The organism is Chitinophaga sp. RAB17, from assembly GCF_052114225.1.
Classification (GTDB): Bacteria; Bacteroidota; Bacteroidia; order Chitinophagales; family Chitinophagaceae; genus Chitinophaga.
Window position 1 is genome coordinate 173,015 of record NZ_JBFREI010000009.1, and the last position, 115,343, is coordinate 288,357.

90 protein-coding genes and 1 tRNA gene (1 of these 91 cut by a window edge) are annotated in these 115,343 nt (G+C 44.5%); 59 read left to right on the top strand and 32 right to left on the bottom strand.

What is annotated here, in order from left to right:
* Positions 1-119 precede the first annotated feature (119 nt).
* From AB4Z08_RS26190 to AB4Z08_RS26200, 3 genes are all read left to right on the top strand, one after another.
* On the top strand, positions 120-1,130 hold the full coding sequence (locus AB4Z08_RS26190) for an LLM class flavin-dependent oxidoreductase (RefSeq protein WP_441576740.1): 1,011 nt from the start codon (positions 120-122) through the stop codon (positions 1,128-1,130).
* A gap of 81 nt (positions 1,131-1,211) precedes the next feature.
* Positions 1,212-2,138: a DUF6515 family protein gene (locus AB4Z08_RS26195; RefSeq protein WP_441576741.1), complete on the top strand. Its 927-nt coding sequence runs from the start codon at positions 1,212-1,214 to the stop codon at positions 2,136-2,138.
* Between the two features lie 174 nt (positions 2,139-2,312).
* Positions 2,313-3,395 (top strand): 3-oxoacyl-ACP synthase III family protein, encoded by a 1,083-nt coding sequence (locus tag AB4Z08_RS26200; RefSeq protein WP_441576742.1) that lies wholly within the window; start codon positions 2,313-2,315, stop codon positions 3,393-3,395.
* 1 nt (position 3,396) lies between these two features.
* On the opposite strand, the gene AB4Z08_RS26205 is transcribed toward AB4Z08_RS26200, so the two are convergent.
* Positions 3,397-5,373: a lectin-like domain-containing protein gene (locus tag AB4Z08_RS26205; RefSeq protein WP_441576743.1), complete on the bottom strand. Its 1,977-nt coding sequence runs from the start codon at positions 5,371-5,373 to the stop codon at positions 3,397-3,399.
* A gap of 95 nt (positions 5,374-5,468) precedes the next feature.
* On the opposite strand from AB4Z08_RS26205, the gene AB4Z08_RS26210 reads away from it, so the two are divergent.
* The 5 genes from AB4Z08_RS26210 to AB4Z08_RS26230 are packed head-to-tail and all read left to right on the top strand — an operon-like array spanning position 5,469 to position 13,412.
* Positions 5,469-5,894 carry a hypothetical protein gene (locus AB4Z08_RS26210; RefSeq protein ID WP_441576744.1) on the top strand — a complete coding sequence of 142 codons (426 nt, stop codon included), beginning with the start codon at positions 5,469-5,471 and terminating at the stop codon, positions 5,892-5,894.
* A gap of 44 nt (positions 5,895-5,938) precedes the next feature.
* On the top strand, positions 5,939-10,975 hold the full coding sequence (locus AB4Z08_RS26215) for a DUF4132 domain-containing protein (protein ID WP_441576745.1): 5,037 nt from the start codon (positions 5,939-5,941) through the stop codon (positions 10,973-10,975).
* Between the two features lie 29 nt (positions 10,976-11,004).
* On the top strand, positions 11,005-11,937 hold the full coding sequence (locus AB4Z08_RS26220) for a hypothetical protein (RefSeq protein WP_441576746.1): 933 nt from the start codon (positions 11,005-11,007) through the stop codon (positions 11,935-11,937).
* Positions 11,938-11,962: 25 nt separating this feature from the next.
* Positions 11,963-12,709: a 23S rRNA pseudouridine(2604) synthase RluF gene (gene rluF / locus AB4Z08_RS26225; RefSeq protein WP_441576747.1), complete on the top strand. Its 747-nt coding sequence runs from the start codon at positions 11,963-11,965 to the stop codon at positions 12,707-12,709.
* Positions 12,690-13,412, top strand: coding sequence for a 4'-phosphopantetheinyl transferase family protein (locus tag AB4Z08_RS26230; protein ID WP_441576748.1), 723 nt, complete (start codon positions 12,690-12,692; stop codon positions 13,410-13,412). The genes rluF and AB4Z08_RS26230 overlap by 20 nt, the downstream gene beginning before the upstream one ends.
* On the opposite strand, the gene AB4Z08_RS26235 is transcribed toward AB4Z08_RS26230, so the two are convergent.
* Complete coding sequence (locus AB4Z08_RS26235) at positions 13,396-13,893, bottom strand: hypothetical protein (protein ID WP_441576749.1); 498 nt, start codon at positions 13,891-13,893, stop codon at positions 13,396-13,398. The two genes, AB4Z08_RS26230 and AB4Z08_RS26235, sit on opposite strands and share 17 nt — an antisense overlap.
* 97 nt (positions 13,894-13,990) lie before the next feature.
* Between AB4Z08_RS26235 and AB4Z08_RS26240 the strand changes: the two genes are divergently transcribed.
* The 8 genes from AB4Z08_RS26240 (at position 13,991) to AB4Z08_RS26275 (ending at position 25,890) form a co-directional block, all read left to right on the top strand.
* Positions 13,991-14,066 (top strand) — tRNA-Lys (locus tag AB4Z08_RS26240).
* 306 nt (positions 14,067-14,372) lie between these two features.
* Positions 14,373-15,329: a hypothetical protein gene (locus tag AB4Z08_RS26245; RefSeq protein WP_441576750.1), complete on the top strand. Its 957-nt coding sequence runs from the start codon at positions 14,373-14,375 to the stop codon at positions 15,327-15,329.
* A gap of 965 nt (positions 15,330-16,294) precedes the next feature.
* A complete protein-coding gene (locus tag AB4Z08_RS26250) occupies positions 16,295-16,852 on the top strand; it encodes an RNA polymerase sigma factor (RefSeq protein WP_441576751.1) in 558 nt (185 codons plus the stop codon).
* A 63-nt stretch (positions 16,853-16,915) separates the two neighbouring features.
* The gene (locus tag AB4Z08_RS26255; protein WP_441576752.1) at positions 16,916-18,049 is read left to right on the top strand and encodes a FecR family protein; all 1,134 of its coding nucleotides are present in this window, start codon (positions 16,916-16,918) and stop codon (positions 18,047-18,049) included.
* 190 nt (positions 18,050-18,239) lie between these two features.
* On the top strand, positions 18,240-21,707 hold the full coding sequence (locus AB4Z08_RS26260; protein ID WP_441576753.1) for a SusC/RagA family TonB-linked outer membrane protein: 3,468 nt from the start codon (positions 18,240-18,242) through the stop codon (positions 21,705-21,707).
* 22 nt (positions 21,708-21,729) lie between these two features.
* Positions 21,730-23,193 carry a RagB/SusD family nutrient uptake outer membrane protein gene (locus tag AB4Z08_RS26265; protein WP_441576754.1) on the top strand — a complete coding sequence of 488 codons (1,464 nt, stop codon included), beginning with the start codon at positions 21,730-21,732 and terminating at the stop codon, positions 23,191-23,193.
* 104 nt (positions 23,194-23,297) lie between these two features.
* On the top strand, positions 23,298-24,416 hold the full coding sequence (locus tag AB4Z08_RS26270; RefSeq protein WP_441576755.1) for a redoxin family protein: 1,119 nt from the start codon (positions 23,298-23,300) through the stop codon (positions 24,414-24,416).
* A 493-nt stretch (positions 24,417-24,909) separates the two neighbouring features.
* Complete coding sequence (locus tag AB4Z08_RS26275) at positions 24,910-25,890, top strand: hypothetical protein (protein ID WP_441576756.1); 981 nt, start codon at positions 24,910-24,912, stop codon at positions 25,888-25,890.
* 182 nt (positions 25,891-26,072) lie between these two features.
* On the opposite strand, the gene AB4Z08_RS26280 is transcribed toward AB4Z08_RS26275, so the two are convergent.
* On the bottom strand, positions 26,073-27,167 hold the full coding sequence (locus tag AB4Z08_RS26280) for a M57 family metalloprotease (protein WP_441576757.1): 1,095 nt from the start codon (positions 27,165-27,167) through the stop codon (positions 26,073-26,075).
* Positions 27,168-27,828: 661 nt separating this feature from the next.
* Here AB4Z08_RS26280 and AB4Z08_RS26285 point away from each other — a divergent pair.
* On the top strand, positions 27,829-29,391 hold the full coding sequence (locus tag AB4Z08_RS26285; protein WP_441576758.1) for a serine hydrolase: 1,563 nt from the start codon (positions 27,829-27,831) through the stop codon (positions 29,389-29,391).
* Between the two features lie 73 nt (positions 29,392-29,464).
* Here the strand turns inward: AB4Z08_RS26285 and AB4Z08_RS26290 are convergent, their stop codons facing one another.
* Entirely contained in the window at positions 29,465-29,707 is a 243-nt protein-coding gene (locus AB4Z08_RS26290) for a T9SS type A sorting domain-containing protein (protein ID WP_441576860.1), read from the bottom strand.
* A 214-nt stretch (positions 29,708-29,921) separates the two neighbouring features.
* On the opposite strand from AB4Z08_RS26290, the gene AB4Z08_RS26295 reads away from it, so the two are divergent.
* Positions 29,922-30,491 (top strand): dihydrofolate reductase family protein, encoded by a 570-nt coding sequence (locus AB4Z08_RS26295; protein ID WP_441576759.1) that lies wholly within the window; start codon positions 29,922-29,924, stop codon positions 30,489-30,491.
* A gap of 65 nt (positions 30,492-30,556) precedes the next feature.
* Here the strand turns inward: AB4Z08_RS26295 and AB4Z08_RS26300 are convergent, their stop codons facing one another.
* Both AB4Z08_RS26300 and AB4Z08_RS26305 read right to left on the bottom strand, forming a co-directional pair.
* Positions 30,557-30,937 carry a DUF1801 domain-containing protein gene (locus tag AB4Z08_RS26300; RefSeq protein ID WP_441576760.1) on the bottom strand — a complete coding sequence of 127 codons (381 nt, stop codon included), beginning with the start codon at positions 30,935-30,937 and terminating at the stop codon, positions 30,557-30,559.
* Between the two features lie 478 nt (positions 30,938-31,415).
* Complete coding sequence (locus AB4Z08_RS26305) at positions 31,416-32,159, bottom strand: hypothetical protein (RefSeq protein WP_441576761.1); 744 nt, start codon at positions 32,157-32,159, stop codon at positions 31,416-31,418.
* Positions 32,160-32,709: 550 nt separating this feature from the next.
* Here AB4Z08_RS26305 and AB4Z08_RS26310 point away from each other — a divergent pair.
* Entirely contained in the window at positions 32,710-34,182 is a 1,473-nt protein-coding gene (locus AB4Z08_RS26310; RefSeq protein WP_441576762.1) for a hypothetical protein, read from the top strand.
* A 183-nt stretch (positions 34,183-34,365) separates the two neighbouring features.
* Here the strand turns inward: AB4Z08_RS26310 and AB4Z08_RS26315 are convergent, their stop codons facing one another.
* The 4 genes from AB4Z08_RS26315 to AB4Z08_RS26330 form a co-directional block, all read right to left on the bottom strand.
* Positions 34,366-34,872 carry a cupin domain-containing protein gene (locus AB4Z08_RS26315; RefSeq protein WP_441576763.1) on the bottom strand — a complete coding sequence of 169 codons (507 nt, stop codon included), beginning with the start codon at positions 34,870-34,872 and terminating at the stop codon, positions 34,366-34,368.
* 79 nt (positions 34,873-34,951) lie between these two features.
* Positions 34,952-35,521: a Crp/Fnr family transcriptional regulator gene (locus AB4Z08_RS26320; protein WP_441576764.1), complete on the bottom strand. Its 570-nt coding sequence runs from the start codon at positions 35,519-35,521 to the stop codon at positions 34,952-34,954.
* Positions 35,522-35,595: 74 nt separating this feature from the next.
* On the bottom strand, positions 35,596-36,792 hold the full coding sequence (locus tag AB4Z08_RS26325; protein ID WP_441576765.1) for a winged helix-turn-helix domain-containing protein: 1,197 nt from the start codon (positions 36,790-36,792) through the stop codon (positions 35,596-35,598).
* Positions 36,793-37,137: 345 nt separating this feature from the next.
* Positions 37,138-37,290, bottom strand: coding sequence for a hypothetical protein (locus AB4Z08_RS26330; protein WP_441576766.1), 153 nt, complete (start codon positions 37,288-37,290; stop codon positions 37,138-37,140).
* Between the two features lie 379 nt (positions 37,291-37,669).
* On the opposite strand from AB4Z08_RS26330, the gene AB4Z08_RS26335 reads away from it, so the two are divergent.
* The 5 genes from AB4Z08_RS26335 to AB4Z08_RS26355 all read left to right on the top strand — a co-directional run bounded on the left by AB4Z08_RS26335 (position 37,670) and on the right by AB4Z08_RS26355 (position 42,870).
* A complete protein-coding gene (locus AB4Z08_RS26335) occupies positions 37,670-39,133 on the top strand; it encodes a hypothetical protein (RefSeq protein ID WP_441576767.1) in 1,464 nt (487 codons plus the stop codon).
* A gap of 40 nt (positions 39,134-39,173) precedes the next feature.
* Complete coding sequence (locus AB4Z08_RS26340; protein WP_441576768.1) at positions 39,174-40,172, top strand: beta-ketoacyl-ACP synthase III; 999 nt, start codon at positions 39,174-39,176, stop codon at positions 40,170-40,172.
* Between the two features lie 90 nt (positions 40,173-40,262).
* The gene (locus tag AB4Z08_RS26345; RefSeq protein ID WP_441576769.1) at positions 40,263-40,844 is read left to right on the top strand and encodes a Crp/Fnr family transcriptional regulator; all 582 of its coding nucleotides are present in this window, start codon (positions 40,263-40,265) and stop codon (positions 40,842-40,844) included.
* An 85-nt stretch (positions 40,845-40,929) separates the two neighbouring features.
* Complete coding sequence (locus tag AB4Z08_RS26350) at positions 40,930-41,664, top strand: hypothetical protein (protein WP_441576770.1); 735 nt, start codon at positions 40,930-40,932, stop codon at positions 41,662-41,664.
* 360 nt (positions 41,665-42,024) lie between these two features.
* Entirely contained in the window at positions 42,025-42,870 is an 846-nt protein-coding gene (locus tag AB4Z08_RS26355; protein WP_441576771.1) for a DUF899 domain-containing protein, read from the top strand.
* A gap of 57 nt (positions 42,871-42,927) precedes the next feature.
* Here AB4Z08_RS26355 and AB4Z08_RS26360 read toward each other — a convergent pair whose 3' ends face one another.
* A complete protein-coding gene (locus AB4Z08_RS26360; RefSeq protein WP_441576772.1) occupies positions 42,928-44,109 on the bottom strand; it encodes a metallophosphoesterase in 1,182 nt (393 codons plus the stop codon).
* A 277-nt stretch (positions 44,110-44,386) separates the two neighbouring features.
* On the opposite strand from AB4Z08_RS26360, the gene AB4Z08_RS26365 reads away from it, so the two are divergent.
* From AB4Z08_RS26365 to AB4Z08_RS26375, 3 genes are all read left to right on the top strand, one after another.
* A complete protein-coding gene (locus AB4Z08_RS26365) occupies positions 44,387-46,873 on the top strand; it encodes a glutaminase domain-containing protein (RefSeq protein WP_441576773.1) in 2,487 nt (828 codons plus the stop codon).
* A gap of 83 nt (positions 46,874-46,956) precedes the next feature.
* Positions 46,957-49,224 (top strand): GH92 family glycosyl hydrolase, encoded by a 2,268-nt coding sequence (locus AB4Z08_RS26370; RefSeq protein ID WP_441576774.1) that lies wholly within the window; start codon positions 46,957-46,959, stop codon positions 49,222-49,224.
* A gap of 108 nt (positions 49,225-49,332) precedes the next feature.
* A complete protein-coding gene (locus AB4Z08_RS26375; protein ID WP_441576775.1) occupies positions 49,333-50,133 on the top strand; it encodes a response regulator in 801 nt (266 codons plus the stop codon).
* A 25-nt stretch (positions 50,134-50,158) separates the two neighbouring features.
* Here the strand turns inward: AB4Z08_RS26375 and AB4Z08_RS26380 are convergent, their stop codons facing one another.
* A complete protein-coding gene (locus tag AB4Z08_RS26380; RefSeq protein ID WP_441576776.1) occupies positions 50,159-53,293 on the bottom strand; it encodes a ligand-binding sensor domain-containing protein in 3,135 nt (1,044 codons plus the stop codon).
* A 397-nt stretch (positions 53,294-53,690) separates the two neighbouring features.
* Between AB4Z08_RS26380 and AB4Z08_RS26385 the strand changes: the two genes are divergently transcribed.
* From AB4Z08_RS26385 to AB4Z08_RS26400, 4 genes are read left to right on the top strand one after another with little or no spacing between them, the layout of a single operon-like run.
* Positions 53,691-55,010, top strand: a complete 1,320-nt coding sequence (locus AB4Z08_RS26385) for an IPT/TIG domain-containing protein (protein ID WP_441576777.1) — start codon at positions 53,691-53,693, stop codon at positions 55,008-55,010.
* Positions 55,011-55,026: 16 nt separating this feature from the next.
* A complete protein-coding gene (locus AB4Z08_RS26390) occupies positions 55,027-58,095 on the top strand; it encodes a SusC/RagA family TonB-linked outer membrane protein (protein WP_441576778.1) in 3,069 nt (1,022 codons plus the stop codon).
* 29 nt (positions 58,096-58,124) lie between these two features.
* On the top strand, positions 58,125-60,104 hold the full coding sequence (locus tag AB4Z08_RS26395; RefSeq protein WP_441576779.1) for a RagB/SusD family nutrient uptake outer membrane protein: 1,980 nt from the start codon (positions 58,125-58,127) through the stop codon (positions 60,102-60,104).
* 57 nt (positions 60,105-60,161) lie between these two features.
* Positions 60,162-61,130: a DUF4973 domain-containing protein gene (locus tag AB4Z08_RS26400; RefSeq protein WP_441576780.1), complete on the top strand. Its 969-nt coding sequence runs from the start codon at positions 60,162-60,164 to the stop codon at positions 61,128-61,130.
* Between the two features lie 98 nt (positions 61,131-61,228).
* On the opposite strand, the gene AB4Z08_RS26405 is transcribed toward AB4Z08_RS26400, so the two are convergent.
* A complete protein-coding gene (locus AB4Z08_RS26405; RefSeq protein WP_441576781.1) occupies positions 61,229-62,812 on the bottom strand; it encodes a Na+/H+ antiporter in 1,584 nt (527 codons plus the stop codon).
* 307 nt (positions 62,813-63,119) lie between these two features.
* On the opposite strand from AB4Z08_RS26405, the gene AB4Z08_RS26410 reads away from it, so the two are divergent.
* Positions 63,120-64,565 carry a TlpA family protein disulfide reductase gene (locus AB4Z08_RS26410; protein WP_441576782.1) on the top strand — a complete coding sequence of 482 codons (1,446 nt, stop codon included), beginning with the start codon at positions 63,120-63,122 and terminating at the stop codon, positions 64,563-64,565.
* Positions 64,566-64,622: 57 nt separating this feature from the next.
* On the opposite strand, the gene AB4Z08_RS26415 is transcribed toward AB4Z08_RS26410, so the two are convergent.
* Positions 64,623-65,132, bottom strand: a complete 510-nt coding sequence (locus tag AB4Z08_RS26415; RefSeq protein ID WP_441576783.1) for a VOC family protein — start codon at positions 65,130-65,132, stop codon at positions 64,623-64,625.
* Between the two features lie 225 nt (positions 65,133-65,357).
* Here AB4Z08_RS26415 and AB4Z08_RS26420 point away from each other — a divergent pair, with 225 nt between their 5' ends.
* From AB4Z08_RS26420 to AB4Z08_RS26430, 3 genes are all read left to right on the top strand, one after another.
* On the top strand, positions 65,358-68,540 hold the full coding sequence (locus AB4Z08_RS26420) for an Ig-like domain-containing protein (protein WP_441576784.1): 3,183 nt from the start codon (positions 65,358-65,360) through the stop codon (positions 68,538-68,540).
* A 169-nt stretch (positions 68,541-68,709) separates the two neighbouring features.
* The gene (locus AB4Z08_RS26425) at positions 68,710-69,681 is read left to right on the top strand and encodes an aldo/keto reductase (RefSeq protein WP_441576785.1); all 972 of its coding nucleotides are present in this window, start codon (positions 68,710-68,712) and stop codon (positions 69,679-69,681) included.
* A gap of 99 nt (positions 69,682-69,780) precedes the next feature.
* Positions 69,781-70,530 (top strand): helix-turn-helix domain-containing protein, encoded by a 750-nt coding sequence (locus tag AB4Z08_RS26430; protein ID WP_441576786.1) that lies wholly within the window; start codon positions 69,781-69,783, stop codon positions 70,528-70,530.
* Positions 70,531-70,541: 11 nt separating this feature from the next.
* On the opposite strand, the gene AB4Z08_RS26435 is transcribed toward AB4Z08_RS26430, so the two are convergent.
* From AB4Z08_RS26435 to AB4Z08_RS26460, 6 genes are all read right to left on the bottom strand, one after another.
* Positions 70,542-71,315 (bottom strand): hypothetical protein, encoded by a 774-nt coding sequence (locus AB4Z08_RS26435; protein WP_441576787.1) that lies wholly within the window; start codon positions 71,313-71,315, stop codon positions 70,542-70,544.
* Between the two features lie 581 nt (positions 71,316-71,896).
* Entirely contained in the window at positions 71,897-72,247 is a 351-nt protein-coding gene (locus tag AB4Z08_RS26440) for a hypothetical protein (protein WP_441576788.1), read from the bottom strand.
* Between the two features lie 141 nt (positions 72,248-72,388).
* Entirely contained in the window at positions 72,389-75,022 is a 2,634-nt protein-coding gene (ppsA, locus tag AB4Z08_RS26445) for a phosphoenolpyruvate synthase (protein ID WP_441576789.1), read from the bottom strand.
* A gap of 21 nt (positions 75,023-75,043) precedes the next feature.
* Complete coding sequence (locus AB4Z08_RS26450) at positions 75,044-75,499, bottom strand: MarR family winged helix-turn-helix transcriptional regulator (RefSeq protein WP_441576790.1); 456 nt, start codon at positions 75,497-75,499, stop codon at positions 75,044-75,046.
* A gap of 243 nt (positions 75,500-75,742) precedes the next feature.
* Positions 75,743-77,401, bottom strand: a complete 1,659-nt coding sequence (locus AB4Z08_RS26455; RefSeq protein ID WP_441576791.1) for a RagB/SusD family nutrient uptake outer membrane protein — start codon at positions 77,399-77,401, stop codon at positions 75,743-75,745.
* 11 nt (positions 77,402-77,412) lie between these two features.
* Complete coding sequence (locus tag AB4Z08_RS26460; RefSeq protein WP_441576792.1) at positions 77,413-80,583, bottom strand: SusC/RagA family TonB-linked outer membrane protein; 3,171 nt, start codon at positions 80,581-80,583, stop codon at positions 77,413-77,415.
* Positions 80,584-80,888: 305 nt separating this feature from the next.
* Between AB4Z08_RS26460 and AB4Z08_RS26465 the strand changes: the two genes are divergently transcribed.
* Positions 80,889-81,638, top strand: a complete 750-nt coding sequence (locus tag AB4Z08_RS26465) for a DeoR/GlpR family DNA-binding transcription regulator (RefSeq protein WP_441576793.1) — start codon at positions 80,889-80,891, stop codon at positions 81,636-81,638.
* A 5-nt stretch (positions 81,639-81,643) separates the two neighbouring features.
* Here the strand turns inward: AB4Z08_RS26465 and AB4Z08_RS26470 are convergent, their stop codons facing one another.
* The 4 genes from AB4Z08_RS26470 to AB4Z08_RS26485 all read right to left on the bottom strand — a co-directional run bounded on the left by AB4Z08_RS26470 (position 81,644) and on the right by AB4Z08_RS26485 (position 86,483).
* Entirely contained in the window at positions 81,644-84,808 is a 3,165-nt protein-coding gene (locus AB4Z08_RS26470; protein ID WP_441576794.1) for a M1 family aminopeptidase, read from the bottom strand.
* Positions 84,809-84,811: 3 nt separating this feature from the next.
* Positions 84,812-85,681, bottom strand: a complete 870-nt coding sequence (locus AB4Z08_RS26475; RefSeq protein ID WP_441576795.1) for an ABC transporter ATP-binding protein — start codon at positions 85,679-85,681, stop codon at positions 84,812-84,814.
* A gap of 74 nt (positions 85,682-85,755) precedes the next feature.
* The gene (locus AB4Z08_RS26480) at positions 85,756-85,965 is read right to left on the bottom strand and encodes a helix-turn-helix domain-containing protein (RefSeq protein WP_441576796.1); all 210 of its coding nucleotides are present in this window, start codon (positions 85,963-85,965) and stop codon (positions 85,756-85,758) included.
* A gap of 2 nt (positions 85,966-85,967) precedes the next feature.
* Positions 85,968-86,483: a hypothetical protein gene (locus tag AB4Z08_RS26485; protein WP_441576797.1), complete on the bottom strand. Its 516-nt coding sequence runs from the start codon at positions 86,481-86,483 to the stop codon at positions 85,968-85,970.
* 156 nt (positions 86,484-86,639) lie between these two features.
* Here AB4Z08_RS26485 and AB4Z08_RS26490 point away from each other — a divergent pair, with 156 nt between their 5' ends.
* From AB4Z08_RS26490 to AB4Z08_RS26500, 3 genes are all read left to right on the top strand, one after another.
* Positions 86,640-87,224, top strand: coding sequence for a Crp/Fnr family transcriptional regulator (locus AB4Z08_RS26490; protein WP_441576798.1), 585 nt, complete (start codon positions 86,640-86,642; stop codon positions 87,222-87,224).
* On the top strand, positions 87,221-87,793 hold the full coding sequence (locus AB4Z08_RS26495; RefSeq protein WP_441576799.1) for a Crp/Fnr family transcriptional regulator: 573 nt from the start codon (positions 87,221-87,223) through the stop codon (positions 87,791-87,793). Before AB4Z08_RS26490 ends, AB4Z08_RS26495 begins: the two co-directional genes overlap by 4 nt.
* Positions 87,794-87,862: 69 nt before the next feature.
* The gene (locus AB4Z08_RS26500; protein WP_441576800.1) at positions 87,863-88,618 is read left to right on the top strand and encodes an SDR family oxidoreductase; all 756 of its coding nucleotides are present in this window, start codon (positions 87,863-87,865) and stop codon (positions 88,616-88,618) included.
* A 188-nt stretch (positions 88,619-88,806) separates the two neighbouring features.
* Here the strand turns inward: AB4Z08_RS26500 and AB4Z08_RS26505 are convergent, their stop codons facing one another.
* Both AB4Z08_RS26505 and AB4Z08_RS26510 read right to left on the bottom strand, forming a co-directional pair.
* A complete protein-coding gene (locus AB4Z08_RS26505; protein ID WP_441576801.1) occupies positions 88,807-89,658 on the bottom strand; it encodes a hypothetical protein in 852 nt (283 codons plus the stop codon).
* A 25-nt stretch (positions 89,659-89,683) separates the two neighbouring features.
* The gene (locus tag AB4Z08_RS26510; RefSeq protein WP_441576802.1) at positions 89,684-90,811 is read right to left on the bottom strand and encodes a TlpA family protein disulfide reductase; all 1,128 of its coding nucleotides are present in this window, start codon (positions 90,809-90,811) and stop codon (positions 89,684-89,686) included.
* A gap of 219 nt (positions 90,812-91,030) precedes the next feature.
* On the opposite strand from AB4Z08_RS26510, the gene AB4Z08_RS26515 reads away from it, so the two are divergent.
* The gene (locus AB4Z08_RS26515) at positions 91,031-91,765 is read left to right on the top strand and encodes an SDR family NAD(P)-dependent oxidoreductase (protein ID WP_441576803.1); all 735 of its coding nucleotides are present in this window, start codon (positions 91,031-91,033) and stop codon (positions 91,763-91,765) included.
* 119 nt (positions 91,766-91,884) lie between these two features.
* Here AB4Z08_RS26515 and AB4Z08_RS26520 read toward each other — a convergent pair whose 3' ends face one another.
* Positions 91,885-93,378, bottom strand: coding sequence for an aminotransferase-like domain-containing protein (locus tag AB4Z08_RS26520; RefSeq protein ID WP_441576804.1), 1,494 nt, complete (start codon positions 93,376-93,378; stop codon positions 91,885-91,887).
* 259 nt (positions 93,379-93,637) lie between these two features.
* On the opposite strand from AB4Z08_RS26520, the gene AB4Z08_RS26525 reads away from it, so the two are divergent.
* Together AB4Z08_RS26525 and bioB are read left to right on the top strand one after the other, a co-directional pair.
* On the top strand, positions 93,638-94,249 hold the full coding sequence (locus tag AB4Z08_RS26525; protein ID WP_441576805.1) for a hypothetical protein: 612 nt from the start codon (positions 93,638-93,640) through the stop codon (positions 94,247-94,249).
* A 41-nt stretch (positions 94,250-94,290) separates the two neighbouring features.
* Positions 94,291-95,274, top strand: a complete 984-nt coding sequence (bioB, locus tag AB4Z08_RS26530; RefSeq protein ID WP_441576806.1) for a biotin synthase BioB — start codon at positions 94,291-94,293, stop codon at positions 95,272-95,274.
* Between the two features lie 389 nt (positions 95,275-95,663).
* On the opposite strand, the gene AB4Z08_RS26535 is transcribed toward bioB, so the two are convergent.
* Positions 95,664-96,407, bottom strand: a complete 744-nt coding sequence (locus tag AB4Z08_RS26535) for a hypothetical protein (protein ID WP_441576807.1) — start codon at positions 96,405-96,407, stop codon at positions 95,664-95,666.
* 128 nt (positions 96,408-96,535) lie between these two features.
* Here AB4Z08_RS26535 and AB4Z08_RS26540 point away from each other — a divergent pair, with 128 nt between their 5' ends.
* From AB4Z08_RS26540 to AB4Z08_RS26565, 6 genes are all read left to right on the top strand, one after another.
* Positions 96,536-97,357: an alpha/beta fold hydrolase gene (locus AB4Z08_RS26540; protein ID WP_441576808.1), complete on the top strand. Its 822-nt coding sequence runs from the start codon at positions 96,536-96,538 to the stop codon at positions 97,355-97,357.
* Between the two features lie 246 nt (positions 97,358-97,603).
* Positions 97,604-99,982 (top strand): ABC transporter permease, encoded by a 2,379-nt coding sequence (locus tag AB4Z08_RS26545; protein ID WP_441576809.1) that lies wholly within the window; start codon positions 97,604-97,606, stop codon positions 99,980-99,982.
* Positions 99,983-100,022: 40 nt separating this feature from the next.
* A complete protein-coding gene (locus AB4Z08_RS26550) occupies positions 100,023-100,541 on the top strand; it encodes a cupin domain-containing protein (RefSeq protein WP_441576810.1) in 519 nt (172 codons plus the stop codon).
* 20 nt (positions 100,542-100,561) lie between these two features.
* Positions 100,562-101,356 carry an AraC family transcriptional regulator gene (locus AB4Z08_RS26555; protein ID WP_441576811.1) on the top strand — a complete coding sequence of 265 codons (795 nt, stop codon included), beginning with the start codon at positions 100,562-100,564 and terminating at the stop codon, positions 101,354-101,356.
* Positions 101,357-101,440: 84 nt separating this feature from the next.
* Positions 101,441-101,824: a VOC family protein gene (locus AB4Z08_RS26560; protein ID WP_441576812.1), complete on the top strand. Its 384-nt coding sequence runs from the start codon at positions 101,441-101,443 to the stop codon at positions 101,822-101,824.
* Between the two features lie 27 nt (positions 101,825-101,851).
* The gene (locus tag AB4Z08_RS26565) at positions 101,852-102,712 is read left to right on the top strand and encodes a class I SAM-dependent methyltransferase (protein ID WP_441576813.1); all 861 of its coding nucleotides are present in this window, start codon (positions 101,852-101,854) and stop codon (positions 102,710-102,712) included.
* Between the two features lie 10 nt (positions 102,713-102,722).
* On the opposite strand, the gene AB4Z08_RS26570 is transcribed toward AB4Z08_RS26565, so the two are convergent.
* Positions 102,723-103,997 (bottom strand): glucuronyl esterase domain-containing protein, encoded by a 1,275-nt coding sequence (locus AB4Z08_RS26570; RefSeq protein WP_441576814.1) that lies wholly within the window; start codon positions 103,995-103,997, stop codon positions 102,723-102,725.
* 213 nt (positions 103,998-104,210) lie between these two features.
* Here AB4Z08_RS26570 and AB4Z08_RS26575 point away from each other — a divergent pair, with 213 nt between their 5' ends.
* The gene (locus tag AB4Z08_RS26575; RefSeq protein ID WP_441576815.1) at positions 104,211-104,651 is read left to right on the top strand and encodes a GNAT family N-acetyltransferase; all 441 of its coding nucleotides are present in this window, start codon (positions 104,211-104,213) and stop codon (positions 104,649-104,651) included.
* A 163-nt stretch (positions 104,652-104,814) separates the two neighbouring features.
* Positions 104,815-105,291, top strand: coding sequence for a hypothetical protein (locus AB4Z08_RS26580; RefSeq protein WP_441576816.1), 477 nt, complete (start codon positions 104,815-104,817; stop codon positions 105,289-105,291).
* A 46-nt stretch (positions 105,292-105,337) separates the two neighbouring features.
* On the opposite strand, the gene AB4Z08_RS26585 is transcribed toward AB4Z08_RS26580, so the two are convergent.
* Together AB4Z08_RS26585 and AB4Z08_RS26590 are read right to left on the bottom strand one after the other, a co-directional pair.
* Complete coding sequence (locus tag AB4Z08_RS26585; protein WP_441576817.1) at positions 105,338-107,425, bottom strand: M3 family metallopeptidase; 2,088 nt, start codon at positions 107,423-107,425, stop codon at positions 105,338-105,340.
* Between the two features lie 119 nt (positions 107,426-107,544).
* On the bottom strand, positions 107,545-108,315 hold the full coding sequence (locus AB4Z08_RS26590) for a type 1 glutamine amidotransferase domain-containing protein (protein WP_441576818.1): 771 nt from the start codon (positions 108,313-108,315) through the stop codon (positions 107,545-107,547).
* 127 nt (positions 108,316-108,442) lie between these two features.
* Here AB4Z08_RS26590 and AB4Z08_RS26595 point away from each other — a divergent pair, with 127 nt between their 5' ends.
* The 5 genes from AB4Z08_RS26595 to AB4Z08_RS26615 all read left to right on the top strand — a co-directional run bounded on the left by AB4Z08_RS26595 (position 108,443) and on the right by AB4Z08_RS26615 (position 111,792).
* On the top strand, positions 108,443-108,814 hold the full coding sequence (locus AB4Z08_RS26595; protein ID WP_441576819.1) for a winged helix-turn-helix transcriptional regulator: 372 nt from the start codon (positions 108,443-108,445) through the stop codon (positions 108,812-108,814).
* 100 nt (positions 108,815-108,914) lie between these two features.
* A complete protein-coding gene (locus AB4Z08_RS26600) occupies positions 108,915-109,244 on the top strand; it encodes an ArsR/SmtB family transcription factor (RefSeq protein ID WP_441576820.1) in 330 nt (109 codons plus the stop codon).
* Between the two features lie 81 nt (positions 109,245-109,325).
* A complete protein-coding gene (arsB, locus tag AB4Z08_RS26605; protein WP_441576821.1) occupies positions 109,326-110,417 on the top strand; it encodes an ACR3 family arsenite efflux transporter in 1,092 nt (363 codons plus the stop codon).
* Between the two features lie 22 nt (positions 110,418-110,439).
* Positions 110,440-110,967, top strand: coding sequence for a DUF6428 family protein (locus AB4Z08_RS26610; protein WP_441576822.1), 528 nt, complete (start codon positions 110,440-110,442; stop codon positions 110,965-110,967).
* 51 nt (positions 110,968-111,018) lie between these two features.
* Complete coding sequence (locus AB4Z08_RS26615; RefSeq protein WP_441576823.1) at positions 111,019-111,792, top strand: metallophosphoesterase family protein; 774 nt, start codon at positions 111,019-111,021, stop codon at positions 111,790-111,792.
* Between the two features lie 22 nt (positions 111,793-111,814).
* Here AB4Z08_RS26615 and AB4Z08_RS26620 read toward each other — a convergent pair whose 3' ends face one another.
* Complete coding sequence (locus tag AB4Z08_RS26620; RefSeq protein WP_441576824.1) at positions 111,815-112,222, bottom strand: DoxX family protein; 408 nt, start codon at positions 112,220-112,222, stop codon at positions 111,815-111,817.
* 129 nt (positions 112,223-112,351) lie between these two features.
* Between AB4Z08_RS26620 and AB4Z08_RS26625 the strand changes: the two genes are divergently transcribed.
* The 4 genes from AB4Z08_RS26625 to AB4Z08_RS26640 form a co-directional block, all read left to right on the top strand.
* On the top strand, positions 112,352-112,690 hold the full coding sequence (locus AB4Z08_RS26625) for a winged helix-turn-helix transcriptional regulator (RefSeq protein WP_441576825.1): 339 nt from the start codon (positions 112,352-112,354) through the stop codon (positions 112,688-112,690).
* 229 nt (positions 112,691-112,919) lie between these two features.
* Positions 112,920-114,230: a hypothetical protein gene (locus AB4Z08_RS26630; protein ID WP_441576826.1), complete on the top strand. Its 1,311-nt coding sequence runs from the start codon at positions 112,920-112,922 to the stop codon at positions 114,228-114,230.
* A 9-nt stretch (positions 114,231-114,239) separates the two neighbouring features.
* A complete protein-coding gene (locus tag AB4Z08_RS26635; RefSeq protein WP_441576827.1) occupies positions 114,240-115,310 on the top strand; it encodes a S8 family serine peptidase in 1,071 nt (356 codons plus the stop codon).
* A gap of 10 nt (positions 115,311-115,320) precedes the next feature.
* On the top strand, positions 115,321-115,343 hold the beginning of the coding sequence (locus AB4Z08_RS26640; protein WP_441576828.1) for a hypothetical protein. The gene runs 1,957 nt beyond the window's last position; the window shows 23 of its 1,980 coding nt (coding positions 1-23); it begins with the start codon at positions 115,321-115,323; the stop codon falls past the right edge of the window.

Here is a 115,343-nt window from a genome sequence, read left to right on the forward strand (position 1 = left end):
CTATCGTTTATGAGGCTGCTTTGCTAATACCTACTTGCTTACCTGTAGGTTATCGGCTCCTGCTCGTCGGCTGCATTGTTGTAAATTTGCGGGAACGAACCAATATAACCGTCTGAAGTATGAGTAAGCATGGAATAAAACGCCCGTTGTCAGTATTAGACCTGGCTCCGGTATTGGAAGGACAAACGCCCACTGATGCATTTCACAACAGTCTGAGGCTGGCACAACAAGTAGAAAAATTAGGATATAAGCGCTTCTGGATGGCCGAACACCATAACATGGTGAGTGTGGCCAGTTCCGCTACGGCTGTATTGCTGGGCTATATTGCCGGCGGTACCCATACGATCCGCGTAGGTTCCGGTGGCATCATGCTGCCCAACCATGCACCGCTGGTGGTAGCTGAACAATTTGGTACGCTGGCCTCTCTTTACCCAGAGAGGATTGACCTGGGGTTGGGAAGGGCGCCGGGTACCGACCAGGTTACCGCCCGCGCATTGCGCCGCGACCGTCTCGGCGCTGGCAGCGAGTTCCCTGAACAGGTGCAGGAACTTCAACAGTACCTCTCTTTTGATAATCATACCGGCCCCGTAAGAGCGATTCCAGGCGAAGGATTGGATATTCCTATCTGGATACTGGGTTCCAGCACCGACAGTGCTTACCTGGCCGCCGCCATGGGACTGCCTTATGCTTTTGCCAGTCACTTTGCTCCTGCACAATTACATGCAGCCCTGAGTATTTACAGGAAGCATTTCAAACCTTCAGAGTTTTTACAGGCGCCGCATACCATGGCCTGTGTAAACGTAATCGCCGCCGACACGGATGCGGCAGCTAATCGTTTGGCTACTTCTTTTTACCAGCTGTTTCTGGGCATTATCCGTGGCCGGCTGCGCCGCATGGGCCCTCCAATCGACAGTATGGAAGGCGTATGGAATGAATATGAAGCGGCTCACGCGCAGCAAATGCTGGCCTGCTCTTTTATTGGTAGCTCTGATACCGTACAGCAAGGACTACAACAGTTCCTGGACGAAACACAGGTGGATGAAGTAATGGCTACCGCACATATTTATGACCAGGGAGACCGTTTGCATTCGTATGAATTGCTGATGGAACTATTTAAGCAGCTGAAGTAAGAAGCAGCGTTCTCAGAACAATCATTGATAGCAGGGTGTTAGGGGTTATAGATGATGATCTTAATCTATAAATCCTGTATTATGCATTTTCCCTCTGCTAAGCAATGTATGGCCGTACTGGCATTTTTTTCGATGTTGTTGTCGACGACATCTGTTTCCGCACAAAGAGGAAGGGAAGGCAGGCCTGGCAATCGCCCCGGGGCGGCTGCAAGACCGGCCAACCGCCCTGCCCAAATGAACAGACCAGCTAATCGTCCTGCGGAGCTGAACAGGCCCGCCAATCGCCCGGGAGGGGCCGCCAGACCAACCAATAACCAGTTTAATCAAAACCGGAATAACACGGTTAACCGGAATAATAATAACCGGATCAATAACAATAACAACACCCGCATTAACCGGAACAATAACGTAAATGTCAATAACAACAATAACGTTAACATCAACCGTAATAACAACGTGAATGTAAACCGCAATGTGAATGTGGTAAACAGAAATGTAACGGTGATCAATCGTCCTGCCGCCAGGGTATATCCGGGTCGTTATAATTATTACTACCATCCTTACCGCCCATATGTAAGCTGGGGGCCCGTATGGCATCCGATCGGATTCATAGTAGCTACGCTGGCTACCACCGCTATCATTGTTTCCATTCATGACAAGAAGTATCATTACGACCAGGGCGTGTATTATGCACCAGCGCCTTCCGGTGGCGGTTATACAGTAGTACCGGCTCCAATAGGCGCTGTGGTGACCACGTTGCCTTCGGGCTACACAATGGTGCCGGCCGGCGGTAATAATTACTATTATTACAGTGGCGCTTTTTATTCAAAATCGGGCGCTTCTTACACGGTGGTGGCGCCTCCGGCAGGTGCAGTGGTCACACAAATACCATCGGGCGCAACAGAGGCAACACTCGATGGCAAAAAATATGTAGTCTATAATGGTACCTATTATCAGCCGTTTTCCAACAATGGCACCAACGCTTATGAAGTGGTAGCCGCGGAGTGATGATGTAATAATCTGATAATAACGGTAACGAACAAACGGGATTATATTCCCGCGGTATGGAACAACCGTATTCAGCGGGTTAGCTTTTATTGTGTGGGCGCAATTACCTCCCAAAAGCAAATGTTTGTATCTTTATAGGACGGGGCTGTCAGGTGGCAGCTCAAAAATCAGACTATGATTCAAACATTGCGAACAGTTATAACCGGTACTGGTAGCTTCATTCCTGCTAACAAAAAACTAAATAATGATTTTTTGAACCAGGAATTCTACAGTGATCGACAAGAGCGTATACCTTCAGAAGGGGCGGACATCATCCGCAAATTTGAGGAGGTAACAGGTATTTCTGAGCGCAGGTATGCAGATATAGATATGAATGCTACGGAAATGGCCGTGGCGGCTGCGGTAGCGGCCATTAAAGATGCAGGAACAGATCCTGAAACACTGGATCAGATTATTCTGGCGCATAATTTTGGCAATGTTTTAAAAGATACTATACAATCAGATGCCGTGCCCTCACTGGCTTCCAGGGTAAAACAGGCATTAGGTATCCGCAATCCGGCCTGTATTCCATATGATGTGTTATTTGGTTGTCCGGGTTGGATACAGGGGTTAATTCAGGCAGATGCTTTTTTTAAAGCCGGACTGGCAAAGAAATGCCTGGTAATAGGAACCGAAACCCTGAGTCGTGTGATAGACCGTTATGACCGTGACAGTATGATTTTCAGTGATGGGGCAGGAGCCGTGATCGTGGAAGCTTTTGAGGGTGCAGGCAATTCGGCCGGCATTATCAGTGCCAGTGCACAGTCGTACGCCAATGATGAGTTGAACTATATTTATATGGGCATGTCTTATGCGCCGGAAGCGGATAAGCGTATCCGCTATATCAAGATGTTGGGTCGCAAGGTATATGAGTTTGCGCTCAAACGTGTACCTGAAGCCATGAAAGACTGTCTGGATAAAGGAAATATAGACATCAAAGAGGTTAATAAGATCTTCATTCACCAGGCCAACGAGAAAATGGATATTGCCATTATCAAGGCCTTCTATTTATTATACGGCATAAAGGATATACCCGCCGATATTATGCCGATGAATATTCATGTGCTGGGCAATAGTTCTGTTGCTACGGTGCCTACCTTATACGATATGGTCAGAAAGGGTGAAATCCCTAACCAATCGGTGCATGCAGGTGATGTGATCCTGTTTGCTTCTGTAGGGGCGGGCATGAATATTAATGCCATTTGTTACCGCGTATAGTTTATCGTATAAGCGTTACCGTTCCTTTTCTGCTAAAGCGTCTGCCCGTGTAATCCACGCCCTGCACCATCCATACGTAGGTGCCGGCAGGAGCAGGCTGACTTTGCCAGGTGCCATCCCATCCACCAGGAAGGTCGGCGCTGCGGTATACTTCCTGGCCCCAGCGGTTCCAGACACAGAAGAAATCGAGCCTGGGTACCCCGGCAGCGATGACGTGAAAAATATCATTGCGTCCATCGTTGTTGGGGGTAAATGCATTGGGCACGTAAAATTCAGGACCTTCATACACTTTTACATTCATGACATCTTCATCATGACATCCTTCCGGAGACAGGAGGGTAAGGTGATAGGTTTGATCTTTATGTAAAACAGCGATGGGGTTGGGAATATAAGGATTGTTAAGACCGGTGGCCGGTGACCAGGTGTATTGTAAACGGGGATTATTCCATTGCGACTGTAGTTGCAGGGGTTGTCCGTTGGCTACAATGGTATCGCTGCCGGCGCGTGCATATACCGCCGTTACAGTAACCGGAACTTCTGCAACAGGCGACAGGCAACCTTCTACGCTGATGGCGTATAGCCGTACAGGATAGTATCCGGTATCTGCATAACGATAAGTGGCATGCTGTTGCGTTTGCGTGATGCCATTGCCCAGGTCCCAGTTCCATTGCTGTATGGGGACATTGGGTGTGTTGTTGACACCCCGGAAATTGGTGGCAACACCGAGACAAACATTTTCGCCTGTACCGCTCACCACGGGTGTATTGCTAACCAGTATTGACTTTCCGAAGGTGCTGCCACAACCTTCTGCAGAGGTCACCCTGAGTTGAACCTGCCTGGAACCAGCGGTGGTAAAGGGTGCCAGCGGCGCCGCGCCGGTGGCCGTAGTGCCATCTCCCCAGTCCCATTCCCATTTTTGCAGGGTGCCTACCTTGATGGTGGTAAGATCCTTCATATTGGTATGTGTATTCAGACAAAAGGGACTGGGTCCGAAATCGACTACCGGGTACGACCCTACGGTAAAAGGAGCTTTCAACGTATCTGACTTACAGCCGCTGTTATCTTCAATCACGAGTTTTACTTCGTAATGTCCTGCTGCAGGGTATACATGTGGAGGAGGCTGCGGGGCGGCAGATAGGGTTCCGTCTCCCAAATCCCACCACCAGCTGGTAATGGCACCGAACGAGCTGGAATTGTCTTTAAACTGTATAGGGGTGCCATCGCAGAACACCTGTTGGGGATTAAAATTAAATTCCGGCCGAAGGGCGGCACAAAACTGTTGCAGGTTGGAGCTGCCACCAGTAGAACCTGCAAAGCCCCAGAAAACATTGGGGTCTCCGCCAAAGATATCATTGACCAGGTCTTTATCGAGCGTTAACCGCACTTCATTATCTATGCTTACTTCCATATGTTGCAACGCCGCATCCCATTTAATGCGGAACAGGTGCCACTGGCAGTCTTCCACGTTGTCGTTATCCTTTATCACCGTTACCGGCCCTGCGAGATTACCGGCACTGTTATGATCCGTCAAGCCATTCATTTGTATGGCGAGGTGATCGTAGGGAGGATCGTTTTCATCTGTATTCTGCCAGGTATCTATCAGTACACCAAGGGAAGGAGAGATGCCTTTAAAGCCCAGTCCCTGTCCGGTGGCGCCGAGGTTGGTACCTTTTGTTTGCAGGATAAACCCAATGCCATCTGCTCCTGTAGCGTCTTTACAGCCAAGGTTGATATCAAATACGTAGTTGAAGGACTGAAGGAGATTAATTTTATTTTTATTCCAGACGGTGCCGCTGATGAATTGGTTGTCTGGCGTGAGCACATAGCAGTTGCAGGTGCGCTGGGTGGCGGCTCCATTGAGTATGTATGGTAATTGTGTTTGACCTGTTAACCGGGAATTTATCAGCAGTAGCAGGCCGGGGACCAGGCATAGTATTCTTTTCATGTCAGGGAGCCGGGCAGCGGGACAGATTGCCATTGACAAGTTACATTCTTAGCTGTTAAGATCAAAGCACAATTATTGGGATAAATGGGTTTTTGCCTTAGTTTTGCCGGACCCAAAGTGATGTTGATATGCAAATAACGATCAGTGTAAAACAACCCGGCAGGAAACATGCGTTAATAGACAGGCAATCGCTGGAAGTGGAAGCGTTATCCGATCATCCTTCTCTCCGTGAGTTGCTGGTGGCGGTTGTTAAACAGCAGGTAACTGCCTATAACAATAAACCACTGGAGAAAAACCTCCTGCCATTCCTTTCTGCAGCGCAGATAGAAAACGGTGTAGCCAACGGTAAAGCAGGTTTCGGCAGCATTTATAACGAAAACAGGGCCGACCTTCAAAAGGCTGTGGATACTGCTTTGCAGGCCTTTGAAGATGGCCTGTTTGCCGTATTTGTCAAGGATGAAGAAATTAAACATTTAACCGATAAATTTTCGCTGGATAGCGATACAGTTATTACTTTTGTAAGGTTAACCTTTCTCGCCGGAAGCATCTGGTAGAGAAGCATTATTTTAACCCGTCACCCACAGCAAAGACCTTTATTATGGATGCAAAGCAATTCCTGGAAACCCGGGAACTTCCTGATTATTTGAAAAAAATGGCAGCGGAACTGGATACTATATGCGCCGGAAATGCCCCCCACCCATTGTTAACCAAAGAAATGGCCACACTGGCATTGCTGTTTATTCACGAGTCACCTGATGAAAACCGTAACGACAGCGATTACAATTATCGCAGAAAACTGACCTATAAGAGTGAGCGGTATGACCGTATTGCAGCTTTATTACCTGCAGCGGAATGGAATGACCCGGCTGCCTGGAATTTATTGGTATATATTTTCGGAACGGAAAACGCACCCTATGTAAAATATGCCTGGGAGCAAATCCCTTTTCAGATGTACCAGAGCGATTCTTACCGGCGTTCCTTTACTGCGCCGCATGACCGCGAAGTATATTTTGTGAACCAACTGAACTTCATCCTCCTGGCCATGCCACAGGCTTACCAGGTGACCTATGACTCCGGCGTGAAGGTGAGCAGCTTTGATTTAAGCGTGACGGAGCAGGTACGGTACGACCAGACACTTCAAAGCAGTAACCTGTTCAGGATCTGGTCTGCCGCCATAGATATGGGCAATACCGAAGTATTGTCGCTGATGGAAGACATCATTTTTAATAAAGATGAGATCGGGAAAGTAACACGTGCTATCATCAAGGCATTGTTGAACAGCAACAAGGAAAGCGCCTGGACATTGGTAGAAAAGCTGCTGCTGGCGGCGCAGCGCCAGGAAGGATTGCGGCAAACGATCCTGGAAGCGTTGGATGAAACCTCAACCGGTGCGTTGAAGTATATGATAAAAGTGCTGCTGGATAACAAGATGACTCGTTTTTCCTCTGTAGTACGTGCGCTTGATGTATGGGCAGGTTTGGGCTGGGAGGCAGAAAAGGAAAGCACCGTGAAATTGTTTCTTGAAAAAGCACATGAATTTTTACAGACACCCGCGCTGATTCCGGACGCCGTAAAAAGCGCCAATAACATGGACGTATACATGGCGTTGTGGAGCATGGGTGTGTATGATGTAGCTACTACCAGACCTTTGGTAATAGAATTGTTTGATAATGGTAATGTAGAAAAACGTTGCCTGGCATTGAAGTTTGCGCAGGAAACAAAATATTACAATATAGACATGCCCCTGTTTAACAGGGCGCTGGACGATAAGGACGAAGCCGTGCTGGGTATGGCATTGTCCGGTATTAATTCCCTCCTTTTTAACAATGGCGCTTTTTATGATACCCATTTCCCTGCGCTGTTTGATCGTTTACATGCCATCGTACAACGGACCGGCAACAAAGAGTTATTGTTTAGCGGCAAAGTGTTTTCCTGGATGAACATCAAATTTGACAGGAACGATGCTTTGCAGGCAATGGGACGATTGGTATTGGGCAGGCAGGACAGACTGGATATCATGCTCTCTTATTATGACGAGATGAATCTTTCACTGCGGGAGGAGTTATCCAGGTTAGTGTTCCCCGAACATGCGGCATGGGGATGGAATGAAAATACGGAAACACCTGCGCTGACAGACTTTCAGCGCAACTTTGCTATCCGGATGCTGAAGGATCGGGGAGAATATGTAGTAAACATCGCCTTCCGCGCATTGGGCAAGGAACAGTTCAATCCTGGTGAGATGAAGGTGTTCACCGAGTTGCTGAAGCGTAAGAGTGCCAGCAGCAGAAGTAAAGCAATTGAATTGATCTTACGTCAGATGGATGCAGTGATTGCGCGGGTAAATACGGAGTTGCTGCAGGGAGACGCAGAGCAACGATTGGCCGGACTGGACGTGGCTTTGCAGCTGAAGAAAAGTAATAGACTATCAGAAGACATTAACAACTGGCAGGCATCTTTCAAAGAGCGGAAAAGTATTTCTCAAAAGGAAGAAATATTATTATCTCAATTATCAGCAGATAATGAAGGCATTTCTTTTACTGCTGAAAGCGGATATGGATTGTATGATCCAAAAATGATATTGCCTGTAGTAGCACCAGTGGTAAAGAAAGACGACTACTATGCACAATGTCTGCGTGATGGGGAATTTGGTTTTTCAAAGTCAGTGGCAGATATACAGGCCGCATTGAAAAAGCTGTCGGAGTTGCTGAAGCAGCATAGTGACTATGAATATGAAATAGAACAGTATGATGGCAGTCGTACGAAAGTATTGCTGGCAAATACTTTCAGTAGAAACAAGCCCTATACTTTTGTATTTGAAAGCAAAGACGCAGAGTATGCATCTTATCCCTTGCCGGAGGTATGGGAAAAGTGGTACCAGGAAAGCGGATGGCAGGCAAGAGATATTTACTTGTTGAACTCCCTGATGCTGGATAAACAGGAGTTAACACAAACCTGGGTGGATTTAACTGCCCCTTACTATCCTGTTTATGAGGAAGTGATACCGGAAGAAATAAGGGCTACGCATTCTTACAAATGGTCCAATCCTGTGCTGCAGGTATTGATGGCACTGGGATTGATTCATCCTTTCAGGGAACGCAATGTTTTCCTCATAGGAGCTACCAGCCGGCTTTTTGCATCTTTGACACCGGACGTACTGAGTTATCAGTCGGACGGTAAATATTATCCGTATACCCGTGGGGGTTGGCAAAGTATACCGGCGCTCAACAAGTTGCTGGATTATATTAACGTCAATGACTTAGAGAAAGAAGAGATCAACGCTACCTGGCAACTGCAGCACTGGCGGCAGTTTACCGGTTTGGCGGAAAGCGTGCCGCAAAGTTTGCCGCCGTTGTCTGCTTTCTGTTATGCTTACCAGGCGGGCCTGATCAGCGAAAGTGAAATGTATCGGGGGCTTATCAGCGCTGATAATATCCGCGTTCTTTCCACCGTAAAGCGACATAAAGATGCATTTGATTACTTCAAACAATTCCCTTTCCTGCAGCCTATGTTTATACGGATGCGGGAGCATTTCCTGGATATAGAACTGAAACGGGGAGATACCGCCACCGCTGTTACGCGGCTGGTGCAACAGCTGAAAATTATCTATGGTGTTCATCGTTTTGCAGAGATACTGACGGCACTGGGGAAAACAACGCTGCACAGAGGATATATTTATTCCGGTGGCAACGATGCTTACAGCAAACAACAACAGCTGAGTACTTTATTGAAGAACTGTTACCCGCTGCCTGAAGATACGCAGGAGGTATTTAATGCCGCCATGAAGCAGATCAAAGCGGGTGAAACGCAGTTGATAGAAGCAGCGGTGTATGCACCGCAATGGCAGAAATTTGTGAGTCAGTACCTCAACTGGAAGGGATTGGACTCCGCTATCTGGTGGATGCATGCACACACTAAATCATCCGGTGCTGCGGAGCAGAATGCAGAAGCTGAAAGTGAGATCGCCCGTTATTCCGCCGTAGACCTGGCAGACTTCAAAATAGGTGCGGTAGATAAGGAGTGGTTTCAGAAAGCGTATAAGGAAATAGGGAAGGAGCGCTGGCAGATAGTATATGATGCGGCCAAATATATCAGTGATGGTAATGAACACCGGAGAGCGCGTTTATACGCTGACGTTATTATCGGTGATCTGAAATTAAAAGAAGTTACACAGAAGATAAAAGAAAAACGTGATCAGGATTACCTGCGCATGTACGGACTAATTCCGTTGAGTAAGGCCAGCGCTTCGAAAGATGTGCTGGGACGTTATGAATACCTGCAGTTGTTTAAAAAGGAAAGCAAGCAGTTTGGTGCGCAAAAACAGAGCAGTGAAGCATTAGCTATCCGGATAGCGATGGAAAACCTGGCCCGCAATGCCGGTTATGCCGATCCGCTTCGTTTGGCCTGGGCTATGGAAACCAAACAGGTGCAAAATATTTTATCGCGTGAAACGCAGGTACAATATGATGATGTGACCATTGGGCTGGTCATAGATGAGGCCGGAATGGCAGACCTGGTGGCCTTTAAGGGGGATAAGCCATTGAAAGCGGTGCCACCGAAATATAAAAAAGATAAGAAAGTAGAAGAATTAAATGACTACAGGAAGATATTAAGAGAACAGTTCAGTCGATCCAGGAAATCGCTGGAAGATGCCATGGTACGCGGTGATGCCTTTCTGGCTGCTGAGCTGGGAAACCTTTTCGGGCATCCCGTAATAGCCCGGCACCTGGAAAAGCTGATCTATGTGGCCGGAGAGAAACATGGTTTCTACCAGGCGGGCATATTGCAGGCAGCAGATGGAACCACCTACACACTGACAGAAACGGATACCATCCGTATTGCGCATTGTTCTGATTTGTATAAGGAGGGCGTGTGGAGCGACTATCAACGATATGCCTTTGAAAAGCAGTTGCAGCAACCATTTAAGCAGATATTCCGTGAACTGTATGTACCACTGGCCGATGAACTGGCAGAGAAATCAATATCGCGCCGTTATGCCGGCCACCAGGTACAACCCAGTCAGACTGTGGCTTTGCTGAAGAACAGACAATGGAAAGTAGACTATGAAGAAGGGTTGCAGAAGGTGTTCCACAGAGAAGGTTTCGTTGCTAAAATATATGCGATGGCTGACTGGTTTTCGCCGGCAGAAGTGGAATCTCCTACATTGGAAACCCTCATCTTCCATGACCTGAAAACCGGCAAGCCGGTGGCCTTTGAGCAAATATCGCCGCTGATCTTCAGCGAGGTAATGCGGGATATAGACCTGGTAGTAAGTGTGGCGCATGTGGGTGGTGTAGATCCGGAAGCCAGTCATAGCTCCATTGAAATGCGGAGTGTATTGCTACAGGAAACATTGCGTTTATTTAAAGTCGATAACGTGACGATCAGTGGTAATCATGCGCGTATCAAAGGGAAGCATGGCGATTACAGCGTACACCTGGGAAGCGCCGTAGCGCATCAGTTGCCAGGAAAGTACCTGTCTGTTTTACCGGTACATTCCCAGCACAGAGGGCGCATATTTTTACCGTTTGTAGATGATGATCCCAAATCTGCAGAGCTGATTTCCAAGGTACTGCTGCTGGCAAAGGACCATGAAATCCAGGACCCGACGATATTACAGCAGCTAAGTATGAACTAAGGCGTTATTCATCTTCCTAAAAAAAACAAATGAAGGTAATTACAGACTATAAAGGCAGGCAATTATTTCTTTCCCGGGATGACGAAAAGAATGTGGCACCGTTGGTATTTCATATTGATGATCAACGGGTGCAGGCATGGGAGCAATATCCCGGCTATGAAGTAGTGGCCTGGCATAGTGGCGCGGGACTGCTGGTATTGAATTCTCCCTGGATTAAAGGCTCCCGCAAACTGGTGACCAACCTGGTAGTGATGCGGCTGGCCACCCAGGAAGTGGTGTATAGTACGGACCGGCATATGTATTACAATGCGGTTTTCAATGCCAGCGGCAGTCACCTGCTGCTGGAAGCCTATAACCAGAAGCAGGCCTGGGTGGATCTGGCTACCGGCGCTATTGTGGCGGAGTTAAAGCCGGAGGTACGCCAGTATAATGGCACCTTTAACCCGCATCAAAACATTTTTTATTTTCCGCTGGAGAATAAAAAAGCCTGGTTACAGGTAGATGGAAGCACTTTCGAGGGTACACTGATAAAGACGCCTTACCCTGACCGGGCACATAAAGTAATATATGTGGAAGCGCTGCGGCAGTACCTGTTGCTGACTGAAGGCAATATCCTGATTTGTTGCGATGACCAGCTGAAGCCCATCTGGCAGCGGAATTTCTCCGAAATGGGGGATGATGCGGGCTCTGTTTTCGGCAGTGATATCCTCGTGACGGAAGATCATGAACTGGTGTGCGTCAGCGCCAGTTCTACCGAATCGAACCGCTGGGGGGCTGATTTTGTGCTGGACATCAAAACCGGTGAGCCGAGGCATATCATCCAGGGGTATCATCAGCAGGGCAGAGTGGCCGGCAGCTATTTTGGCCGCCGGGTATTATTGCATCCCATGAAAGTGATGAACCTGGAAACGGGTGCAGTAGAAGCCTGGACGTTACCTGACTTTTTGCCCGGTTTTAAGTAATTTGCGGTTGATTTCAAAGGTAATTATGGATATAAGCGTTAACAAATACATCAGTGAAACCGGTTTTTGCAGCCGCAGAGAAGCTGATAAATATATTGAACAGGGTAGGGTAACGATCAACGACAACGTCGCTTCCAAAGGTAATCGTGTAAAAGACGGAGATGTGGTAGAAGTAGACGGGGAGCCGTTGAAGAAGAAAAAAACTACCGTGTACATTGCGCTGAACAAGCCCAAAGGGATTACCTGTACCACGGATCTGAAAGATAAAACGAACATCATCGACTACGTTAACTTCTCCAGCCGGATATTCCCGATTGGTCGTTTGGACAAACGTTCCGAAGGACTGATATTTTTAACAAATGATGGTGATATCGTTAATAAGATTCTCCGGGCAGGTAATCAGCACGAGAAAGAATATATTGTTACCGTTGACAAGCCGATAGACCTGGAGTTTGTGAAAGCTATGCGCAACGGTGTTCGCATCCTGGGTGTGATGACGCAGAAATGTTTTGTGCAGCAGGAAGGCGCCAGCCGTTTTCGCATTATCCTGACGCAGGGTCTTAACCGGCAGATCCGCCGGATGTGTGAAGCGCTGGGCTATGAGGTGGTGGCATTGAAGCGTACCCGCATCATGAACATGACAACAAAAGACCTTGCCACCGGCTCCTGGCGCTATTTTACCAAGGAAGAGGTAAATAGTCTTAATACCCTGGTAGCCAACAGCAGTAAAACTGAAAAAGGAGACAACAACCATGACGGAATGGACGAATAGTTATCATCTGGCATTAACGGTTACAAGAGAGGGTGTTTCTTTCCCGGCATCGATGGGGGTATCTTCTCTGTCGTTGCCTGCATTGCAGCTTGAGCTGCACCGCTTTTTGCATCCTGAAGAACGTACTACGTTAACGGGCGTAGCCCAACATCATTATTTTTTAGGCCGCCATGCTGCAAAGCTGGCGGCTTTTGATTTTACTGGCGTTGCGCCTGCCTCCATCCGGATCCGCCCCGGCGTATTTGGTCAGCCGGTATTGAGTTGTCCTGGCCACAGCAATTTGCAGGTAAGTATTACGCATAGCGATGGTAGCGCTATGGCGGTTGTTTTCCCCGAGTCGCATCCTATGGCGGTGGACATAGAAGCAATAGATGGCAGTCGTTTTTTACCCCCTGTAACGCCCGCAGAAATGCGTTTAATGGCATCGCTGCCCTATAGCACTGATGAGCAGCAGTTCCTGCTCTGGACAGCCCGGGAGGCCCTTTCTAAGGTATTGCGGACAGGCTTCACCACCGACCTGGAATTATTTGATGTAAAATCTGTTGAGCGCAATGGTGATTTCCTGATTTCCACCTTCGTTCACTTTATGCAATACAAAGCCGTCAGCTGGGTTGCTGGCAATATGGCTTGCTCACTTGTTTTACCACAGAGAAGTCTCGTAGACATGGCAGCGCTGCAGGCGCTGACTAATCGAGTGTCTTGACGTACAGGAAAGATGAATCCTTAGGGTTATAGGTAAAAATAAATTTGCCATTTACGTCAGATCCTGATATGGTCCTCCTTCCGCTTTTTGTCGGCGCATTGTATACCGGTTTATGTACGAACGCCACTACAAAAGAGTCGAGGTATACATAGTGCAGTTGCAGATCTGTAAACCCCAGTTCATTCATATCCTTGAAAGCATTTCTGCTTCTGTCGTTCATATTTTGCAGGTTCCAGAGATCCTGCGGAAAATGATGAAAGGTGCGGCGATATTCTTTTACCGATTCTACAAAAGTAATCGTAGGCTGAATGGCGCTTTTTTTCTTTTTGGCTTTCCAGGGAATTTCATATCCGGTGTTCTCAGTATGTTCCTGTACTTTGAGCTGGCCATCCGCTCCGCGGGAATAGGAGTAAGTTGTTCGTGTGGATTGGCAGGCATAGAGGAGCAATGCTACGGCGAATAATAGGTAGTGCTTTTTCATATAGGAAGGAAGTTATTTTTATTTTTTGGAAAAAAAAATTTGGTTGGTAATAGATAATTCCTATTTTTGCATCCCCTTAACAATGAGGGTGGTAGCGGATTCCCTAGCTCAGTTGGTAGAGCAATACACTTTTAATGTATGGGTCTTGGGTTCGAGTCCCAAGGGGATCACCATCAGGAGTAAAAGTAAATACTCTCACGTAATTAAAACCTTGTAGAAGCATATTCTACAAGGTTTTTTTGTTTTCAGTGGTAAAGTTGTAGAGTTCTATGTAAAGATAGAAAAGTGAGCATTGCGGGATCAAGTTGAAAAGTTTAATACCCTCTTTATTCTGACTTGAATCAATTAAGTCAAAATACCCTAAAACCCCTGCTGGTAACAGCATCTCTACTAGTTTGCGAAAGTTCTGATCAAGTGCTTCGTTGACCGGTATTTAATCCTATTCATTTTATATCTTTGTCTGCAATTCTTTCATCCCTATGAAATACATTTTTCTCTGTTGTTGTTTACTATTACAACTAACCACAAAAGCGCAAACACTCTATTCTTACAAGGATTCGCTTCATAGATACGCCATCGGAATTCCCGAAAAATGGAAGTACTGGAAAAGAAACGATAGTACCCGCATCAATCTATTGGTTTATGATATGGAGAAGCATCTAACCAATGAAATCGCGGATAATTTCAATATAACTATTTTTAAACACCCGAGTATAAACGCTGATAGCGCCCTTTATATTTTGGCGTCTCTCACGGCTCGTGCGCGCTTATCAATGCTGGATACCGGTAGTTATACGGTAGATGGAAAAAGAATGGTATGGTTTGATGATGTTCATGTAGGCTCGAACTTTAAAGATACACTATGTGCAAGTGATTTTATCTTATATAATGATAGTAAAGTGTATATAATTACCTGTACAACGACCCCATCACGGTTTTCTACATCTAAAGATCTGTTTCATCGGGTAGCACAATCATTCAAAGTGCCGCTTCCTCCGCTATATGAGTCATTACGCATAGACTACCCTACGGATATTACATGGAAAATTCAGAATGAAACTGATGATTCAATTACACACGTTATGCAGCTATTGCCTATTAATGAGTCAGCAGAACAATGGACTAGCTGTATCAATTTAGTGACAATAAAACAAAAGGCGCAACAAAGGATTGAGCAAACACTTTCATCCTGTAAGGCGCAGGTAAATGAAAAATATACGAATGCACATTTTACCTTATTATCGAAAGGAGAGAATTGGGGATTATTTAAGATCGAAACCAGTCATCCAACACCTGAAGCTACTTTATATTATGTTTTGCAGACAGGGCTTTCTGTGCATACTATCAGTATCGCGTTTACCCAACCCATACTTTCTGACGACTTGTTAAAAAGATGGACGAGGATCTTTCGGAATGGAAAATTAGTAATGGAGTAACATATATACCAAAATCTATAATGTACGCATAAGTGGATACAGAAAGGATAAATGGCCCTTTATTCCGCTGTTGAAATTAATCCGGGAATTAATGGATATGTCTTTTGCTGATGCACGAAGAATCGTGGATAGAATTGGGCAAATGAAACCGCCGAAATTACGTTTGTTGATTCGAGTGTGCAGAATGAATTTGTTAAAAAGGTGGATGCTATTGAGGTAATTTGTTTATTATGGTAATTTCTCTTCTATTGCCCTATGGTAAATATATTGATAGTCGCAGTTATCATCGAATTACCCTATAGCTGGCTACACCGCATAGGCTCAAAAATCTCGCGCCGGATCAGTTGAATGTAATACTACAACCATTTTTGTATTATTGAACTAATGTTACTTATATTTTCCTATCATTACTCCTGACTATAACGGTTACACCTAATCAGGTCAGCATAACGGTTAGCAATAAACGCTCACCACTATCAAAGGCAGATTCTATAAGACATTACGAAGATACGTGCTGCCCCAAAGAGGTCCACAACAAAGCATACAAACAGCATCAAAGCCGCATAAATCGCACGATTTACGCGGCTTTTTTGTTTTAACCTGCAAGGGTTTATCATTCAAAACGAAGGTGAATGGTAACATAAAAGGTTACACGGGCAATACTTAAATTTAGTGTAACCTTTCTCTTCAACCTGCAAAAATTAATAAGGTTAGTGGTCTTAAACGGAAACACATCATTATGGTCACAGCTAATGCGCCCTATAAAGAAGGCCCCTTCAATTGTAATAGCAGTAAATAAATTGTAAGTTTTGTTTATAGTTAATTATAAAAAAGATCAATAGAAATGGCTATGGCTCATATTGTTGCATTCAAATTAGCAGACTAACAGATATTGGCGAATTTTCCCTAGATTGTGTTTCATTTATCGGGTGCCAGGCAATCAAACATATAACGAAAAAGAACTATTGTCGAGAATAGCAGAAGGCGATGAGCAGGCATATGCTATCATATTCGGCCAATATTACCCGTTACTTTATACCTACGTCAATCGCATTATCCAATCCGCCCCGGAAACTGAAAGTATTTTACAGGATATTTTTATGAAGATCTGGCAGGGACGTGAGACATTACAATATGTAGAGCGATTCAGTCCTTATCTCTGGGTAATGACTCGTCACCATGCTCTCAATGCCATGCGCAACCTGGCGCGCCGCAATGCACTGCTGGATGATTTTGCTAAACAAGTCCCAATTGTCGAAACGGAGGAAACCAGGGAATGGCATCTTTCCCTCATAGACCAGGCGATTGCACAGTTACCGGAACATTGTCGCCAGGTATGGACCATGAATCGAATCGGCAAAATGAAGCAGGCGGAAATAGCCTTAGCGCTGGGAATTGCACTGCCAACAGTTAAAAAATATATGCAGCAGGCCATCGGCCTAATTACACAGTACGTAAAAGATCGTTCTTCACTAGGTCTTGCCTTGACCCTTCTACTTTCTCTCTTTTTTGAAAAAAAATAGGAATCACCATATACTTTTTGAAAAGCCAGGTGTCATTTATATATACCCGTTAATTTATTCAACATGAATAAGGAGCTGACTGAATTGTTTAATCGTTATTTCGATGGTACGGCCACTGAGGCCGACCGCCGGAAATTAATGGAGTTGGTGATGGAATCGGACGATGTGCTGCTGGAGTCGGTTATGCGCCAACAATGGGAAGCGCTGCAGGGAGCCACGGTACAGGCGCCCAGTGGAGACCACGTGCTGGCAGCTATTCTTAATAAACCGGCACGGATGAGACCTGTAAGGCAACGTTGGTATTGGGCCGCCGCCGCAGCAGTATTGCTTCTTGTGAGTATTGGCGGTTATTTTCAGTTAAAGCATCAGAAGGAAATTACGGATGTTGCAAAAATAGAAAAGGTTACGCCGGGTTACGAGCGTGCTACCCTTACCCTGGACGATGGCTCGGTGGTGCAACTGGATAGTGCAGGTAATCGCACGCTGCAACAGGGTGGCGCTTCAATACAGCAACAGGGTGGACAGCTTGTATATGCGGCTACATCGGATAAGGATGCAGCGACATATAATACGTTGCGTACCCCCCGTGGTGGCCAATTTAAAGTCACCCTGCCGGATGGTACCACGGTTTGGTTAAACGCGGCTAGTTCTATCCGGTACCCTACTACTTTCCTGGGGCAGGAGCGTCGGGTGGAAGTGAGTGGGGAAGCTTATTTCGAGGTGGCGAAGAATGAGAAAATGCCATTTAAAGTAAGTGTAAATGGTAAGGCTGAGGTAAAAGTACTGGGTACTCATTTTAATGTAGATGCTTATCCGGAGGAAGGCATTATTAAAACCACCTTGCTGGAAGGCGCCGTATCGATGTCGACTCCCGCCAATCCTTCTGTATTACTCAAACCAGGTCAACAAGCAGCGGCCGGACAAGCAGGTATTAAGGTCGTAAACGATGCCAACATCGACCAGGTAATGGCCTGGAGGTATGGACTATTTAACTTTGACCGGTCTAACCTACCATCGGTCATGAATGAACTGAGCCGCTGGTACGATGTAGATGTACGTTATGAGGGACAAATTCCTTCGCGGACATTCAGAGGAAAAATCAACCGTGACCTCAGCCTGGCACAGGTACTGGAAGTACTCCAGGACGTGAACATTAAATTTAGAATGGAGGGAAAAACAATAGTAGTATATAATTAATAATCAAAAACCAATCATTTCAAAAACCAAAAAGCCGGTATGCGTCAACATATCCGGCTATAATTTGGCAAAAGTCAAGTCTGGATAGATCCTGTTATTTACCAAACCAACCAAAATTATGCAAAAAAATGCGAAAAGCATGCGGGCTCGCAGCTCCGGGCCTCGTTGTATCAACCAAACATTGCGAGTTATGAGGATTACGTTTATTTTAATGCTTATTGCCACACTGCATGTTAGTGCAAACATAGCTGCACAGGGCAAAGTGTCTATGTCAGTTAAAGGTGAAGACCTATCAACAGTATTGGCGCGTGCAGAAAAACAAACCGGGTATGTTTTCTTCTTTGATGAAAAACTGCTGTCTATCGCCAAACCAGTAACAATTACAGCCAAAGACTTACCATTATTGAAGTTTCTCGACCTGCTCTTTCAGGAGCAACCATTCAGGTACAGTGTAAGGAACACCACCATCACGCTTTTAATGAAGGTGCCAGTGACTCCCCGCACTGACCTGGTTTTGCAGGAAAATAATATGGCCAATACCCTGGTGATCATAAAAGGGATTATTGCGGGCTCTGATGGTAAAATGCTGCCTGGTGTATCTGTAAGATTGAAGCCATCCACGATAGGCACAACTACCAATGAAGATGGGATATTTATATTGCAGAATGTACCGCCGGGTACTTATATGCTGGAAATATCCAGTATCGGGTACTCCACGATCAGTAGAAAGCTGATCGTAACAGATAAGCCATTGGAACTCGCCTTCACGCTCCAGCAGGAAGCGATCGAACAAAGAGAAGTAGTCATTTCTACCGGTTACATGGCTAAAAAGCCCGGAGAGTTGACCGGGTCTGTACAGAAAATATCAGGTGACGAAATCAGAAGGGGCATTACCTCTTCTGACCCTGCCTCTTTACTGAAAGGAAGAGCAGCGGGTCTGTATATTTCTGAACAGAATGCTGCCGACCCCACCAGCAGTGGCGGACAAATTTTTGTAAGGGGACAGAGTAGCGTGGCGGGAGTTGGTGTAGATCAATTCAACGAATTTGTGGTACCCGCGCTCAACTATGGCCCACTCATCGTATTGGATGGAGTAATTATGCCGAATCAAAATTTGAAAGAGCTGGTTACACCACAGGAAATCCAGGACGTCATTGTACTGAAAGACGCAGCTGCTACTGCTATTTATGGATCAAGGGCAGCGGCAGGCGTATTGGTAGTCACCACCAAAAGAGGAAGTAATGCAAAACCACGCATTAACGCCGAAGTGAAATACGGAATTAATCAGCCTAATCGAGGGCGCATGAAGTTTCTGAACGGCGCGGAGCTCTATGATCTGCAAAAACGATTCTATACCGAAGACTATAAGCAGAATAATGCCAGCCTCTCTTCTATGTTCCCTACGTTAGACAATTATTTAGACTATCGCCTGCCTACACAGGAACAGGTGAATAATTCCTACGACTGGACTAAATACGCTTTCGTTACCAGCAATACTACAGAAGTAAACCTGTCTGCCAGCGGAGGAAATGACCGTACCAAATACTATGTAGGCGGCTCTTATTACAATGAGCAAGCTACAGGTGTTCTCAATAGTTTAATCCGGAAAACGTTCCGGCTCAACCTTGAAAGCCGCTTAACAGACAGGTTTACAGCCACAGTTTCCATTAATGGCATTATGAATGATGGCCGTCAGGATCAGGGTGGCACCATTAGTGGCATGCAAACCCTTATCCCGTGGGCAAATCCTTATGCCGCAGATGGGGCGATTACCCAGGCACTTAACTTTAAAATGGGCGGAACGCAGCAGATCGTCGACAACCCCTTATTCAACAGGCAGTATAATTTTTCAAAACGGCAGTCACAGTTGTTTTTCGGATCTATTAAGTTAGACTATAAAATTACCGATTGGTTGAGTATTTCCAGTACTAACTCTGGTAATCTTAACTACAATAAAAACACGCAATATACAGATGTGAGAACTTACAACGGAGGTAGTTCCTTTTTTGCCCCACAAGGATTTTTGGGTACTACCACCGGCAACCTGATGTCTTACCTCACCTCCAACCAATTAACCTTTAATAAAAAAACTGGGGACCATATGTTCCGTGCCCTGGCAGGTATGGAATTCGGGCAAACCACCGTTGAAGATATGCTGGTAAATGTAAATCATGTGCGTGCCGGTTACCCGGTTATCTCTCTTGCGAGGGAAATAGGTGGTCCGGCAGATTTATCCATCTTTGGTATTCCCACTACCAAAGCGGGTAATATTGAGGGTGGAAAAGATGTAAAAGCCATTTATTCTTTATTTGGCGAAGCCGGATATACTTACGAAGGTAAATACAGTTTAAGTGCTTCTGTACGCAGGGACGCATCCAGCAGCTTTGGCCGTGACAACCGCTATGGTACTTTCTATTCCGGAGGTGGCGCATGGGTTGCCAGCGAGGAAAAATTCCTGCAAAATGTAAAATGGATCAGCTATTTGAAACTCCGGGCCAACTATGGAACCAGTGGCTCTCAACTTGGCGACAACTTTCTCACAAGAACGTTGTACGATCCAAGATATACGTATAGCGGAGCTGGAGCAGCCACTATTTCAGTATTAGGTAATCCGGATCTCAGATGGGAAGTAACCAGGTCATGGAGTGCGGGTATTGACATGGAGTTCTTTAAACGTTTAACGGCTACAGTAGATGTTTACAAACGGAGCTCTCAGGATCTGTTACAGAAGGTGTTGTTGCCAGCTTTGTCAGGTTTTCCAACACAGTGGCAGAATGCGGCTACAGTAGATAACAAAGGGATAGAACTGGTGCTGAATGCTCAGAATATAAACAGAAAAAATTTCTCCTGGAGTACCTCTTTCAACATCAGCTTTAACAGGAACCAGATTGTAAACGTAGCCAATGACTCATTAAGACAGGGATATTACCCGGAGAATAGCTATTATCTTTTTAAAGGAGATGATATCAATGCATTAAAAGCTGTTAAGTACGCCGGGGTAGACCCGGAATCAGGAAAGCCGAGATTTGAAAAGTTGATCTTCGATGCTAAGGGAAATAAAGTCGGTGTGGAATATGTAAATACAATTGCTGAAGTAGATGCAGCTTCAGACAGCAGGCAGTTTCAAACAATTGGTTCTTTCCAGCCAAGATACTATGGTGGCCTCACCAACACCTTTACCTACAAAAATTTTTCATTGAGTGTATTGATCACTTTCGCATTTAAATATACGATCATCGATAACTACGCGGCTTCTTCACAGGTGGCTAATCTGGATCGTCTTAACCAACTTGCCTACACTAAGAATCAGATACCATGGACAACGCCCGGGCAGGCCAACGCTACCGAGCCGGCACTGTATTACCAGGCAACTACTAACTTTTTCGGATCAAGCAGATATATGCACGATGCCAGTAATGCCTCGCTTCGTAATGTCCGGTTAAGTTATGACCTACCGCAACCATTACTCAGTCGCATGAAATTATCAAACTTCACGGTGTATGTAAGTGGTGATAATTTATACACGATCTACAATAAATATATAATAGCCTCCAGTCCCGAAGGGCCTGCTGTAGGGCAAGCGCAGGATTTTGGCAATGCGAGTGGCCCATTAAGTATCCCGCGGCGATATGTATTTGGGCTACAGGTTACATTTTAGTTGATAGTTAAAAAGTATTAAAATGAAAAAATACGTCTTTATATTTTTGATGTCTCTCCTTGCGATGGCCTGCGATAAAAAGATAGATGAGATCAGTCCGCTGATTAAAATTGACAAGGACGGCGAATTGTCTTCTGCTGCCGGGATTGTAGAAGCCACTGTAGGCAATTACTCCCTGTTGCGCGACAATTCCAATGCGTCTTATGATGAACCATTGCTAAACTTGTCCGAAAGCCGTGGCAACAATGTAACCTTGCGCACCTTCGGACCTCCGGAAAAAATGACGGACGGGTTCTTCTATCAAAACAGCAACAGCCCCACGCTTGGTTTCAGCAGCGACTTTTATCGCGGCTCTTATCAGCTGATTGTTAGCATTAATACCACATTAGAAGGGATCACCGCTTTTGAAGAAACAATGCTCTCCAATTCCCAGGAGGCCGACCGGAATAATGTGCTGTATGCGAAAGGAGAAAATCATTTCCTGAGGGCACTTACTTATTTTAATCTGATCAGATTATATGGCAAGCCTTATTATCAGAATGCTGCAAACAGTTCCGGTGTTGCGTTAAAAAAAACAAGTGATTTAAAGGAGATACCTGCACCATCTACTGTTAAGGAGGTGTATGATTATATCACAGAAGAATTGAAAATAGCAGCGCAATTGATGAAAACCCCGGTGGTAAAGACAAACAGTTTTGCCAGCAAAGAGGCAGCCTGGGCATTGTTATCAAGGGTATACTTGTATATGGGCGGTAACATAGCCAGTCCGGACGCCACTTATAACCAGGCAGCAGTAACCTATGCAGACAGTGCATTGACGCAAAATGGAGGAAAGTTGGCATTGCTGCAGGGCAACGATTATAAAAACCTGTTTGCCGATGATCAGGATGGATCCATTGGCCGCGCTAAATTCTCGGCCAATAAAGAAATCATCTTTGCCTTTGACAACATGACAGGCAATACCCGCATCGGCATTCTCTACAACTATGATCCGGTGTATGGATTGGGCGGCGTTTTTATGCCCTCTTCAGACCTTAAACAATTGTTCACAGCACAGGATATCCGCAGTAGTTTCTTCAGGGTGAATGCTGCAACAGGACTTACCGAAACCACCAAATTACTGGTATTGCTTAACCAGCTACTCACCCGCGCTCCAAACATCTTTTTGCGCACCGGTGAATTGTACCTGAACAGAGCCGAAGCTTATGCTAAAATGAAGAATTACACGATGGCCAGGGCGGACCTCATCACCATCCACACCCGTGCAGGATTGCCCGAATCGGACATTACCAGTATCGCCGATCAGGACCTGCTTACTGCTATTCTAAAAGAAAGACGTATGGAGCTTGCGTTTGAAGGACATTCCGGATATGATTATTTCCGCAACGGATTACCGATGATCCGGAAGGCCGCCGACAACAACGGGAAAGAGTTGATCATTCAGCCTAACGATCCGAAAGTAGCGCTGACCGTTCCAAACTTTTAAGGGACTTTATTTACAATAATCATTTTTCATAGAAGCCCGAAAGGCTTCTACAGGGTACTATTTTGCATTTAAAATTTCAAAAACTAACAAAAATGAGTTACAGTATGAAGATTTCGAGAACTGTGGGCTTAGCTATTCTCTCCATTCTTTGTTTCACGCAGGTTTCATTGGGACAGGAAAAGGCTAAATTATTTGTGGGCGACAAAGCGCCCGAGCTTCGTTATGGAAAATGGTTAAAAGGTACGCCTGTTAAGGAGTATAAGAAGGGCCACCTCTATCTTTTTGAGTTCTGGGCTACCTGGTGCGGCCCCTGCATTGCATCTATGCCACATCTTTCTGAATTCGCCCGGGAACACAAAAAAGAAGCTACCGTGATTGCGGTGAATATCTGGGAGAAAACAGGAGACAAACCTTATGAATCCTCTCTTCCAAAAGTCAGCAAATTTGTAACCGGCATAGGCAACAAAATGGACTTCAATGTTATCACTGACAGCAAAGATCAATTTATGGGAAATGAATGGATGAAGGCTGCCGGACAGGATGGCATTCCCTGTACATTTATGGTGAAGGATGGAATCATTCTGTGGATAGGTCATCCCGTTGAACTGGATTCTGTTGTAAATGTGGTGATGTCGGGAAATTATGACGTAGCTGCTACCAGGAAGAAGTTACAGGAAAGAAATGAAGAGTCAGACGCTGCAGCTGTACCCTTTCAAAACTTAATGAAGGACTATGAAAAAGCGGTTACTGATAAGCAGTACAGCAAGGCTATTCAGTTGCTGGATTCAGGTATTGGCACCATGCCCGCCTTTGCCGGAACATTCGGTTTCTTTAAGTTCCAAACCTTACTTGAACATGTCAATGAAGATACGGCAATGGCTTTTGTAAGACCATGGCAGGCTACTAAACCTGGATATGTAGGTTCTACGGCGGCAGTAATTGCAAGGCAAAAGGGATGGAAGAAGTCCACCTATGAATATGCTTTAGAGTTGCTGAATACTCAACTGGAAGTACCACAGTTCCCGGCATCTATGGTCTACGAGGAGATGGCCGGCGCATATGCAAATATGAATGATTACAAAAGCGCCGTGCAATACCAGGAGAAGGCAATTGCAACCGCCAGACAATTCCTGAAAGAAGGTAAATTCGCCGGTTTCATTATGGAAGACACCATTAAAGAATCCGAAAAGAAACTTACCGGGTACAAAAAGGAGTTGAAGTAAAATAACAGGATAATACGTCTTAATGTAACAGCCTTTGATTGGTGATGTACTCCCAATGGGATTACTAGAGAATTTGGAGACCTGCACCTGGTGCGGGTCTCCTTTTTTTGCGCTATAATTTACGCTATAATGATCGTGTGGGGCGGTAGCGTTTACGTGGCTTTACCAAGTTCAGAGCTATCTTTGCAAATTTAAAGGATTACCTGGTTAGCTCCATTTCGATGATTTAGCCAATTTCTTTTTTGTACAATATAGAGCCGAATGACAATGGTGCTTGATCTTTTTGCGCTATTTTTAAAAAGTGCTATATTCAAAAATAAGTATATAAAGGATAATCGTTTTAACCAGTATTTACAACATGAAGGAACAGATGGCATCAGGGTATTAAAAGAAAAGGACAAAATCCACTATCCTGCAAGCGGGAAAATAATGATACTGGTGGCACCCATATGCATAGAAAATACGGTTTATATTTTACCCATAATATAAGATAATGACAAAATTTATATTTACATTATTATTGATTGCAAGTCTTAATAGCTGTGCACAGGAATCAAAAAGGAAGGCAATGACAGCTGAACAAAGAATAGAATATCTTTCTAATAAAGTTCAGAAATTTACCTATGAACCTATTTACGAATTAGATATCCAATCTGCATTTAGTTTCCGGGTAATGGTAAACGGAGTTCCAGTTTATTCAAACTTTGATGTGATTCCGGGAATAGTAAGAATCAATATTAATTCATCGATTCTTAAAAGTGGGAAACAAACTCTTGAAGTTGAGCTTTATCCTGGATATGACCATAATGGAACAAAAAAAAGCTACCTGGACAATGGTGAGAATTTTATTTTGAAAATAGAAAAGGCCGAATGGAATAAGGATGGATCAACAGAAACCCCTGAAGATGTACTTGAGTTTAAAAATAATGATAAAAATATTGACTACTCAAAATTAACAGAATATAAAACCAGTCTCAGTTTCGATGCTTCCGTGCCCTATACTATGAAAGGATGGGAGGAAGGGGAAGATTTGTCTACACTGAATCAAAAAGACCTGGAATTAAAAGTAGTCAGCTTTTATGAAAATACGGTGGCAGCCTTTAAAGAAAAAGATTATGATTATCTGAATACTATTTTTTTAAACGCGGACTCAGAATGGTACCAGGCGGAGTATTTTGCTAAAGATATCATAACAAAACTTCAGACAGGCAAGGGTAGAAAGGGGAAATCCGTGTCTGCCAACCGTGCGAATTCAGTTAAACATTCACAAAGCTTTTATCCTATGGAAAATTACACGATGAAATTTTATGCCAATAACAGATTAGTTAGATTAGAACCGAAAGAAGGTTTTAGTCGTGGTGAGTCTTTATTAGGCTATGATGATATCGATAAAAATGGGATGAATAGAAAAACGTTTATAGATATGTTGCTATACATTCCCAAGGAGACGCAAAGCCTGCAAATCATTAGATAACGGGTATTTAGCAAAAATAAAAAAACGGAGCCTTTGCTCGCATTGGTCGGCAAAAAGGGAAATACAGCGGAGACGAGAGGGGAGATTGGGGGCGGGAAAAAAACTGGTCAAACGGTATTTCAACCATTTGACCAGTCCATAACAGAAAGTTATTGCATCAAATAATACTTATAGGAAGATGATTAGCGGGGGATAGCATAATATGCTACTCCTTGATTAACATAACCCGGATAATTAGCTGCATTGTTATCGGTAGTACTGATATGATCGCTTTGCATTGCATTCCAGTACCGGTAAACGGGCACGCTGCCGGCTACCCCTGTAGGATACACGTAGCCTGCAATACCTTCGAGATTCCAGCCGGGAGCACCACTTACGATATTAACGTCAGTAGAATAAATATGATCTGAAATATCGGATTGATAAAACCGGTACAATGCGACCGTACCCGATACCTGGGCGGGAAATATCCTGTGAGTGAAATCCGCATAATTATAATCCGGATAAATATTATGAATATTGGCATCTACCCAGTAGGAATGATCCTGTGTTAGCGCATTGTAAAAACCAAAGAATGCCTGTACTCTCGGTACGCCTCCTGGTGAAAACAAGGAACTTAATACAAACGCATCAGACGCGGAAATTGACTTGCTGATAGCTTCCGGTATACAAGCCCGCATAAAAGATTCGGAGAACCGCGGAGGCGCCGTAATGGTAATCGGAATTTTTGTTACAGGTACTGTTCCCAGATTGCTTTTAGGATAGCAGTTACTATTATAATTGTTCGTATAACCTGTATGCAGTAAGCCTACGCTATGCCCTAATTCATGCAGAATAACAGAAGCTGCCCAACCAGCCTGATTACTACCGGTGAAAAATCTGTAGGTATTTAATTTAACATCAGGATAGGGCTTACCTTTAGCCGCAAGGCCCACGTAACCGTTGATGTTGGAAACTTCATAGTAACCAGATACCGTAACGTTTGCATCGCTGCTGTTATTGGTACGTTCAATTGTAAGATCTGTTCTTACACCATTGAATCGATTAATCGCATCATCTACGGCAGTTACATAATTAGCCCCGAGTGCCGACACATATACTTTCAATACTTTTGGAGTGCCGGTTACGGGTGCTCCAATATGATATTGCTCAATGGAATCAACCATTAATATTTTTGTTTCCGGTGTTTTACCCAGATCTGCGTAGGCAATAAAGATATCTCCTTCTACAATGTATCCTCCGGTGGTGGGTACTACGCCTGTTGAGCTGAATCCCATGTTCTTAATCTTTAACAGAGAATTCGTAGTGTCAATCGGGACTGCAGTGCTGTCTTTTGGGGTTACATCCTTAGGATCGGTTTGCTGGCATGAATTTGTGCAAAAAATCATTGCCGCTACAATTGGTAACAGGGAAAATCGCTTTTTCATTGAGTATTATTATATATAAGTGCTACTTAAAAGGGTAAACGCCGCCAAAGATACTAATAAATAGTAAAAAATGACAATTTATTTACTGGTATTATATGAGGTATTACCAGGTTAAACAAGGTGATATAACGACAGCTTTGTGAAGAGGAATTGTGATCTGCTAACTAAAAAAAGCTTGAGGGGGGACAAGAAAAGATTAGCACTCGGGATGGATTATACAGGCAGCTTCGTAACCTCCTGTATGCGGAAATAATCCGACCGGATTCGCTATCCGGTTAGGCAGGTGAATGGATCTTCGTGCCATTGGCAAGTGACGTTTTTGCTACGCAAACTGAAATACCTCCACCCAAAAAAAATGACCATAAGTGATTGGGCTAACCAATGCAACCCTTTCATTCATTTTGTGTCTTTAATTACAAATTTAGGCCTGCTGGATTCATGGCATTGTCTTCCACAGGTGGTTGCCAGGGAAAAGCAGTACTAAGTTTTAGTTTAATACATATCTTTAATTATGAAAAAATTGATCATTGGTCTGTGTATTCTCTTATATGGGACGTGTCAGGTAAGTGCGCAGGTTATTACTTCATCAGAAATAGACTCATTAACAGAGCTTACGCTCAAAACTTTCGATGTGCCAGGCATTGCTGTTGCTGTCGTTAAAGATGGAAAGGTAGTTCATGCAAAAGGGTATGGCGTTCAGTCACTCAGCACCGGGAAAAAAGTGGATGAACATACTTTGTTTGGGATCGCATCTAATAGTAAAGCCTTCACTACGGCAGCTTTGGGCATACTCATGGATGAAGGTAAACTCAAATGGGATAGCAAAGTGATAGATTTCATTCCCGAATTCAAACTCTACAATCCTTATGTAACAGCGGAATTCACCATCAGGGACCTGCTTACACATAGAAGTGGTCTTGGACTGGGTGCCGGTGATCTGATGATATGGCCGGATAGCACCGATTTTACCAAGCAGGATATCATTCATAACCTGCGTTATTTGAAAGCTACTTCCAGCTTTCGGAGTAAATATGATTATGATAATCTTCTTTACATTGTTGCAGGAGAGGTTGTTGCCAGAGTTTCAGGAATGAGTTGGGAAGATTTTATAGAGAAGCGGATTATGCATCCTTTGAATATGACCAGTAGTGTCGCTTCGCTCAGTCGCGTAAAAGATAGATCGATGCTGATAGATCCGCATGCACCGGTTAATGGCAAAGTAGAACCGATAAAAAACTTCATTAGCGAACAGGCTAATGCCGCTGGTGGTATTTGGAGTAACCTTACCGATATGTGTAAATGGGTTACCATGCAGTTGAATGATGGAAAATATGGAGATAGCTTATCAAAAAAATTGTTCAGTTTGCAAGTCCACGATGAGATGTGGGTATCGCAAACCAATATCCCGGTGTATACCATCTATATACCTTATAAAACACATTTCTCCGCATATGGCCTGGGCTGGGTATTAAGTGATGTCAAAGGATACAAACAAGTGATGCATACCGGCGGGCTAGCAGGTATTGTTACCCAGGTATTGCTGATACCAGAATTGAAACTCGGTATCATCGTGTTAACTAACCAACAGGTGAGCGCCGCATTTACGGCCATATCGAACACCATCAAAGACAGTTATCTGGGCATACCAAAAGATGACTGGGTAGTTTTTTTGCACAACAAGGTTGTAGCTGGAGAGGAGAGAGCAAAGAAAATAACTAACGGTATCTGGAAAGATATAGAGAGTCAACAAGGAAGTAATACTGCAAAAATTAACCTGCAACGTTTTACGGGAACATATACTGATCAGTGGTTTGGAGATGTGATAATTTCTGTAAAGAATGGTAAACTCTGGTTTGATGCAAAACGATCAGCCAAGCTGAGTGGTGAAATGATCGCATATAATGACAATACGTTTATCGCAAAATGGAATGACAGAAGCATGGATGCAGATGCTTACGTAATGTTCAGCTTAGATATGGACGGAAAGACTTCCGGTATCAAGATGAAACCTATTTCGCCATTAACTGACTTCAGTTTTGATTTTCAGGATCTTGATTTTAAAAGAACGAAATAATCTCTGTTATTTTGAATGTTTCAATTTGTTTTATTACATATCAGAGGTTATTTACTTTTTTACTATTGATATATTATAATTGCAATAGTATTTTCCCTGGATAAATTTGCTTTTTAGTGGTGATCACCTGGATAAAATATAAACCTGTACCCGCCTTCTTTGAAATGCTTAATCCATTTTTTGTCAGGAGTTCTCTTTGTGCTTCTCTGCCATCTAAGTCGTTTATAATTACAAGGCTTCCTGAAAGGTCCTCATTAGTTGCCAACCTGATTTCGCCACTGGGATTGGGTTTTAACTGTAACTGCTTATAGCTAATGAAGTGGACGTGTTTTTATCTTTATGCAGCTAATACTGATTTCTAATTTATATTGACGACCAGCCCAAACCAATCCCTTCCCATTTTTTAAAATCTTATCTACCGTTATGACAAATGCTATGGTTAATTAACCCCTCATATTGTCGGAATTACACCCTATGTGTGTACCTGGTCTGCATTAAATTTGGACAATCATTAAACAAATAACAATAAAATGAGAAAGATTAGAATTTTCGAACATATCTCCCTGGATGGTGTTATCGAACACGACAAAAACTACGTGTACGGCGGATGGACGATGCCTTATCGGACCCCTGCCGGGATGGCTATGCTTCTTGAAACGTACGGTGCAGGCTTTGACTTGCTGCTTGGCCGCAAGACCTACGATGAGTTTTTGGGATACTGGCCAAATGCCGGGGACTTTCCGATGGCCAACGCAATAAACGCCGCTACAAAATATGTTGTCACCCACAGGCCTGAAAGCCTGGAATGGGGACCAGTAAAGAACCTGGGAGAGGACATCATAGAGGGTATTCGCAACCTCAAGTTGACAGACGGCCCTGATCTGGTTCTTTGTGGAAGTATATCACTAACGTCTGTGCTACTCAACGCGGGATTGATAGATGAGGTTATCCTGATCGTATACCCGGTATTGTTGGGTAGGGGCAAACGCCTTCTTTCAGACAGTTTTGACGCCCGCGAACTCGAATTTGTGAGTACGGCAACCACGCCAACAGGAGTGATGCTCAATACTTACCGCCACCTGGGATCGCTGAAAAGCTGATTTACCATTGGCACGACAGATAAATACATTAAACCATCCTATAATCCAATATGGGATGGCTTTTGTCATTTGAAAGTGCTGTCTAACCTGATCGCTTCCTTTAAAAGTTTTTTTATTGGCTCATCGTCAATTTCCTCAAAGCGATGATAGATTTTATAAAAAATTTTCCTGTTAGTTCCGTGGGTCAGAAAGCAATCCTGATCGATTAATTTGTGACCATACCAAAAGCCCAGGAGCACTCCTTTTTTGATACCTCCTCTCGGAACACTTGAAGGCCATATAATGCATATACCTTTGTTGCCGTAAAAAAATGGGACATTATATGATATTTTCTCTTTGCAGTAATCGGGCAGTGTTTCAATAATTATCTGCCGCAATACATCTACAATTATTCTTTCGTCTTCAGGAAGAAGCGAATATAGATCAACAAGGTTTCTGATTTTCATAAGAATTGGTGCTTGATTGAAATAATTCCATATTGATTGTTTTAATAAAGTTATTGCATAATGAGCGAGTAGCTCATGTTATCTTTCACAATAGCAACTGTTAATTGCTTTTAAAAAGGCCTTTGTTACGGATGTTTTAGACGAAATTATATCTTCATTGTCTCTGAATACACTTTTCAGATATAGTGTAATAAGAATCCTCATCACTATAGTCTTTTCATTACGCTGGTTCCATCGATGCTATGCCTGACACCTGCTATATACCTATAGAAGCACTGCAGTAGAGGTGGACTTGATGCGGGGATGAGGTCCGGATGTATAACCGGGATGAAATGGATTCAGCAAATGGATGGAGGACAGCACCGGCCATAGCAGCGCTGCTTCAGAAGCATGCTGTAGCTGGGGAAAGAGATGTACTATTGAAAGGAAGCAGGTATAAGGGGTTTATTCATCAAAATATCTCCGGGGCAGGAGCACTTTATTCCAGTTGAATGACAGCTGGATATGTGTGTGTATAGGTAAGAAGAGAAGGCAATATCGTCCGCTTGGGGTAGGTACGTTTTTTAGCATGTTTGGGTATTTGTGGAGCTGCCACCGCAATAATATCGGCCGCCATATATTGTTTGTTGCCCGATGGACCATCCTTGTACATCGCTCTTACCTGGAAAACTACTACCAGTGAACCCTTCCCGGGTACATCGAACGAAACATTTGTTTCCTGGAAAGTGGTATCCGGATCTATCATGAGTACAACAGTTTCACTACCCACCACCTGACGTGATGTAAAATCAATGCGTGTAGCGATCACTTTTACTTCCAGTGCCGCCATACCTTTACATCCAACGATGGTTTGTGCGGGGATATTTAATATTCCGTTTCTAAATAGGCGGGGAGCCACCGTAAAGAAACGATCTACGCCGGTATGCTGATTGAAGCGGAAGCCAGTGATGGCCTCGTGGTGATCGCCGGCAGCAATGAGTAGCCTGTTGAGCCGATTGATGTGGGCGCCATCACAATGGATATCCAGGTGGGGGTAGAAAGCATGCCGGATAAAAGCGCCTTTCCTGCTGGCGATGCCAAAGCGCCTGGATGCGCGGCGGGTAGCAGCCGTTTGCTGCACGCTTTGAGGCATGGAGCGCAGGAAGTATTCGCCATTGCGTTTATACCCAATGAGAGGACCAAGTTTTCCCGTAAAGGGAAGGATAGACATTTGTTTTGCCATAGAAGATTATTTTGATAAGATAAATATAACACAATTCGGGGAACGTGTTTTCGGGACAGCAGGAAGATTAACTAAAGGGAGTGTAATGCGTATTAAAATACCGAACTATTGCGGCATGTAAAAAATATTTTTTACAATGAAAAAGTTTCAATATTTTAGTTTTAACGTTTGGAGAAATACACCCATATAAATTAAAGTTCATTAAAACTGAATAGTACCCCTTGACATAAAGGCACCATGATAGAAAGCTTGCGTCAGTTTTAATATTACATATCCTAAGAATTATTTAAAACCCTCAAATAACGCTTTACTCCCATGGCATTGCTTCTTCAATAGCATGCATTAGTAGCATTTGGTATTCCCCTGGCTGCCATAAATATTCAAAACAAAGCATGTAAGAAGTCAATGCTTGCTACCCGATAGCGCTTGTCAATGATGATGTACATGAAAGTTTTTTCTGTGCAATCATACCTTGTTTGTATGACGAAATAATCATGCTTCACTATGTATAATACCCTCATTTAACCATCCAAATTCAATCTCAGATCTTATGAAAAAGCTATTTTTAATCATCGCCATTATTGTAGCGGGAACGATCATCTTCATACGTTGGAATGATTCTCCACTAGTCGGAAGTGCACCCTATAATGTAGTATTTAGTCCGTTTCCACCTGCGGATATTGACGGTAATGCAACGCCTGAACAACTGGCAGCCTTTGCCTGGAATGAATTCCTGGCGTTGAATTGGAAGTCCTCCTATAATGAAAACAAGATGCGGGACTACCCGGATATCTCCTGGTCCTATAACCTTCCTTATCCAAACCTCACTGTATGGGAAACATATGCTCACAAGACGGAACTAAGACCATACAGTGATAAGATGCTACCCTTTGACAGTGCCCCGCATTACAGTTACGGTATTATGCCACAACCATACCCAAATGCGTTAGAAACTTTCCGCTTCACGCTCTTTAATAACCTGGATGAAAACAATGAGATCGGCTCCTGTAATGTATATGGAAATTTAGGTGAACGGCCTACGAACCTGGTACTTTACCAGGCCAAAGTAAACAGGGCCGAATATGAATATATTTTGAAAAAATACCCTACCAAAGACAGCCTGCGAAGGGCCACAGACAGCACCAGGTGGCTTATTAAAAACCCTACAGAATATTATAAAACGGGAGCACCGTGTAACTGCGCGTCTGATAGAATGATAGTTAGCCTGCCCTGTGGAGCTGCAAAAGGACCGGATGGGACTCCCGTACCCGGTACCATCGAAATAAAAACCGCATGGATGTTATACAACTATGGCATGGATACCACCCGCTATATTACCCGTAGAGCGATTTCTTATTACAGGTTCGGAAACCAGGTGTACTATACTAACCGGTTGTTTGTCCTGGTGGGAATGCATATCATTCATAAAACCCAAAATTACCCTGCTTTCATTTTTGCAACTTTTGAGCAGGAAGATTTACAGGATTATCAAAAGACCAACATCCATCATACTTACGTGGAACTTAATGACAGTGGATATGAAATCCCCAATAAAGCTCATCCCGATTATCCCCGTCTAAGGCCGATTTCTGATATTGCAGAAAAGGTAAGCGATTATGCACACGCCAGGATTTCAGCTAAAAACCCTAAATCTCCTCTGCTTCATTACCGGTTAATAGGTGTGCAGGCGAATCCTGAGAAAGACGGGAATGCGATAAGCCAATTCCTGGCAAACTATATTGTTGAATCTGATTCTACCCTGGGGCGTTTCAGGGGGAGTGATATAGGGCATCCTCATGATAATGGCGCAAATACCTTATACCACGGGAAGTTGCTTGTCGTAACCGGATGCCAGGGCTGTCACGGGGCAGCACAGCTAAAGCTGGGAACAGACCTCTCTTTTTTACTTGATACAGTAGGAAAGCCGGCGCTGGCTCCGGATGGTATTTTCCCTAAAAGACTTGCTTATATAAGAGCGTTTAAAGCGGCCGCGGAGTATACTAACACGGCGCCGAAAAAGTAAGCAGTCTGTGGAAACTGTTGCTATTCGCACCGCATTTTATGCAAAAAACCTGCACTACGTGGTTGCAGGTTTTTTGTTTAGTACATTTTATGGTACGTCATGATGAGGTGTCAGCTGGTTGCTGTTTTAAAATATCAATCACTAATGACGGAAGAGCAGGGGCGGAATGATGCCTTGTTTTTATCACTTCACCGGTAACATATTATTGACATCCACGGGGAAGCTGTCGTACTTGTTGTACAGCTTCAGATATTTGGCCGGGTCAATGGGTTGTTCGCTGAGTATATCCACCAGCCCACGGAAGAAGCCTTCCCTTTTCTCTGCCGGATTGAAAATGAGTGTGAGCACTACCTGTTCATCTGTATCATTGGCGAAACCGTGTGGCGTGAAACGTGGTACGTATACAACTGATCCGGGTTGCAGGTGATGTGTATCTTCGCCGGCATATACAGTGAGGACACCTTTGCCTACCATAAACGTTTCATCCATAAAACGGTGGTAATGCAGCCTGGCGCCGATGGTATGTGGTGGCAGTGTGATCTCATATACGCCCAGTTGGCTGTTGGACATTTCGCTGGTGACTTTAAAAACGAAGGAAGCACCTCCCATTTCCAGCCGTTCTCCTTCGCCCGGATGATGTATGGTGGCCTTGTTGGCGAGTTGGTCTTCCAGATAGTCTATCTTCTTCATACATTTCATTTTTATGAAGACAAAATTCCGACATGCCAACCTGAAAAACATTTACAAATGTTGACACTTTTAAAAAAAACTATAGCTCGGCACGTATGCGGCTCAGTTGTGTAGGTGTAATACCAAGATAGGAAGCAATCTCGTGTTGTTTCAAGCGGCGTTCCAACGCCGGGAATTGCTCCAGGAAGGCAGTATAGCGGCTTTTGGCAGTGTCATAGCGCAGTGATATTTCCAGTGGTTCCTTTTCCACCACCCAATGTATTTCCAGGTAGCGGATATATAATGCGGCCATGTCCGGACAAAGCATTGTCAACTTTTTAAATTCATCGAAATGATATTCGAATACCGTGGTGTTTTCCAGTGCACGGATGGTAAACTGGCTGGGGCTTTGGGTTAGCATCGCACTCATGGAGGCTGCCAGAAATGTTTCCGGAAAAAAACGTTTGATAACCACATCTCCATTCGGCGCTGTATAGTACTGTGAGAACAGCCCCTTCACCACATAGGCCACCAGTCGTGGCACCTGGCCTTCCGTTACCAACGTTTCATGACGTTTGTAGGTACGACTTGTAATGATATTACCCCATGCCTGCCGGCTTTCATCCGACAGCGGATGATACCTGATTACCTTCTCCCAAAAATTGTTCATGAGCATAAATTTAGCAACAGAAAGCTACAGGTTGCGTTATATGCAACGCAACATTTCCACATTGGCATAGCTGTTTAACTGAGGTGATCCCTGATAGCTTTAAGCAGTTGTTTATTATTCGATTTTTTTATGATAACCTCCCTGCATTGATTGAAACCCGCGAATGTTTTAATCGCCTCAGCGATTTTGTGGATCGTGGGCAGGGACGGTTTCAACGATTCAAAATGTAGATTATGGATCGTTAGTATGCGGTGTTTCCTGTCGGCTTTTGAATCCATCCTGGCGACAAAGGTGTCGCCCACTAACACCGGCAAAGAAAAGTATCCATATTTCCGTTTTGCCTGGGGTACAAAGCACTCTATCTGGTAATCGAAATCAAAGAAGTCTTTTAAACGATGCCTGAGCACATTTAATATGTCGAAGGGAGAGAGAATGAATGCATCATCGCTGAGATTTATTTTTTTGTTTTTGTAGACAGGCAACATATATAGGGGGGCGGTGTTCAGTCCTTCAATGCTTACCTGGCAAACTTCGCCTTCGGCAGCCATCTTTTCCAGCTCTGTTTTTACCAGGTTATCCTTTGCGTAATGTGCCCGCCAGGCGATGTCTTTAGCATAGGCAATCCCCAGGGATTGCAAAGAACGCCGGATCACATGTCGTGCAAATTCTTCTGAGGTGGGTGGGGTAATATCAACATCCCCCGGAATGAGATTGATGGGCAGGTCATATACTTTCTGGAAGTTTTTCTGACGGGTGCACATCAGGCTTCCATCGAGGAACAGTCTTTCGAGAGCAACCTTTGCCGGCCGCCAATCCCACCAACCGGAGCTTGCCACCGGGCGGTCATTCTCAAAATCTTTTACCATGAGAGGGCCTTCACGGTCAATTCTATCGAGCACCTTTTTCATAAGACTGATTTCCGGTGGCGTCAGGGGCTTTCTCCGGGATAAAAAGCCTTCCTTAACAGGCAATGAAAAACGGAATTCGTGCATGGGGATATACCCAGTCCCGTAAGTGAAAAATTCAAAGATATTTCCATCTGCCAGCAGCTCATCAATCCATTCCGGTTTATAGTCAGGTACGCGGGATGCAATAGCATGGTGATGCGCCCGCTCAACAACATAGTTTGTATCTATCTGAATAAAGCCAAGGTGATCGATGAGTTTGTAGACTGCCTCGATCCCTTTCCCGAACTGGCCGGGCTGTGCCAGCCCTGCCGCATGAAGGATTATTTTTTTTGCCTGTGAACCGGAGAGGATATGTTGCTTCATAATGAAAGCAAAATAAGCAAAAATTCTCTGCCGTCTTTGTTCGATTTTTATGCCATTAGGCTCACTGGAGAATGTTTCAAAAAGGTATTCTCTTTTTATTGTGCATAGTTATTGGGCCGTCTCGTTAATGCCGGCCCAATGCTGCGGGGTATCGTGTGAGTATTGTGTATAAGTTTAATAATAAAGAAGGGCAACAGGTGAGGCAAGCCCAAACGGGTAATAGAAGCTAAGTAATTCCCGTGGTTAGGTAAGCATTTCATAAAGGAGTGCAGCAACTAAAATCTGCTACGGTAGTAGATTTTAATTGCTGCACTGTTAAATTATTCGAACTTTTTTTTGTCGTCATCAACATAAATCAAATGAAGTTCCGCAGGAACCGTTGATTTGAGTCCAGTGACAACGTTTCTTACCTTGAATCTCAAGCTTTACAGCAGTAGGTTTTGTTAGTGCAAGGATTTTTATTTTCTTCAGGCTTAATTTTTTTTCTTCTTTTTTCATAGTGATTAGTTTAATGTTTGATGAAAATACAGGTTTATGGTTTATGCGAATAAGGTTAGCATGTAGTAAAATGCAAGGCGCATTTTTGTTGATATTATCAAGATACAGAATAATCGTAATAGTATTTACTATATCAGGGAAATAATTTCAAATCCCATAGAAGGGGAATTGTGAATTGCAGGACTGCCGCATGAATTGAAAGTTTTCAGACAAATGAAGTGATTAGTTATGCTAACTGGTATATATCCATTATCTGCTGTTCTTTTGCAGTTGCCTTTACTATTTTTACTTTAAAGAAGTATTAACCGGGAACCCCGTAATGTTTGTTGACCAATAGCTGATAATGCTTTACTATCCGGCAATTTATTAAATCAGTAATATGAATGCCCATAATGATTTACCCCCGCACGCGCATGCTTATTTGTCGGAGATCAGTCGTCAGGATGTATATCATTCTGACATGAGTCGTGACGAAGTGATAAGCACTTTTTTCCCTCCAACCGTTACTTCACTGGTAGCAGGATTATCAAATATTACCAGTGCATTTTATGGAGTGATGCTCGATAAGGCAGGGTTGCTGAAGGGAAAACATTTGATAGACCCATTGTCGCAGGCAACTATTTATGAGTTAGGCAGGTTAAGAGTAGCCGCTGCCGTGCAGGCAAATCCGGATCTGGACAGGGATGCACGGGGAGTATTACTGGTACTGCTATCTGCTATTTTCACGTCCAGCCCTGAGTTCAGATTTAATGTTGTTGAATTTAAACCAGATATGGTTAAAGTGATTTTTACGGGTGTGGACAGGTATCATAGAATTACCCGTCAGTTGAATATAGCGGATGAAATTACATGGCCGTCTATTTCCCCGTTTATACAGGCCGTTTGCGAGGAGCTGGCTCCGATGTATACAACCGGCATCACTTTAGTTGAACTTAACGCGGAGAGCAGTGAATGTGTTTACGAGATACTGATTTATAAAAAAGAATCTGAAGGCACCGCCATATCATTACAAAATTTGGGTATATCGGCGCCTTTTTTTCAACTGCCTTCCGGCAGGAAGCAGGTATTCGGACATTTAGTGCATGCAGTGCTGGGCAAAGCTGATGATTTTATGATGGATGGTTTCGCGGTGTTAATGCAGTATTGCATTTCCCTGGAGGCCTTGAATTTCGGCAGATTGAACCAGCCATCCCAAAATCACTACATGATGGGAGAGAAATTTAAGGTGCTTAGATGCGGTGAAGTAAACAAGGATATGATTTATACAGCAGTCATAGAAAGTATACCTGTTGAAAGACAGAAAAGGAGAAGTATATTAAATATTATCAGTGATAAGGGAGAACCGGTTTATATGATGCTGTTTGATTACTATATGCCGGATGCAGAAAATTTCCTTGCTAAGTTTGCAGCACTTAAAGCTTCGGATGAGCTGGTGGCGCCTCATCCGGTGGAACCATTGCCCGGAATTATACGGAATTCATTCAATAATCCTTATCAATATCAGGCTGTAATACCTCCTTTCTCACACGCCCAATGCAGTGGGCATTTTACAGGTTATCCCTGTGTACCCACCCTGCTTATTTATCAATGCCTGGCTGTTGAAGCGGAAAAGTGGCTGCAGGATATCATGCGGCTACCTTTATTACGGCGTCCGGTACTGGATGGAATAGAACTTTTTCCGGTAAAAATAATTCCTATTGATTGTCCCTGTCTTGTGAATATATCAGTGAGTCGTTTATCAAAGAAGTGTTTTAAGTTTATTTGCCACATCATATCACCAAAAGATCCTGCGGTACTTTATTCAGTAGTAACCATCGATTTAAATTTACCTGCTATCGTTTGAAGGTCCATTGTTTTTCAGAGATAGTGTAAACTGATTATTTATGAATGAAATAACTGCAGCCATCACCGCGGTAGGTGGCTATGTGCCTGACTATGTGCTATCCAATAAGGAGTTAGTGCAATACGTTAACACATCGGATAAATGGATTTATGAACATTTGGGTATCCGGGAAAGGCATATACTCAAAGGGGAAGGGCGTGGTACATCTGATTTATGTATCCCGGTGGCTAAACAGATTTGTGAGAAACGGGGAATTGATCCGTCAGAAATTGATTTGCTCTTAATTGCTACCAGCACACCAGATATGATTGTACCTACTACTTCCAATATAGTGGCAGCAGCAATTGGTGCAAAAAATGCCTGGGCAATGGATATTAATCTGGCCTGTTCCGGTTTTTTAGCTGCGCTGGATGTTGGCGCCAGGTTCATTGAAGGTGGTAAATATGCAAAAGTAATGGTGATAGGAGCAGATAAGATGAGCGCCATTGTAGACTATACCGAGCGCATGACCGCCAGCATTTTTGGTGATGGAGGTGGGGGCGTGCTATTGGAGCCGGATTACAACGGTTACGGATTAAAAGACAGTATATTGAAAACAGATGGGGAAGGTGGAAAACACCTCTTTATGCCGGCAGGAGGTTCTGCCTTACCTGCCAGCGAAATCACAGTTTCGGCGCGGCAACATTATATCCGGATGAATGGGAAAGAAATTTATCACCTTGCAGTAAAACATATGGTAGCGACCATACAGGAGTTGACGGCAAGAAATGATCTTTCCGGGGATGATATTAAGTGGTTAGTTCCACATCAGGCAAATAAACGAATTGTATTGGAGGTAGCAAGGCAGTTATCATTTCCGGAAGAGAAAATAATGATTAACATTCATCATTATGGCAATACCACTGCGGGCACAATTCCATTGTGTTTATGGGATTATCAGCAGCTGCTGAAAAAGGGGGATAAGATTTTAATGTCTGCGTTTGGTGCGGGTTTTACGTGGGGGGCAAATTATTTTATTTGGGCTTATGATGGAGCGTAGGTGCTGAGTATTTTTAATAAATGAAAGATCAATCATAACTTTTTATTTATTAAATTCATCAGGAGAAAATTTCCTTCTAATTCATTATCAATGAATAAAGATATTTTAGTTCAGTTCATCCAGCAGGTATTGCCTATGGCCCCTGTAAAGGTTGAGCAGATTGCGGAGAAATTCAATCCGATGGAAATTGAAAGGAATGAATATATTTTGAAAGCCGGCAAGGTTTGTAATGCATATTATTTCATCGAAAAGGGCATCATGCGGTCCTATACTTATAACCTGGAAGGCGATGAGGCTACTACCGCGTTCTATTCGGAAAATTCCTTTGCAAGCGATCTGTTGTCATTCTTTAATAGAACCCCTTCCAAAGAATATATCCAGACAATCGTCGATTGCGAAACCTGGTATATTACTTACGATGACATGCAGGAAATTTTTCACGCGCTGCCGGAGTTCCGGGAGTTCGGCCGGCTGAAGCTCGTCAACAGCTACAGTATCCTGAAGGAAAGAATGCTGTCTATGTTACAGGAAACAGCAGAACAACGTTATATTAGGCTGATCAATTCGAGTCCGGAAATCTTTCAGAGTGTACCTTTAAAATATATCGCTTCCTATCTGGGAATTACCGATACTTCGTTAAGCAGAATAAGAAAGGAGTTCACGAAAAAATAGGTACTTGCTGATTTCTTGCCATTTGCTAAGTGTAAGCTGAATTATATGGATTTCCTTTGTTTTGTAATCAAAGACACTATTTCAAATGGCAAATCACATATCAGGAATGCCCGTTTGGGCCATCTTACTATTTATCGGGAGTTTCCTGTTTTTTATCGCTTTCATCACCGGGCGGGTAAGGCAAGCAGCCCTGGACGCCGGTATGACACCGCGCAAAGCAGTAAATATCCAGATCGGTATTTTTAGTTTTTATGTTGCTTTTCTTGTCTACGTTTCTTTTTTTTCTTTGAAAGGTACATTTGAAGTTAATTCGCTGCCACCTAAAGTAACAGTATGGGCCGGGTTGCCGTTAGCTATCTTCCTGTTCGTTTTTATCGGGAATACCAGGCTATTTAAAACCTTGCTTCATTCAATTAAACTGGAATCGCTGATCTCCTTACATATATTCCGGGTTGCTGGCGTATTTTTCATTATTCTTCAGAGCTATCACCTGCTTCCTGCAACATTTGCTTTTTTTGCCGGTCTCGGAGACATTATTACTGCAATTGTAGCATTGCCAGTGGCAAGGATGGTTGCAAAACGTAGTCCGGGATGGGAAATGGCTGTTTATGCCTGGAACATTTTTGGTATCCTCGACATCATTGATTTGCTGACGATCGCAGTGATGATCGGTGCCAATGGCAATCTCAGGGAAATGACCGTATTCCCGTTTTCATGGTTTCCCGCCTTTGCTCCCGCCACCATTTTATTTTTGCATACCGCGGTTTTCAGAAAATTATACCAGTTGAAGACGTCCACAAATAATTTAGCGATCAGCTGAAATCATTTTCAGATTTGATTGCCGCCAATAGGTTCAAATTCCTCAATTGATAACCTGCCATTTATGTGCGCTTTGAGCCCGTGTGATTGCTCACACTGCTCAGAGCGCTCCGCCCGTCAGAAGTGAAGATGGTAAAATATTCCGTCCGTTTATCTTAAGAAAGATGAACCATTAACTTGTCCGGATTGACCCACTAAAAAGTCCATTTTACCCCCTGCATAATTGTCATTTAGAGATTACTTTTGGTAAGGGATAAATCAGCTCATCAAAGAGCAAAACACTGGGATCGTGATTTCACAGCTACCGTTCTGTTTACTGCAATCATTCTATTTATCAGTTTAATAAATAATGGAGGACATTATGCCGAAAATTAAAACTGTACGCGGAATCGAAGAGCATAAAGTGGTTTCACCCGAAGAATGGCTTGCAGCCCGGGAGGACCTGCTCAAAGCTGAAAAGGAGTTGACGAAGTTAAGCGATGATGTAGCAAGGAAACGGCAGGAATTGCCCTGGGTTAGAATGGATAAGGAGTATAAATTAGACACGGATGAGGGGGAAGTTTCCCTCATTGATCTTTTCAAAGGTCGTTCGCAACTTCTCATCTATCACTTCATGTTTGGACCGGACTACAACGCGGGCTGTCCGCATTGTTCTGCGATAGCAGACGGTTTCAACGGAATCTGGAATCACCTGGCTAACCATGATGTAATGCTCTGGGCGGTATCGCGCGCACCGTTCCAAAAACTACAGGCATACAAACTACGGATGGGATGGACATTTCCATGGGCATCATCGTATGGCAGCGACTTTAACTATGATTTCCATGTTTCGTATACGAAAGAGCAGCAACGCTCCGGAAGTGTCGAATACAACTATAACAAGGGAAATGTCAGCTCACGGCAAAGCGATATCGCCCCCACCGATGCCGCACCTGAAGAAGGAAAAAAGATTGCATCCAGCACAGGCACTGACTGGGCAACGTACACACAGGAAGCCCCCGGCATGAGCGCCTTTGTGCTGGAAGATGGAATAATTTATCATACCTATTCTACCTATGCACGGGGACTTGATGGTCTCTGGGGCATATATCAGTGGCTGGATAGGGCTCCACTCGGGCGCAATGAAAACGGATTCTGGATGCTTCGTCACGATGAGTATGATCTCAAATCATTACTTAAAGGCGACTCAAATGATTGTTGCGCCTGAACACAACAACAAAGCTGAGGTGTTTAATGCTGCCTGAGTGGATGTTCAATTAGCGGGTCATGATTTACGTTTTAAGGTAATCACTGCCACTTCCGGCCACATACCAATTCGTCCTTTTAATCCCAGGAAGCCGAAGCCCCGGTTGACATACAAAAAACGACCGTTATCCTGGTAAAGCCCGAGCCATTGCTTGTACACGTATTTGATGGGGCTCCACTTCAGTCCAAATAACTCGATGCCGAACTGCATGCCATGTGTATGGCCCGATAATGTGAGATGAATATGCTGATGATGCTCAAGCGTTACGCCCTCCCAGTGTGAGGGATCATGCGACATCAGGATTTTAAAGGCATCATCGGGAACGCCGGCGGTGGCTTTCTTTAAGTCACCATATTGATGGAAGCCACCCTTACCCCAGTTTTCCACGCCTAACAGGGTAATAGCCTGACCATCCTTTTGAAGGGTGATCGCCTCATCCAGCAGCAGACGAAATCCGATTTCGGCATGTACTTGTTTTAACCGGGCCAGGTTGGTACGTTTGGCCTCAGGTGTCTCCCAGTGAATGTAATCGCCATAATCATGGTTCCCCAACACGGAGAATTTACCCATCGGCGCTTTCAGTGCTGCAAAAGCAGGTATCCATCTGGCCATTTCTGATGCCTGGTTGTTAACCAGGTCACCGGTGAACAGAATAACATCGCTGTGCTGGGCATTGACCAGGTCCAGTCCTTTCTGTACTCCGCCGGCGTTGGTAAAGCTGCCGGAGTGAACATCTGTTATCTGTGTTATGGTAAAACCATCAAAAGCTTCGGGCAGATCCGGGAAATAGATTGTTTCGCGCCTTACGCGATAAAAATGCCGGCCGCGCGTAATACCGAACAGCACAATGAGCAGCAGCACAGCAGCGGTGGCTAAAGTCAGCTCACTTACCCAGAGTGCCCTCGGCGGAAACCCACGAAAGAGCCGGGTAATATCCTCTACCAGTAAAACCGGGAGCGAAAATAAACGGGGAACAAAAGCCAGCAACATCAGTCCCATCAGCCAGGTAATCAACGTTTGCTGGGAGCGGGAGCCACGTCGCGCAAAAATTACAGCAACGATGCCGCTCATTAACAGCAGATCGATGAGCCAATAGCTCCACAACAATGCACCGGAATTTACAAGAGTTTGTACAGCCTGATAAAAGTAGAGATCGGTACCCAGCCAGAGCAGGATGATCAGCGGAAGTCTTTTTGCCATTTATAAAGTAGATATGTCAAACATGTATTTTGTTATTCTGTAAGACGTTTGAACAGGGAAGATATTTTAAAAGAAGGAGAAAAAATATCTCCTTCCACTGTAAATAGCCCTACCTGGTTAGCCATTTGAGCAACTGTCAGCAACGAAATTGAGTCAATTTGATCTGATATTGAGACATTTTGACTATCTACCTTACCCTGTTTATTAGAAATTTGCCCCACTTAGTAAAATGGAATCTAACAATAGCAGCAATTTAAAAAGGAACAAAAAATTAATTATGACAATGTTGTTTAGTCGGTATTGCAGGATGATGGTTATTCTTGTATGTATTTTCTTCCAGTCTGTGATCTCTCCCGCACAGCAACAAAAGGCCCCCAGCTATCCTCTTATCACACATACGCCCTATTTCAGTATATGGAGTAGTTCTGACAAGCTGAATGGGTCTGTTACCAAACACTGGACAGGAGCGGAGCATTCCTTAATAGGAGTTATTAAAGTGGATGATGCCTATTACCGTTTCCTCGGAAAAGAAGCCGAAGCGTATGTAACGGTGTTACCGGCAGCAGATGAACAGTCATATGAGATGGCGTACACTTTAAGTGAACCCGGCCAGGGCTGGTATGAACCCGGTTTTAATACTGCAGCATGGAAAACAGGGAAGGCGCCTTTTTCGGACGATAAGGGAAAGGCAAAAACCTACTGGAATACGGATGATATCTGGGCAAGAAGGACATTTACGTTGGGTGACAAAGTGAGCTTTGATAACCTGTTGCTGAAAATTAACCACGATGATAATATCGACATCTATCTAAATGGTAAACATATTTATCAAAAACAAGGTTGGGTAAATAATTATACTTTCCTGGATCTGCAACAGCAGCTGAAAGATAACCTGAAAGCCGGTAAAAATGTGTTGGCTTTTCACGTACGCAATAGCGCCGGTGGCCGTTTTTTGGATGCAGGCATCGTGAGGCGGACGGAAAATGCAGATGGTAACATGATCCGGGAAGCGGTACAACAGGAGGTCGCTATCAAGGCGATGGAAACCACCTATCACTTCACCTGCGGAAAAGCAGATCTTACATTGACCTTTACATCTCCCTTGCTGATAAAAGACCTGGCCCTGCTTTCCACACCTATATCCTATGTGAGCTACCAGGTAAGGGCTAATGATGGAAATAAACATGACATAGCGGTATTTTTAACTGCGGCTTCCAATATTGCCACCAATCTGCCTGGAGAAGAGGTGACTGCTAAGGCCGGCGCATCGGGTGATGTGAGGTTGTTGCAGGTAGGAACGGTTGCGCAGCCTGTATTGAAAAAAGCTGGCGATGATCTACGTATCGACTGGGGTTATTTTTATGTAGGCGCCCCGAAAGACTATTCCAGGCAGTATATTTCCGTTGGTGAAAAAAACGGTATACACCAGTTTTTACACGATCAGTATAAAGGACCTGCCAGCATAACAGGGAAACATTTAAACCTGAATACTGTGATTTCATTTGGCCAGGTAGGCAATGAAGCGGTGAAAAAGTTCATGATGCTTGGATATGATGAAGTATTTGCTATCAGGTATTTCAATGAAGACCTGCGTCCCTGGTGGAACAACAAAGGCAACCGTCGTTTTGATGCTTTAATGAACACGGCCGCCGGTGGCTATGATGTTGTTATGGAAAAGGTGAAACATTTTCAGGATACCATCTACACAGATGCACTGAATGCGGGTGGAGCGGCGTATGCTGAATTGTGTGAGCTGGCTTACCGGCAGAGCATTGCGGCACATGCGTTAGTGGAAAGTCCGCAGAAGGAACTGTTGTTTTTATCCAAAGAAAATTTCAGTAACGGCTGCATTGCCACCGTGGACCTGACCTATCCTTCTGCTCCATTGTTCATTGCTTACAACCCGGAGCTGGAAAAAGGTATGATGAATGGTATCTTTCATTACAGTGAAAGCGGTAAATGGACAAAGCCTTTTGCAGCCCACGACCTGGGTACCTATCCGATTGCAAACGGGCAAGTATATGGAGAAGATATGCCGGTGGAAGAAGCCGGGAATATGCTGATACTGACAGCAGCCATTGCCAAGGCGGAAGGTAATGCCAGTTATGCCAGGAAACACTGGTCCACACTTACCACGTGGATAAAGTACCTCGACAAAGAAGGGTTTGACCCGGCCAACCAGCTTTGCACCGATGATTTTGCGGGGCACCTGGCCAGGAATGTAAACCTTTCTGCAAAGGCCATCATGGCATTGAGGAGTTACGCCTTTCTTGCAGATATGTTGGGATATAAAACAGATGCGCAGTATTACCTGAGCCGCTGCCAATCTATGGTGCAAAACTGGATGAAACTGGCTGATGCAGGAGATCACTACAGTTTGTCATTTGAAAATAAAAATACCTGGAGCCAGAAATATAACCTGGTATGGGATAAAGTACTGGCATTTAACCTTTTCCCGGAAAGTGTATTCGATAAGGAAATAAGCTATTACCTGTCTAAACAACAGGCGTATGGATTGCCCCTCGATTCACGTAAGACTTATACCAAATCCGACTGGATTATATGGACGGCTGTAATGGCAAGCGATAAAACAGAATTTGAAAAATTCATTCTGCCACTTCAGAAGTACACTTTAGAAACCACGAGCCGGGTGCCCCTGAGCGACTGGCATGAAACCACCAACGGAGAACAGAGAGGGTTTCAGGCAAGAAGCGTGGTGGGAGGATATTTCATGAAAGTATTACAGGACAAGCTGAGTAAATAAAGGCGGTTGTAAAAAACGTTTAACCTGTTTTATATTTGTTTTTAAGTGAGTGCCTGAATTTATAAACCTATACACCTGGTTGTATGCAGAAATTATTGACCGTTATGATTATCCAGCTGGCAGCTGCTGCAAATGCATGCTGCCAGCAAACAGCACTTGCAGATTATGTAAATACCCTTCAGGGCACCAATTCCAGGCATGAGTTGACAAGAGGCAATACCTATCCAACCACCGCTCTTCCTTTTGGAATGCACACCTGGACACCGCAGACAGGCAACAACGGAGACGGGTGGAAATACCAGTATCACAAAAAAAGTATCAGGGGCTTTCAGCAGGCGCACCAGTGTAGTTCCTGGTCAAATGACTATGCTGTTTTTTCATTGATGCCCGTGATGGATAGTCTGGCAGTGAAGGAAGATGACAGGGCTACCGGTTTTGAGCATGCGCATGAAACAGGCCGGCCATACTATTATAAAGTAACACTTAACAACAGGATCACTACTGAAATGGCGCCTACGGAAAGAGGGGCGCATCTGAGATTTTCTTTTCCGGGACAACACAAGGCATATCTTGTTTTAGATGGCTATACCGGTTTAAGCGGTGTGAAAATATACCCGGAAGAAAGAATGATTACCGGCTTTGTGAATAATGGCAGAGGATTTCAGCAGGGATGGAAGAGCTTTTTTGTACTGGTATTTGATACACCGTTTACGGCGTATGGCACCTGGGAAAATGTATCCGGTTCCATTCAGGCCGGGAAAACTGAGGGAGAAGGAAAGGGAGTGGGAGTGTACCTGCAATTCAAAGAGGGGGCTATTGTACAGGCTAAAACGGCTTCCTCCTATATCAGCGAACAACAAGCCAAACTTAACTTACAACAGGAGTTAGGTGGGTATAAAACACTGGAACAAACAAAGGCCGCTGCAAAAAAGACCTGGAACGAACATCTGTCACGGATCCTGGTGGAAGGTGGACAAGCCGTGGATAAGGCTACCTTTTACTCCTGCTTTTTCCGGGCCAGCCTGTTTTCAAGAAAGTTTTATGAACTGGATAGAAATGGACATCCATATTATTTCAGTCCCTACGATGGCAAAGTGCATGAAGGCTATATGTTTACCGATACCGGCTTCTGGGACACATTCAGGGCACAGTTTCCATTGAATGCATTATTGTATCCGCAAATGCATGGGCGATACATGCAGGCCCTGGTGGATGCCTATAAGCAGTGCGGATGGTTGCCATCCTGGTCCTTTCCGAATGAACAGGGCAGTATGATCGGCAATCATGCCATCACCCTCCTCGCTGATGCGTGGGCCAAAGGGATACATACGTTTGATCCGTCCACCGCGCTGGATGCCTATTATCATGAATCCAATAATAAAGGCCCCTGGGGCCCGGCAAACGGACGGGATGGTTATGCGGAGTATAACCGTTCAGGTTATGTGCCCTATCCAAAATACCGCGAAGCAACTGCTAAAACGCTGGAATATGCCTATGATGATTTTTGCGCCTATACACTTGCGGTGGCAACAAAGCAGGAAAAATACCGGGATGGATTTGAGAAGAAGATGTGGAACTACCGGAATGTTTTTGACAGCACTACGGGCTTTATGCGCGGCAAAGATGAAAACGGTAACTGGGGAAAGAATTTTGATCCGATTGAATGGGGCGGACCCTTTACGGAAGGTAATGCCTGGCATTACCTGTGGTCGGTATTCCATGATATAAATAGTCTCAAAAAAATGCTGGGCGGTGATGCCGCTTTCTGCGCAAAACTGGACTCCGTATTTACACAGCCCAATAATGTAAAAGTAGGTACTTACGGATCTATGATACATGAAATGACGGAAATGGTGATGGCTGATATGGGGCAATATGCACATGGAAACCAACCGATCCAGCATATGGTATACCTGTATAACTATGGAGGGCAACCCTGGAAGTCGCAGTTACATGCAAGAGAAGTCATGAAACGATTGTATAATGCCTCTGAAAATGGCTACCCGGGCGATGAAGACCAGGGGCAAACTTCCTCCTGGTATGTATTAAGTGCCCTGGGTTTTTACAGCGTATGCCCGGGAACAAATGAATATGTATTGGGCAGCCCTTTGTTTAAGAAGATCACCATTACCCAGGAGAACGGGAAGAAGTTTGTTATCGAAGCAAACGGTAATTCAGATAAAAATGTCTATACCCACCATGCTTTGTTGAATGGCAAGGCCTATTCCAAAACGTTTATCACCTATCAGGATATTACAGCAGGAGGAACGCTCTCCTTTGATATGAAAAATACCGCCGACCTGCAAAGAAAATTGCAGCCGGAAGATCTTCCCTATTCTGTTTCAAAATAATGGTTCATGGATTTCCGGAAATATGTTTTATCTTTTGAAATAATATCCTTATAGCCGTACTTGTCAGCCCAAACCTATATACCGTCTCTAAATAATAAAGAGCATACCATGAAGGGGATCAGCCAAATTCTGAAAACGACTAAGCCAGGGATCCTGATTGTTGACGATAGTGAAGATATCCTGGATTATTTGTCGCACGATATGAAAGACAATTATATGGTCCATACAGCCAGAAATGGTGATGAGGCGCTTCCCGTTTTACGGCAGGAATATATACAGCTGGTGGTGTCGGATGTAGTGATGCCCCTGGTAGATGGCTTTGAACTCTGTGAAAGGATCAAGCTCACCCTGGAACTGAGTCATATCCCCATCATTTTATTGACAGCTAAAAACACGCTACAGGCCAGGATACAAGGCTTGAAAGCAGGCGCCGATGCCTATATAGAAAAACCTTTTTCTCTGGAGCATTTATATGCACAGATAGAAAACCTGCTGGCAAGCAGGGTGAAACTGAAAGAAAGTTATGCCAGGTCTCCGCTGGTACACATCAATAGCATTGCCCACTCCAAAATGGATGAAGCTTTCCTGGAACAAATTGTAAGCACCATCCTGGGACACCTGTATGAAACACAGCTGGATGTAGAACGGCTTTGTGTACTTATGAATATGAGTAAGCCTACACTCTATCGCAAAATAAAATCCATATCCGATTTATCACCTCATGATATCATTAATCTTACCCGATTAAAGAAAGCAGCAGATCTGATCAATTCCGGTAATCATCGGGTGAATGAGCTGGCAGAGGAAGCCGGCTATAATTCGCCGGGTCAGTTCAGAAGGAATTTCTATAAGTATTTTAAGATGTCTCCGTCTGAATATATTGACAAGGTAACGATGCGCATGGATTAATAAAACCCGCTCGTTGTCATTGTGTTTATGTTTTTAGTAATGGCAGCGTCAATGTGAAAATATTATATTCCCCGTCTGTAGTATATTCCAGGCTGCCCTGGTGAAGCAGGGTAATGGATTTGGCGAGAGATAGCCCTATGCCTGTTCCGGTAGCAGCGGTATTACCTGATCTGTGAAATGGCTCAAAGATGCTGGCTCTTTCTTCTATGGGTATAATGCTGCCGTCATTTGTGATACGGATGTTGGCCTGCTCCTCCGATGATGCAATGGTTAATATAACTTTGGAGCGGCTATACTTGATGGCATTATCTATCAGGTTACTTACAATCTTGATTAACCCATCGTCATCGATATTGCAGATGATTACCGGTGTGTCGGTTTCCATCTGGTAAGTCACTCTTTTAGGATTGATGGCGGGTTGAAAATTGTTATACACTTCTTCGATGATGGGTACGATATTCCTGGCGGCTAAATGTAATGAGTAATGGCCCGATTCCATCATCCTGAAATCCAGTAACTGACTGGTTAATGTAAGCAACCTGTCCGTATTTTTATTCATCACCATTACCTCGTGTTTCATTTCCGGGATAGCTGCTACATTTTTGAGGATCTTACTCATCGGTATCTTGATTAATGTAAGCGGTGTTTTTATCTCATGCGCTACTTTTGTGAAAAAGTCGATCTTGGATTGATACAGCTCCTTTTCTTTATTCAGCGTGAAGATTTCCATCAGCCGAAGTTGTTTTTCCTTGTAACGGTTATGATAATATTTAGTAACAAAATATGCGATAGCAAGGAGGAGCAGCGTATAGAAAAGATAAGCCAGACTGGTTTTCCAGAATGGCGGCGTTATTTCAAGCATAAAGGACGTTTCATTGGATATCCATAAGCTACTGCTGTTGGTGGACTTTATTTTAATGGTATAGTTTCCCGGCGACAGGTTATAAAAATGCATGATTTTGTTCTTGTCTACATAATTCCAGCCCTTATCAATACCTTCCAGCGTATAGGCGTACCTGATATTTTCAGGTGCGGTATAACTGAGCGCTACAAAATCGAGGCTGAAGGTAGAGTTGTTATATGGTAGCAGGATCTTATTTCCCTGCCGGAACAGGTAGTCGGAAAAGAGATGACGGGAATTAATGGTAACATCTTTATTGAAAACCTGTAACCGGGTAATATAAATGGGCGGCGTATAGCGGGTAGTGGTATAGTTGTCCGGATTGAACCTGATAAGTCCTTTCAGGCAGCCAAAGTAAATATTTCCTTCGGGGTCCTTAAATGAAGAGCGGTGATTGAACTGATCGCTTAACAGGCCATCGCTTTGCTTAAAGGTTTTTATCTGTCCGGATTTCCGTTCTATATATGCCAACCCTTTTGATGTGGATGCCCAGATATTGTTATGATTGTCCGGAACGGTGCAGTACACAATATTGCTGGGCATACCGGAGGCAGTGTTGTAAACCCTGGCAGTATCGTTGGCCGGGTCGAAGTCGAAAAGGCCGGATTCAGTGCACACCCATAGGTGGTGGCGGTCATCTTCCTGGAAATTCAGGATCTTGGTGTTGTCGAAAGGGTAGGTGTTGTTTAACTGCATGGAAAGCTTTTTGGCGCTCTGTCCAGGGTCTATATAAAAAATACCGTTGGCATGTGTGCCCAGCCAGATACGTCCTTTGCTGTCCTGGGTAATGGCAGAATAAAATTCATCGGGCATCAGGTCCTGCAGGTAATGAAATTGCCCGGTTGATTTATCAAAATTATAGATGCCGTTGGAAGTGCATACCAGTATGTCTCCGGCGGTGGTTTTATAAAGGATATTGATATAATTGCTGTTTAGCCCGTTGTTGGTGAAGGCAGCATAATGCTGTTTGACTTTGTTGGTCTTCAGATCAAAAACATACAACCCGTCTTTAAATGTGCCGATATAGAGGTGATCGTTATCGGCGAGAAGTCCGTGGATGTTATTGGGCAAATCTGCTGCGCGCTTGTTTTCGTTGTTGTAATTAATAAACGTTTTTTTATCCGGGTCAAACGCGGCGATTCCTTTATCTTCTGAGCCGATCCATATTTTCCCGTATTTATCCTGAACGATTTCCCGCACCACATTTCCTTCTATGGAAGTGCCGGCAGATGTAGGGAAGAATTTTTCGAAGGCGATAGGGTGATGTGCGTAATAATTGATACCTCCGAAAAAGGTGCCCAGCCAGATGCCACCTTCCCTGTCTTTGCACATTGAATAAATGGCGTTATCGGTTAAGGAATATTGATCATGCGGGATTTTATAAATGTGCTGTATATCATTTGTATGGGTGTTCAGTATGTATAGGCCGGATTCTGTACCTATCCAGTATTCCCTGTTGCTGACTTTCAGCAGACTTCTGATAAATAGTTGCTGGTGTTTGGCGGCTGGTAGTGTTACGGTTGTCCACTGTTGTCGGCGGAGGTCAAATTTCAGTAGCCCTGTTTGTGAAGTACCGATCAGTAAGCAGTCGTTTTCCTTGTCTTCACAAATGGTTTCAATAGTATTGGCTGTTCTCACCATTTTATCGGAGGGGTAGTAGATAAAATTGTTATTACTGCTGTCATATTTTGCCAACATACCATTTGCACAACCCAGCCACATGGCGCCGTCTTCGGACTTATAAAGTGTGGTGATGTTTTGCAGGGATGGCTGCTGGTAGGTGTCTGTTCGTTTGGTATCCGTATTGTATTTGTATAAAAGGGCACCTTCCACAAACCAGATATTGTTATGCGCATCGCCATGTATTACGCGGACGAGCTGTCCTTTTGTGTGTGGCAGCCTGATGAAGCAGCCGTCTTTCGTGTTTAAATAATACAGTCCCTTTAATGTGGCTACCCACAAGGTTCCTTTACAATCCTGGTACAGATGAAAAATAGGATTGTTGTTCAGGGAATTTGGTTTATCGTCCCCGATCCTGAAAATTCTGAAGTTGTAACCATCGAACCTGTTTAATCCGTCTGGTGTACCGAACCACATAAATCCGTCTTTGTCCTGCAGTGAGGTGATCACCGAATTGTTGGACAGGCCGTTCTCCACTTCATAATGCCTGAAGTATATTGGTTGTGCGCTGCTTTTCCCTGGCAGGGGAAATATCATTACCGTATAGATAATGCACCTGAGTACAGAATAGAAATTCATTAAACGGTTGTTTTACTAAAAAATGCGCTACCGGCTATTTATCATTAGCTACAGGACTGATCAGTATCAGGGATGTCCGGTTTTTATCACTTGCTATCAGGAATTTATTTATTTGATGCCCCGTACAATATAGGGAGAAACTATCGCTCAAGAATGATACAAATTAGATCTTTTTTGATTCAAAATGGAAGTACGTGTTCTCCGGTACAGTGTAAATTTACTTTTAATTAACCAGTAATGGTTGAATACCTATAGCGCAGGATATACTATGTTACTGTAGCTGCATTGGCTTTCGTCCTGCAGACTACTTCGATATTCCATTTTATCAACGTCAAAAAAATGAATGTAAAGTATCAAAGACTACATATGCTTTGAGTTTTTAACATCGCCACCCGTTATGAAAAAAATCCTGAAAACGCTTCACCGAAGCCTTCCCTTTGCCGTGCTTGGCAGTCTGCTTTTGGCTGCCTGTTCCAAAAACAAATCGCCTGATACGGTGGTGAAATTTGATCCATCCAGGGCTGTTATCCTGGAGAGATTTACTCCCGACAGCGGAGGAGTAGGATCGCAGATGATTATTTACGGCAGCAACTTTGGTAGTGAAGCCGGTATCGTAAAAGTATTTATTAATGATGTACCTGCTCCRGTGGTCGGAGTGGAGAATAATGCCATTTTTGCTTTGGTGCCTTCACAAGCCGGAGAGGGAGCCGTAAAGGTGCAGGTGGGAGCCGGTACCAGCATGAAAGAGGCTTTATCAAAGACCAATTTCAGGTATGTTTTTAACCCGGTAGTAGGCACGCTGGCTGGCTTTACAGACAAAGATGGCAAGACCGCTATCGTAGATGGCGATATTAAAAAAGCACAGTTTGAAGAACCTTACTGGCTTACGTTTGACCAGCATAAAAATCTTTATTTGCTGGAAGAATACCGCGGCCTGAGATTTATCGACTCTGCCCGTACGGCGGTGAAAACTTTGTTCAGAACAGGGAATGGGCTCGACAGGCCGCGAACACTGGCATTTAACCCCACTTTTGATACGCTCTATGTTACCAATGATCAGTGGGACGAACGTGGTATTAGCACGGCAGTGCTTACGCCTGCCTCGGGTTTTACAAAATGGAACTCACTGATTTTTTCCAGAACTACAAATGGTGGGGATGCCAATCCGATAACAGGTGATTTCTTTTTCAACTCCTATGCAAAAGGAGAGATGTTTAAATGGGACCGCACCAACAGGTCTTCCCGCTTTATGTACCGCGTAGATGATGTGAATTGGGAGTTTAATATCCAGTTTGCACCCAGCGGAGATTTCGCTTATATCGTTGTGGTAAACCAAAGCTATATCCTCAGAACAAAGTACAACAGGGAAAGCGGTATACTGGATGCACCCGTACACTTTGTGGGTGGAAGAGGCCAGCACGACTACCGTGATGGCGTGGGAGCCGATGCGCGGTTAGATCATCCGCAACAGGGCACCTTTGATAAAAATAATAATTTTTACCTCGTGGACGCCAAGAATCATTGTATCCGGAAAATAACTCCCGAAGGTGTGGTGAGCACTTTTGCAGGTCGGCCCCGTGAAGCAGGATATGCAGACGGTCCGCTGCGCAAAGCCCAGTTTAACCTGCCGCGCGGTATCGTTTACGACGAGTCTGCCGGCACCTTTTATGTGGCAGACCAGGGCAACCACAGGATCAGAACAATCTCCGTTGAATAAACTAATTGTCTTTATAATGAGAATTTTTTACTTATCCCTGATCTTCATCGCTATTTCTATCACCGCCTTTTCACAGCAAACCGTTGAAGTTACCGGTATCGTAAGCGATACCAATCACCTGCCTCTGGCAGGCGCCAGTGTTGTGGTGAAAGACAAGGTAGGGCTGGGAACCATGACGGATCAGCATGGGAAATATAAAATTAAGGTAGAACCTTATCATACATTGATGTTTTCGTTTGTGGGTTTTGCGACCAGGGAAATTACAGTACGTGATAACCGCGTGGTGAATGTAACCATGCAACCGGCTAATACCAGTGCGCTGGAACAGGTAGTAATAACTGCCGTGGGGCCGCAAAAGAAAGTCACCGTCACCGGTGCCATCACAACAGTAAACCCTAAAGATCTGCGAACGCCCACCGCCAATATCACCAATGCATTAGCGGGTAACGTGGCCGGCGTCATCGCCATGCAGGGATCGGGTGAGCCGGGCAGCAACCAATCAGAATTCTGGATAAGAGGCATCTCCACTTTCGGTGCAAACAGTGCCGCGATGGTGCTGGTAGATGGTTTTGAACGCCCCTTTAATGAAATAAATATTGAGGACATAGAATCGTTCTCCGTATTGAAAGATGCTTCCGCCACCGCTATATATGGATCAAGAGGCGCAAATGGGGTCATACTGGTTACTACCAAAAAGGGGAAGACAGGTAAAGTAAATATCGACGGAAAAGTAGAACATACCTATAACACCCGTACCCGTACACCCTCATTTGTTGATGGAAATGAATATGCCGCCCTGGTAAATGAAGCCAAAATAACCAGGAACCAGGAACCGATTTACACACCCAATGAACTGGAAATACTCCGCCTCGGACTGGACCCGGACCTGTATCCCAACGTGAACTGGCAGGATGAAATGCTGAAGACAGGTGCCAACAACAACAGAGCTGCGCTGAACATCAATGGCGGTGCCACTATTGCCAGGTTCTTTGTTTCCGGGAGCTACGTGGAAGAAGGCGGTATGTACAAGTCAGATGCTTCTCTGAAAGAATATAAAACAAACGCCAAACTCTCCCGGTGGAATTACAGGATTAACCTGGATCTGGATATTACCAAAACCACTTTGTTCCGGATAGGGGTGGCTGGCTTCCTGGAAAAAAAGAACTACCCGGGCCTCAAGGATGATATCTGGTATTCTTTGGTAGGGCAGTCGCCCGTATCCATCCCGAAAATGTATTCCAACGGGCTGGTTCCGTCTTATGGAACAGGTAATAAAACCAATCCCTGGGTGCTTGCCACGCAGACCGGTTACCGTGAATACTGGAGGAACAAAGCGGAAACCAATTTTGTGATAGATCAGAACCTTGATTTTATCACCACCGGGCTGAAAATTACCGGCAGGCTTGCCTTTGATGCCAATAATGATAACAGGATCTTCAGGAAAAAATGGCCGGAGCAATATAACGTGGAGAAAAGGCGTGACCGTAACGGCAACCTGATCATGCACCGCATTTCCCCTGAAGCGCTGATGTTCCAGGAGTCGACTTCCGGTGGCGAGCGGATATCTGTTTATGAATTGGAACTCAGGTATGGCCGGTCACTGGGTAAGCTGCACAGGATCGAAGCGTTGGCCAAATATTTCCAGCGGGAGCAACGGCAAACCGTGGACCTCGGGTCGGATATCATCACCGGTATTCCCCGCAGGAATCAGTCTGTATCCGGCCGTTTGATGTACGGGTATGATAACCGTTATCTCGCTGAGTTCAATTTCGGTTACACCGGTTCTGAGAATTTTAAACCCGGTCACCAGTTTGGTTTCTTTCCCGCTGTTTCCGCTGCCTGGAATATATCGGAAGAAAAGTTCATCCGGGATAATGTCCATTGGCTGGACCTGCTCAAGGTTCGCTATTCCTACGGAGAAGTGGGGAATGATAATTTTGGCAATAACCGCTTTGCTTATCTCAGCACCGTTGAATCCGGAGGCACTTACAACTTTGGCGAAAGTATCAGTCCCAATATTTATCCGGGCCTGTATTACAAAAACGTTTCTTCGGAGCAGCTTACCTGGGAGATTGCCCGCAAGCAGGATCTGGGTTTTGAAATGAGTATGTGGAAGGATTTGTTTTCCATAACGGTAGACCTGTTCAGGGAAAGAAGGGAGAATATTTACAAGCAGCGGTCGCATTTGCCTGCCATGGTGGGTGTTGTCAGCCAGCCGTGGGCGAATGTGGGCATCATGGAAAATCAGGGCTTTGATGCACAGTTTAATATGAATCGGAAAATCAAAGCCGTGGATATTACCCTGCGGGGAAATATTACCTATTTTAAAAATAAGGTGATTGCCTTTGACGAAGAAGCCAATAATCTGAAGTACAAGATGACACAGGGATTTCGTTTCAATCAGGCAAGGGGCCTGATAGCAGAAGGACTATTTAAGGATTATGAGGAAATAAGGAATAGTCCCCGGCAAACTTTCGGTGCTTACCAGCCCGGTGATATCAAATATAAAGATGTGAACGGGGATGGTATTATCGATGATAACGACGTTGTTCCGATCGGCGCATCCCGCGTTCCCTGCCTGATTTACGGCATCGGCATGTCGGCAAGATGGCATGGAATAGATTTTAATGTTCATTTCCAGGGTGCGGGGAAATCATCCTACTTCATTACCGGTCCCAGCGTGTATCCTTTTGTGGAAGGCAGCTGGGGGAATATTCTTTCTGATGTGGCGGCACCGGGCAACAGATGGATCTCAAAGGAGATCTCCGGCGATCCTGCCACAGAAAATCCGAATGCAAAATATCCGAGACTTAGCTATGGCGGCAATGCCAATAACTATCGTGCGTCTTCCTATTGGTTACGCAATGGGGCATACCTGCGGTTAAAGAATATGGAACTGGGCTATACGTTACCTCAAACGATTACGAGATGGGCACATATCAAAAACGCCAGGTTTTATATCATGGGGCAAAATCTCATGGTTTGGGATCACCTGAATCTCTGGGATCCGGAACTGGCCAGCGGAGACGGAATGAGCTATCCTCCTTCAAAAACAGTTACCGGCGGGCTTACCATCAATTTTTAACCAACAGCCAATTTAATCCATTAAATGTTATGAAGAAAAACGTAATGATGCCGTTTTTTTGCGCGCTTGCAGGCATACTACTACTGGGCTCCTGTAAGAAGTATCTGGATATGGATCATTTTTTTAAAGACCGTCAGAATACAGATACCATTTTTGTAAGAAGAGATTATTCGGATCAATGGCTGGCGAGTACATATACGCACCTGCGCAATGAAAATGCGGAAGTTGCCAGCAAAGGATTTACACCTTTCAATTTTATATCTGACGATATGTTCTTTGGTGACAGGGATGATAAATACCGCAAATATAAAAACGGAGAATACGATGAAACCTGGGATCAGTCGTCCTGGTCGTCCTGCTACGAAGGGATCCGCAAGGCTTCTGTTTTCATACACAATATTGATAAAAACCGGGAGATGACCACAGAGGAGATAGCAGAGAAGAAAGCGCAGGCCCGTTTTCTCAGGGCCTACTATTATTGGTTGCTGTTAAGAAAATATGGTCCTGTACCGATCGTTGCTGATAACGGAATCGACTATACTACGGAGTATGAAAACCTGGCCCAGCCAAGAAATACCTATGATGAATGTGTGGAATTCATTACCCGGGAGTTGGCAACAGCAGCAAAAGATCTCCCGCTGCAGCGTACCAATAGAGATGCAGCCAGACCAACAAAAGGAGCTGCACTGGCTGCACGTGCAAAAGTATACCTGTTCAGCGCGAGTCCGCTCTTCAATGGGAATGCGGAGATGTCTGACCTGGTGGATAATACCGGCCGGCCGCTCATTTCGCAGACATATGACGATACAAAATGGGCAAAGGCTGCTGCTGCTGCAAAAGATGTGATTGACCTGAACGTTTATAAAATATTTACTGCACCATTCAATGCGGATGATCAAAGCGCCACACAGCCTAAAACAATCAGTCCGCCCTATCACCCGCTCTATTCCAATAGCAGCTTCCCGCTGGGATGGAAGGATATAGATCCTTTTCAATCTTACAGCCAGCTGTTTAACGGCGCTTTAGGCTATACGGCTAATCCGGAGATCATCTTTTCCCGCGTTACAGAACAGGGCTCAGAAGGGATAGATATGATGGTACTGCACCAGATGCCTTTCTCTCTGAAAGGATGGAATACCCATGGCATCACGCAGAAACATGCGGATGCCTATTATATGAGTGATGGAACCAACATCCCTGTAAATCCACGGGTAACTGGCTTTACAGGCAATAAGGAAGAACACCGGCCTTTACCTCCAAATGTTTCTCTGCAATATGCCAACAGAGAGCCCCGCTTCTACGCATCTGTAGCCTATAACGGAAGTATGTGGGAAAATACCAGCGCCACAAGGGTGGAAGACAGGTATAAGCAGGTGTTTTATTACCGCGGTTACCCGGATGGCAAACAGCCATCATCTCCTGCATTTCATATCAGAACAGGTATAGGGATCAAAAAATACTACAACCCTTTCGATTCTTTTATGGAAGGAGGATTTATAGTACCTAAAGTGGAGCCGGCCATCAGGTACGCGGAAGTATTGTTGATATATGCAGAGGCCATGAATGAATTGAATGGCATCTATAGTATCCCCAACTACCAGGGTACCGGGAATATTGCCGTAGGAAGGAATGTTACCGAAATAAGCAAATACCTCAGCCAGGTGCGTATCAGGGGAGGAGTGCCCGACTTCGACAACAACGTGTACGCTTCAAAAGAAAGGCTGAGAAAAGCTTTGAAAAGAGAAAGGGAAATTGAATTGTTTGCAGAAGGACATCGCTATTTTGATCTGAGACGATGGAAAGATGCCCCCGTAGAAGAATCCACACTGGTAATGGGGTGTAATATGAATATGACCGAAAGTCAGCGGGACCTGTTTTATATCCCGGTGGTGATCCCATCTCTGCCTACCATCTTTGTGAAGAAAATGTATTTATGGCCTATCTCACACAGTGAACTGAGAAAGAACAGAAAGCTGACTCAAAACCCCGGATGGACCATGTTCGACTAGAACAGCCATATGGTTGTTAAGGGTTACAATTATCGTCTCTGACAAAATAAAAAACTGATGAAAAAAATATATTATCTCACAGGCCTATTTTTACTTTCTATTGCCAGTGCATGTAACAAAGAATGGGAAGAGGAGCTATTTACGAAATATGTAGCATTTGCTAAAAATGGCGTGGTACAGGTATCCGTGAAGTACAAAGAGGAGGGAGGAAATATTCCGCTGAAGGTACCCCTCGTATTAAGCGGTTCTACTACCAATGATGATGATGTACAGGTTACCATTGCATTGGATAAAGATACGCTTGACAATTTAAACTTCGACAGGTTTCGTCTCCGGCAGGACCTGTATTTTAAAGAGCTCCCTGCCGACTTTTACAGTTTTGAATCACTTACCGCAACAATTCCCAAAGGTGCCAACACTGGTTATCTGAAACTCAATTTAAAACTGGAAGGGATAGACCTGGTAAATAAATATATTCTGCCTGTACAGATTATTAGTACCTCCAGGTATGAACCCTCCCGGTTGAAACATTATAAAAAAGCGCTGATCAGTGTAGTGCCATTCAATAACTATTCCGGCAAATACTCTGTTGCCGGTGCGGTTTGGGACAGAACAAGAGATGAGAATAGCCAGACGGCATTGACGGTACCTTCCAGGAATGCATGGGTTGTTCGTGAAAACAGTATTTTCTTTTTTGCTGGTGTAACAGAAGAAGAGGCGATGGACAGGGCAATGTATAAGGTCAAAGCAACATTTAACAAGGATAGCACGGTAACATTAACTTCCGATAATCCGGCCATCAACTTTTCACAGCAGAAGGGTACCTATACTGTCAGTAAAAGAATGGATGAAGTGCAGCCTTACCTTGAGAAAACCTATACAACCGTATACCTGGAGTACTGGTATGACGATATTACCAATCCTGCTTATCCCTTAAAGTACCGGTTTAAAGGGTCGATGATTCTGGAGAGGGTAAAGAATATACTGATCCCTGAAGAAGACCAGCTGGTGCAGATCGGGGATTAAGAGACAAAATAAAAACACCTATGTAATAGAAAACCTGCGGTATTTGATACTGCAGGTTTTTTATTTTTAGTAGTAAAGAAGGAGATCATTTTCCATCTCTATAAAAGCTTGATACGCTCTTCTTCCAGGTCGATCTGGAAGATCAGCCAGTGGATGATTTCATCTGGCCATTCCGGCTCCTTGTTTATCCCGATAAGGAACTTTCTTTGATCTTCCAGCAATTCCAGGTAGTGCTGTTTTGATGCTTCACTTAATCCCAGGTTTTCCGGTTCCTTGATTTTATGTTCCCATTGTTCGATCATGCGTTGCAGCTTGTTGTCTGTGAGCTGACCTTTCTCATGTTTTTCTCTGAGCAGTCTTACTGTTTCAATCACCATAAGCCGCTTTATCCTCGCTTTAAGTTCGTCTGTCGGCTCTTCGATGAAGTGACTATTGATATTGGAGCGCCTTATAAAATAGGGTAGGGTGAGTCCCTGGATCAGCAGGGTAAGCAGGATGACGATGAAAGTGATGAACAGAATAAGGCTCCTGTGGGGAAATGGGGCGCCATGCAGTGTCATTGGTATGGCCAATGCGGCGGCCAGGGAAACCACGCCCCGCATGCCGGTCCAGCCCATGAGCAGTGGCAGGGTTAATGCCCGGCGCCGGTTGTTGTTTATGATGTTCAGCGCCACACCCGGTCTGAATATACGTGTGGCCAGCATGGCGGCGTAGTAACTGATGATCCTTGCCATGATGAGCACGGCAGTTGCCAAAAGACCGTAATAAATTGCTTCGCTCAATGGGGTTCCATCGGCACGAAGTCCCGCCACCACTTCCGGCAGTTCCAAGCCTATCAACATAAACACAACACCATTCAGTATAAAGATCAGTGCCTCCCAAAAACTCTGGCCCCTTACCCGGCTGGAACTTGATAGAAACGAGAAACGCCGGTTGGCCAGGAAAAGGCATCCTGTCACTACCGCCAATACGCCGGAACCATGTACCTGCTCGGCGATCCAGTAAAGGAAGTAGGGCTCGATGAGTGAAAAGACAATGTCTGAAGGAGCGTCTGTAGGCAGGTATTTATGTACCTGCATGAAGAGCCACCCAAATATCAACCCAAGGCCTACTCCTCCCAGTATCATCCAGGAAAAATCAACCAGTGCTTCGTGAAAAATGAACTGCCCGGTACCTACAGCGACCAGTGCAAACCTGAAAATGATCAGTGAGGAGGCATCATTGAGGAGGCTTTCGCCTTCCAGTATAGCTGCCGTTATTCTGGGGATTTTTACAAATTTCATGATCGCCCCCGTACTCACTGCATCAGGAGGGGATACAATGCTGCCGAGCAGGAGGCCAAGTGCAAGTGTAAATCCCGGGATAAGCTGGTTGGCCAGCAAGGCAACGGCAAATGCTGAGAAGAGCACTACCAGGAAGGCAAAGCTGCCGATCATGCGCCACCATTTTTTCATTTCCTTAAAGGAAACGCTCCAGGCTGCATCAGACAGCAGTGGTGGCAGGAAAATAAAAAAGATCATGTTGGGGTCGATCTGCACTCTTGGAAGCCCGGGTATAAAACTAACCAACAGTCCGGCTATCACCAGCAACACAGGATAGGCGACCCTTAACCTGGTAGCCAGCATCTCAATCAAAACGATAGCGGCTACCAGGGCCAGAAGAAGGGGTAGTTGTTGATGCATATGTAAATCATAAGGCTACTAAAATAAAGTCAATTTTTTGAATTTTGAGTTTATTGTAAGTATTCCTACATGCAAAGCAAAGAATTTTGAATGCAATAGCATGAAAAGTTCAAAATTCCGGTAATGGTAAAACATAACCGGCTACACTACATATCCATACAGATCCTGCGCCTGATCTGGTGATTGGAGCGATTCACCATTTTGCATTATTGAATGAATGCTGCTTATATTTCCGGTAAAGTGATTTTTTGGAAGCCGATCAACAACATCATCGCGGATCTGTCGGCCGTTAACACAATATGAAGATATGAAACGAAGTGCGATCATTTTCTTTCTTACCATTACACTGAGTAATGCCGTTGCCCAAATAAGCGCCAGGCGGGTAGTGATCACCGGCAAGATCATCCATGCCAGCGCAACAACGCCAAAAGTTTTTGGCATCAACTTTTTGAATCCCTTTGATAAAAATCGCAAGAGTGCCACGGTAGACAGCCTGATGGAATTTTCAGTGGAGGAGCATATGCTTTTTACCCAAAACATGACTATTGCCTATAATAATACGTTTATCAATCTGTATGTTGTGCCCGGAGACACTGTGCATCTTCAAATCGACGCCGCTTTGCTGGACCAGCCAAACTTTGAATGGTTACATATATCCGGAGATCATGCCGGGATAAGCACCCGGTTAAATCTGCTCCATTATTCATTGAGTAAGCTGCCTTATCTTAAATATGATTATTCATTGTCCACGCCCGGGATGCTTGAGATGGTGAAAAAGGATTACGAACGTTACCTGACATTTCTGAAGGAATATACAAGCATACATGAAACAGACTCCATCGTCATTGATTTTTTTAAAAGAGACATTAAGTATGGCATATCCAATTGGATAGCTGATTACGTGGATGCAGGCAGCGATTCAGCTTCTACAAGAGCAGAAAGAATCGCGTTGTTCAGCGATCCTTTTTTTGAATATGCGAATGATGCCAACTTTGTATCAATGATGTATCCATATCATCTGGCATACTATATGGGCTGGAAGATAGAAACAGATATCTCCATAAAAGAAGCAAAGCAATCCGGACGTGACAGAGAGGCCATGCTATCAGGGGCGAAACTTCTTTTAAAGGAGCCATCGGGCATCAGCCGCGATTATATGTTGTTCAGCTATCTTTCTTCCTATATTAATAAGATGCCCGCTTTACAGGATGACATATCGTCGCTGAGGGATTATTTTACAGATCCTGTTTTCTACCACTATCTTGAACGCTCTGCAGATAGAGCCAGGAATGTTAAGGTGCAGAAAACCGTTGTTTCGAACATGCTGTATATGGACAATGCGAAGGTGTTGTCTATATCGGATGTTGACATTTTGAATTTTCTATCAAAAAAATATCCGGGCAAGATCATCTACCTTGACGTATATGCTACCTGGTGTGTGCCCTGTCTCAAGGAGATGGAATTCGCCCCTTTATTACATCAGCAATTCGCTGGCAAAGATGTGGTTTTTGTGAACCTTTGTTTACAGTCATCAGAGAAGAACTGGATAAAACTACTTCAGCAAAAGAAGCTGGCGGGGGAAAATTATTTTCTTAATGATGATAATAGCAAATTACTGATGGGGAATTTTAATATAAGTGGTTTTCCTACCTACCTACTTATAGATAGTAAAGGGAAAGTAAAAACAGCGAATGCTTCCAGGCCTTCAGAAGCAGAGAAATTAGAACGGGAAATCAACCTGTTGGCCAATTAATAGCTGCCCACTCCTCAGCTTCCTGGTTGGTATACTGCACGATGTTTACTTAACGCATCACCGCGTTTTCTCCATTTCTTTGATGGCGCTCCATCCTTCAGGAGTGATACCCATAATCTCGGTGGCAACGCCCAGTGTTTGGTAAGGATCGAAGAAAGCCATCCGCGCAATGGGGTGATCCACTTCGCTGATGACCGCATAGCCTTGTTCGCGCAGCTCGGCGGTGACCCGTTCGAAATCGCTTACCGGCAAACGGAAGGCAAGGTGCTGTGTGCCACCTGCGGGGTATTGAGTAAGGTAGTCATGAAACATACTTTGACCGGAGAGTGGTTGAATGAGTTCGATGAAGGTGCTACCGTTATAAGTCTGAGTGGTCAGCCATTCACCTGCTACCACCTTGCCATGATAGGTCATACCCAGATCCTGTGCACGGAAATGTTCCGGCTCAGGAAAGCCAGCAACGCCAAGAGCGTTCGAAAGGAATTTCACAGCGGCGTGAATGTCGGGGACCACCCAGCCAATTTGTGCGAGTTCAAGTCCGGTGATGGAGTTGTTGATACTGCTCATATTTATTTGCGATTAGGTTTGTGGCTAAACAAAGTTAAACCAGATGTGTTGTTTATGCAAGGGCATTCACGGCAATATGTGGGGTATTTGCGACTTTCAGCTGCAAACTGATTTCAGTTCCCCTGCCGAACTTCGCAAAGCCCGAAGCGCATTGTTATCTCTATCCACGTTAATGACTGTTAGCCAATTACCACGTTATTCCACTAAGAACATAAAAATTCCATTATGAAAACAAACATTTATCCTATTATTCTTTACCGTGCCCTTGCTACAGGAGTCGGTATCTTCACACTTTTGCTATTTTCATTTGGTACCAATGCCCAGCGGTTGCTGGTTTGGGAGGAAAACTTTAATACAGCCACTCTGAATCCATCCTGGTGGACTTACGAAACCGGTGATGGATGTGCCAAAGGAAATTGTGGCTGGGGAAACCAGGAATTGGAGTACTATACCAACCGTACAGAAAATGTTCGCGTTGAAAATGGACAGCTTATTATTGAAGCACGCCGTGAGGATATGGGAGGGAAGCCTTTTACGTCCGGCCGTATCAAAACAGCGGGTCGTGTTAACTTCCGTTACGGTGCGCTGGAAGCACGCATCAAAGTTCCAAAGGCTGCCAATGGCCTCTGGCCTGCGTTCTGGCTACTGGGTGCTACCGGTGGTACCTGGCCTCATAACGGCGAAATCGATGTGCTTGAAATGGGTTCTGCCGCTGCCGTTACCGCCAACAAAGCCAATAAATTACTAAATGCCACCTTACATTGGTGGACAGAAAATCCGGGTGGATATACCGGCCACGCAGCGTATGGTAGAGATACCACTACCGCCGTTGATCTCAGCGATGACTTTCATCTTTATAAAATGGAATGGTCTCCGACAGCCATCACCGTGTATCTCGACAACAGTCCTTTTTATACCATTAACACGACCGGCGGCAATGGCCTGGATGCATTTCAACATCCGTTTTACATCGTCCTGAACCTGGCGGTGGGAGGTAGCTTTACAGGTATCCTGGTAGCTAATAATATTACCGCTCCGCTACCCGGACAGTTACAGGTAGACTATATCAAACTTTACCAGGACATTACACAAAATGAGTACATTACTTATGGCACCGATGATCAGCCGGAAGGCACCTATGGCATCTTCACTGATAATACCACGGTGAATGATAAGATTGTGCTGGGCAGTGGTGCACAACTTTATTTCTGGAACAATATTGCAAATATTACGTCTCCGGCTCCGGTGCCTTTTGAAGGGACGAATGTTTGGGCGCTGCATGCCAATGCTGGCGCATGGTTTGGATTAGGTGTTGCCAACGATGCAAAGAACATGAGTAACTTTGCGTCAGGAAGTCTGAAGTTCCAGATGAAAACCAATGCTACGGCGCCTTTTAAAGTGGGCATTGCTACGGATGCAGGCGAAGGATGGGTACAGTTCAATGGCGCCAATGGTGAGCATGGCCTTGTTCGTGATGGACAGTGGCATGAGGTAACGATACCTGTGAGTGAATTTGCACTTGCCGACATGACGCTTACCACTCAGCTGTTTATGTTATCCGGTGATGCGCCGGCAGCCGCCATGGACTTCTATCTCGACAATATTTATTATACCGGCGGAACTACGGCCAATCCTGCACCGAAGGTCAGCATCATTAAACCAGCGGCAGATACGGTATATAAAACGCCGGCAAGCATTCAGATAAATACGAACCCTACTGATCAGAATGGCAGCATCACCAAGGTAGCATTCTATAGTAATGATAATTATCTGGGATCATCCACAGCAGCTCCTTTCAGCTATACCTGGAATACATCAGCTGCAGGGGTACAATTACTAACGGTAAAGGCTACAGATAACCAAAACAAGACTACCACCTCCAAACCCGTGCAGATATTCATTACGAAACCTACCAATACTGCTCCTGCCATCAGCATTACATCTCCTACGGTTTCATCGGATTATATGAAGCCTGCTACTGTCAATATCACTACAAATATTACGGATGACGGTGGCATTTACAAAGTAGAATTCTATAATGGTAATACACTGATAGGGACGGTGAACAAGGCTCCATACAGCTTCAGCTGGACGAAGGTGGATCAGGGTACTTACACCATCAAAGCAAAAGTATACGATGACGGAAACCTGAGTACTACTTCTTCTGCTGTAACTTTTACGGTGAAAGATAATAATATCCTTTCTGATCGCTACGGCATTTACACTGATACCGCCTGGATCAGCAGCAAGCTGACATTTGGCGTGGATGCAAATCTGTATGTGTGGAATAACCTGACCACCATTGCAGGAGCAACGCCAAAAGAAGGTACTAACGTGATGGCCTATACGGCGGCTGCAGGAAACTGGTTTGGACTGGGCGTATCTCATGATGTGCGTAACCTTTCTCACTTCAGTAATGGCTATCTGAAGTTCTGGTTTAAGACGAGCTACCAGGGCATGTTCAGGTTTACTGTTATTTCAACAGGCGGTCAATATGAACTTTCATTTGCTGCCGGAGAACAGAAACTTGGATTATTGAGAGATGGGCAATGGCACCAGGTAGTTATTCCTGTGAATACCATGACAGGTGTCGACCTTACCAATATCACGCAGGGCTTTACCTTTAGTGGCGATGCTCCTGCTGCCGCAGCCAGTTTTTACATTGACCAGGTTTATTATACTACTCAGCTAAATGAAACGGCTACACGAAGTAACCTGGCCTTGAACAAACCAGTCATTGTTTCTTCTACCGAAAATGTTGGAACACCAGGTGCTTATGCAGTTGACGGTGTGATGACCTCCCGGTGGTCCAGTGCATTCTCCGATCCGCAATCCATCCTGGTGGACCTTGGCGCTACCTATAATGTAGATGAAGTGAAAATTACCTGGGAAACTGCTGCAGGAAAGAATTATGAAGTACAGATCGGGAGTAGCAGTACCGGCCCCTGGACGAGCCTTAAAACCATTACCAATAATGCAGCATTGGTGAATGACCATACCGGTCTTACCGGAAGCGGACGTTATGTCCGTATCTATGGCACAGCAAGAACGACCGTGTATGGTTACTCCATTTATGAATTGGAGGTATATGGTACAAGTACTGGCGCAAGAGTGGCAGCACCGGTAACTGCTGTGTTTACGGCGAATCATCATGCCAATACAACGGAATGGAATGTAACGGTTGCGCCGAACCCGGTTGCCGGTGGAGAGTTGCAGGTATATAGCAATCATGCGTTGCAGCAAATGATAATCGTGGATCTTTCAGGAAAGGTATGGAGTACGCATCGTGGCTTCAAAGCTTCAAATATGTACACCCTTGATGTCAGGAAGCTACCACGCGGATTATATTTCGTGCAGGTTTACAACGGTGATCAGCAGCGACAGGTATTGAAATTTATCAGACAATAAATCATTTCTTTCCCCCGGATGGGCTGTTTCAGGTTTATCCGGGGGATATATAGCAAATGCAAATGGCGGAAAAGCTGAGCTACCCAGACAAGTAAATTGAGCCATGAGAGAAAGCAGTCATCGTACCTAAAAGCGGATCTTTGTGTCCTTAATCAATAAAACAGCCGCTATGACAGCAATAACAAAGATAGCACTTGGCCAAAATGGGCCACTGGTGTCTAAACTAGGATTAGGTTGTATGCGGATGTCGCCTGTTTGGGGAAGCGGGGGGAATGATGAAAGTGAAAGTATTGCTACCATTCAGCAGGCATTGGACAGCGGGATTAACTTTTTGAATACCGGCGACTTTTACGGCAGCGGACACAATGAATTGCTGGTAGGAAAAGCCATCAAAGGCAGGAGGGACGATGCTTTTATAAGTGTGAAATTTGGCGCAATTTTCTATGGTGGTCAGTGGCTTGGACTGGACCTGCGTCCGGTAGCCATCAAGAACTTCATCAATTATTCTTTGGTACGCTTAGGTATAGATACCATTGACCTTTATCAACCGTGCAGGCTAGACAACAGTGTTCCTATAGAAGATGTGATCGGAACTGTCGCCGACCTGATAAAAGAAGGGAAGGTGCGCTACCTGGGCGTTTCTGAAATAACCGCAGATCAACTGCGCAAGGCGAATAGTCTTCACCCGGTAACAGCATTGGAGATAGGCTATTCATTGGCAGATCGCCAGATAGAAAGTGAGCTGCTTCCTACGGCTAAAGAGTTGGGTATAGGAGTGGTGGCATTTGCCAATACCGCCGAAGGACTACTCTCTGGTGATATGAAAGCACCGCTTCCGGTTAATGACTACCATCATCACTTTTCGCGCTTTCAGGGAGAGAACCTGGTAAAGAATCTGGAGAAAGTGGAGGTGTTAAAGCAACTGGCTAAGGAGAAAGGATACACCCCAACGCAACTGGCGATCGCCTGGGTGAATGCACAGGGAGATCATATCATGCCATTGGTAAGCATGAGCAGGAGGTCCCGACTGCCGGAAAATATTCAGGCCATGGGGATTGAGTTTACCCCTGATGAGTTGAATACGCTTAACACACATTTTTCAACGGGAGCGATACTTGGAGGCACCTACCTGCAGCGGTAGTGGAGTGGCAGATAAACCCCGGCTGTTTTATATCTTTGCATTATGACAAACCCAACTGAAATAATTCCCGGGGTTATCTTTTACTCTTATTACTCCGTCATGAGAAAAGAGAAGGTGGCATTTCTGGAGCACAATACACTGGTGTTGCAGGTGGCAGGTGTCTTTACGTTGGAAACTGCCAGCCAGAAGATCTCAATGAGTCGTGGAGAAATGTTGCTGATACAAAAAAATCAGTTGGGAGAAATTACTAAAACTCCCCTGGATGGTGAGGAGTATCAAACCATTGTTATTGTTCTGAAAGAAGATTTCCTCCGGAAGATTGCCCTTGAGGAGCAAATAGAGACAGGGCAAAAATACAGTGGTCCTTCCAATATTCGTATCCCTGGCAGCGTTTTTTTGCACGCTTTCTTTGAATCTTTGCTTCCATACGTTCGGCATCCGGACGAAGAAATAACCAGGGCGATAGGAATGCTTAAAGTAAAAGAGGCGGTATATCTCCTTATGAATACGATGCCTGAGCTACGGAAATTTTTATTCGACTTTTCGGAGCCTTATAAGATGGATTTGGAAAAATTCATGCGCAGCAACTTTCACTACAATATTCCGGTTGAGCAATTTGCCAGACTTACAGGAAGAAGCCTGGCAGGGTTTAAGCGTGATTTCCAGAAAATATTCGGGATGGCCCCACGGCAGTGGCTATTGGAAAGACGACTGGACGAGGCCCGGCATCTGATAGAAAAAAAGAATAAAAAATCATCTGCCATTTACCTTGACCTGGGCTTTGAAAGTCTCTCTCATTTCTCGCATTCTTTTAAGAAGAAATTCGGTAAAGCACCTACCGAATGGTAGCCATTCTTTTATCAGGTATATTCCAAACAAATCACTGCTTTTTTCAGCTGATCATCATGAAATAAATAAATCTGATCGGCGGCATTTTCCTGAAAATGGTATCCTTCCATACAGGCGATATAGTTAAAAAGACGTCCATCTTCCCTGAGAGGCTTATCTATCAGATTGGTACCGGAGTATTCACATTCATCAAGAGGGAGACGGTCTGTATTGATTTCATCTATTACACCGTTGATCTTTTTATTGATGACCTCCGCTAAGTAATCTGAAGGCGCATCGTTGTGCAGATCTTCCGCTGTCAGCTTCAGCAGCCTTTCTAATTTTCTGATCCCTTCTACGGTTAAACCGGGCCTGTAGAAATCCCGATCATATAGTCTTCCGAATTTTTCATAGTACGACTTCTTCAACTGATACATCGCCTCATTAAAATTAAATTGTATCTCCTCATCGGTATATTCCAGGTGGTAACTATCCGGGGGGATTTCGGTGGAGACAGTAAAGTACTCCCAGTTCGCGTCAAACTTATATTTCCCGTCGATGATATCAAAACCGAACATATCGCATTTGGTGTAGTTTGTGTGGAACGCTGTAGTGTTTTCACCTACCCGGCCATCATATATTTCTTTTACGGACACAAAATGCAGCCACTGGTCCTTGTCCGGTGAAAAGAACCTCAAATTAATAGAACATAAGGGCAGAAAGTATTTCCGGTGATTTTCTACATCATCATAAAAAACATCCTCGTATTCCGGGAATATTTTAATAAAGCTACCTGGTATTTCCATTCTCAGCTGATTTTATTTGAACTGTTAAAGATAATTTTTTACATCCTGGTAATTGGATGCAATTATATTAAGATATTGTGAAGAATCGCTTGTTTTTTATTTAAAAGCATTTAGTGCTGAATTAGTTAGATCTATTTATGAATTATATAGTTTGCGATCCTAACACCAACGCATAAACTATTCAGAGGGTTTGTCCTATTTTAGTTGAACATCCAGGGGAGAAAAGATGCATATGCATACCAGTGCCGCAGTTTTGCAGTATGTGTATTATGCCATGTGATGCTGTGGTGATACTGTAGTATGTGGTATGGGTTAATGCCTTGAAACGTAATGCTGTAATATGTTTTATAGGTCGGCTAACGCCGGATAAGATTGGGACTTTTTCTGATTTTATCAGGGAATATGATATCAGTATTTAATGGAGCGTTGATCCGGGAAGGGTCATTGGTATAATTCACGAAGTTGTTAACCGTTCCCCCAAGCGTATTAGCAGATATAGAAAAAGCAGGATTACTGAAAATAAAGAAGCCTTCAAGTTATAAGACTTGAAGGCTTCTCTGTGTTTGATAATTCCTGTAAAATCAGAGGGTAGCGCCACCTGTTGTTACTATGGCAGCAGTAACAACGATTTGCCTGGAACCTAGCTGGTAACCTCTGAGCTCAAGTACATCACCTTCCTGTGCAGATACCTGTGTAGTGAAACCATCACTCAATTGTATGCCGTATGTGCCGGTAGTACCATTCCAAAGGGCATACAGGGCATTGTACTGGAGTCCCGAACCATTGGATACCTTGAAAGAGAGCAGTACCCTTGCTCTTTTTAATTCAACATGTTTGTTGTTCTTAGCCGGAGTAGATGAGGCATTAACAACGTAAGGGCTGATAGAGAAAAGTAGTCCGGTGATAAACAGGGAGAAAAAGAAGGTCTTCATTTTTAATAATTTTTAAAATGTTTATTAAAACTATAGTAAGTCACTGCCATAAGACGGCATCCATGAGCCGGAATAATTTTCCGTCTATAGCGTGATTCGTAAATATCTATGAAGCCTGTTTTTGAAATGCGCTCTCCCTGCTCATAATATTTCTACATATCCGTCTGTCCCATTCACCCGGATGCGTTGTCTGTCTTTAATCAGTTTAGTGGCATTCTCCAGCCCGACCACTGCCGGTAAACCGTATTCACGTGCAATCACTGCTCCGTGGGTCATCAGTCCGCCTACTTCAGTGACTAGACCTTTTATAGATACAAACAATGGTGTCCAGCTGGGGTCCGTAAATGGGGTGACTAATATATCTCCATCTTCCAGATCTGCATCTTCCATATTCAAAATAACACGTGCCCGTCCTTCTATCACTCCGGAGGAAACTGCCAGCCCTACAATCGCTCCGGCCGGGAGATTTTCCCGTTTGTACCTGCCCGCAACGATCTCACCATCGGATGTAATAACACGTGGTGGCGTTAATTTTTCATATAATTTGTGCTTGTCTTTTCGTTGGCCGATGAGCTGGTAATCCAGTTTATGTGTACGCACCACTTCGTGAAGTTCCTCAAAGCGGAGATAGAAGATATCTTCCTTTTCATGAATAACCCCGGCTTGTACGAGTCGTTCGGCTTCTTTCATTAAAGCCTGTTTATAAACGAAGAAGCGATTAACGATACCGTATTTTGGATACTCACGATAACCGGCGAAATTCCTGATCAGGTCGATCATCGTTTTTGTTTCTTTTGCTTTTTGTTCACCGTCCGGTAATTGCTTCAGTCGATCTAACAACGATTGTTCTTTCTCCAAAGCTGCCTGCCGTCCCTGTTCAAATCTCCGCTTGCTGGCGCCAGGTTCAAAGTTTTTGATATTACTGAGAATGATCGGGAAAAGTATAGCGGGTTTTTCGCTCCACCGGGTTTTAGTAATGTCGATTTCTCCGGCACATCGCATGCCATATTTGTTGAGGAAAGTATTGATGGCGTCCAGGGTTTCCCTGCCACCAGTCAACTTCAGCAGTTCATTCCCAAAGTTATCATCTCCTGTATGTTGTAAATAATGAATTACCTGCGGATAGGGACGGATCACATCCGCAATATCCAATAGTGCCAGGCCCATCTCCGAAGTAATATTATTTGATACAGATTGAGTAAGTATGTCTGCTACGTTTTTTTCATCCAGCCATTCGTTCATTTTTTCATTGATCCATGTTGCTGCATTCATAGCTGCCATGATCACATCCATATTTGTGGGGTCAAATACTTTTTTCCTGGACTGCTGGTTGTCTTCGATAATAAAATCAAACAGCTCTGGTCCTGATTTCGTTTGGATGTTTTGTTTCAGCGCTTCTACCGATGTTTCACTACGATTAATCAGAACGGAAACGATCGCCGGGTTGTTTCCCGCCTGCGCCAGGATATCCGCAGACAGCATACCTTTATGGCTTTTCAAAAGAGCGGGTCCTTTTTCATCATCTGGAAACGATTTTATAAAATCTCCCCGCTCTACGATATTCGTCAGCGCGTCTTTTATGAGCGGATCATGTTGTCCCATGCCGTATAAAAAATTTTCCCTGGCGGCAGGTGTAGCCAGCCGATTCGTAACGTCAACAAACAATCTTCCGCCGGCCTGGTACATGGGTAAAGCAGCCCGTAGCTGCCATAAAGATAATCCCAGTGGTTTCATGGGGTCGGTCATCATTTGCTGATGGCCGACAGAAATATAAACATGATTCTCCTGATCATTGTTTTCAGGGACCGGGTATAAAGTAGTAATGGGGCGGCTCTGGACAATATAAAATGTATCCTCTGCCAAACACCATTCGATGTCCTGGGGACTTCCGAAATGTGCTTCGATCTTTTTGCCCAGGCGCTCCAGCTGTAAAATCTGCTCATCGGTCAGTGCCTGCCTGGTTTGCTTTTCCGGCTCAATTGCCTGTTCTTTCGTGCCGCCATCTTTCAGGGCATAAATGGCCAGTTTCTTGGCCGATATCTTTTTATCGATCATCCTGCCATTACTCACTTTATAGAGATCAGCATTTACCAGGCCGGAGACCATTGCTTCACCAAGCCCGAAGCTGGCATCAATGGACAATACTTTCCTGTTGGATGTGACGGGATCGGCAGTAAATAAAATTCCTGCCACCTCCGGGAATACCATTCGCTGAACAACTACAGCGAGATGGACTGTATGATGATCACAGCCGTTTTGAATGCGGTAAATGACTGCCCGTTCGGTAAACAACGATGCCCAGCATTTGCTGATATGTTGCAGGATGGCATCCTGCCCGATAATATTCAGATAGGTGTCCTGCTGGCCAGCAAAGGAGGCGGTGGGTAGGTCTTCCGCTGTGGCACTGGAGCGCACTGCAAAAGCCTCTTTATTGCCAAATGTGGTGAGATAGCCCGCCATCTCTGTCGCTATATCCCGGGGAATGGGTATGCTTTCGATAACCGTCCGGATTTTTGCGCTGATTTCGCTGATACTTTTCCGCTCTTCTGCATTAAGGCGCGTTAATTCATCCAACAGGTTATTTAATTCAGGATGATGGCCGGTTGCTTTTTTATATGCTTCGGTGGTAACGCAAAAGCCTTCCGGTACCCGTATGCCTTCGATCCTGCTCAGTTCACCCAGGTTGGCGCCTTTACCCCCAACATCCGCAAGATTTGTTTTGTCAATGTCCTGAAGACTAAATACAAATGAACGTGTACTGATGTTATTGGTCATAGTTATTTATTTTGTCTGCAATTATTTGTTGTTGAGCTTATTGGTTGTTTCATCCATTATTTCAATTGCTTTTGAAAAATAGGATTCAATGATTTTAATGTCATTGTTTGAAAATGACGCCAGCAACAGTTCTGACTTGCGCCGGAACTCTTTGTAGAGCGGTACAAAAAGGGCCATGATTTTTTCCGTGTTGGGCTTAATGATCACCTTACGTCTGTCGTCTTCCGCGAATTGTCTTTTCACCAGCTTTTTCTTTTCAAACCTGTCTATTAAGCCGGTTACTGCACCTGTTGTTAAGCCGGTTAAGTTGGAAAGCTCACCTGCGGTCATTTGCCCTTTCTCCATTAAGAACCCCAGATATTTATGGTCAGTTCCGGAAAGACCAGCCTTTCGGCCAATGGCTTCGTGCATTTGAATAGAGGTGAATGCATATTGCTGGCTTAGTTTTCTTATGCTTTTAAGGGCGTCTTTTTCCATTTTATATCTTATTAGGTAAATATCTTAGTTGCTAAGATAATATTAAATTCATAACGGGGCGAAATAATTTTAGTGGATTTTACCTTTATTTTTTTACATACAATAAGGATGGAAGTAGGGGCGTTATTCATCTAAGCAGCAGGGAGAGGGCCAGCCAGAAGTTGAATAAGATGATCATATAAAATAAAGCAGGGGTTTCAGATAACTATCTGAAACCCCTGCTTTTAATATGGATGCATGCTGTTACCAGCCTGGATTTTGGGCAAGGACACCCGCCGGATATAATGCTATTTGTCCGCTTGGTATTGGCTGAAAATAATTTTTAGGATCGATGAACGTGCGTTGAGCGGTGGCTACCGTATATGGAGTGATATAGCCTTCTGCATCCCTCAGCACTTTACCGTTGTCAGGGACTTTGGCGCCGCGCCAGATGTCCTTGTTGCTGGTATTCATATAGCTGCCTTTGGCCCAGCGCATGAGGTCCTGGAAGCGGAATCCGTCGAATAATAGTTCTGTTCTTCTCTCTCTTCTGACTTCCCAGATAAGAGAAGGCACCGTGGCATCTTTAGCCGGGTCTGTATATGGGGTGCCGTTTACCGCCACCTGTTGTGCGCCTTTGTATTGAAGTGCAGGGATGGCAGCCCGTACGCGGAGAAGGTTAATGGATTTGTCGAGGTCCGCCTGTGAGAAAGTGTATTGACCCAGATTGTCCAGTTCTGCTGCGGCTTCTGCGTAGTTTAACAATACCTCCGCCAGCCAGAAAATAGGTGCGTCCGTATCGTTGTAAGGCGCCAGAACGTTAGCTACAGCGGGTTGCAGGAATTTAGCCGGACGATAGCCGGTGCTGCTGCTGCGGCCATTTACGAGGTTGCCGTTGTAACAGAGCACGGTGTCAATGGATTGGAGCAGTCGCTTATCCCTGTTGGTGCGCGTGTTGGTCAGGTTGTCATCGCCTTTATAGAGCGGAGACAACCCGATGGGCAATCCATCTGAGCAGAGGAATGCATCAATCGCCGATTTATTAGGCCCTCCCATGGGAGTACTACTGGTAAGGTATCCTATTACGGAGTGGGTAAGATATCCGGGAAGATATTTTTTATACAGCAGCACTTCCTTATTACCGGACAAGTCAAGGGAGTTGTAAGTAGTAGTATAATCGGCGTTCAATACGGCGCCACCGGCCATTACTTTTTCGCTGGCATCTTTGGAGGCCAGGAGAAATTTGGCGGCGCCGGGCAGCTGGGGATTTGTATGGTATTTGCGCCAGGTGCCTTCGTACAGGCATATCCGTGATTTAAGCGCCAACGCAATGTTGCGGTTAACGGTGTTATCCAGGTCTTTTACACGGATATTGGCTGCCGCGAAGTCGAGGTCTGCCAGCACACTGTCCATCACCACGGTGCGGGGATCACGGGGTTTGTAGATATAGGTCTGATCGCTGATATCCATCGATCTGCCCAGCCAGGGTACATCACCATAGTCTTTCACGCGGTTAAAGTAAACGAGTGCGCGGAAAAACCGGGCAATCCCTTTCCAGTGATTTTTAGCTTCATCTGAAATAGGTACCTGGTCTATTCTTTCCAGCATGATGTTGGCTTTGCGCACATCGCTGAAGCTCCAGGCGCTGGAGCTGGCAGGTACGTTCTGAGTGAATTTTGCGAAACCTGTGGGGGCCTGGTCATCAGAAAACCAGCTGAAATAAAAATCGCCGAAACTGTTACCATTACCATAACCGGTGAAGTTTTCATAAAACGGCCAGTTGTATGACCGGATATTATCCTCCGTCCGCCAGAAGGTGTTATCGTCAAACTGATCAGGTAATCCTTTGTCTACATATTTTTTGCAACCGGTGCCTAGTATCAGGCATATCAATATAACTGGTAAGTATATACGCTTTTTCATCTGTTGTTGGTTTAAAGGGTGACCTGTAATCCGAATGACCACGTTTTCTGAAATGGCCAGGTTCTGCCAAAAATAGCTGCTTCGCCGGTGGTGATTTCCGGATCCAGTGGCACACCTACATTGGAAATAGTGGCGATGTTCTGGGCGCTGCCGTATATGCGTAACCGTTGGAGATGGATTCGTTGGGTGATACTGGCCGGGAAAGTGTATCCGAGTGTGATATTTTTGAGACGCAGATAGGCCAGGTTCAGCAGGTATTTCGATTGTGGATAGAAATTATTACCACCGAGCAGTAAACCAGAGATTTTGCCATTGGCGTTACCGGGATATGGGCGCGGATAATAAGCGTTGGTATTTGTTTCTGTCCAGTAGTCCAACTGGTTTTCATACATGATGTCGCCGCCGCGGTATAAGGGGATCGTAACATCACCTGTTCCCCAGTAATTTACTTTGCCAACACCCTGGAACAATACATCAATATCAAAACCTTTATAAGTACTGCCCAGGCGGAAGCTGTACTGATAGCGGGGGAGGGAGTTGCCCAGCAGTTTCAGGTCGCCGTGGTTGCTGCGGGTTACCTGGCCTCCATCGATCACGCCGTTGCCATCAAGGTCTTTATACTTGATATCTCCCGGGCCAAATACGAAGTTACCGTCTGCCAGTTTCGTTTGACTGGGAAGTTTACTGAGGTCGTCATCTTTCGTAAAATAACGATCTGTTTCAAAGCCCCATATTTCTCCCAAAGCTTTTCCTTTATAATTCAGCGATAATAATTCTGAAGGGTTGTTCCATTCTGTAAACACGGTTTTGCTGTCCCAGAAAGCAACACTACCATAGAAGTTCCAGTCTTTTGTGATATTGTAATTCGCATCAATACCTATTTCATAACCACGGGTACGGAGGGCGCCATTATTTTCACGGGGCGCTTCAGTACCAAAAGATGCAGGCACTGCTCTGTTGGTAAGCATATTGTCGGTATTGCGCTCGTACCAATCTACGGTAACGCCTATATGATTATTAAACAGGCTGATATCGGTGCCAATATCGAGTGTACGCACCCTTTCCCAGGTAAGGGATGCAGCTACTGCACGGGGTGCGCCCACGCCGGAAGCATAGGAGCCGCCATTCATCCAGTTAACGGTGTTGTTGGTGGCCATGGCGGGCACATACCATTTACCGCCCATGTCCTGGTTGCCGAGCGAGCCATAGGAGGCCCTGAATTTCATGTCAGGCAGGATGTTTTTTATGCCGTCCATAAAGTGTTCTTCCGTAAGGCGGTAACCCACAGAGGCAGAAGGGAAGAATGCCCAGCGATCGGCCGGCGGAAAGGAAGAAGCACCATCGTATCTGCCGTTCAGTTCCAGCAACCATTTATTTTTATAGCTATAATTGATTCTGCCAAAAAAGCCTGCATATGCATTGGCCAGGTGACCTCCTGTTACCAGCTGGTCGCCACTGGCCAGCGGAATTTCCGCTTTGGTAGGATCCAGTGGATTGCGGCGGTACGCGCTGAAGTTCAGGGTATCTTCATCTTCTGCATTCACACCGGCAATAAATTTCAGCTGATGATTGGCGTTCAGCTTTTTATCGTAGGTAGCGTACAGGTTAAACGTGTTCACTTTGTAGTTGCCGGCTGCGTAGCCCACTACATCCTGGGAGGCGCTGCCAATATTGGTGAGGGGCATGCCGGCAGCCCAGAAGTCCCACGCCATTACTTTACCGCCCACTTCATGACGGGTGATGTTATCGCGGCCTATTGTATATTCCGCACGAACGTTTAGGTCTTTCGTGAGCTTCAGCGTAGCCCCCAGGTTTACACGGGTATAATTATCCGTAACGGTGCTGGTATTGGCGCCTGCCAGGTACCCCGGTGTATGATGGAAGTATTTTCCCTGGTAAGTACCATAAGGGAAATAGGCGCCCCAGCGCCACATGTATTGAAAGTAGTTCTGATACTGGTAGGGATAGTCGTATTCAAAGTTGCGGTACATCATACGCACATCCATGTCCAGCCATTTGGTAACGGAGGCATTGACGCTACCGGTGATGTTGTATTTTTTTACGTTGTCGGGATTCATTTTGAGGATACCACCTGCATTGCTGAATCCACCAGACATATAGTAAGAGATCTTTTCGCTGCCGCCTTGTACGCTGATGTTCTGGATTTGTTGGGGAGTGAATTTCTTCAGCAACATATCCTTGGCATCCCATACCCGGTAAAAATAGGTGGGACCGCCGGCGGGATCAATTTCAAAATCTTCTCCCGGCACCATTTCAATGCCTTTGCGGTTATTTGCATATTTTTCCTGCCAGTTTTTGATACCATCGCGCAGCTTCAGCAGCTGCATGCCGAATAGTTCAGGAGAAGTAGTTCCTGCGCGCACGCCTGCATCATAAAGGCCTGTCAGTTCTTTTACCGGATCGGAGAAGTTGGGCAGCGCAGTAGGTGAGCTCCAGGCGAAGTTATTGGAGTAACGTACCCGGGTAGGCATATTGCGGATACCTGTTTTGGTTTTGATGAGTACTACGCCAAAGGCAGCGCGGGCGCCGTAGATGGAAGTAGAAGCGGCGTCTTTCAGTACGGAAATACTTTCAATATCATCCGGATTGATCATCGTGAGGTCTGGTGTTTCCACGTTGTCGACCAGGATCAGTGGCCGTCCACTTCCATTGATGGAACCAACGCCGCGGATGTTGATAGCCGGCGCCTGGGTGAGACCTCCATTGGAATAGGTAATATTCAGTCCGGGCACAATTCCCTGTAATGCTTTGGATGGATCGGTAATGGGCCTGCTTTGCATGGTCTTCGCTACATCTACGGTGGTGACGGCGCCGGTGAGATTGGCCTTCCGCTGTGTGCCATAACCTACCACTACCAGCTGTTCCAGGGAGTGTTCATCTGCTTCAAGCGCAATATGATATTCTTTATTCCCGCTTAAAGGGATCGTTTGTGATTTGTAACCAACAAAGGTGATGTGCAGGGAAGTGGCGCCTGGAGGTAGCTGCAGCGTGAATTTTCCTGTGCTGTTTGTGACGGTGCCGGATTTGCCTACTAATATAGTGGCACCAATGATAGGCTCCTGGCTGTTTTTATCTACTACCGTACCTGATAGGACGCTTTGGCCCCAGGAACTGGCATAAAACAGCAAGAAGGCGAAAGTGATAAGTATCCTTTCTTTCATGTTGGGAAGGTTTAAATCTTGGTTGAAGTGAATTGATTGATTAGTTAATAGGTTGAATTACAGACTTTTGATTGTATATAAGTTAGATTTAGCGTTTAATAGGAATTATTTCTCTGGTTGACAAATCTGCTGTTTTGTTGCAGTTATTTGCGTTTTATTGCATGAATATAAGGTGCAATTACGATATTTTATAGTAATATGCGTTAAAACGCGTTTTTGATAAGTTTTAAACACGCTAAAACACGCATAATCAGATTGGATTACTTTTTTTTAAATTTGTGCAATCTTAAAAACACCTTCCCCTAATGTTGAAAAAAGAGCGCCAGGCCTTTATCATGAGGCAAATCAACCTGCACAACAAAGTATTATCAACAGATATCAGCTCCATGTTGAGTATTTCAGAAGATACGGTTCGGCGGGATCTGAAAGAGATGGCGGAGGAAGGAAAGGTATTAAAAGTGCATGGTGGCGCTATCGGCCGCTCCTTTCATTACCCGTTTAATGCAGACAATACCGTGTATGCACAGTCAGCCAAACAACAGATTGCCCAAAAGATCATCAGGCTGCTGAAAAATGATATGGTAGTGCTGACCGGAGGAGGTACCACCATGATTGAACTGGCCAAAAGTATCCCGGAAAACCTGCGTGTTACTTTTTTTACCATTAGCCCCCTGGTGGCACTCGAACTGGTAGAACACCGCAACCTTACCGTTATCAGCATCGGTGGCCAGCTTTCTCCCAGCTCACACGTTCATCTGGGCGCCAGCGTGATCAACCAGCTGGCAGATATTAAAGTGGATCTTTGCCTGTTAGGCGCCAACGGTTTCTCCGTACAGGACGGGATGACAGATTCAGATTGGGAAGTGGTACAGGTAAAACGAGCAATGATCCGCGCTGCCAAAAAACTGGCGATCATCAGCATCGCAGAAAAACTGAATTCTTCCCAGCGCATGAAAGTGTGTGATCTTAACCTGATCAATTACCTGATCACAGAACTTGACCCCGATAATCATTTCCTCTCACCTTATCAGCACCTGGATATGGAGCTGCTTTGATGCTTTTAAATGATGTCCATGAACATGCTTTTAATCTCCCGGTGATACTTTTCTTCACTCACCTTTAATAGCTCTGTAATCAGGTCAGTAGAAACCGGTTTGGGCTGAGGATATTTATTTCGTTGAAGGAAATTTTTCAATGCTTCATTTACTTTATTTTCGCCTATCATCTCGCTGAGCTTCACCATAATGATGGCTCCTTTTGAATAAGAGATATGCGTTTGCTGATCCAGCACTTTATATAAGGGCTGATTTTTCGAAAAGCCTTTTTCCATATCATAGATCTGCTGGTGGACTTTTACTTTCTCCATCATTTTTTCCCGGCCATACATTTTTTTGTACAACATCATCTCTGTATACATGGCCAGTGTTTCGGTCAGCATAGCAGCGCCTTCCCTGTTGTCGGGATCTATCTGGTTATTGCCCCACCATAAATGAGAGAGTTCATGTCCTGCCAATTCATTAATCACATCCTGTTGTTGATCTGCTTTGATATTTGCATGAAAAAGCATGTTCTCTGCCATAAAAATATTTGCGGGATACGCGGTGGCAGCAAAACCACTGGTGAAGGATGATATCTCGGCAAAGGTGATGGCGCGGAACGGATACGGGCCAAAGTTTTCCTGACAATAATCCAGTGTGCGTTTCGCGCAGGAAATTAAATGGTCAACATTTTCATCATGTTTTGGCTGGTAACAAACGTTGATCTCAATTCCACGGTGCGTGGTGTGCCGCATGCTGTAATGTGCGGATGAAACGGCAAAGCGAAAAGGAATGGGCGCATTTGTCCGGTAGTGAAAGTAATTCCTGTCGCCCTGCTGCCATTGCTTTATGAGCTCCCCGGTACCGATAGCCCTTTGTTGATGTTCCGTTGAAATGACCATATCCAAATCGATAAAATCTGGAGTAGAAGACTTAGGTGCATCCACTGGCTTCACCGGAGTAGGTGCTCCCAGGGCTAACTGTTTCCGTTGCAAACTATCGGCTACTTCGTTTTGTGATTGATATCCAATTTGAGGGTAGTAACGGCTGATGCGCATAAAGGAACCATTTTCAATGATGGCGTTGAATGGCTGATGGCCGTTGACAGCCACCCAATGGTACGACATCTCAAAACGAATACAGGCACTGTCGTTTGGCTGTAATGGACGCGTTAGCGCAAGTTCAGAAACGGCATCATTAATTGGTATCACCTCATTCTGCGAAGCGTAACTGGTATTCGTGATGTTGAATCCATCATCAAAATTGATGAGTATTTTTGGGACGGATTGGGTTGTCAGATTTTTGATAATATACTTTCCCGTTATTGTATATGCCCTCTTGCCGGGATATAGATCGATGCTGGTATTTACCGCTGTAATAGTAGGTTGTGGCATAGACGCGTACTTTCGGTACTTTTTTTCGTAGCGGGCCGCTGCTTCCATCTCCGCCGTCCTATCTCCAGGAAGGTATTCCCGCATAAACGCTTTCCCGGAAAACAGGCTGATGGTGGCTAAAGCCAGCATGCTGACAAGAGCAGCGATCTTTAACCGCTTATTTTTTACGACATCGTAAATCATCCACAGTATACCAATCACACCGGCGCCGAATACCAGTCTTTCAACAAAGGAAGGTAAATATGCTCCGTAGCCGTTGAAATCACTATAAGTTCCATTAAAGCCAGAAAAGAAGCGGAGAAGAGGAGTGGCGATGAATTTTTTTGATAAGGGGCTGGCGATTGTCAGCGCCGTCAGTAAGCACACACCTAAGGCAATATATTTGCCGCGTATCAGCTGGTTGATTAACAACAGGCATCCAGTTAGCAGCAACAGGGGACAGGTACAGAAGATTACTACGCCTGCATAAGCCGGCCAGTCAATCCGTGGATATTGGTAAGTTACCTGGAAGATCAGCCCGAGCATAATGACCAGTATGGTATAACAGCATAGGAGCATCGCACTGCTGCACCAGTGTGCCCATTGTTTGAATGAATGGTGAGCGGTCGTATTTTCTATCGGAGAGAATTTTACCGCCCTGCTTTTCCAGAACATATCATTTACGAAATAGACCATTAGCAGCACGCCTATCAGATGGAAGTTTTTAGAAATGGTAGTCGCCATCAGCCCCGAGCTGGCATATTGTTGTGGCAGGCGGATGCCCTTTTCTATGGCTGCATACATCTCCATCGCTATATGAAAAAGCAGGATCACGGCGGTAGCGGTGAATGGAATATTTTTGAGGGTATGGTTCAAATCCATTTTTATAAACGACCATATCGATTGTAGCTGTGCTCTGATATTATATGTTGTTGTAATAGAAAGATCGGGATGGAAGGGGGATGCTGCTGCGGAGAAGGTGGTCTCCTTTTTTATTTGTCTTTTTCGGGTGTACGAAAAGCTGATGTAGCCAAGCAGAAAGCAGATCCCTGATATTGCCAGGGTTATCAGCCGGTTTACCAGTAAATATCCCGATAGCGGTGTCAGGACGGTATTACGTTGACTTACAGAAAAATTTCTGCTGGCATAGAAGTAGGCGGATAGCCCGAAAGGATCTGTGATGGCGGATATTTGCTGTGCTGCCAAAGACTGGGGAGCGGCTTGCGCCATGAATGGTGAGTTGGAGAACAGCAAAATTACCATATACAGCACGTACAAAAGTAAGCCGCCCACGGCCGTCAGCAGTTTGCTTCTCGTACCCCATGCGATGAAGAACAGGAAACTGCAAACGAACAGACTGTTGAAGCCACCGAACAAAATGAACGGATATACGTAATGAAGAAGATGCATGCCGGGCAGCATGGCCGAATCTGTTCTTGTTTGCTGTCCTATGGCAAACCCGGTTGTTAACAGTAAGAAGCTGATAAGCGTAAGCGTTAATAGCGACAGAAAGCGCCCACCGGCGAAATTGCCTTTGCCAACCGGTGTGGCAAACAGGATAAGATCAAAATTGGTATCCCACTCTTTAAAAAGCAATTGCTGCGCAAAAACAGTAGCCAAAAAAATGACGGAAAGACTCAGCATGCCCAGCATGAAGCCGATAGTATAAGGCGAGTTAAGGTATACGCCATCGCCTATATTCAGGTGGAACTCCGCACCTGCGAATATACCAATACCCAGCAGGCTGGCGGCTACCAGGTAGCCCGTTAATCCTTTGGTATATCCTGTGATATCAAAAAGGAAAATAGCTTTCATATGTTATGGGTGATAGAGGGTGTGGAAATAAACATGTTCCAGTGTAGGAGGCAATGCAGAGAAGCCTTCAGGGGGCTCCCCGGAGTAAACAGCAATATGCATGGCTCTTTCTATGAGCTGCTGGCTGATGACCTGGCAGGAAGACTGATAGGATGCTAATTCGGATGGATGGATTTGCCTGGTCCATACCTTCCCGCGCAACCTCCATATCATTTCCGCTGGGCTGCCGATAGCCACTAACGCACCGTTTTTTATTACCGCCATTTGAGAGCAAAGGTTTCGTACATCTTCTACCAGATGGGTGGAAAGTATAACGATGACCTTTTCACTTATTTCACTCAGGAGCGTATTGAACCGGTTCCGTTCTTCCGGATCCAATCCGGCCGTGGGTTCATCTACTATAATAATCCGTGGGTTTCCCAGTAATGTTTGAGCGACCCCAAAACGTTGTTTCATCCCACCAGAAAAAGTATGTACTTCTTTGTCTTTTACGTGATACAAATTCACTTTTTCGAGTAAGCTCAGAATTTGTGCTTTCCGTTCTGCGGCATGGCTAATGCCTTTAAGTACTGCGAGGTGCTGCAGCAGGTCATAAGCGGAGGTTTTAGGGTAAACACCAAAATCCTGGGGTAAAAAACCGAGCTGTCTCCTGATGAATGACGGATTTTTTATCACATCTACTTCGTTAAAAATGATCTCGCCGTTATCGGGTTTTTGTAAGCCCACAATAGTTTTCAGGAGAGATGATTTACCCGCACCGTTTGGCCCCAATAAGCCGAACATACCATTGGTGATTTCCAGTGAAACATTACGGAGGGCTTTAACGCGGTGCTTATACGTGAGCGAAAGCTGACTGATAGAAAGTTTGTTCATATGATGGCGTGTTTAGACAATACGATCCCATGCAATGGTTAGCCATTGCTTTTACAACCTGTTATATGGATGGATTATTCGTTCTCTCTATACTCTATAATATCTCCGGGCTGGCATTGCAGAATTTTGCAGATAGTTTCCAGGGTATCAAATCGTATACCTTTAGCTTTACCGGTTTTAAGTATGGACAAATTGGCCGGTGTAATTCCTAAACTTTCCGCCAGTTCTTTGCTTTGCATTTTGCGCTTAGCAAGCATCACATCAATATTTATGATAATTGGCATAACTATATGAATAACTCCTGTTCGTTTTGTAATTGCAATCCTTGTTTAAATATAGCCGCAAGAAAATAAGCAAAAATGCCCAGGAACAAATGCAGGGTGATCAGCGCCCAGATGATACTTTCCAATGGCACAAAAATGCTGGAGAATGCAGCAGATACGCCAGGTGCGATGATATTGAACAGGTAGAACCTTCTCAGGTGAACAATATTTTGCGAAGAGAATAGTTTCGGCTGGTAAAATACTTTAAACACATTGGCTGCCAGCCAGAAGAACAACGTGTATAAGCTGAGCGGTAGCAGGAACGAGAAAATAATATAAGAAGGGTTATTGTCTATATTGAGGAAAGGCGTGTCTGTAAACATATAGAGGATATGCAGGTATTTTCCCTCACCGTAGTACTGTATGCCCCAATTGGTCAATAAACAAATAATGGAATACAGGATGGTGATGAGATACCCCAACGCTAATATTTTACTGATATAATGCAGTATTTTGGAAACTGCTTTTACTCGGGTCATTTTTGTTATTTTTAGATTGATAGTTCAAAATTAATAATTAATTATCGTAAAACGATAATTAATTGCTGTATTTCATTCTTTTTTTATTTCTTTTTTTATGGGAGATGGAAAGGAAGCAAACCGCATTTTTAATATATTGGTATTTTTGTCTTACACATGCATCCACTGATACAACATATCCAGGTAATGACGGGCAGCCGGGAGATAGACGGAGAAAAGATCCTGTCGTTTTTTGATACACAGTCGTTCCGGAAAAAAGACCTGTTACAGGAGGAAGACAAGCTTTGTACGGCTTATTTTTTCGTGGTAAAGGGCTGCCTGCGTTTGTTTTTCACTGATAACAACGGTTTGGAGCAAACATTGCAGTTTGCCCTGGAAAACTGGTGGATGACGGACCTCGATGCATTCCGGTCCGGACGAAGATCGGCATACAGCATCCAGGCACTGGAAGCTACTGAAGTATTAGCCCTGAATGCTAAAAACTACGCCTTGTTGCTGGAGGAAATTCCTTTAATGGAAAAATATTTCCGCCTCATGTACGAGCGCGCCTATGCGGCATCCCTGCATCGGGTACGGATGATATCCAGGATGCCGAAAAACGAATTTTACGAACTCTTCGCATCCAAATACCCGGAATTTGCCCAGCGGATCCCACAAAAAATACTCGCCTCTTTTTTGGGTTTCACACCGGAATATTTAAGTGAGTTGCGAAAAAAAAGAACGGAAAACAGACACATATGACCGAACAGTTACATCACCATGTCCAACAACTTCTGCCCGGATTTACTATACCGCAGGAACAAATGAAGGCTTTCTTTCAAACAATAAACGTAAAAAAAGATGCCATACTGTTACATGAAAAGGAGGCTTGCAACAACATTTATTTTGTCAATAGCGGATGCCTTTACTTATTTTATCATCACAACGATCAAAAACAGGTAGTCCATTTTGCATTGGAGAACTGGTGGTTAACAGACTATAAAACCTTTTGTGATGGTCAGCCGGCGGTATATGCTATTGCCGCTATGGAAGATTCGGAAATCACCTGTCTCACCAGGGCAAACTATGAAGCGCTGCTTTTGCAATTCCCTTTCATGGCATTGTACTTCAATAAGATTCATGAGCGCGCCTATGGAGCCGCCCTGTTCAAACAAAAAACATATGCTACCATATCTAAAGAAGACTTTTACCATCATTTCCGTAAAACCTATCCTACCGTCATTCAAAGAATTCCCGATCCTATTTTTGCTTCGTACATGGGCGTTTCGCCCGAAACTTTACAAATACTGCAGGATACCTACATTTCTTAAACCAGCTTAAGTTTTTCCGGTACAGGGTTGTTCATCTTTGCATCATCAGATCATTCAAAAAAATGCAAGATGAAAATAGTAGTTATCGGCGGTACCGGCCTTATTGGTAGCCAGTTAGTCGCCTTATTGCAGGATACCGGGCATGAAATCATTGCGGCTTCACCCAATAAAGGTGTAAACACACTCACCGGCGAAGGTTTGTCCGAAGTATTACAGGGCGCGCAGGTGGTGGTGGATGTATCCAACTCGCCATCTTTTGAAGATACGGCTGTGATGAACTTTTTCAAAACTGCCAATGAAAACCTAATGGCTGCCGAAAAAGCCGCCGGCGTGCAGCATCATATTGCCTTGTCGGTAGTGGGCACCCAAAAGTTGCAGGCAAGTGGTTATTTCCGGGCCAAACAGGTGCAGGAAGATATGATCAAAGCATCAGGCATACCTTACACCATCGTTCATGCCACACAATTCTATGAATTTGCCGGCGGCATTTTTCAGATGAGTCTGGCAGACGGGGTAGTGCGTTTACCGGATGCCAATATTCAGCCGATTGCAAGTAAAGACGTGGCCGCCTTCATGGCACAAACAGCCGTCTCCAAACCAGTGAATACCATCCTGGAAATCGGCGGACCTGAAAAGTTTGATATGAGGGCATGGATCAGTCAATATGCACAGGCTACCCGGAAAAATAATGAGGTGAAAACAGACGCCAAAGCATTGTATTCCGGTGCGCCACTGGACACCGATACCCTGGCACCTGAAAAGGCCGTTTACCTGGGGCCCACAAAATACTCGGAATGGATCGCTGTCCCTGAAAATCAGCGATAGACTGGAGTTACCGAAGCCCTGGCAGTATCCGAAACCTTTCGGATACTGCCAGGGTGTTTTAAAATGTAAAGCAAATACTGCTTATAACGTAACCAATACTAATGCAACTGAGGGTATTACTATTTGTAGATTGACCGCCATAGATTGCGGCGTTAAAAATGAAGCTAAAATAGAGCTGGGTTTAACAATCATTTTCTATCCAGCAGCTGTTTTAAAGCGGGTTTCAGTGCTATGGCATGACCATGTCCGAAAGTGACAATTACCCGGTCATATTTATCTAAGGCCTCATCTATTTTATGAAGCAATATGCTATCCCTTATCATTTTTGATCCACGGCCAATGGCACAGAATCTGCAATCACCGCCATTGATGTAATCAAATTTCTCCACCTCGGACGTGATCTTTAGTTCAAAAGGAGCGCCGGTATAGTGTTGATATAGTTGTTTGAAATAATCAAAGGATTTTTGTTTTTCGGATATAGGGAAGCCATTGTTTATAAACCATTTATCGATGGCTTTGTGGTATAATTCCTCAAACGATCCGTTTCCATATGCGCCGTATAGATAAGGGATTACGAGTCGTTCCATCAGGTAATAAAGTAACAGCTGATCCTGGGGATATTGTTTCAGTGTAATGGCATACTCTGTGCTGTCGTCCACGTCACCATTCATCATATGGATACCCGCTTTATCGCTCAGGTACTTCAATGCGCCTATTTCGCCTTTCCGGGAGGCAGCCTCGTTCAGGGAGGTAAAATGTACGCTGTCGGCTACCTGTCCACCTTCATTAAAGGCCAGCGCTGGTTGAAGATCGTTAAAGTATTTTTCTATCACTTTAAATTGCGGATGGGTACTATCCCTGTTGTGATCGCAGCCTATAAACACGAGCCGCTTGTGATTCCTGGAAAGATCTATAACGTACGGAGGCTTGATAGTATCCATCATTTTACCTACAGTAACATAATCGATCGTGTTAAATTTTTCCTTCTCAGGCGTATTGCAGGCGGTAATTATAAATATCAATACGATATACTTGTTCATTAAGTAATGTTTGAACTGTCAGGATTTATTTTTTGCCAAGCAAATCATTAATGATTGAAATGGCTTTCTCTTCGAAATTATCTTCATACCCTTCAATTACTGCTGCGACTTTTCCTTCTTTGTCAATAAAATAGAAAGTAGGAAAGCCTGTTACGTGATATGATTTGACTACATCATCCGCATTAATATAAACAGGATTTTTGATTTTGTATTGTTGCTGAAACTCCAGAATTGCTTTTTTACTGTCTCTATTGGTGATGCTGGCCATTGCAACCTGCTGGTTTTTATATTTTTCATGAAGGTTGTTCAATGGCTTTAGCGAACGCATACAAGGGCCACAACCAATAAAAAAGAAATCCATCATTACAACTTTGCCTTTCATTTGTGTTAAAGACATTTTTTTGCCATTCGCATCAGATAATGTCCAGTTGGGCGCCACCTCGCCTACACCTAATAAGGCTGATCGCTCTTTCTCCTGCTGAAATCCCTGCGGAATCGTCATGGACGAAATATCAATATTGTCCTGGTTAAATTTATAGTCAGTGTAGCGGGTTGCTGAATAATAGTCTGAGATGCCATCGCCAATACCTGTGCTCCTTGATTTGATGATTACACAGTTTAGCATATCCGATGACTTCTCAAAGAACAGGTTAAAAGAGGTATAAAAATGCTCTTTATTGATGATAGTGTCGTAGGTATTAACAATTAAATGAGAACAGGTAACATTATTGATGGTGGTATCACCAACGATTTCAGATGGTTTTCTTACTATGAAACCTTTTATATTTTTCAGGAATTCAAGTAGTGAACCCTGAATAGCGTGGGCATTGATTGCTTTCATGGTATAAGAGCTGTCTGCATAACTTATGCTCATTAATTTTTGCCCATTATATAGTGTGGCTGAAGGAAACTTATTGCCTTTAATGGTAAGTTCCCTGTTAAACAGGTAGCCGAAGTTTTTATCTTCAGGAGCTTTTGAAAAAATATCGTTGTATTGTATGATTAACGTATCACTGGTATATTCCTTTTGCTTGAGAATATATTGATAGCTGAAGTTGTCATAGCTTTCAATTTTATCAATTGTTTGCTGCACTTGGTGCAAAGCCTCCTGTGCATTCACATTCAGGCAGGATAAGACAAATGTGACGGACACACATAGCTTGATAAGCTTCTTGCTGAAGTAAATCATTTCTGTTAAAAGCTTTAGACGGTGAGTGTTTTTCGTGGCATTTTCGAACAGGTAATTTCCTATCGATATTCAAGATAGTAATAACTACGAATATTTCGTAGTTATTTTTCTGTGATGGATTTAATGGTCACTTTTGCACTCCGGCATTGTAAGCTGTAGTTCTATTGACTATTTTTACGGTCTATGAGTCTGTATGTTACCAAAACGGTTCTTGTTCTCGGCGCCAATTCCGATGTAGCAAAAGAAGTTATCCTGTTGTACCTGGAAAAGGGATATCATGTTATAGCAGCTTCCCGCAGCACAGCGGAAATAGCTTTATTTATGGAAGCCAGGAATATGCCCCGGCAACTGCTGACTATTTGCTACTTTGATGCTACTGCTTTTGGAGATCATGCTGCATTCTATGCTGCATTACCTGCCAAACCGCACATTGTTATATATGCCGCCGGCTTCCAGGTAACGAATGAACAGGCGCTGCTGGACTGGGAGGGTAGCTACCGGATGATGCAGGTACATTATGCCGGCGCCGTATCTATTATTAATCTCATTATAAAAGATAGTGACAATAATCACCTGGAAAGGATTATCGGGTTATCTTCCCTTTCCGGCGTGCGGGGACGTAAAAGCAACTTCGTTTACGGAAGTACGAAGGCGGCATTTACACAGTACCTGGCAGGACTAAGACAATACCTGTTTTCCCGGAAAATTATTGTTAACGTGATCGTTGCAGGATATATCCGCAGCAAGATGACCGCCGGATTAGACCTCCCGGAATCGTTACTGATGGAGCCTTCATTTATTGCCCGTACCATTGTAAATGCCGGCAATAGTTTCACCATTGTACCGGGTATTAAATGGAAAGTTATTTACCGGATACTGAAGTATATGCCGGAGCGGCTTGTAGCCAGATTGCCATAAAGACGAAAATATTGGTTGCTATGAAACAGGGTGCAGGCCCATCTTTCAAGCAAAAATATATGTTTATCTCCGCTGCATTTTGCTAAAAGCTAAAAGCTAATGGCTAAAAGCTAAGAAAATCAGCCTCCCCATTGCTCCAGTACTCCTTGTCGCAATATCTGAACACTGTTCTCCGCTTCCTGTAGCGTGAAATGTCCGAATCCCAGTCGCATCGCCGTTAATTCTTTATGCTGGTATAGTAAGGTTTTGGGAATAAACAGGTTATTCCTGGCGCAGGCTTTACTCAGCTTCATGAGGTTGATGGGTTGTTTCCACCGGGTCCATACGGCGAGGCCGCCGGCCGGTTTTTTGAAGTCAATGAATTCGCGAAGCTGGTCCTGTAGTATGTCCACAATATGATCCCGCCGCTCCTGGTATATTTTAAGTGATTTTTTCAGGTAGCGGTGAATTTCTCCTGCTTCGATCATTTCTCCCAATACCTGTTCCATCAGTACATCGCCTTGCCGGTCGATGATGCCAAGATGTTTTCTCATTTCTGTCATCAGGTTTTCCGGGGCAACTATAAACCCTGTTCTGAAGCCGGGGGCCAAGGATTTACCGAATGCACCAATATAGATCACCATGCCATTGCTGTCGGCACTGGCCAGGGGAAGCAGGGGACTATTGTCGTAGTGAAAATCGTAATCGTAGTCATCTTCCAGGATAATAAATCCGAACTCGGTGGCCAGATGAAGTAAGGCAATCCGGCGGGAAGCACTTAATGTGACCGTAGTAGGGTAGTGGTGGTGCGGGGTGATATACAGCATCCGGATTTTATGTTTCTTGCAGATATCGCGTACGGCTGCTACATCAATACCATCTTCATCAATGGGCACAGACATAATGGTGGCGCCGGATTTCTGGAAAATCATGTTCACGGAAAAGTAGCTCAATGATCCTACCAATACAATATCTCCAGGGGATAATAATATTTCGGAAGTAATGAATACACTCATTTCTGTGCTGCGTGTAATCAGGATATTGTCTTTGGATATATGGAGGCCGCGTGACTGATTCAGGTAATTAGACAGGTGTTGCTTAAAAAATTCGCTGCCATCATGATTGTAGTAGCCTAGTTTTTTATGGTTACTCTTTCTTTTCAGGTTGGCGCTGTACAGGCTGGATAAATGACTGATCTGGGTAAGGCGGATATCGGGGGTACCGTCATTGAATACATACTCACAGGAAGAGTGTTCGAAGGGATTATCCAGCAGGTTGGATTTCTGGAAAGAAAATCCGGTTGCCTTTGGGTAATGCGCCAACTGGTTTTCCTGGGCGTTGCGGATCTTCTGCGGCCTGGGATCTATTTTGCCAATGATGAAGGTGCCTTTGTTGGGCCTTGTTTGTACCCAACCCTGGGCATCCAGTTCTTCATATACTGCTACAATGGTATTTCTGTTTACTTCCAGTAGTTCGCTGAAATGCCGGGTGCCGGGCAGCCGGGTGCCGGTTACCAGGAAACCCCGCTGAATAGCGTTGATCAGCTGGTGGGCGATCTGTAAATAGATGGCGGTGCCTGACTGCCGGTCTATCTGTACAAAGCTTTTATATGGAACAGTAAGCGGACTACTCATGCTGTCATTAATAAGACGGTCTAATAGTCCGGCAAGATATTTTATTTACGGGGAAAATCTTTTGTATTGTTTTTAATATAATATATAAAGATGGGAAGTTAAAGTTTGTAACAGGAAGATGAGCCACTGTGGATCGGATACTCCCTTATAGATATGGTTATAGGAGAAACGGAAAAATAACCGGACTAGCTGAAATATAAAAACTGGCCTAGTGGAACCATCCGGTAAGCGACTACTTTTGAACCGAAACAAGTTAAATATGCAAGATTTACTGCAACAGATTGTTGGTAGCGATTTCCTGCACGCCAGGTGGTTAAATACCCTTTCCTTTATGGAGAATGCCGGCGCCAGGAAAATATCTGCCTGTGAGCATCTTACCACGGTAGACCTTATCCAGCTGAAACACGCGGCGGAAGAACATCGCCACGCCTATTACCTGAAAAAACAAATTGCAAAAATAGATACAGAGAGCTGCAAAACATATCAGCTGCAGGAACTGCTGGCACCTCATCAGACCAGGCATTACCTGCATCAACTGGATGTACAAACCTGCCGTTACCTGAAAACCGCTTTCGGCCTGGAAGGGCAGCAGCTGAAATATGCCGCCTACCTCTTTGTAACCTATGCGATAGAAGTCCGCGCCGACCTGCTTTACCCGGTATACCAGGCCGCCCTTGATAAAGCGCAGAGTAAAGTAATGGTACGTTCCATTATTGTGGAGGAAGAAGGCCACCTGGAAGAAATGATTAATCAGCTCAACAGGTTTGCTACGGACTGGGAAGCGCATGCGCAACACGTTCAAGCCCTGGAACAACAGCTGTTTGACGTGTGGATGGCCGCTATTGGCCAGGAACTGCACCAGTACGCATAACTATATTCATACACTACTTATAATCCACTCAATAACGCACGATGACATCAGCTATCAGAAATGACTGGACGCTGGAAGAAATCCAGGCCATCTACGACCAGCCTTTGCTGGAACTGGTTTTCCAGGCAGCTACCATACACCGGGAACGGCATTCCGCCAAAGAAATACAGGTATGTACCCTTTTATCCATCAAAACCGGCGGATGCCCGGAAGACTGTTCCTATTGCGGACAGGCCGCCAGGTATCATACGGATATTAAAGTACAGGCGTTGTTGTCTACCGAAACGGTACTCATGCACGCCAGGAAAGCCAAAGAAACCGGATCTACCCGTTTCTGCATGGCGGCCGCCTGGCGCGAAGTAAGAGATAACAAGGATTTCGACCGCGTGATAGACATGGTAAAAGGAGTGAATGACCTCGGCCTGGAAGTATGTTGTACTTTGGGTATGCTCACAGAAGAACAGGCAATTCGCCTTCAGGAAGCAGGCCTGTATGCCTATAACCACAATCTCGATACGTCAGAAGAATACTATAAAGAAATTATTTCTACCCGGAAATTCGATAACCGGATCAATACCATCAATAACGTCCGCAAAGCAGGTATCACCGTATGTTCCGGTGGTATTATCGGCTTAGGCGAAACGCATCGCGACCGGATTTCCATGTTGCTCACACTGGCTACCATGCCTAAACACCCGGAGTCCGTGCCCATTAATGCACTGGCAAGAGTGAAAGGCACGCCGCTGGAAGATAATCCTAAAATAGATGCTTGGGATATGGTGCGTATGATTGCCACCGCCAGAATTGTAATGCCTGCTTCTACCGTGCGCCTCACCGCGGGCCGCATAGAAATGACTGAATCTGAACAGGCCTGGTGCTTCATGGCAGGCGCCAATTCCATCTTTACAGGAGAGCGCCAAACCCTGCTGGTAACACCTAATCCAGGCGTAACAGAAGATATGAAGATGCTGCAAACCCTGGGATTGGAACCTAAGTTGAGTAAAAAAGAAGTGTCAGCCTGTTGACCCGATAATAAATACTTATTAATACAACGCCGCTTAAATCATATGATTTAAGCGGCGTTGTTGTTAAATACGCTTTTAAGATATAGTGCATTAAGCATACCCATCATTAGCTGCAAAAGTGTATTATGATGATGTAGGCTCCGTCGATGCTATGCTTAGCACCTGCTAAGTACCTACAGAAGCAGTGCAGGAGAGGTGGACTTGATGTGGGGGTGAGTTCCGGATGTATAACCCTGATGAAATTGAATCAGCAGACGAATGGAGGTCAGCACTGGCCATAGCAGGGCTCCTTCCCTACCAGACTGTAGCTGCGGAAAGAAATACACTATTGAAAGAAACCAGGTATAAAGGGGTTATTTATCAAAATATCTCCAGGGGCAAGGATCGCTTTATTCCAGTTGAATGATAGCTGGATATGCGTGAGTATAGGTAAGGTTGGGAAGCAATTTCGTCCGCTTTGGGTAAGTACGTTTTTTAGCATATTTGGGAACCTGTGGTGCTGCCACTGCAATAATATCGGCGGCCATATATTGTTTGTTGCCCGATGGGCCATCGCTGTACATCGCCCTTACCTGGAAAACTACTACCAATGAGCCTTCTCCGGGTACCTCCAGCGAAACATTTGTTTCCTGGAAAGTAGTAGCCGGATCAATCATGAGTACAACTGTTTCGCTGCCCTCCACCAGACGAGATCTGAAATCAATACACGTTGCGATCACTTTTACTTCCAGCGCAGCCATATCTTTATGCTGCACGATGGTTTGTGCGGGAATATTTAATATCCCGTTAGGGAGAAGCCGGGGAGCCACCGCAAAAAAACGATCTATTCCGGTATGCTGATTGAATCGGAAGCCTGTGATGGCGGCGTGATGATCGCCTGCAGCAATGAGTAGCTTGTTGAGCCGATTGATGTGGCCGCCATCACAATGGATGTCCAGGTGGGGGTAGAAGGCATGCCGGATAAAAGCGCCTTTCCTGCTGGCGATGCCAAAGCGCCTGGATGCGCGGCGGGTAGCAGCCGTTTGCTGCACGCTTTCCGGCATGGAGCCCAGGAAGTATTCGCCATTGCGTTTATACCCAATGAGAGGGCCGAGTTTTCCCGTAAAGGGAAGGATAGACATTTGCTTTGCCATAGGAGATTATTTTGATAAGATAAAGGTAACATAACCCTGGGGTAAACTAAAATGGGTATCTTTTGGTTAATAGTTTTTGAATGATTGAATCTAAAAAACCTAAAAGTCATTAACTCAAATTCAAACCAATGAGTACTATCAAAGTAAAAGACGGAACCGAAATTTACTACAAGGACTGGGGAACAGGCCAACCTATTGTTTTTCATCATGGCTGGCCTTTGTCCGGTGATGATTGGGATGGGCAAATGATGTTTTTCCTCAGCCAGGGCTACCGGGTAATTGCTCATGACCGGAGAGGGCATGGAAGATCCAGCCAGACTGCCAACGGACATGATATGGACACCTATGCGGCAGATGTGGCGGAGCTTACGAACGCCCTTGATTTAAAAGATGCTATTCATGTTGGTCATTCTACAGGTGGAGGGGAAGTCATCCGCTATGCGGCAAAATATGGAAAAGGCCGTGTGGCCAAAGCAGTACTCATCAGCGCTGTAACACCACAAATGGTAAAAACCGACAAAAATCCGGATGGCGTACCGTTAGCCGTTTTCGATGAAATCAGGGAAAACACCGCCACACAACGAACACAATATTTCCAGGATTTCACGATTCCTTTTTATGGCTATAACCGTGAAGGCGTAAAAATATCGCAGGGTGTTCGCGACAATTGGTGGCGGCAGGGAATGATGGGAGCTATTAAAGCGCATTACGATTGTATCAAGGCTTTCTCGGAAACGGATTTTACGGAAGACCTTAAAAGTGTGGATATTCCTGTGCTGGTAATGCATGGTGAAGATGACCAGATCGTTCCATACCCCATTTCCGCACCCAAGGCTGCCGCTCTTTTAAAGAATGGAAAGCTTATTTCATATCCGGGCTTTCCTCATGGTATGCCTACTACAGAAGCGGCAACGATCAATAAGGATCTCCTGGCATTTATTAAGTCTTAAGATGTTCGATTCCTCTGATACGGGAATTATTAAAGAAACGGGAAACCTGCGCATTGCGCAGGTTTTTTGTTATTTCAGGAGCAACCAATGTGTATTAAAAGCGGACAGTTTTTGTGTCGAAAACGGACAACAGTATATTCATTATACGTAGCTACCACCCTGTAAATCAGTTATATGGCTATCCGGCATTCTCTTTGCCGCCATTTGGCGCAAATCCAGATCGCTACACGGAATGATTGTTATACTATGATTAGAAATTTCTTCAAAATCGCATACAGAAGCCTTTTACGCAATAAAGGCTTTTCCATTATCAATATTACGGGGTTGGCCATTGGTATGGCCGCCGCGATACTAATTTTGCTGTGGATACAGGACGAGCTTAGCTACGATGAGTTTCATGACAATAAAGACAGGATATACGAAGTATGGAATCGCGTACCATTTGAAGGTAGTATCTCAAACTGGAATAGCGTATCCGCATTAACAGCCCGTACACTGGAGAAAGATTTACCGGAAGTGGAACGTGCCGTAAGGGTAGGTTCCAGTAATTACCTCCTTTCAGTAGGAGACAAAAAGATGATGAAGCTGGCAATGGTGGTGGATACCGGTTTTCTGCAAATGTTCAGTTTCCCGATGCTGAAAGGAGATCCGGCTACGGCGCTGAATGATCGGAATGCAGTGGTGCTGACGGAGAAAACGGCGAAGATTTTATTTGGTGATGAAGATGCCATTGGTAAAATGGTGAAAATTGAGAACAAGGATAATTTTACGGTTTCTGGTGTACTGAAGGATTTGCCCGGCAATTCCAGGTTCAATTTTGATTACCTGCTACCCTGGTCATATGTAAAATACAGGGAGGGAGAGGATTTGGGCTGGCACGATAACAGCACCTCTACCTATGTAATGCTGAAACCCAATGCAAACTTTGCCACTGTTGCCGCTAAAGTAAGAGGTTTAAAGCAGCGGTACGATGGAGAAGCAAAAACGATGAAATGGGAGTGGTTTCTTTACCCGCTCAGCCGCTGGCGTTTATATTCCAGTTTTGATGACAGAGGTATGGAAGATAATGGTGGCCGTGGCTCATTCGTAAAGCTATTTGGTATCATCGCCGGGTTTATATTGTTGATTGCCTGCATCAATTTTATGAACCTGAGTACCGCAAGAAGTGAAAAACGGGCAAAAGAAGTAGGGATACGAAAAGTAGTGGGGGCAATGAAGAGTTCTCTTATCATCCAGTTTATCTCAGAATCTGTTTTGCTGGCCTTTCTGGCAGGCATCACGGCTATCGTCATCGTGCAGATAAGTTTGCCCGCTTATAACCAGCTTACAGATAAAAGCCTGTTCATTAACTCTGGCAGTATATCTACATGGATGGCCTTTATCGGGTTTATCCTTTTTACCGGGCTACTGGCCGGCAGTTACCCTGCTTTCTTTCTCTCTTCTTTCCAGCCTGTGAGAGTTTTAAAGGGAACATTTAAAAAAGCCAATGCATTAGTAACGCCAAGAAAAGTATTGGTGGTATTACAGTTTACATTCGCCACCATCCTTATTATTTGCACTGTTATTGTAAAGCAACAAATAGACTACGCCCGTAACCGGGAGACAGGCTACAACAAGGATAATCTCGTTTACCATTTCATGACGGGGGATATCCCTAAGAACTACGAACTTATAAAAAATGAATTGCTGTCATCAGGTATTGCGAAGTCTATCACAAAAACCAACTCCCCGCTTACGGAGCGCTGGAGCGATGGATGGGGGCAGAGTTGGCAGGGAAAGGATCCCAACGACAAAACATCTTTTGATCGGTATTTGTCTGATGAAGGGTTGGGGGTTACTGCCGGCTTGCAATTTGTCCAGGGCCGTGATTTTGACCTGAAACAATATCCTACTGATTCAACGGGGCTGATTATAAATGAGTCGGCACTGAAGGTGATGAAGTTTAAAGATCCGATTGGCAAAGTAGTAGGGGACCTGGGTATAGACTGGCATATTGTAGGAGTTATTAAAGATTTTATTCTTACCAGTCCTTATGAACGCACAAGACCGATATTAATATGCGGAGCCAGGAGCAGTTTCATGAGTTTTAATGTGATGCAGATAAAACTGAATGGAAAGAATACAACTGCTGCAAATCTGGAGAAGACGGCGATTATTTTCAGAAAGTATAATCCTGACTATCCTTTCGATGCAAAGTTTGTGGATGAAGAATATGCAGGAAAGTTCGAGAATGAAAAACGACAAGGTATACTTGCAGCCTTGTTTGCCGGACTCACCATATTTATTTCATGCCTCGGTTTATTCGGACTGGCCACCTATATGGCGGAAAACAGGGTGAAGGAAATTGGGGTACGAAAGATAATGGGGGCATCTATAACCAGTATTACCACCTTATTATCAAAAGATTTTGTAAAACTGGTCATCATTTCTTTCTTAATAGCGGCGCCGCTTGCATGGTGGTGCATGCATAAATGGTTACAAAGTTATACGTACAGAGTAGGTATTGCGTGGTGGGTATTTGCATTAACCGGTCTTTTAACCGTTATAATAGCATTGCTGACGGTATGTTACCAGTCGATAAAAGCAGCAATAGCCAACCCGGTAAAAAGCCTGAGAGCAGAATAAACATTTTGTAAATTCGGGTAATAATTTTCAACTCATTTATATGCAAGAGGATAAGAAATCTGTGATCACATTAGGCGCTCATGAGGGGCAAATCCTTTCAGTGGCGGGTGGTAACTATCGGATACTTGTTTCCGGAAAACAAACCGGTGGCGAATTTGCCACCATTGAAATGTCGGTGCCTCCGGGTGGCGGTCCCGGCCCCCATGCGCATCCTGATTTCCAGGAATCTTTTTACGTACTGGAAGGAGAAGTGGAGGTATGGTCGGAAGAAGGTAGGTACACTGCAACGCAAGGTGCATATATTGTGATACCTAAAGGTGGTATGGTACATAGCTTCAAAAATATGTCCGATAAACTGGCTAAGCTGCTTTGTGTAGTGGTGCCTTCCGGACTGGATGAAATGTTTATGGAATTTGGTACACCCGTAGCGGAAGGAGTGTTTCTGCCTCCACCGGTAATGGACGATGCCATGAAGCAAAAAGTGCTGGCACTTTTTGAAAAATATGGACAGCAACTATATCCTCCGGATTATTTCACCAGGTCGGCAGCAAAAGATTAATAACTTCCAGTATCAGGCAAATGGATTACCAGGTAATTGCACCTCCGCCATCGCTGAAAAACTATGTTCAGTACTTCTGGTCCCTGGAAAACCAAACGGACGATGTATCACAAAAGGTTTTCACGGTCATGAGTAATGGCCAGCCAGGGCTTATTTTTCAGCAGAACCCGGCAGTATTCACGGGTTTCGGGGGAGAACGTCTGCCACAATTGTTTGTATTTGGTCAGGCAAGGAGGTATGGTAAATTGCATGGTGGCGGCAGCTTTCGTACAATCGGTGTCAACTTTCATCCGGCAGCACTTAAATCAGTGTTTGGATTAAACGCAAATGAGTTGACGGATCAAAATGTTTGTATCAGTCACCTTACTAAAACGTCTTTAACGGATCAGCTGTTGAATTGTAGTTCCGGGCAACAACAGGCGGATTGTCTTTTTTCATTCCTGCTGGAGCAAACCCATCGTCATGAAGATGACAACAAAAAGCTGAGTTATGCAGTAGCTGCACTACAACAGGGTAAGAAGTTATCCGGGGTATTGCATGACCTCCATTTATCAGAGCGTTCCCTGGAGCGACTCTTTCTAACGCATATTGGCATTACGCCTATTCTGTATGCCCGCATTTGCCGTTTCCAGGCATCGGTAGGGCTTTTACGGCAAGGCAAAATTCGTTCCCTCACAGAGATTGCTCATTCGCTCGGCTACTTTGACCAATCCCATTTTATCCGCGATTTCAGGCTTTTTTCCGGCGTGAGCCCCGGCATTTATCTGCGCAAATCTATTGAACGGATGCCCGGATTTCCGGAATGGCCATCATAAAAAAAGGCCCTGTCGGTTTTTTACAATTTTGCCAGATTCCCGGTGGCTAATTTTGTTGCATTCATCATCTTCAAAATTAATAGCATGAAAAACGTGATCAGCTGGTTTGAAATTTATGCGTCAGATTTTAACAGGGCAAAGAAATTTTACACAGATGTATTTAAGTATAAGCTCACGGATTTGCCGGTGAGCAGCGAGAGGCATTCACATATGGACTATGCTGCTTTTCCGGGCGATGAAAAGGGGAATGGACCAGGCGGTGCATTGGTGAAGATTGACCAGGTAACACCCGGTAAAGGCGGTATCCTGGTGTATTTTGCTTCCGAAGAAATTAATACAGAGCTGGGGCGTGTGGAAGCCGCTGGCGGAAAAATCATCCAGCCGAAATTGAATATAGGAGACTTTGGTTTTATTGCATTGATAGAAGACACAGAAGGAAATATGATCGGCTTACGTTCATTGAAGTAATTTTTGAATTAATCATGTAACAGGTCTATGATGGAACAAAACAGGAAAAAGGTGGAACCGGATAATACAGCGGTAAGAGTAGCTTTATGGAGAGCCATGCACGTTCAGATTGATCCGTTGCCACATATCGTTGAAGACGAAATTGGATTTAAGCTGATAGCACCTGCCGGTGAGTGGCGGCAACGTCCTGACATGAGTCCGGATTTTACAAAACGGCTCCGTGCGTCCGTGGTGGCCCGTGCCCGGTTTATTGACGACCTGGTGATAGCACAGCAGCAACAGGGTGTTCATCAATATGTGATACTCGGTGCCGGGCTGGATACTTTTGCGCAACGCCAGCCGGCAATAGCTGAGCAGTTACAGATATTTGAAATAGACCAGCCGGATACGCAGTCCTGGAAACAACAACGATTAATGGAACTTGGATTTGGTATTCCATCGTGGCTACATTTTGTGTCTGTTGATTTTGAAATTTCTTCCTGGTGGAAGCAATTAATAAAAGCCGGTTTTGACACCAGCAAACCTGCGGTGGTAGCCTGCGCTGGCGTTAGTCTGTATCTTACAAAAGAGGCGGTGCAGGCTACCCTGCGTCAGATCGCGACATTGCCCGCCGGTTCTACACTGGCTATCGCATTTTATTTACCATTGGAACTCCTGGACGAAGTGGATCAACCTTTACAACAGATCGCCAATAAAGGCGCAGCGGCCGCCGGAACGCCTTTTATCAGTTTTTTTACCCCGGCAGAAATGCAGGAGATGGCATTGCAAGCGGGTTTTAAAGCAATAGAAGTAGTGTCAACGGAAACGCTGGCCCAACGTTATTTTATGGGCAGAACAGATCGTTTTAGTCCTGCCAGCGGAGAGAATTTCCTGGTAGCACTTACGTGAGCAAGGTTTATCATTTCACCAGCTCATCCGCGAATTTGATGTATTGCATCCAGTCAAATAATAAAATATCGTGGTCGCCGGTCCGGATATGATAGCGGATGGTATTTCCAACAGACGTATCCGGTGCAGGCATTTCATCCGTTCCCAAACCTTTTTTGCCAAAAAGCGCGTATACTGGTTCCGCGTTTTTTGCTCCGAGGAATTCTCCGTAAGGATCTGCCCACCGATCATTGGTGGCACTCGCCACGTATAAAGGCCGTGGCGCCGCTAAAGCCAGCAGCATATGCTGGTCTATGGGAAGTGCATTAATATCGTCTGCATAGTCTTTATACGTCGAAATATACCAATGCGGGAAGGAGGTGATCATGCCTTTTAAATTTTGTCCATAGTTCCGGTGTGATAAAGCGGCGCCACCTTCACCGGAGTCATTGGAAACGACGGCTGCAAAACGGGTGTCATTGGCAGCAGCCCACAACGCTATTTTACCCAGGCGGGAATGCCCAATTACCATTACCCTTGCGGCATCTACAGCCTTGTCGGTTTGGAGGTAGTCCAATATGCGGCTTAATCCCCAGGCCCAGGCACCCATAGCGCACCAGTCTGTGGACTTTAACTGCAGCGACTTAGCTAAAGTGCTCCGTATACCTGTTTGCCATCCATCCGGATAATCGGGTTCCAGATCGCCGTAATAGGCAGTTGCTACACCGTAGCCATGTTCAATGATTGTTTTAATTGGCCAGCACTTTTCCTGATCACCTCTTGCAGGGGCCAGTGTATCTTTTTTAATCTTCAGAAAGTCGAGATAGGTTTGAGAAACAAGAATATTTTCATCTGTGCTGACGCTCTGATTTCCTTTGAAGTTCCAGCCCGCAAAAACCGGAACCGGATGTGTGGTATTCGCCGGAACATACAACAACAGATCAATATAAGGGCCCTTTTCCCCCGCAGTTAAATAGATGCGTACCTGTTTGGAAATGGCCAGTCCACCCACGGCGGCGCTGTCAATTTTCTGCATTACAAAATGCATGTCTGCAGACGGACCTGGAAATTGCCCGTACATATTTTCTTTAAACAGCTGTAATACTTCGTTTCTGCGGTGACCATTCCAATCTGATGAAGTCCGCACTTTTTTATGTTGGTTGGTAATTAGGGGAGATGGCAACTGATAGGTCCCCACAGCGGATTCGGTATAGTTCGGGTTCTTTTGGGCAAAAACGGAAATGGCGCCGGAACTAAGGACCATAGCGATAAAAAATCTCAGGTAAACGTGGGTCGATGTTGGCATAAATCAATTTCCTGGGTAATCAATAAGCAGCCTATGTGGAATCAGGAAGGCTATCATTTAAAGATAGGGTATCTTCCTTAATATTACTAGTAGCGCATAAAGATTGTAAGGCGTTCGTTCAGTGCGGATCTTCTTTTTTTGCAACATAATGTTTATGTTTGGTTTGAACGCTATTGGTGGGATTTGACATGAATATTTATAAGAACAACTCACATGAACTTCAGAGAAGCAACAATTGAAGATATCGCACAAATACATGTAGTCAGAAATGGGGTAAATGAAAATAAGTTATCTGATCCTGAACGGATCACCTACAATGACTATGTTGAATTTTTAACTATCAGGGGGAAGGGATGGGTATGTGAGATGGACAACCGGATAGTTGGATTTGCGGTAGTTGATGTGCAAGAAGATAACATATGGGCCTTGTTTATACTCCCCGCGTTTGAAGGAAAAGGGATTGGGAGGAAACTACAGGAGTTGATGCTTACCTGGTATTTTTCTGGCAATAAAGACTGTGTTTGGCTGGGAACTTGTCCTGATACGCGGGCGGCAGCATTCTACCGGAAATCAGGCTGGCAGGAAACGGGTAGGAATGGGGAGAAGGAGCTGAAGTTTGAAATGACACGAGCCGCGTGGAGGAAGGGGCGTTAACGGGCTATCCTCCATATGGAGAACCGTTGTCAAAAGCTAAAATCAGAAATTATTTCAATTAATAGCCATAAATTGCTTTTCATGAAGCCCCCAATGTTTGCACTAAGCGCCTGAATGACAGGGCTGTCACTTCTTTATTCACTCACTTTAAGATCTTTTCCCTATGAGTATTTTAGGTATTGTACACACTATTATTGCTGTCATTGCTTTGTTGTTTGCTGTAGCCGCATTGGTAAAAGAGGGCATCATCAACCCTTTTTCCTCTTCAGGAAAGATATACAGTATCCTGACGGCCATCGCTTGCGTTACATCATTTGGGCTTTCCAAAGCAGGTGGTTTTAATCCCGGCCACGGCATTGGAATACTCATACTTATTTTATTGGGAGTTGCTTACCTGTCTGGCCGGAATGCTTCCCGAAAAAGGAGCCTGCTGCTGATACAGGTGTTTTGTATGACGCTTACCCTGTTTCTTTCTATGATACCAGCGGTAAACGAAACGTTATCAAGATTGCCGGTAGGGCATCCGCTGGCCGATGGCCCTACGTCTCCGATTGTGCAGGATGCCATAAAGGTTTTATTGGTACTGCTGCTTATCGGATTGGTTTTACAGTTTTTTAAAGTGAAGAAACTGGTGAAGTAAGTCAACAGCAGGCTGCTGATATATACATTACTCAGCAGCCTGCCTCTCACTCCAATCCAAGGGATTCAAAAAATGCGCTGGTGTTGGGAGCGCGTCCTAAAAAATTATACAGCATTTGTCGCTCATCTATAGTGGCTGCTTTTTCCAGTATTTCCCTGGCATATTTAACCCCAGTAGCGCTATTCATTACGCCATTCTTTTTGAATACAGAGAACATATCCTGGGCAAAAACACGCGACCACAGGTAGCCATAATAAAAGCCACCATAGCTGTTCAGATGAGGGGAGCTGCAAATGGCGTGGGTATTGGGAACATACGGCAACTGCATGAGGCGCCATAAGTCTGCCGAAACCGCTGTAAGATCTTTATGCTTTATACTGTCATATTTATCATGGTAGGTAAAATCCTGTACACCCAGGTACACATACCTCATATAGTTAGCCGCATTTTGAACCATTTTTGCCCGCTTCATTTTCTCAAATAATTCGGGAGACAGTACCGCTCCGGTTTTATAATGTCGCGCAAATAATTTCAGTGCATCATATTCCCAGCACCAGTTTTCCAGCAACTGTGACGGGGCTTCAATAAAGTCTCCTTTTAATGTAAATGGACCCTGTGAAGCAATATCAGAGCGGGCCAGCAGGCCATGCAGCAGGTGGCCAAATTCATGAAATAAGATAAGTACTTCTCTATGATATAATAAAGCAGGTGTGCCCGCATCGCCTTCCGGGAAGTTGCCTACAAAAGCGGTAACCGGTAATACTTCTCTGCCATTGCTGATACGGTACAGGGAGATGGGGAAGGTGGCGAAATGGGTGAATTTACCGGGGCGGGGGAAGAGGTCCAGGTAAAAGGTCCCCACTTTTTTACCATCCTTAAACAGCTCATATGCTTTTACCTTTTCATGCCAGGTGGGCACTTGGGTTGTTGTTCTGATCTCGATATTGAATAATTGCTGGTATACGGTAAACATCCCCTGCAAGGTGTTATTCATCTCAAAATAGTTTCTTACCTCCTCGTTGTTCAGCTGATATTTTTTATCTAGCAGTTGTTGCGTGTAGTAGCTGATATCCCAGGCATACAGCGAATCAGCAGCTGCCGATGTATCCTGTTGCTTTAGTTGCCTTAATTCATCCAGGTCTGCTGTTACGTGCGGCGATAGTTTTTTAATAAGTTCATTCTCAAAGCGCCAGACCGTTTCGGGAGAAGCCGCCATTTTATCCACTACTGTATAGGAGGCATAACCCGGGAAGCCAAGTTTGTTTGCGAGCAGCTGCCTGTAATAAAACAAACTATCCAGTACGGCCAGATTTTTAGGGTAAGCCCTGTTATTATACGCCACAAAAAATGCGCGACGGGTATCACTGTTATGCACGTAACTGCCGATAGTATTGTAGTTGGACGTGTTTACGTTTACAACATACGTACTATCTGCGCGCCTCCAGGGAGCCCGGATATGCTCCGGAACACCGGTGAGTTGTGCTGCTGTAAAACGGAGGCTGTCTTTATATTTCGCTATGTTTTCATCAAACTGTACCCCTATTGCGGCCAGTTTCTGATTAATATCCATTACTTCTTTCTGCTGTTGAACAGACAGTTTCATGCCGTTTTTTTCAAAGGTCAGTAAGGTTTCCCGCAGGAACTTCTGTTGATTGGCAGGCATTTTTTTTGAAGCGGGTGATGCGGCGAGATTTTTCAGGGCGCTATATAATCCTTCTTTCAGGTAAAGGTTGTTGATATAGGCTAATAGCTCTTCGTTAGCGGCATTGGCGGCATCTCTCAGTTGCTCGTTTGTATTCACACCCGCTATTAATGCCAGTTTCTGTGATAAGTCAGTCAAATCATACATCAGTTCATCCGTTGCCAGCAATGTATTGGCAACCGTATGCCGGTCTGCAGGAATGCTACTGATTTTTTTTACACGTGCGTCCGACAATGCCGTGATAGACTGCATCGCTTCTTTAATCGTTTCCCCGTTTACGTTATTGAACCCGAGTGGTGCATTGGAATGGATAAGTAAAGGGTTTTCTTTTAGTGGTTGTTGCGCTTTGATATGGCCGGCGCCTATAAAAAATAAGATCAGCCAAAGAAATCTGTATTGTTGCATATAGTTATTGAGATGACCTGGTCTCACAACAGGTAGTTATTCATAAGCTATAAAGTAGCCTTTTTTGGTGGCATAAATAAGTAGCAGGTACAGCTAAAAAAAAGGCCGTACCTGCGCTGTAAATATAGGGAGTTTTTTATTGCTGATCATTCACCTAATGCCTGGATAACAAGTTTTGCTGTTTCTGCGCCGCTGAAATTCTGTTGTCCGGTAATCAGGTTACCATCCCTGATGGCGAAGCCTTTCCACAAACCGGCCTGGATGTAGTTGGCTCCCAGCTTTTTTAGTTCATCCTCAATTCTCCAGGGCATTACATGCTGATCGCGTGGGAGGAGATTCATACTCCATACAGCGGTATCGGCAAAGTCTTCCTCAGCATTGGTAAAGCCGGTCACGGTTTTATTCTTCGCGAGATAATCACCGTTTGAGAGTTTCACATACCGGAGCAATGCTACGCCATGACATAGTGCCACCGTTACCTTTCCTGCTTCATAAAATGCCCGGAATTTTTCATGCAGGTCTGTTGCTCCTTCAAAAGTAAACATAGGGGCCTGGCCACCCGCCACTACAATAGCATCAAACTCCGCTACATTCATTTCCCGGACTGGTGTTGTATTTTCTATTAATGCCAGCAGCTGTGGCGTATGGATAAATCCCTGGCTGATAAGATCGGTGGAAGAGTATCCGGAAGGGTCGTTCGGGTCACTCATCGCATCCGGACTGCATTTGCCGCCATCCGGACTAAAAAGCAATACTTCATATCCTTTCTCTGCAAACTCATAATAGGGGTGGGTGAGTTCACTCCACCAGAAACCTACCGGCCATCCTGTGGTAGATGATATCGCCGGATTGGCCAAAACGATCGCTACTCTTTTCGGCGTATTTTTATTAACGGGATTCAGATTCTTAAGACTCATAATATCTACAGTTTATTTAGTTATTTTGGGTACAATTTTCAGTTATATCATTACTAAAAACAAGTAGTTACAAAAATGTGGCCTGGTCACTTTTTTGTAACGGTACTTAACAATCAACCGTTTAGAAATGAAAACCGTAGAAAAAAAATCAAAAGCATACCAGGAATTTACTTCCACGTATGCTATATACAATAGCTGCCCTGTAACTGCCACTATAAAAATCATAGGTGGAAAATGGAAAGTCATTATTCTATATCTGATTGCACATGATGTCAACAGGTTTGGTGAGATGATGCGAAATATTGAAGGCATCAGTAAAAAAATGTTAACCGATCAATTACGACAACTGGAAATTGATGGTGTTATTGCGCGGAAAGTTTTTACGGAAATTCCGCTGAAAGTGGAGTATAGCTTAACAACGCTGGGGGAGTCGCTGAAACCAATCACAAAATTGATGTGTAAATGGGGACTGGAGAAAGTATTGGCAGCGAAGAACTGAGTTGCTCATCACCAGGAGTCTTCTTTTGGGGGGTAAAAAACTTTCTTTGGCCGGATTAATAACTAATCGTAATATTGCGATGTGTTAAAGCCGTAATAGTATGGGAGCTACCAAATCAGATTTATTCACCAAGCAACAGAATGATATCGCCAACATGGCGAAAGCGCTGGCGCATCCCGCCAGGGTTGCCATTTTGCAGTATCTCGTGAAGAAGAACGCCTGTGTGTGCGGAGACCTGGTAGACGAATTGGGTTTGGCACAGGCAACTACTTCCCAGCATCTGAAGGAACTGAAAACAGCCGGCCTGATTCAGGGAACGATTGAAGGAGCAAGTGTTTGTTATTGTATCAATCCCAAGGTCTGGAATCAATACAACAAGTTGCTCAGTGCCTTCTTCGTGGAACAGGCAGAGATAAAATCCTGCTGTTAAAATTTTTTGCACTAGCATATCGTAATATTGCAATAATACAATGAATTCCTCTTCAGGGGAAAAAGACTTATTTCTATTGACATGCAAAATTGTAATCCGGCACAGCGCAGGCAACTCAGCTTTTTAGACAGGTATCTTACCTTATGGATTTTCCTGGCAATGGCTATCGGAGTTGGAATCGGTTATCTCTTTCCTTCTTCCTCCCGGTTAATTCATTCCTTTTCGTCCGGTACCACCAATATTCCGCTGGCAGCAGGTTTAATACTGATGATGTATCCTCCGCTGGCGAAAGTGAAGTACGACAGGATGGGAGAGGTGTTTCGCAACACAAAAGTATTATCGTTGTCGCTGCTGCTCAACTGGGTAGTTGGTCCGTTCCTGATGTTCGGGTTGGCAGTATTATTCCTGCATGGCTACCCGGAATACATGACAGGGCTTATCCTGATAGGTCTGGCCCGATGTATTGCGATGGTAATCGTTTGGAATGAACTGGCAGATGGTAGCCGTGAATATGCTGCCGGACTGGTAGCGCTCAACAGTATTTTCCAGGTATTACTTTACAGTGTGTATGCGTATGTGTTTATCACCTGGCTTCCCACGGTATTTGGGATAAAAGGCATTACGGTGGAAGTGTCTATTGGTGAAATCGCAAAAAGTGTAGGGATCTACCTGGGTATTCCCTTTGCCGCTGGGGTGATCAGCAGATATGGCCTGATCGCACTAAAGGGCGAAGAATGGTTCCGGGAAAAATTCATCCCTTTTATATCTCCCATTACCCTCATTGCTTTGTTGTTTACGATTATCGTGATGTTCAGTCTGAAAGGCGAACTGATCGTACAGATTCCGATGGATGTAGTAAGAATAGCCATCCCACTGATGATTTACTTTGTCATCATGTTCCTGGTGAGCTTTGTGTTGGGGAAGGCTGCGGGTGCAGATTATTCGAAGAATGCGGCTATTGCGTTTACAGCAGCAGGTAACAACTTTGAACTCGCCATTGCCGTTGCCATTGGCGTATTTGGTATCAATTCCGGACAGGCATTTGTAGGCGTCATTGGTCCACTGGTGGAAGTGCCCGCCCTGATTGCACTGGTAAACGTGGCCTTCTGGCTTCGTAAGCGATGGTATGGAGGAGCAGGGGCACTTGTCAACACCGAAAAAGCATCATTTTAAAACAAACATAAATCTTTATACAATGAGTAATTCCAAAATGACCTGGCAAACATTTAAGGATCAGCTGCAGCAATATCCTGAACAGCTATTACAGTTTCAATATGCAGCAAACAAACTGGTAGCTCCTTCTTACCATATTACTGAAATCAAACAGGCACCTGTTACGTCTGTTGATTGTGGCGGTAAGGTAAATGCCTGGACGGAAATTATTGTACAGCTATGGGAGCCGGAAGAAGCGCAAACGGATCGTGCCATGGCGGTTCATAAGGCGTTGAAGATAGTGGACCTGGTGGAGCGGCACCTGGATCTGAATCCCAAAGCGATGGTGAAAATTGAATTTGGGAATGCTGCATTTGATACCCGTCAGATGCATCCGAAAGAATTTCTGCTGGAAGGTGAAAACCTGGTCGTTGATCTGCAGCCGGATGCTACCCAATGCAAGGCAACAGATCGGGGGATGACTTGTGGAACACCCGCTACCAAAACACTGGAAATACCAATCGGCATGGTATCCGGCGAATCCTGCACACCAGGTGGCGGCTGTTGCTAATCTATCATCTTATTAAATAACAGCTGAAATATCTTATCCAATCTTCTATTTATGAAAATAGCTTTGTTCAGTGACATTCACGCGAATTTACCCGCCCTGGAAGCCTTCTTTAAGGATGTTGATGAAAGAAAAGCGGATGCTATCTATTGCCTGGGTGACCTGGTAGGTTATAACATCTGGCCCAACGAGGTCATCAACGAAGTCAGAAAGCGCGGTATCCCTACCATTGCCGGCAACTATGATTTTGGTATTGGCAGAACAAGCGATGACTGTGGCTGCGCCTACAAAACAGACAGTGAGAAAGCGAATGGCAGTGTTTCCATTGCTTACACAAATCAGCAGGTCACCGCAGCAGAGCGCCGTTACCTCCGCACGTTGCCTGCCCATATCAAAGTAACCTTTCAGTTAAATCATGATACACTGAATTTGTTGCTGGTGCATGGAAGTCCACGTAAGATCAATGAATATTTATTCGAAGACCGGGAAGAGAAAAGTATGATGAGAATTATGGAAGATGCAGGTGCAGATATCATGTGCTTTGGGCATACCCATAAACCATATCACCGGGTATTACCTGTGGTGCCGGGTGAAAATACACACTACAGACATGCCATCAATATTGGTTCTGTAGGAAAGCCGAAAGATGGTGATCCACGCGGATGCTATGTGATGCTGCATATCAATGAAGATAGCAGTATTCATCAAAAAGATAGCATCCGGGTGGAATTCATCCGTTTTGAATATGATGTGGAGAAGGCGGCCAAAGCAGTGGAAGATAGCCCGCTGCCAGATGCATATGCCGAAAGCCTGAGAACAGGTATTTAATCCTGCTTTTTAATACCTGTCTTTATTTTGAAGTGATAGGTGCTTTTTTAAATCTTCCCCAGGCTATAAAACCAGCAATAAATGCCGCGACGATATTGGCGCCAATAACGGCTGCCTCTCCCCTGGAAATATGAAAGATGATAGCACATACCATGAGGGCAATAGTTGCGATAGCGGCCCAGGGAGTTAATGATGGTTTAATGCGCAACAGGGAGGGGACTATTAAGCCTATCGCTCCCAATAGATCGATTATTCCGAGGAGTCTTACTACTGTTGCTGGCACTTGTCCTGCCCACGGCATCATAGGCGCGATTTTTTCAATTGGCTGGAATTTTAATATCGTTCCGGTGAGTAAAAAAAGGGCTAATACTATTTGTGCTACCCAGAGGATGATGTGAATGGTCCTGGCAGATTTTTGTGGTCCGGTCATTTTTTGCTGATTTTTTATTAATGAAGCAAACCTACTTATATTTGGTTTCAATTGGAAAGCGCTATCACTTTGGATAGCGCTTTCCAATTGGATAGTATCGTGTAAGTTAAAAGCATTAAAGCAGTATATATGCTAACAAAAGGTGGATGTCCAAAAAATGCCCTCTCTATTAAAGATGCACTGGAAGCCCTGGAGGGCAGATGGAAGCTGTTAATTTTGTTTTCATTATCATCAGGTCCCAAACGCTTTAAGCAGATATCCAAAGAGGTAGATGGGATTACGGATAAAACGTTGTCCAAAGAGTTGAAACACCTGGAGGGGAATAAACTGGTGAAAAGAGAGGTGTATGATACTTTTCCGCCCACGGTTGAATACACCATTACAGCACATGGAAAGTCCCTCGAAAAGGTGATGGATGCGCTGCATTATTGGGGACTGGCGCATCGTAAAGAGGTTATTGGAAAATAGACCTGTCGGTTGCGACCAGGCCATAGTACTTGATAAAATAAATTTTGATTTTCGTTGGGCATAGATTATATTTATTGTGATTTCAACCCTGACCTTATACCGGTTGAATTCAGCTAAGATTTAGTGTAATAATCCCAAACCTGACTATTTATGCATTTCCCAAAATAGCATCTTATATATTATTGATCTGATCCCTAATCCCTCACTCCCTGGCGGTAAATGACTCTCTATGTTTGATTACAGCGTATTAAACGTGTTTATAGGGCTGGTGTTCATATTTTTGATTTATAGCCTCTTTGCATCTGCGGTACAGGAATCGCTGGCTACGATTGTTCAACGGAGAGCTAATACCCTGTACAAGGGAATCAGCACCATGTTGTCCAATACACCCGTGAGAAGCCTTCCTTTCTGGGCCATTATCCTGGAGCAGCTGGGCGTATTCAGATTTTTCCGGTTTCTAAAGAAGGCCGTTAAGCGTACCATCAACGTAAATGGAACACTGGAACAGAAACTGTTTCAAAGAAGTGAGGTGGAAAAAGGGAAAAAAGATGTTTCCAAAATCCGTTTGTTTGATCTTTTTTACGAGCACCCCATCATTAAAAACTACGGCCAGAACGATTATTTTAACCGGCCTTCTTATCTGCTGGACAAAAACTTCTCAACAGTACTTACAGAAGTCATCAAGAATCTTGATGAGAACAACAAGTCGAAGACCGCCACATTTTCCATGGTGCGGAACAGCCTGGAAACCTATAAGGACCGCATCGATACAGAGGTATATGACATACTGAATCATCATTTCAATGAAGCAGCGGGCGATCTGGATGCATTTAAATACCGGCTGGAAAAATGGTATAACGATAGCATGGACCGCGTAACCGGCTGGTATAAAAGAAACACTTCTTTTATACTGTTTGGAATCGGCCTGGCACTGGCTTTTTTATTAAACATTGACACCATTGAGATTTCTACTTTTCTTTCTTCCAATAAAGTAGTCGCTGAAAAGCTGGCAGACATGGGCGTAGCGGCAGCAGGCAATCCTGCTAACAGAGGAGATAGCGGTGTGACGAAGGAAATATACCTTGAAATAAAAAAGAGCAAAGATAGCGTCAATACGCTGCTGGGATTAGGATGGGGTGACCGGGGACGAAAAGATATTGCTTTCATCCGTGAATTAAAGGAAGACGAACCTGGCTGGATAAAAACAAAGCTAAATGCAGGCGTGCAGTTTTTCTGGAAAGGTGTTTGGTTATTTCCCAAAGAAGCCGTGTATGATGGTATGAAACAGGCCACAGACAGTATTCCGGACACGGTGCTTCGTCAACATTCCAATTATATCACCTGGAAGTATATATGGCATAAAACTACCGGGAAGAAATTTTTCGGCTTTTTTATAACAGCAATGGCTATCACGATGGGAGCGCCGTTTTGGTTTGATCTTTTGGGCAAACTGGTCTCCCTGAGAAATGCAGGAAAGGCGCTTACCACCAACCCTTCCCCGCAGAAACCGACAGATGCTGGTGTTGACTTTGACGGATAATATATCATTATGTTAAACGTAAAAATTACATTGCCGCTTCGCGTGCGCAAAGGTCCCGGAAAAAGTTTTGACATTGTAGCCAATGCTTTTCCCAGCGGGAAGGTCATTGCTATGGACGGTGTGGAAGAAGGGGAGAGCCTGAAAGGTGTTGACAGGTGGTATTATAAGTATAACGATAAAAACGAGAAGCAATGGTATTGGGGTGGTCGGCTGGCCGACGTGACCGATGCGCTGCCCTGGGGGATATCTACTTTAAAAATAGCCGATATCTGGAATGGTTTAAATGAGCTGGGACAGCGTGCTAAAGTAGCTATCCTGGATACGGGATATAACATTGCGAATACAGATATTCATAACGGGGTGAAAGGCTTCCGCTCTTTTTTAATCGATGATCCTCAACAAACCACCCTGAACGATGTGAACGATGAATATGGCCATGGCTCTCATTGTGCCTCTTTAATCGGCGCCAGGAACAGGCTCGCAATGGTGGGGTATGCACCTGAGTGCGAACTGTATATCGCTAAAATTTCCTCCAAGGGATCGGCCAGAGATGACAGTATTATCGCGGGTATCCGATGGGCCATTGATACGCAGGTTGATATTATTTCTATCAGTTACGGCAGCTATCAAGTAAATGTAGCAATGAGAACCATCATTACAGAAGCAGTGAATAAAAATATCCTGGTGATTGCGTCTATCGGTGACGACTATACGTTCGGTAATCGTGTTGACGGGAAGTACCCCGCTTTATATACTGATTGTATAGGCGTGGGTGCAACGGATAGTGCCAGCAAGCTGGCGAAAATATCTTACCTCAATGGAAAAACGGACATCTACGCTCCGGGAGAGGCAGTGTTTGCCTACGCACTCAAAACGGTGCCGGAATCTATGGACGGCACCTCGCAGGCTACCGCCATTGTTGCCGGTATCTGCGCGCTGATTATTTCAAGATATAGGGCACTCAACAAACCTTTTACTGTTGCAGGTATTAAAGAACTGCTATCTGCCAATTTTGATCCGGTACAGGGATCCGCCGGCCTTAAATTAATCAGTCCTCAAAAAATATTTGCTACCCTTTAAACCTCATGAAATGAAATTTTTAATTGTCACATT

What these genes read in the sequence shown, in the direction of transcription:
- AB4Z08_RS26190 (WP_441576740.1), top strand. Translation starts at nt 120, where the DNA reads ATGAGTAAGCATGGAATAAAACGCCCGTTGTCAGTATTAGACCTGGCT.
- AB4Z08_RS26195 (WP_441576741.1), top strand. Translation starts at nt 1,212, where the DNA reads ATGCATTTTCCCTCTGCTAAGCAATGTATGGCCGTACTGGCATTTTTT.
- AB4Z08_RS26200 (WP_441576742.1), top strand. Translation starts at nt 2,313, where the DNA reads ATGATTCAAACATTGCGAACAGTTATAACCGGTACTGGTAGCTTCATT.
- AB4Z08_RS26205 (WP_441576743.1), bottom strand. Translation starts at nt 5,373, where the DNA reads ATGGCAATCTGTCCCGCTGCCCGGCTCCCTGACATGAAAAGAATACTA.
- AB4Z08_RS26210 (WP_441576744.1), top strand. Translation starts at nt 5,469, where the DNA reads ATGCAAATAACGATCAGTGTAAAACAACCCGGCAGGAAACATGCGTTA.
- AB4Z08_RS26215 (WP_441576745.1), top strand. Translation starts at nt 5,939, where the DNA reads ATGGATGCAAAGCAATTCCTGGAAACCCGGGAACTTCCTGATTATTTG.
- AB4Z08_RS26220 (WP_441576746.1), top strand. Translation starts at nt 11,005, where the DNA reads ATGAAGGTAATTACAGACTATAAAGGCAGGCAATTATTTCTTTCCCGG.
- rluF (WP_441576747.1), top strand. Translation starts at nt 11,963, where the DNA reads ATGGATATAAGCGTTAACAAATACATCAGTGAAACCGGTTTTTGCAGC.
- AB4Z08_RS26230 (WP_441576748.1), top strand. Translation starts at nt 12,690, where the DNA reads ATGACGGAATGGACGAATAGTTATCATCTGGCATTAACGGTTACAAGA.
- AB4Z08_RS26235 (WP_441576749.1), bottom strand. Translation starts at nt 13,893, where the DNA reads ATGAAAAAGCACTACCTATTATTCGCCGTAGCATTGCTCCTCTATGCC.
- AB4Z08_RS26245 (WP_441576750.1), top strand. Translation starts at nt 14,373, where the DNA reads ATGAAATACATTTTTCTCTGTTGTTGTTTACTATTACAACTAACCACA.
- AB4Z08_RS26255 (WP_441576752.1), top strand. Translation starts at nt 16,916, where the DNA reads ATGAATAAGGAGCTGACTGAATTGTTTAATCGTTATTTCGATGGTACG.
- AB4Z08_RS26260 (WP_441576753.1), top strand. Translation starts at nt 18,240, where the DNA reads ATGAGGATTACGTTTATTTTAATGCTTATTGCCACACTGCATGTTAGT.
- AB4Z08_RS26265 (WP_441576754.1), top strand. Translation starts at nt 21,730, where the DNA reads ATGAAAAAATACGTCTTTATATTTTTGATGTCTCTCCTTGCGATGGCC.
- AB4Z08_RS26270 (WP_441576755.1), top strand. Translation starts at nt 23,298, where the DNA reads ATGAAGATTTCGAGAACTGTGGGCTTAGCTATTCTCTCCATTCTTTGT.
- AB4Z08_RS26275 (WP_441576756.1), top strand. Translation starts at nt 24,910, where the DNA reads ATGACAAAATTTATATTTACATTATTATTGATTGCAAGTCTTAATAGC.
- AB4Z08_RS26280 (WP_441576757.1), bottom strand. Translation starts at nt 27,167, where the DNA reads ATGGGATTCAGCTCAACAGGCGTAGTACCCACCACCGGAGGATACATT.
- AB4Z08_RS26285 (WP_441576758.1), top strand. Translation starts at nt 27,829, where the DNA reads ATGAAAAAATTGATCATTGGTCTGTGTATTCTCTTATATGGGACGTGT.
- AB4Z08_RS26295 (WP_441576759.1), top strand. Translation starts at nt 29,922, where the DNA reads ATGAGAAAGATTAGAATTTTCGAACATATCTCCCTGGATGGTGTTATC.
- AB4Z08_RS26300 (WP_441576760.1), bottom strand. Translation starts at nt 30,937, where the DNA reads ATGAAAATCAGAAACCTTGTTGATCTATATTCGCTTCTTCCTGAAGAC.
- AB4Z08_RS26305 (WP_441576761.1), bottom strand. Translation starts at nt 32,159, where the DNA reads ATGGCAAAACAAATGTCTATCCTTCCCTTTACGGGAAAACTTGGTCCT.
- AB4Z08_RS26310 (WP_441576762.1), top strand. Translation starts at nt 32,710, where the DNA reads ATGAAAAAGCTATTTTTAATCATCGCCATTATTGTAGCGGGAACGATC.
- AB4Z08_RS26315 (WP_441576763.1), bottom strand. Translation starts at nt 34,872, where the DNA reads ATGAAGAAGATAGACTATCTGGAAGACCAACTCGCCAACAAGGCCACC.
- AB4Z08_RS26320 (WP_441576764.1), bottom strand. Translation starts at nt 35,521, where the DNA reads ATGAACAATTTTTGGGAGAAGGTAATCAGGTATCATCCGCTGTCGGAT.
- AB4Z08_RS26325 (WP_441576765.1), bottom strand. Translation starts at nt 36,792, where the DNA reads ATGAAGCAACATATCCTCTCCGGTTCACAGGCAAAAAAAATAATCCTT.
- AB4Z08_RS26330 (WP_441576766.1), bottom strand. Translation starts at nt 37,290, where the DNA reads ATGAAAAAAGAAGAAAAAAAATTAAGCCTGAAGAAAATAAAAATCCTT.
- AB4Z08_RS26335 (WP_441576767.1), top strand. Translation starts at nt 37,670, where the DNA reads ATGAATGCCCATAATGATTTACCCCCGCACGCGCATGCTTATTTGTCG.
- AB4Z08_RS26340 (WP_441576768.1), top strand. Translation starts at nt 39,174, where the DNA reads ATGAATGAAATAACTGCAGCCATCACCGCGGTAGGTGGCTATGTGCCT.
- AB4Z08_RS26345 (WP_441576769.1), top strand. Translation starts at nt 40,263, where the DNA reads ATGAATAAAGATATTTTAGTTCAGTTCATCCAGCAGGTATTGCCTATG.
- AB4Z08_RS26350 (WP_441576770.1), top strand. Translation starts at nt 40,930, where the DNA reads ATGGCAAATCACATATCAGGAATGCCCGTTTGGGCCATCTTACTATTT.
- AB4Z08_RS26355 (WP_441576771.1), top strand. Translation starts at nt 42,025, where the DNA reads ATGCCGAAAATTAAAACTGTACGCGGAATCGAAGAGCATAAAGTGGTT.
- AB4Z08_RS26360 (WP_441576772.1), bottom strand. Translation starts at nt 44,109, where the DNA reads ATGGCAAAAAGACTTCCGCTGATCATCCTGCTCTGGCTGGGTACCGAT.
- AB4Z08_RS26365 (WP_441576773.1), top strand. Translation starts at nt 44,387, where the DNA reads ATGACAATGTTGTTTAGTCGGTATTGCAGGATGATGGTTATTCTTGTA.
- AB4Z08_RS26370 (WP_441576774.1), top strand. Translation starts at nt 46,957, where the DNA reads ATGCAGAAATTATTGACCGTTATGATTATCCAGCTGGCAGCTGCTGCA.
- AB4Z08_RS26375 (WP_441576775.1), top strand. Translation starts at nt 49,333, where the DNA reads ATGAAGGGGATCAGCCAAATTCTGAAAACGACTAAGCCAGGGATCCTG.
- AB4Z08_RS26380 (WP_441576776.1), bottom strand. Translation starts at nt 53,293, where the DNA reads ATGAATTTCTATTCTGTACTCAGGTGCATTATCTATACGGTAATGATA.
- AB4Z08_RS26390 (WP_441576778.1), top strand. Translation starts at nt 55,027, where the DNA reads ATGAGAATTTTTTACTTATCCCTGATCTTCATCGCTATTTCTATCACC.
- AB4Z08_RS26395 (WP_441576779.1), top strand. Translation starts at nt 58,125, where the DNA reads ATGAAGAAAAACGTAATGATGCCGTTTTTTTGCGCGCTTGCAGGCATA.
- AB4Z08_RS26400 (WP_441576780.1), top strand. Translation starts at nt 60,162, where the DNA reads ATGAAAAAAATATATTATCTCACAGGCCTATTTTTACTTTCTATTGCC.
- AB4Z08_RS26405 (WP_441576781.1), bottom strand. Translation starts at nt 62,812, where the DNA reads ATGCATCAACAACTACCCCTTCTTCTGGCCCTGGTAGCCGCTATCGTT.
- AB4Z08_RS26410 (WP_441576782.1), top strand. Translation starts at nt 63,120, where the DNA reads ATGAAACGAAGTGCGATCATTTTCTTTCTTACCATTACACTGAGTAAT.
- AB4Z08_RS26415 (WP_441576783.1), bottom strand. Translation starts at nt 65,132, where the DNA reads ATGAGCAGTATCAACAACTCCATCACCGGACTTGAACTCGCACAAATT.
- AB4Z08_RS26420 (WP_441576784.1), top strand. Translation starts at nt 65,358, where the DNA reads ATGAAAACAAACATTTATCCTATTATTCTTTACCGTGCCCTTGCTACA.
- AB4Z08_RS26425 (WP_441576785.1), top strand. Translation starts at nt 68,710, where the DNA reads ATGACAGCAATAACAAAGATAGCACTTGGCCAAAATGGGCCACTGGTG.
- AB4Z08_RS26430 (WP_441576786.1), top strand. Translation starts at nt 69,781, where the DNA reads ATGAGAAAAGAGAAGGTGGCATTTCTGGAGCACAATACACTGGTGTTG.
- AB4Z08_RS26435 (WP_441576787.1), bottom strand. Translation starts at nt 71,315, where the DNA reads ATGGAAATACCAGGTAGCTTTATTAAAATATTCCCGGAATACGAGGAT.
- AB4Z08_RS26440 (WP_441576788.1), bottom strand. Translation starts at nt 72,247, where the DNA reads ATGAAGACCTTCTTTTTCTCCCTGTTTATCACCGGACTACTTTTCTCT.
- ppsA (WP_441576789.1), bottom strand. Translation starts at nt 75,022, where the DNA reads ATGACCAATAACATCAGTACACGTTCATTTGTATTTAGTCTTCAGGAC.
- AB4Z08_RS26450 (WP_441576790.1), bottom strand. Translation starts at nt 75,499, where the DNA reads ATGGAAAAAGACGCCCTTAAAAGCATAAGAAAACTAAGCCAGCAATAT.
- AB4Z08_RS26455 (WP_441576791.1), bottom strand. Translation starts at nt 77,401, where the DNA reads ATGAAAAAGCGTATATACTTACCAGTTATATTGATATGCCTGATACTA.
- AB4Z08_RS26460 (WP_441576792.1), bottom strand. Translation starts at nt 80,583, where the DNA reads ATGAAAGAAAGGATACTTATCACTTTCGCCTTCTTGCTGTTTTATGCC.
- AB4Z08_RS26465 (WP_441576793.1), top strand. Translation starts at nt 80,889, where the DNA reads ATGTTGAAAAAAGAGCGCCAGGCCTTTATCATGAGGCAAATCAACCTG.
- AB4Z08_RS26470 (WP_441576794.1), bottom strand. Translation starts at nt 84,808, where the DNA reads ATGAAAGCTATTTTCCTTTTTGATATCACAGGATATACCAAAGGATTA.
- AB4Z08_RS26475 (WP_441576795.1), bottom strand. Translation starts at nt 85,681, where the DNA reads ATGAACAAACTTTCTATCAGTCAGCTTTCGCTCACGTATAAGCACCGC.
- AB4Z08_RS26480 (WP_441576796.1), bottom strand. Translation starts at nt 85,965, where the DNA reads ATGCCAATTATCATAAATATTGATGTGATGCTTGCTAAGCGCAAAATG.
- AB4Z08_RS26485 (WP_441576797.1), bottom strand. Translation starts at nt 86,483, where the DNA reads ATGACCCGAGTAAAAGCAGTTTCCAAAATACTGCATTATATCAGTAAA.
- AB4Z08_RS26490 (WP_441576798.1), top strand. Translation starts at nt 86,640, where the DNA reads ATGCATCCACTGATACAACATATCCAGGTAATGACGGGCAGCCGGGAG.
- AB4Z08_RS26495 (WP_441576799.1), top strand. Translation starts at nt 87,221, where the DNA reads ATGACCGAACAGTTACATCACCATGTCCAACAACTTCTGCCCGGATTT.
- AB4Z08_RS26500 (WP_441576800.1), top strand. Translation starts at nt 87,863, where the DNA reads ATGAAAATAGTAGTTATCGGCGGTACCGGCCTTATTGGTAGCCAGTTA.
- AB4Z08_RS26505 (WP_441576801.1), bottom strand. Translation starts at nt 89,658, where the DNA reads ATGAACAAGTATATCGTATTGATATTTATAATTACCGCCTGCAATACG.
- AB4Z08_RS26515 (WP_441576803.1), top strand. Translation starts at nt 91,031, where the DNA reads ATGAGTCTGTATGTTACCAAAACGGTTCTTGTTCTCGGCGCCAATTCC.
- AB4Z08_RS26520 (WP_441576804.1), bottom strand. Translation starts at nt 93,378, where the DNA reads ATGAGTAGTCCGCTTACTGTTCCATATAAAAGCTTTGTACAGATAGAC.
- AB4Z08_RS26525 (WP_441576805.1), top strand. Translation starts at nt 93,638, where the DNA reads ATGCAAGATTTACTGCAACAGATTGTTGGTAGCGATTTCCTGCACGCC.
- bioB (WP_441576806.1), top strand. Translation starts at nt 94,291, where the DNA reads ATGACATCAGCTATCAGAAATGACTGGACGCTGGAAGAAATCCAGGCC.
- AB4Z08_RS26535 (WP_441576807.1), bottom strand. Translation starts at nt 96,407, where the DNA reads ATGGCAAAGCAAATGTCTATCCTTCCCTTTACGGGAAAACTCGGCCCT.
- AB4Z08_RS26540 (WP_441576808.1), top strand. Translation starts at nt 96,536, where the DNA reads ATGAGTACTATCAAAGTAAAAGACGGAACCGAAATTTACTACAAGGAC.
- AB4Z08_RS26545 (WP_441576809.1), top strand. Translation starts at nt 97,604, where the DNA reads ATGATTAGAAATTTCTTCAAAATCGCATACAGAAGCCTTTTACGCAAT.
- AB4Z08_RS26550 (WP_441576810.1), top strand. Translation starts at nt 100,023, where the DNA reads ATGCAAGAGGATAAGAAATCTGTGATCACATTAGGCGCTCATGAGGGG.
- AB4Z08_RS26555 (WP_441576811.1), top strand. Translation starts at nt 100,562, where the DNA reads ATGGATTACCAGGTAATTGCACCTCCGCCATCGCTGAAAAACTATGTT.
- AB4Z08_RS26560 (WP_441576812.1), top strand. Translation starts at nt 101,441, where the DNA reads ATGAAAAACGTGATCAGCTGGTTTGAAATTTATGCGTCAGATTTTAAC.
- AB4Z08_RS26565 (WP_441576813.1), top strand. Translation starts at nt 101,852, where the DNA reads ATGATGGAACAAAACAGGAAAAAGGTGGAACCGGATAATACAGCGGTA.
- AB4Z08_RS26570 (WP_441576814.1), bottom strand. Translation starts at nt 103,997, where the DNA reads ATGCCAACATCGACCCACGTTTACCTGAGATTTTTTATCGCTATGGTC.
- AB4Z08_RS26575 (WP_441576815.1), top strand. Translation starts at nt 104,211, where the DNA reads ATGAACTTCAGAGAAGCAACAATTGAAGATATCGCACAAATACATGTA.
- AB4Z08_RS26580 (WP_441576816.1), top strand. Translation starts at nt 104,815, where the DNA reads ATGAGTATTTTAGGTATTGTACACACTATTATTGCTGTCATTGCTTTG.
- AB4Z08_RS26590 (WP_441576818.1), bottom strand. Translation starts at nt 108,315, where the DNA reads ATGAGTCTTAAGAATCTGAATCCCGTTAATAAAAATACGCCGAAAAGA.
- AB4Z08_RS26595 (WP_441576819.1), top strand. Translation starts at nt 108,443, where the DNA reads ATGAAAACCGTAGAAAAAAAATCAAAAGCATACCAGGAATTTACTTCC.
- AB4Z08_RS26600 (WP_441576820.1), top strand. Translation starts at nt 108,915, where the DNA reads ATGGGAGCTACCAAATCAGATTTATTCACCAAGCAACAGAATGATATC.
- arsB (WP_441576821.1), top strand. Translation starts at nt 109,326, where the DNA reads ATGCAAAATTGTAATCCGGCACAGCGCAGGCAACTCAGCTTTTTAGAC.
- AB4Z08_RS26610 (WP_441576822.1), top strand. Translation starts at nt 110,440, where the DNA reads ATGAGTAATTCCAAAATGACCTGGCAAACATTTAAGGATCAGCTGCAG.
- AB4Z08_RS26615 (WP_441576823.1), top strand. Translation starts at nt 111,019, where the DNA reads ATGAAAATAGCTTTGTTCAGTGACATTCACGCGAATTTACCCGCCCTG.
- AB4Z08_RS26620 (WP_441576824.1), bottom strand. Translation starts at nt 112,222, where the DNA reads ATGACCGGACCACAAAAATCTGCCAGGACCATTCACATCATCCTCTGG.
- AB4Z08_RS26625 (WP_441576825.1), top strand. Translation starts at nt 112,352, where the DNA reads ATGCTAACAAAAGGTGGATGTCCAAAAAATGCCCTCTCTATTAAAGAT.
- AB4Z08_RS26630 (WP_441576826.1), top strand. Translation starts at nt 112,920, where the DNA reads ATGTTTGATTACAGCGTATTAAACGTGTTTATAGGGCTGGTGTTCATA.
- AB4Z08_RS26635 (WP_441576827.1), top strand. Translation starts at nt 114,240, where the DNA reads ATGTTAAACGTAAAAATTACATTGCCGCTTCGCGTGCGCAAAGGTCCC.